This is a genomic window from Clostridium ganghwense (assembly GCF_026735165.1).
Lineage (GTDB): Bacteria > Bacillota > Clostridia > Clostridiales > Clostridiaceae > Clostridium_H > Clostridium_H ganghwense.
This window is the reverse complement of sequence record NZ_JAPQES010000001.1, coordinates 749,726-865,068: the sequence shown is the minus strand read 5'-3', so window position 1 is coordinate 865,068 and position 115,343 is coordinate 749,726. Positions and strand designations below refer to the sequence as shown.

Sequence of the window (115,343 nt, the reverse complement as noted above, 5' to 3'; positions counted from 1 at the left end):
TAGACTCTCTTTTTAGACCTAGCATAACAGCTAGAGGTATACCAAGAAAAATAGTCCCTATATTTCCTAGTTCCTGGAAAATGAGAGCAGGTCCAACTTTTATTATTTTAGGTAAACTTGGACCTATTAAAGTACCATAACGAGCCATAAGTAACATTAGCGTTATAGTTATTAAGCTTCCTGCATTAGACATATCTTTTTGGTTTACCACCTTTAAGAATTTAGGAGTTAAAAATATGCCTATTATTAAGGCGTATAGCATAGGTAATAAAACTATAGTTCCAGGACCACATTTAAATTTAAAAGTACCTATAAGTTCAGATATAATTACTAAAATAAGAACTATTCCATGAAGTTTCCAATTTTTCATTAAAAATCCCCCTTTTTAAAATATTTAGCTAAAATAGTTTTCCATCATAGTTATATACTCTTCTTTGGTTAATAAAGGTTTAAAATTTGCTTTGATTTCCTTAGCTTTTCCAGCATTATTACTTAATAAATCGATTACGGTCATAGCAAATATTTTTGCAGGTAATATGCAGGCTGAATAATAATCTACTGCATGGAAATCTTCTGTATGAAGAGCACCAGTAACACCACCTATAAAAGGATGTATTGTAGGTATTATATGAGATAAATCTCCCATATCTGTAGAAGCACCAAAATGTCCCGCATTGATAACTTGTTCTTTGGGAATTAGTTTTAAAGTGTTATCAACAAATAAGTTGTTTAAATCTTTGGCGCAGTTTAAAGGTAAATAACCTGGGATTGTTTTTATGATAGTTTCTGCACCTACAGCATAACCACCTGCTTTTAAAGAATTATCTACTTTGGTGTGAGTGTTTTCAATTGATTTCATGCTTTTAGCTCTAACATAAGTTTCAAGTCTAACATCACATGGAACGCTATTAACAGTATCGCCACCTTTAGTAATAATAGGATGAACTCTAACATGATCTTCATCTATAAAAGTTTCTCTAAGAGCATTTATTCCCATAAGACCTATCATCGCTGCGTTTAAAGCATTAATACCTTCGTGAGGAGCTTCAGCTGCATGAGCAGTTTTACCAAGATATTGAATAGTTTTAGCCATAAAGCCATTACTTGTGTCACCAACAGAGACTTTAGTTTCAGGTGTGTTTTTATCTGAGTGCATCATCATAGAAATATCTACATCATCAAATTCACCTAGATATATAAGTTCTTGTTTTCCTCCAAAGAAATGAATTTTACCCTCTTTATGAAGTTTTTCTCTATATTCAATTTCTATAAATTCTTCAGCAGGAACCCCCATAAATGTTACATTACCATGAAGTGTATCAGATATATTGGATAATTTTAATCCTAAGGCTGCACCTATCATTGCTGTAAGTTGTAGGTTATGACCACATGCATGAGCTGCTCCTGTTAGGGGGTCTGCCTTAGAACTAGTTGGGCAAAGAACTGCATCTAATTCACCAAGAATAGCTATATTAGGACCTTCACAGTTTTCTTTTAATTTGGCTTTTACACCTGTTATAGCTAAATTCTTTTTATAATGGAGATTTAACTCTTCAAAAAAATTTGCTACAAGTTCTGAGGTTTTATTTTCTTTAAATCCAAGCTCTGGACACTCATCAAGCTTTTTAGCAAAATCTATGAGTTTTTCTGCATTATTGTCAATAGTACTGCAAACTAACTTTTTTAATTCTTTATTAGTCATTTTCACCACTCCTTTTTCGTTAGCATAAACTATTGTATAAGGTATTTAAGTAATTAGTATATGTTTAATGATGGATAATGTATAAAAAATAGTGATATTTATGTTTATTGTATCATCATAAACCAAAACAGTAAATAAAATACAAGTCATAAATTCAAATATATGCTATATATAAGAGAATTATGTATGATTAAATAAACTAATTACATACACTTAATTTATTAAGTGTATAAAAGGAGGAATGTTATGATAATTGGAGTACCTAAGGAAATAAAGAACAACGAAAACAGAGTAGCTATAACACCTTCTGGAGTAGAAGCTTTCTTAAAAAATGGTCATAACGTTATTGTAGAAGATAAGGCTGGTTTAGGTAGTGGTATCAGTAATGAAGAATTTATTGAAGCTGGAGCTGAAATAGTGGAAAGTGCAAAAGGAGTTTATGACAGGGCTGGCATGATTTTAAAAGTTAAAGAACCTTTAAAAGAAGAGTATTCTTTATTAAAAGAAGGCCAAATTTTATTTACCTATTTACATTTAGCAGCGTCTTTAGAACTTACTAAAGCACTTTTATATAAAAAAATTATTGGAATTGCTTATGAGACAGTTCAGTTAAAAAATAAATCTCTTCCTCTATTACGTCCTATGAGTGAAGTTGCTGGAAGAATGGCTGTACAGATAGGAGCACAATTTCTTGAAAAGCATGAAGGGGGAAAAGGAGTGCTTCTTGGAGGAGTACCAGGGGTAGAACCAGCTGAAGTAGTGATTATAGGGGGAGGAACCGTTGGGAGTAATGCAGCAAAAATAGCAGTTGGAATGGGAGCACATGTAACTATAATTGATAGAGATGCAGCAAGACTTGCATATCTTGATGATATTTTTGGAGCACGAGTTTCAACTCTTATGTCAAATAACTATAATATATGTAGGATGGCTAAAAAGTCAGATTTGCTTATTGGAAGTGTTCTTATTCCAGGTGGAAAAGCACCTAAGTTAGTTACAGAAAAAATGGTTAAAACAATGCAGAGAGGATCAGTGATTGTAGATGTAGCAATTGATCAAGGTGGTTCTATAGAAACAATTGATAGAATCACGAGTCATGATAATCCTACTTTTGAAAAGTATGGAGTAATTCATTATTCAGTTCCTAATATACCTGGTGCTGTAGCAAGAACTTCAACCTTTGCTTTAACTAATGTAACATTTTCGTATGCTTTAGAAATTGCTAATAAAGGATTTAGGAAGGCAATAGAAGAAAATAAAGATTTGTTAAAGGGAGTAAATGTTATGCAGGGAAAAATTACTTACAAGGAGGTTGCAAAGGCTCACGGATTAAAATACACTGTAATTTAATATATATTTTAACTAAAAAAACGTCGAGTAATCGACGTTTTTTAGTTAAAGGTATTCTTCCCATTCTTCATATAATTTTTCTAAACGAACTTCAGTATCAGTAATTTCTTTGTTTACCTCTTCACTTTTTTCAGGATTAGAATAAACTTCTTCTAAACAAAGATTACTTTGAAGATCTTCTAGAACTTGCTCTAAGTTAGCTATTTCTTTTTCCAGATTTTTAATTTTTAGTTTTTTTTGTTTTTCTAATTTTTCTTCTTCTCTTTTCTTTTTCTTTTCAGATTTTATTTGAGTTTTGGTTTTACCCTCAAATTCTTCTATTTCTTGAAATCTTAAAGGGTTCTTTTTCTTTTCGACATAATAACTATAATTTCCTAGATAAGTTTTTATACCATCAATATTTAATTCGTGAATTTTGTCAACTACTTTGTTTAAAAAATATCTATCATGAGATATAACTAGAACAGTTCCATCATAGTTTAGTATAGAATCTTCTAAGGCTTCACGAGACATAATATCTAGATGGTTAGTAGGCTCATCTAGCAATAAAAAATTTGATTTTGAAAGCATAAGCTTTAGAAGATTTATTCTACATTTTTCTCCACCACTTAATGAAGAGATTTTTTTAAAAACATCATCTCCTATGAATAAAAATGCAGCAAGAGCAGTTCTAACTTCTGTAGTTGTAAGTTTAGGAAAATCATCCCATACTTCATCAATTATTGTTTTTTCAGGTTCTAAATTTGATTGTTCTTGATCATAGTATCCTATAAATACATTTTTCCCAAGTACACATGTACCTTCATCGCTTTTAACTTTATCCATTAAAATTTTAAATAAAGTAGTTTTACCTCTTCCATTATCCCCTATCAACGCTATATGTTCACTGCGTTTTATATCAAGGTTTAAATTTTCGAATAAGGTTTTACTTCCATAATGCTTAGATAAATTTTCAATATGAAGTACATCGTTACCGCTTTGAATTTGAGTTTGAAATTTTAATTTAGTTATTTTATTGTTTTTAGTAGGAGCTTCGATTCTCTCAATTTTATCTAAAGCTTTTTGTCTACTTTCAGCAGCACGTATACTTTTCTCTCTATTAAAAGAACGATATCTTTCTATTATCTCTTCTTGGCGTTTTATTTCTGATTGCTGGAGATTATACGCCTTTAACTTTTCTTCATATACTTTTTTCTTAAGTTCAATATATGCAGTATAATTTCCATTATAGGTTTCTACATAACCATTTGATAATTCAAAGGTTTTGATTGTAATAGAATCTAAAAAGAATCTGTCATGAGAGATAACAATGATTGTACCCTTATAAGCTTTTAAATATTCTTCAAGCCATTCAATAGCTTCCAAATCCAAATGGTTTGTAGGCTCATCTAATAAAAGAATATCAGGGTTTGAAAGAAGAAGCTTACACAGGGCAACTCGAGTTTTCTGACCACCACTTAGAATATTTATAGGTTTTGAATAATCATTTTCTAAAAAACCTAATCCTTTTAAAACTTTATTAATTTCAGCTTTGTAAGTATATCCTCCTCTGTTTGTGTAAAGTTCAGAGGCTGTAGTGTAGTCTTTGATTATTTTATTATGATACTTTTCATTAGCTGGATCATAAGGTTTATTCATTTCTTTTTCAAGCTCACTTAATTTATTTTCAAGCTTTAATAGATTCTCAAAAACTAATAATACTTCATCATATATAGAATTATTACTTTCTAAAGAGAGATGTTGAGAAAGATAACCTATTTTTTTATTTTTATCAATAAAAATATCTCCACTATCTGGTTCCAATTGTTTATTCAATATTTTAAATAGAGTAGATTTTCCAGCTCCATTTGGACCTACAAGGCCTACATGTTCTCCTTCATTTATATTAAAGGTTACATTTTTTAATATTACATCAATGCCATAACTTTTATGAATATCTTTACAACTTAAAACTATCATTTAGCTCACCTTCCCAGTATATTTTACTATGTTAAGTATAAGTTTTGTAGTATAAATTTTTTGTATAGTAAATTTAGTTTGAATTTTTATAACGTAATTGAAAATAATTAGGAAGATATGTATAATAATGAGTAAATAAATACGTTTATTAATAGCTAAAAATTTAACAAGTAAACAATGGTAAATCAAAGAATTAATGAATATTTTTTACAATAATTTAATTAAATTTATGATTTTCGATAAAGATAACTTTAATATTAAGAGAATTCTTTATATAATATAGATTAGGAATAATATTAAATACTCTTATATTATTATGTAATTTGTAGGTTTGTAAGTTTGTAGGTTTGGTGTTTTAACAAAGCAAGCATAGATATGTGCTATACGAATGCAATCAATGTTATATATGATCATAGTAAAAGTGCTGTGTAATATATTCAAGAATTAATGTGAATATTAAAAAATAAGTGATGTTCTAAATAGTAAAGTAAAAAGTGAGGAGTGGGCAAGTGGAGAAGAAGAGAAATATTTCAATGGCTGTTATTAGAAGATTGCCAAAGTATTATAGATATTTAAATGAACTGATGAAAAATGATGTTGATAGAATATCTTCAAAAGAATTGAGTGAAAAGATAGGATTTACAGCTTCACAAATAAGACAAGATTTGAACTGTTTTGGTGATTTCGGACAACAGGGATATGGATACAATGTTAAAGACTTATATAGAGAAATAAGTTCAATACTAGGCTTAGATGAGCAATACAATACTGTACTTATAGGTGCTGGTAACATAGGTCAGGCTATCGCAAATTATAATTTCGATAAATTTGGATTAACATTAAAAGCAATTTTTGACGTAAATCCTAAACTCATAGGTATTAAGATTAGAGATGTAGAAATACAAGATATAGATAATTTAGAACAATTTTTGAAGGATAATAAAGTAGATATAGGTGTAATATGTGTAACAAAATCAAGTGCACAAAAAATATGTGATACATTAGTTGCAAATGGAGTAAAAGGTATATGGAACTTTGCACCAGTTGATTTGCAAGCTGATGAAGAGGTGAAAATAGAAAACGTACATTTAAGTGAAAGCTTACTTACTTTAACATATTTATTAAACGGAAGAAGTTAATTTAAATTGGGCAAGTGATTTTTTATTAAAAATCCTTGCCTTTTATTTATGTGTTATTGGGATTATAATTCTCTAGAGAGATTTTATATTATCTTAGTAATAGTTTTGTAGTTAGAACAATATATTATGAAAATTAGATAGGTTTTATTTATATATATTAGGCTAAAGAAAAATAGTGGAAGAGCTGTTTACGTTTACAAAAATATTGTTAATTTTTATTGAAATATCAAAGCAGAAGTTATATAATAAGAAATGTAAGTTTGTTTGAAAAGTTTGTTTAAAAAGTTTGTTTAAAAAGTTTGTTTGAAAAGTTTGTATTTTAAGTGAAGTTCTCATACTTCAAAAAAATTTTTGAGTTAATTGTTAGGTTATTAACAATCTAACACGAAAATTTGTTGAATTTGTTATTTAGTTGATGGCAAAGGTAAAGTTATGGGGAGGATTATTATGGAATTTAAGAATGTTATGCTTGAAAAAGAAGGAAATTTAGCTATCGTAACTATTAACAGACCTAAAGCATTAAATGCATTAAACTCAGAAACTTTAAAAGAATTAAATATGGTTATTGACACAATTGAAAATGATGAGGAAGTTCTTGCTGTAATTTTGACAGGTTCTGGTGAAAAAGCATTTATAGCAGGTGCTGACATTTCAGAAATGAAAGATTTAGGCGTTATAGAAGGAAGAAAATTTGGGGCTTTAGGAAATAAGGTGTTCAGAAAGTTAGAAACTTTAGAAAAACCTGTTATAGCTGCTGTTAATGGTTTTGCCTTAGGTGGTGGATGTGAGTTATCAATGGCATGTGACATGAGACTTGCTTCTACAAAAGCAAAATTTGGACAACCAGAGGTAACTCTTGGAATTACTCCAGGATTTGGTGGAACTCAAAGACTTGCAAGAATTGTAGGTATGGGTATAGCTAAAGAACTTATTTATACAGCAAACATAATAAAGGCTGAAGAAGCATACAGAATAGGACTTGTAAATAAGGTTGTTGAACCAGAGCAATTACTTGATGAAGCTAAGAAGCTTGCTAATAAAATTGCTAGCAATGCGCCAATAGCTGTTAGCTTATGCAAACAAGCTATTAATAGGGGTATGCAAGTAGATATGGATACTGCTATTAATATTGAAGCAGAAGTTTTTGGTGAATGTTTCTCAACAGAAGACCAAAAGGATGCTATGGTTGCATTTGTTGAAAAAAGAAAGTTAGAAGGTTTTAAAAACAGATAGGAGGTAAGAAAATGAATTTTCAATTCACTAGAGAACAAGAATTAGTAAGACAAATGGTAAGAGAATTTGCTGAAAATGATGTTAAACCTATAGCGGCAGAAATAGATGAAGCACATAGATTTCCAATAGAAAATGTTAAGAAGATGGCTCAATACGGATTAATGGGACTACCTTTTTCAACAGAATTTGAAGGTGCAGGTGGAGACTATCTATCATACATCTTAGCTGTTGAAGAATTATCTAAGAAATGTGGAACTACTGGTGTTATTCTTTCAGCACACGTTTCACTTTGTGCATCAGTAATAGACCAATTTGGTAATGCAGATCAAAAGGCTAAATATCTTCCTGATCTTGCAAGCGGAAGAAAAATAGGTGCTTTCGGATTAACTGAACCAAATGCTGGAACAGATGCTTCAGCTCAACAAACAGTTGCAGTTAAAGACGGAGACAAATATATATTAAATGGTCAAAAAATATTCATAACAAATGGTGGATATGCTGATACTTTCATAGTATTCGCTATGACAGATAAGAGCAAAGGTGTTAAAGGAATATCTGCATTTATCTTAGAAAAAGGTTTCAAAGGATTCTCAATCGGAAAAGTTGAAGATAAATTAGGAATAAATGCATCATCAACTACTGAACTTATATTTGAAGATTGTGAAGTTCCAGCTGAAAACTTACTTGGAAGAGAAGGAAAAGGTTTCGGTATAGCAATGAAGACTCTTGATGGAGGAAGAATTGGTATAGCAGCTCAAGCTTTAGGAATAGCTGAAGGTGCTTTAGATGAAGCTGTAGAATACATGAAAGAAAGAAAGCAATTTGGAAAACAATTATTTAAATTCCAAGGATTATCTTGGATGGCTGCAGATTGCAAAACTAGAATTGAAGCTACTAGATACTTAGTATACAAAGCTGCATGCAACAAACAAGCAGGACTTCCATATTCAGTAGAAGCTGCAACAGCTAAATTATTTGCAGCAGAAACTGCTATGTTTGTAACAACTCAATGTGTTCAATTATTAGGTGGATACGGATATACTAAGGATTATCCATTAGAAAGAATGTTCAGAGATGCTAAGATAACTGAAATATACGAAGGAACTTCTCAAGTTCAAAAATTGGTTATTTCAGGAGCGTTATTCAGATAATCTATAAACAGGTAATGAGGAGGGTTTAAATAATGAAGATAGTTGTTTGTTTAAAACAAGTTCCAGATACAAACGAAGTTAAAATAGATCCAGTTAAAGGAACACTTATAAGAGAAGGAGTTCCATCAATCATCAATCCAGATGACAAAAATGCTTTAGAAGAAGCATTAAGATTAAAAGATGCTAACGGAGCTGAAGTTACTGTAATAAGTATGGGACCTCCACAAGCAGAAGCTGCTTTAAGAGAAGCACTTGCAATGGGTGCAGATGAAGCAGTATTAATTTCAGACAGAGCATTTGCAGGAGCAGATACATTAGCAACTTCACATGCTTTAGCTGGAGCATTAAAGAAATTAGAATATGACATAATATTTGCAGGAAGACAAGCTATCGATGGAGATACTGCACAAGTAGGACCAGAAATAGCAGAACATTTAGGACTTGCACAAGTAACTTATGTTGAAGAAGTAGCAGTAGAAGGCGATTCATTAAAAGTAAGAAAAGCTTTAGAAGATGGATATGAAATGCTAGAAGTTAAAATGCCATGTCTTTTAACAGCAATAGATTCATTAAACGAACCAAGATACATGAGCATGAAAAACATTTTCACAACATTTGCAAAAGAAGTAAAAGTATGGAGTGCAGATGATATAGATGTAGATAAAGCGTGTCTAGGATTAAAAGGTTCACCAACAAAGGTTAAGAAGTCAATGACTAAAGAACCAAAAGGAAAAGGTGAAGTTATTAGTGTATCAGCAAAAGAAGCAGCAGCATTTGCAGCTTCAAAATTAAAAGAAAAACACTATATTTAGTAGAACTAGGAGGGATATAGTATGAATATAGCAGATCATAAAGGCGTTTGGGTATTTGCAGAACAAAGAGATGGAGAACTACAAAAGGTAGCTCTAGAATTATTAGGAAAAGGAAGAGAAATTGCAGATAAATTAGGAGTAGAATTAACTGCAGTTTTATTAGGAGATAAAGTAGATAATTTAGCAAAAGATTTATTAGCTTATGGAGCTGATAAAGTATTATATGCTGAAGATGAAAGATTAGCACACATCACAACAGATGCTTATACAAGAGTAATATGTGATTTAGCTAATGAAATAAAACCAGAAGTAATCTTTATCGGAGCTTCTTTCATAGGAAGAGACTTAGGTCCAAGAGTTGCTGGAAGACTTTCAACAGGATTAACTGCTGACTGTACAGCATTAGATGTAGAAGAAGGAACAGGACACTTAATGATGACAAGACCAGCATTTGGTGGAAACTTAATGGCAACAATCATGTGTACAGAACACAGACCACAAATGTCAACAGTAAGACCTGGAGTATTTGATAGATTAGCAAAAGATGAATCAAGAATAGATGAATCTAAAATACAAAAAGTATCAGTTAACTTAGTTGACGAAGATATGAGAATAAAAGTATTAGACGTAGTAAAAATAGCTAAAGAAGTAGCAGACATCAGTGAAGCTGAAGTACTTGTAGCAGGTGGAAGAGGAATGGGAAATAAAGAAAGCTTCCAAATGCTTGAAGAACTTGCAGAAGCATTAGGTGGAACAGTAGCAGGATCAAGAGCAGCAGTTGATAATGGCTGGATAGATCACGCATTACAAGTAGGTCAAACAGGAAAAACTGTAAGACCTAAAGTATATGTTGCATGCGGAATCTCAGGAGCAATCCAACATTTAGCAGGAATGCAAGACAGTGATTACATAATCGCTATCAATAGAGATGCAGATGCTGCAATTATGAGTGCAGCAGATTTGGGATTAGTTGGGGACTTAAATAAAATAATTCCTGAATTAACAGCTCAAATCAAAGCTATGAAAAACTAATTTAAAGTTTGAGTTAAGTTTTACTCCGATGCATAGCATCGGAGTAAATATTGTAAGGACTAATAGGAACAGTTGACCTAAATATGGCAATTGATTTCGATTTAGTTATCAAACTTTATTTGGATATTTAAAAGCTGTACAATATGTATGGCTTTTTTTTTTATGTAAAAAAGTATAAAACTTTTAACTTTTTTTACAACAAATCAATAAGAAAGGTGAATTTACAATCTTACTCTAAGTTAAATTTGTAATTATCTAAATAAAAATGATATTATCAAGATAAGTTACTATCGATATCTTTAATAGTATAAAAATTGAAAAAGAGTGAGGTGCTAACATGGATAACAATAATACATATGAAGATAAAATCTATATAGATATTTTACACTCTATAATGAATATGACTAATGAATGGTCAGTTATCATCGATCAAAATGGAAGGATAACTATGATGAGTAAGTCATATAAAGAATTTCTTGAGATTGCTCAACCAGAAGGCAAGCATGTTACTGAAGTAATAGAAAATACAAGATTACATATAGTTCTAGAAACTGGAAATATGGAAGTCGGAGAAGTGCAAGAAATTAGAGGAAATAAAATGATTGCTATGCGTATGCCTATAAAAAAAGATGGTGAAGTTGTGGGGGCAGTAGGTAAAGCTATGTTTAAAGATGTAGGAGATTTTTTTTCATTAAGTAAGAAGCTTAATAATTTAGAAAAAGAAATAGAATATTATAAAAGAGAACTAGGAAAAGAAAAAAAGGCTAGATATTCTTTTAATGATATTATTGGTGATGCTTCTAAAACGAAAAGTGTAAAGAATATGGGGAAAAGAGTGGCTAATACAGATTCAAATGTTCTAATTTTAGGCGAAAGTGGGACTGGAAAAGAATTATATGCTAATGCAATTCATAATACAAGCAAAAGATATTTAGCACCTTTTATAAAAATTAATTGTGCAGCCATACCTCCTGAATTATTGGAATCTGAACTATTTGGTTATGAAGATGGGGCATTTACAGGAGCAAAAAAAGGAGGGAAAAAAGGTAAATTTGAAATTGCCAATGGAGGAACAATATTACTGGATGAAATAGGGGACATGCCATTAAGTATGCAAGTAAAACTTTTGCGTGTACTTCAGGAGCGAGAATTTACTAAAGTAGGAGGAAGTAATGTTAATAAGATAGATGTTAGAATAATTGCCTCTACAAATAAAAATTTAGAAGAGAAATGTGCAAAAGGAGAATTTAGAGAAGATTTATATTATAGACTTAATGTAATGAAATTAAATATACCTCCTTTAAGAGATAGAAAAGAAGATATACCTAGCTTGGCAAATGCCTTAAGAATAAAGGTTGCAAATAAATTAGGAATATATGTAGAAGGTATTTCAAAAGAGGCTCTACAATATCTATTAAATTATAATTGGCCTGGAAATGTTAGAGAACTTGAGAATATTATAGAAAGAGCCATAAATTTGCTGGATTCAGATTTAATTATAAAAACAGATCATTTACCTGAAAGAATAATAAAAAATAAGTTAAAGAATTATAAAGGATATCCAAAAAGAGAGAGATACTTAAAAGATATAATTCAAGATGTTGAAAAAGAAATTATTGAAGAATGTTTGAAACAGACTAAAGGCAATAAAAATGAAGCTTCAAAAATTTTAGGGATAAGTAGGGCAGGATTGTATAAAAAAATAGAACTATATAACTTAAATAATGTATAAAAAATATACATGTAAAAAAAATATACATTTTCTTTAAATACTGTAGTATTGTAAAACAAAAAAGAAAATAAGATAAAGTGTAAAAAAAAAAGACACTTTATCTTATTTTGTTTTTTTGTATTTAAATTCTTAGTACAGAGTAAAAGTCGTTATTATCAGGTTTTCATAGGAATAAAAATAGTTTTTAATAATGGCATAACAATTGCTGTTAATATGTCATGTAAAGGTTTTTACAACAACTGTATATAGAAAAATATTATTCAAAACTTAGTATAGTTTAAGAATAATTAGTTTATAAGATTTTAAGGAGGTATAATATGAAAATATGTGTTTTAGGAGCAGGTACAATGGGAGCAGGAATAGCTCAAGCTTTTGCTGTAAAAGGACATGAGGTAGTATTAAGGGATATAAAAGATGAGTTTGTTGAAAGAGGACTTGCTGGAATAAATAAAAATATTTCTAAATTAGTATCAAAAGGAAAAATACAAGAAAATGATAAAGAAGAAATATTATCAAGACTAACAGGAACAGTTGACCTAAATATGGCAGCTGATTGCGATTTAGTTGTTGAAGCAGCGATAGAAAATATGGAAATAAAGAAGCAGATTTTTGGTGATTTGGACAAGATGTGTAAATCAGAAACAATACTTGCTTCAAATACATCATCACTTTCAATTACAGAAATTGCAGCTTCAACAAATAGACCAGATAAGGTTATAGGAATGCATTTCTTTAACCCAGCACCTATTATGAAACTTGTAGAGATCATAAGAGGAATGGCAACTTCAGAAGAAACTTTTGCTGCTGTAAAAGAATTATCAGAGGCAATTGGAAAACAGCCAGTAGAAGTTAAAGAAGCACCTGGATTTGTTGTAAATAAGATTTTAATTCCTATGATAAATGAAGCAGTAGGTATATTAGCAGAAAATATAGCTTCTGCAGAAGATATAGATAAGGCTATGATGTTAGGAGCTAATCACCCAATGGGACCTCTAGCTTTAGGAGACCTTATAGGATTAGATGTATGTCTTGCCATAATGGATGTATTATTCCATGAAACTGAGGATCCAAAGTATAGAGCTCATCCATTGCTAAGAAAATATGTAAGAGCTAGGTGGCTTGGAAGAAAGACTAAAAAAGGTTTTTATACTTACTAAAAATAATTAAATTGATAGGAGTGTATTATTATGAAAAACCCAGTTATAGTAAGTGCAGTAAGGACAGCCATAGGTAAATATGATGGAAGTTTAAAAAGTGTTCCAGCAGCAGAACTAGGAGCTATAGTTATAAAAGAAGCTTTAAATAGAGCAGGAGTTAAACCAGAACAAGTTGAAGAAGTTATAATGGGACATGTTCTACAAGCATGTCAAGGACAAAATACAGCAAGACAAGCAATGGTAAAAGCAGGTATTCCAGTGGAAACACCAGCATTTACTTTAAATAAAGTTTGTGGATCAGGATTAAGAGCAGTATCTCTTGCAGCACAAATGATAAAAGCTGAAGATGCTGATATACTAGTAGTTGGTGGTATGGAAAACATGTCTGCAACTCCATATACAATGGAAGCTGCTAGATGGGGACAAAGAATGGGAGATACAAAATTAGTAGACACAATGATTAAAGACGGTCTTTGGGATGCATTCAATAATTACCATATGGGAATAACAGCAGAAAATATAGCAGAACAATGGAATCTAACAAGAAAAGAACAAGATATATTTGCACTAAGATCACAAAATTTAGCAGAAAAAGCAATTAAAGAGGGCAGATTTAAAGATGAAATTGTTCCTGTTGTAATTAAAACTAGAAAGGGAGAAGTAGTATTTGATACTGATGAATTCCCTAGATTTGGAGCAACTGCTGAAGGCTTAGCTAAATTAAGACCAGCTTTTAAGCAAGATGGAACAGTTACAGCAGGAAATGCTTCAGGGATTAATGATGGAGCAGCTGCATTAGTTATTATGAGTGAAGAAAAAGCACAAGAATTAGGAATTAAACCGATGGCTAAAATAGTTTCTTATGGTTCAAAAGGTGTAGACCCTTCAATAATGGGATATGGACCAGTAGGAGCTACAAGAGTTGCTCTTGAAAGATCAGGACTAAAAATAGAGGATATAGATTTAATAGAAGCTAATGAAGCATTTGCATCTCAAAGCTTAGCAGTAGGAAAAGATTTGAAATTTGATATGGATAAAGTAAATGTAAATGGTGGAGCTATAGCATTAGGACATCCAATAGGATGCTCAGGAGCTAGGATTCTTATAACTTTACTATATGAAATGAAAAAAAGAGAGGCTAAAAAAGGTTTAGCTACACTTTGTATAGGCGGAGGAATGGGAACAAGCATTATAGTAGAAAGAGAATAAAATAAGATATACAGCATTAACTACATGACCTACTTTTCTTAAAGAAAAGTAGGTCGTTTTGTAGTGGAAAAGTTATATGTTATTTCTATAGGATACTATATACTATTTAAGTCTAATCCTATATACTAAATATATGAATAATGAAAGAATAAGAAAAACTTATTTTTATAAAAAGTTATCTTTACGAAGAGCTGTTTATTAATTATAATATAAGTTATAAAATAAATTGTGTGTATAAATATACGAAAATATTTATATTACAAAAACTGTTGTTGAAGATGATATGGGGTGTAAATATGTTTAAAATTATTAAGAAAAAATTATTAGTGCCTAACATTTATCTTATGGATATAGAGGCACCAAGAGTTGCAAATACTGCTAAACCAGGGCAGTTTGTAATTGTAAAAATGCATGAAAAAGGAGAACGAGTTCCTCTTACAATTTGTGATTATAATAAAGAAAAGGGAACGATAACTATAGTATTTCAAGCAGTGGGACGTTCAACAGAAGAAATGGCAAAATATAAAGAAGGAGAATATTTTGAAGACTTTGTAGGTCCACTTGGAAAACCTTCTGAATTTTTAAATGAGAATATTGAAGAATTAAAGAATAAAAAAGTATTATTTATATCAGGGGGAGTAGGTGCAGCACCGGTATACCCACAAGTTAAATGGTGTCATGAACATGGAATAAAAGCTGATGTAATAATGGGAACAAGAAGCAAGGATTTATTGATATTAGAGGATGAAATGAAGTCTGTAGCAGATAATGTATATGTAACGACAGATGATGGTTCTTATGGTTTTAAAGGGTTAGTTACAGATAAATTTAAGGATTTAGTAGATAATGAAGATAAAAAATATGATTATGTTGTGGCAATTGGTCCAATCATAATGATGAAATTTGTTTCTCTTGCTACAAAGCCTTACGAAATAAAAACAATAGTAAGTATGAACCCTCTTATGGTTGATGGTACAGGAATGTGTGGAGCTTGTAGAGTAACTGTAGGAGATAAAACTAAATTTGCTTGTGTTGATGGACCGGAATTTGATGGACATTTAGTGGATTTTGATGAAGCTATGAGAAGACAAGCAATGTATAAAACAGAAGAAGGAAGAGAAAAAATAAAGATAGAAGAAGCAAATAAAGAAAAACATCATCACCATCATGGTGGCTGTGGTTGCTGTGGAGGTGAAGAATAGTGGATAGAATGAAGAGAGTTCCAGTAAGAGAACAAGAGCCTAAGGTAAGAGCTGTTAACTTTGATGAAGTATGCTTAGGATACACAGAAGAGCAAGCTGTTGAAGAAGCAAGTAGATGCCTAAATTGCAAAAATCCTTTATGCGTACAAGGATGTCCAGTTTCAATAGATATTCCTACTTTCGTACAATATGTTAAAAATAGAGAATTTGAAAAGGCTGCTAAAGTTATAGCTAAGTATAGTTCTCTTCCAGCTGTATGTGGAAGAGTATGCCCACAAGAAACTCAATGTGAAGGAAAATGTGTACTTGGCATAAAGGGAGAGCCTGTATCAATAGGAAAGCTTGAAAGATTTGTAGGGGATTGGTCAAGAGAGAATAATGTAAATCTTACAGATACAGAGCCTAAGAAAAACAAAAGAGTTGCAGTAATAGGAAGTGGACCTGCAGGACTTACATGTGCAGGGGATTTAGCTAAAAAAGGATATGATGTCACTATTTTTGAAGCACTTCATGAACCAGGTGGAGTTTTAGTATATGGAATTCCAGAGTTTAGGCTTCCAAAAGATACAGTAGTTAGAGCTGAGATTGAAAATATAAAGAAATTAGGAGTTAAGATAGAAACCAATGTAGTAGTAGGTAGAACTGCTAATATAGATAAGTTGATGGAAGAAGAGGGCTATGATGCATTATTTATAGGCTCAGGAGCAGGACTTCCTAAATTTATGGGAATACCAGGCGAAAACGCAAATGGAGTATTTTCAGCTAATGAATTTTTAACAAGAGTGAATTTAATGAAAGCTCACAAAGAGGATTATGCAACTCCAGTTAAAGTAGGTCAAAAGGTTGCTGTTGTAGGTGGAGGAAATGTAGCAATGGATGCTGCTAGAACGGCTTTAAGACTTGGAGCAGAATCACATATAGTATATAGAAGATCAGAAGAAGAACTTCCAGCAAGATTAGAAGAAGTACATCATGCAAAGGAGGAAGGAATAATTTTTGACTTATTAACTAATCCAGTAGAAATTTTAGCAGATGAAAACGGATGGGTTAAAGGAATGAAATGTGTGAAAATGGAGCTTGGTGAGCCTGATAAATCAGGGAGAAGAAGACCAACACCGATAGAAGGTTCAGAATTTATAATAGATGTAGACACAGTAATAATGTCTCTTGGTACTTCTCCAAATCCATTAATTTCATCTACAACTGAAGGACTAGAAATTAATAAGTGGAAATGCATAGTAACAGAAGAAGAAACAGGTAAAACTTCAAAAGATGCAGTATATGCAGGGGGAGATGCTGTTACAGGAGCAGCTACTGTTATACTTGCTATGGAAGCTGGTAAAAAAGCTGCAAATGCTATTAATGAATTTCTATCTAACCAATAATAAATAAATAAAATACCTAGAAGATATAATTAATTCTTCTAGGTATTTTATTTATAAATTTACTTTAAGATAATAATAGGACATTACAGTTTTACTATCACATATTTTCCCATTTTGTATATTTTTCTCGAATTCATTAAAAGGCATCCACATTACTTCTGTTACATCAGCATCGTTTACCTTATTACATTTAAGAGAAGATTTTTTTATAGTAGCTTTAAAAAGATGCATAGTACTATTACTGAATCCCATCATAGGTTTATATTTCACAATTTTTTTCAAGTTATCTTTGATTATATCTAGATTTGTTTCTTCTTTTATCTCTCTTATCAAACAATTTTCAATACTTTCACCGGGAACATCTATGCAACCAGCAGGAATTTCTAAAGTATAATCCATAACAGAAGGCCTAAATTGTTTTACAAGTAAAATTTCATTAAATTCATTTACAATTACTGAAGAAACAGCATCGTAATTTTTTATAATATCGTATTGTTTTCCATCTATTTTTCTATGGTATAATTTTAGCCATCCATCGTAAATTAATTTATCGTTCATTTTAAAAATACCTCCTTATTCATTAAAAGTTATATGTTTTAAATAAATGTTTATTTTTATGTGCCGTATATTTAGAGTTTATCTGATTATTCTATTAATAGTTTAAACTATTAATAAAATTTAATAAAGAATATTTTAAAGATACTTTCCTTTGGCAATATTTTAATAAAAATTTATTTTAAAATTATCGAAACTATAGTTTAAGATAACTCTGGATAAAAGAGTGTAATAAGAGTTAAAATATAATCTAGATTAAATGTAAAGAAGAGGAGTGTAATTATGGATTTTAACTATATAGAAGAATTTGAAAATGGTGTAATAATAAAGGATGTAAAAAACTTCGAACTTCCACATATATTTGACTGTGGTCAATGTTTCAGATGGAAACAGCAAGAAAATGGAAATTATATAGGTGTTGCTTTTGGAAAAGTAATAGAAGTAGAAAAAAAAGATAATGATGTGATTTTATATAACACAAATGAAGAGGACTTTAAAAATATTTGGTGTAATTATTTTGACTTGTATAGAGATTACTATACTATAAAAGAAATTTTGAGTAAGGATGAACTTCTAAAGAAATCTGTTGAATTTGGTACGGGAATAAGACTTTTGCAGCAAGAACCGTTTGAAATGATAATATCATTTATAATTTCTGCAAATAATAGAATACCTATGATTAAAAGAGCAATAAATAATATATCTGAGAAGTGGGGAAATACTATTATGTATAAAGATGAGACATATTATACTTTTCCTAGTATTCAAAATTTGAAAAACTGTACTATAAATGATTTAGAAAAATGTGGAACAGGTTTTAGAGCCAAATATATAAAAAATACCATCGATAGAATTTTAAATGGAGATATAGATATTGACTACATTAAGCAGTTAGACGATGATATGTGTCACAAAGAATTACAAAAACTTAGTGGAGTTGGTCCTAAAGTTGGAGATTGTATAATGTTATTTTCAATGAATAAATATTCTGCTTTCCCAGTAGATATATGGGTGAAAAGAGCAATGCAGCATTTTTATTTAGCACCAGATGTATCATTAAAAAAGATCAGAGAGTTTGGAAGAGATAAATTTGGAGAATTGTCAGGTTTTGCTCAACAATATCTATTTTACTATGCTAGAGAAAATAATATAAGAATTTAAAAATATATTTTTGTATTTCAAAGCTGTTATAGTCAAATTTTATCATCTGTTATAATAATTTGCTGTTACATTATTAATAATTATCTGTTATAATAAAAACGAATGTGATTTGATAAAACTCGTACTCCTTATTGTAAAATACAATAATGTATAAATGGGTTATATTAATAGGAGGTAAAATGATGAATGTATTTGAAACACAGTTAAAAAAATTGAAATATGAGGTTTTAAGAGAAGTTGCTTTATTAGCTAAAGAAGACAGACTTACGGAAGAAAATATAGACAAGATTCCATATAAAATAATTCCAGGGAATAAACCTACTTACAGATGTTGTGTTTATCATGAAAGAGCTATATTGAAGGAAAGAGCCAAAATTGCTTCTGGATATATTACTAATGGAGATTGTGCTGATTATATAATGGATAAGGATAAAGATGATCAAATAATGTATGTTATCGAAGCAGCCTGTGATACATGTCCTATTAACAAGTATACTATTACAGAAGTATGTAGAGGATGTATTCAACATAAATGTATGGAAGTATGTCCAGCTAATGCTATTACAAGAATTAATGGAAAGGCATATATCAATCAAAATTTATGTAGAGAGTGTGGTCTGTGCAAAAAAGCATGTCCATACAATGCCGTGTCAGAAGTAATGAGACCGTGTAAAAAAGTATGTCCGACTGATGCTTTGGATATAGATTATGAAGATAGAAGAGCTATAATTAAGGAAGAAGATTGTATAAATTGTGGGGCTTGTATGGCTGCATGTCCGTTTGGAGCTATATCAGACAAGAGTTATATTGTTTCCGTTATTAATAACTTAAAATCAGATAAGAAAGTGTATGCTGTAATAGCACCATCAATAACAGGGCAATTTGGTCCAAGCATAACTGTAGGACAAGTTAAAGATGCCTTAGAAAAATTAGGTTTTGAAAATATGGTTGAGGCAGCTTATGGAGCAGATGCAGTTACTTTACATGAAGCTATGGAATTTGTTGAAAGAATGGAAAAAGGCGAAAAATACATGACTAATTCATGTTGTCCTGGTTTTGTAGCATATATAGAAAATAAATTTAAAGATCAAGTTGAGAATATATCCAATACAGTTTCACCGATGATTGCAACTGCAAAATTAATAAAAAAGAATGATGAAGATGCTGTAATTGTATTTATAGGACCTTGTACTGCTAAAAAGATGGAGATGAAAAAAGAAGAGGTAAAAGGATTAGTTGACTATGTTTTAACTTTTGAAGAACTGGCAGCAATTATTTCGGCTTATAAAATTGATTTAGAAAGTTGTAATGATGTTGAAGTAGATGATGCATCAGCATACGGCAGAGGCTTTGCTCAAGGTGGAGGACTTACTGCAGCAATTAAAAACATCATAAAGGATAAAGAAATAGATATAGAGTTTAAACCAGTTACAATTAGTGGACGCGAAAATATTAAGAGATATATGTTGCTTGCCAAAAATGGGAAATTACCTGGCAATTTCATAGAGGGAATGATGTGCGATGGTGGATGTATAGGTGGAGCTGCTACAGTATGTTCACAAAACAAAGCAAAAATGCCTTTAAATAAATTTAGTAAGGGATCAAAAAATCAAAATATAATTGAAAATGAAAAATTAGAGGAATTTAAAGATATAAATTTGGATAAATAGAGAAGGAAAAAGGGTGCTTATATGTAGAATATATATAAGTATCCTTTTATTTTAAATTTAAGAAATATTTTTACAAAATTAATATATAAACGTATTATAATAAAAGAAGTTTAATGAGATAATACTAATGTGATATATACTAAAAAAAGGTGAGTATTAAAAAAAATTATAGGATTAGCCAAAGCAAGTAAGGAGCTACTATGTTAAGGAATATAAAAGATCAAATTATAAAATATAAAGGATATATTATATTAATAATAGTTTTATTATTTTTGATTATCTCTGGATATGAATATTATTATAAATACTCTTACATATTAAAAGATCCAGAAAAGCTTAAGACATTTATAATGTCTTATGGAAAATACAGTATACTTGTTTTCTTTATAATTCAAGTAATACAGGTTGTAGCATTCTTTATTCCAGGAGAGATTGTTCAAATTGCTGGTGGATATATTTTTGGAGCAGGAATAGGAGGAATAATTTCTCTTGGAGGAATAACAGGTGGAAGCATACTTGTCTACCTTATTGCAAATGAATTTGGAAAGCCTTTTGTAGAAAAAATAGTTTCTGAAAAAAAAATTAATTTTCTTGAAAAAATATTAAAGGCTGGTAGTAAAAGGTTTGTAATATTTTTATTATATTTAATTCCGGGATTACCAAAGGATATTTTTGGATATATTTGTGGTGTTTCTGATATTTCATTAAAAGATTTTGCTATATATTCAACATTAGGAAGAATTCCAGGAATTTTTGTATCAGCATATTTTGGGTCTAAAATGTTTACTCAGAATATGGAACAATTGATATTTATTGCTGTTATAATGAGTATACTATTTATTATAGGGGTATTAAAAGGAGATAATATTATAAGAAAAATAATAAATAGTCATAAAAAAGCAAAATAATTATTTAGTTTTTTGTAAATAATATAAATAATAGTACTATATACCAGTGTTAGACTAATTATAAAAATGGTACAGTGAAAAAAAAATTCTTGAGGCATAATAGTTATTATTGGATCAGTTTTTGAGTTTAAAAGCCAATAATCATTATTAAAAAGTAGTTTATGAAAAATATTAAAACTTTTGTCAAAGTTGATTAAAAAGGGTATTAAACATAAAAGTGGGGTAATAAATAAAGAAAAACTGCTCCACTTTAAAAATTTAAAGTCTTTATTTCTATTTATATAAATATAAATAATTATTATATCTATTAATATTAAAACATAGAATATATAATCTAATTTATTAAATATAGCTTTAACTTCTTCGAAGTGAATTTTACCTTCATTTGAAAAAGTCAATGTAGGTAAAACAAAGATTTGTTTTTTAGGATTTTGTACATAATTTATTACATAATCATAATTTAATTTTATTTCTTCATTACTTAAATGTGAAGTTTCCTGAACATTTAATGTAATAATATCTGCATAATATAAAGGTTTAAAATTTAGTGTGAGTTTTATACTTAATATTATAATTAGTAATGTTGTACAAAATGTAGCAAGTATTTTATAGATTACATTTTGTCTTTTTAGTATTTTTATCAATGCGCTCACCTCTTGATTTCTTTAGTAAGTTAGAGTTTCTATGTTCTCTATATTAGAATTAATCACAATTTATATTTTTAGTATGGACATCTTAAAAATATAATAATCAGTGTGCTATAAAAATATTTAATATATATCAAATTAAAGGTTTTAAAATTATTTTTGAAATAATAAGGAAATAGAAGAAATAAGACGAATTAGTTTAATATTTTATATTAATTAGTTATAATTGACTTAGATGAAGCATAAAGTTAAAAAGTGGAATTTGATATTAGTTATAGTATAAAATTATAATAAATGTATTAGCACTCGTTGTTAATGAGTGCTAACAATAATAAAAATAATTTTGTATAAACATATATAAATACATGAGGAGGGGTTTATATGAGAATTAGACCACTTGGAGACAGAGTTGTAATTAAAGGATTAGAAGCTGAAGAAACAACAAAAAGCGGAATTGTTTTACCAGGAAGTGCTAAAGAAAGACCACAAGAAGCTGAAGTTGTTGCTGTAGGACCAGGCGGAGTTGTGGATGGAAAAGAAGTTAAGATGGAAGTTAAAGTAGGGGATAAAGTATTATTCTCTAAGTATGCTGGTACAGAAGTTAAAATCGATGGAGAAGAATATACAATATTAAGACAAAATGATATATTAGCAGTAGTAGAATAGTATTACATAAAATAACTAATTTATTAGTTGCTAATAGTTATAAAGAGTATTTGGTTTAAACATCCTCTGTTATGAGGGGAAATTTATTTTTAAATAGGGAGGTTGCTAGAAATGGCTAAGAGCATTTTATTCGGTGAAGAAGCAAGACGTGCTATGCAAAAAGGAGTAGACAAATTAGCTGATACAGTTAAAGTTACTTTAGGACCTAAAGGAAGAAATGTTGTTTTAGATAAAAAATTTGGTGCACCACTTATAACAAATGATGGTGTTAGTATAGCAAGAGAAATAGAACTTGAAGATCCATATGAAAATATGGGAGCACAACTTGTTAAAGAAGTTGCTACAAAAACAAATGATGTAGCTGGAGATGGAACAACAACTGCTACATTACTTGCACAAGCAATTATAAGAGAAGGATTAAAAAATGTAACTGCTGGTGCAAACCCAATGTTAATAAGACAAGGAATAAAAAAAGCAGTTGAGTGTGCTGTAGAAGAAATCAAAAAAGGTTCAAAACCAGTTGAAGGAAAAGAAGATATAGCTAGAGTTGCTGCAATATCAGCTGCAGATGAAGAAATAGGTAAGTTAATTGCAGATGCTATGGAAAAAGTAGGTAACGAAGGTGTTATTACTGTAGAAGAATCAAAAACAATGGCAACTGAATTAGAAGTTGTTGAAGGAATGCAATTCGATAGAGGATATTTAAGCCCATATATGGTAACAGATACAGAAAAAATGGAAGCTATTTTAGAAGAACCATATATCTTAATAACTGATAAAAAAATAGCTAATATTCAAGATATTCTTCCAATACTTGAACAAATAGTTCAACAAGGAAAGAAATTGTTAATAATAGCTGAAGATATAGAAGGAGAAGCTTTAGCTACATTAGTAGTTAATAAGCTAAGAGGAACATTTACATGTGTTGCTGTTAAAGCACCAGGATTTGGTGATAGAAGAAAAGAAATGTTACAAGATATAGCTATTTTAACAGGTGGAGAAGTTATAGCAGAAGAATTAGGAAGAGATTTAAAAGATGTTACTTTAGATATGCTTGGAACTGCAGAAAGTGTAAAAGTTTCTAAAGAAAATACTACAGTAGTTAATGGTAGAGGAGACAAAAACGCTATAGTTGATAGAGTAAATCAAATTAAGAATCAAATCGCAGAAACTACTTCAGAATTTGATACAGAAAAACTTCAAGAAAGATTAGCTAAACTTGCAGGTGGTGTTGCAGTAGTTAAAGTTGGTGCAGCTACTGAGACTGAACTTAAAGAAAGAAAATTAAGAATAGAAGATGCTCTTGCAGCTACTAAAGCAGCAGTTGAAGAAGGAATTGTTGCTGGTGGTGGTACTGCTTATGTTAATGCTATAAGAGAAGTAGCTAAGATAACTATAGATAATGCAGATGCACAAGTTGGTGTAAATATTATACGAAGAGCTCTTGAAGAACCAGTAAGACAAATAGCTGCAAATGCTGGACTTGAAGGTTCTGTAATAATTGAAAAAATAAAAAATAGTGAATCACCTGTTGAAGGATTTGATGCATTAAATCAAGAATATGTAAATATGGTTCAAAAAGGTATTGTTGATCCAACTAAGGTTACAAGATCAGCACTTCAAAATGCAGCATCAGTTTCATCAACATTCTTAACAACTGAATGCGTTGTAGCTGAAATTCCTGAAAAGAATCCAGCACCAGCAGGAGCTCCAGGAATGGGCGGCATGGGAATGGACGGAATGTACTAGAATACATTTAAAAGTTGAAAATTTAAAATTGAGATTTAAAAAAGGGATTTTTGTCAACGGCAAAAGTCCCTTTGATTATATAATTATCAATTGTTAATTCTCAATTATTCTTCTGTTTCCATAAATTCTTCAAATCTACATTAGATAAAGATGTGATTATATTTCTTTGAGCATGTGGATATATTTTTTCTAATTTATGTAGCAAATTTTTCATATCTTCTCTTGTAGTCTTTTTATCTATTGGGCAGGAACTTTTTATTACAGGAAGATTATACTTATTGGTTAGTTTTTCAATAACATCTTCTTTCATATAAATTAGAGGTCTTATTATATTAATATTCTTATCTTTAAAATATATATTAGGATGAAAAGTTCCAAGTTTACCTACCTTTAAAACATTCATAAAAAGAGTTTCAATTACATCATCGCTATTATGGCCAAGAGCTATTTTATTAATATTATTTTTTTGGGCTATTCTAATTAAAGCTCCTTTTCTTAATTTAGAACAAAGAGAACAAGGTTTTTTTTCGTTTCTATCATTAAATACAACTTCTGCTATATTGGTTTCTTCAATTATGAGTGGAATGTTATTTTTACTGCAAAATTCTTTTAGTGGTGAAATATCCATGTTAAAACCTAAATCTATATTAATACCTATTATTTCAAAATCTTTTATAGATGTCATTTGTATAAGCTTAAGAGCAAAAAGTAAAAATATGCTGTCTTTACCGCCAGATAGTCCTACAGCAACTCTATCTCCAGGACTAATCATTGTATATTCTTCAATTGAACGTCTAAGATATCTTAAAAATAACCTATTATATTCTTTTTTAAAACTTATCATATATTATCCTCCTTGTAAGTTTATGAAAATATTATACTATAAAATTTTTGTAGATTCTGCAAGTTTATTATCAAAAAATATATTATTTTAATTGACAAAAGTCAAAATTTAAAATAAAATAAAACTTAATAAAAAAATTAAAGTAAATTAAAAAGTAAATACATAGTTTCACTTGTATATCCCTTGAATATGGCAAGGAGTATCTACCGGAGACCTTAAATTTCCGACTATGAGTGATTAATGCGAATGTGTTTTTGGTACATGCATTAATCTCACTCTTTAGATATACAGTAGTGAAATTAATGCATTTTTTATTTTAAGATTATTACTTTTAAAATAAGTAAAAAATACTTTTACGTTAATAATAAATTTGAAAGGAAGATGATAACAGTGGCAGTTATTTTAAAACAAGCGTATACTTTTGATGATGTATTATTAGTACCGAATAAATCAGAGATTTTACCAAGAGAGGTTACTCTTAAAACAAAGTTAACTAAAACTTTAACTTTAAATATACCACTAATTAGTGCTGGTATGGATACAGTTACTGAATCAAAAATGGCAATTGCTATGGCAAGAGAAGGCGGTATAGGTATTGTTCATAAGAATATGTCTATAGAACAACAAGCATTAGAAGTTGATAGAGTTAAAAGACAAGAAAATGGTGTTATAACAGATCCTTTCTCATTATCTCCAGAAAATATTATTCAAGATTCATTAGATTTAATGAGTAAGTATAGAATATCAGGTGTACCAATTACTGTTGATGGAAAACTTGTAGGTATAATAACTAATAGAGATATAGTATTTGAAAGTGATTACAGTAGAAAAATTAGTGAAGTAATGACTAAAGAAAATCTTATAACTGCACCAGAAGGTACAACTATAGAAGAAGCAAAGGAACTTCTTAAAAATCATAAAATAGAAAAACTTCCTTTAGTGGATAATGAAAATAATTTAACAGGTCTTATAACAATAAAAGATATAGAAAAAGTGAAAAAATTCCCAAATGCGGCTAAAGATTCTAAAGGTAGATTATTATGTGGTGCTGCAGTAGGTGTAACTGGAAATATGATGGAAAGAGTAGATGCTCTTGTAAAGGCTCAAGTAGATGTTATAACAGTTGATACTGCTCACGGACATTCTCAAGGAGTTTTGGTTGCTGTAAAAGAAATTAAAGAGAAATATCCAGAACTTCAGGTTATTGCAGGTAATGTTGCAACACCAGAGGCAACAAAAGATTTAATTGAAGCAGGAGCAGATTGTATAAAGGTTGGTATAGGACCTGGATCAATTTGTACAACAAGGGTTGTTGCTGGAGTAGGAGTTCCACAACTTACAGCAGTTATGGATTGTGTTGAAGAAGCTAATAAGTATGGAATACCAGTTATTGCAGATGGTGGATTAAAATATTCAGGTGATGTAGTTAAAGCTTTAGCAGCAGGAGCATCTACTGCTATGATGGGTTCAATGCTTGCAGGATGCGAAGAAGCACCTGGTGAAGTGGAAATATATCAAGGAAGAAGCTATAAAGTATATAGAGGAATGGGTTCTCTTGCTGCAATGGCTTGCGGAAGTAAAGATAGATATTTCCAAGAAGGAAATAAAAAGTTAGTACCAGAAGGTGTTGAAGGAAGAGTACCATTCAAAGGTTCTGTAGTAGATACAATATTCCAATTAATTGGTGGAATTCGTTCAGGAATGGGTTATTTAGGTTCAGCTACACTTACTGATTTATACAAAAGTGCTAGATTTGTAGTTCAAACTTCAGCAGGACTTAGAGAAAGTCATCCACATGATATTTCAATGACTAGAGAAGCACCAAATTACAGTGTACAATCTTAAGATAAAGCGGAGGGGTTCTATGAAAAGAGAATTAGTTTTAGTTATAGATTTTGGTGGACAATATAATCAACTTATTGCAAGAAGAGTTAGAGAACATAACGTTTATTGTGAAATAGTTCCATATAATACTTCTATTGAGAAGATAAAAGAAAAAAATCCTAAAGGAATAATTTTTACAGGAGGTCCTAACAGCGTTTATGGAGAAGGAACTCCAAAGGTTGATAAAGGAATTTTCGAGATGGAAGTGCCTGTACTTGGAATATGCTATGGACATCAACTAACAGCCTATACTTTAGGTGGAAATGTTGAAAGTCCTGATATTAGAGAGTATGGTAAAAAAGATGTTAAATTGGATACTTCATCTTTATTATTTGATGGAATTAAAGAAAGTGATCAATCATGGATGAGTCATACAGATTATGTATCAGAAGTTCCAGAAGGTTTTAAGATAATAGGTACAACAGATCAATGTCCAGTTGCAGCTATGGAAAATGCAGAGAAAAAGATATATGGAGTTCAATTCCATCCAGAAGTTGAACATACTTTATTTGGTAAGCAAATGCTTTCAAACTTCTTATTTAAAGTTTGTGATTTAAAAGCTGATTGGTCAATGGCTTCTTTTGCAGAAGAAAAGATAAAAGAGATAAAAGAATTAGTAGGAGATAGGAAAGTACTTTGTGCGTTATCAGGTGGAGTTGATTCATCAGTTGCAGCAGTACTTGTGCATAAAGCAATAGGAAAGCAGCTTACTTGTGTATTTGTTGATCATGGTTTACTAAGAAAAGATGAAGGGGACCAAGTCGAAAATATTTTTAAGAAACAATTTGATATGAATCTTATAAGAGTTAATGCTCAAGATAGATTTTTAGGAAAGCTTAAAGGTGTAAGTGATCCTGAGAGAAAGAGAAAGATAATAGGAGAAGAATTCATAAGAGTTTTTGAAGAAGAAGCAAATAAACTTGGACAAATAGATTTTCTTGTTCAAGGTACTATATATCCAGATGTAGTTGAAAGTGGAACAGATACTTCAGCTACTATAAAGAGTCATCACAATGTTGGTGGACTTCCAGAGGATATGCAATTTGCATTAATTGAGCCACTTAGAGAATTGTTTAAGGATGAAGTTAGAGCTGTGGGAGAAGAAATTGGAATCCCTCATAAGCTTGTATGGAGACAGCCATTCCCAGGACCAGGTCTTGCAATTAGAGTTTTAGGAGAAATTACTGAAGAAAAATTATTTATTACAAGAGAAGCAGATGCAATATTCAGAGATGAAATAGCTAAGGCAGGACTTGAAGAAAAGATATGGCAATACTTTGCATGTCTTCCAAACATTCAATCAGTTGGAGTTATGGGAGATGAAAGAACATATTGTCACACAATAGCATTAAGAGCAGTAACAAGTTCCGATGCTATGACTTCAGATTGGGCTAGAATACCATATGAAGTGTTAGATGAAGTTTCAAGAAGAATAGTTAACGAAGTTAAAGGTGTTAACAGAATAGTTTACGACGTAACTTCTAAGCCACCAGCAACTATCGAGTGGGAATAGAAGTTAGTGATTAGAAACACTTAAATATAGAGTTTTATATAGTATTTAAAAGTATTAATAGGTGGTTATGATTTTTGCTTGAATTTTAGGCAGTCATAACTACCTATTTTAATTTATAATTAGTTCTACAATCATTTTATCGGTTAAATTAATTCGTAAGTTGTTTGCATAAATTCTTATTAATATTTTTTTGGATTTAATAGAAAGACTTTCTCTATCAATTTTCCTAACAAAAACTTTTATCAAATTAACTTTTTTTCTAAATTCAAGTATACTCATATCTATCCTCCGATATTATCTAAGATTATCCTCCTTATACAATACGGTTCATAAATATAGATTTTGTGGGGCTTTATACTTGGTAAATCATGCTATATATGAGAATAGAAATTTCAATAAGAGAATATGTAATTATCAAAAGAGTTACTACATTATGATATAATTTATGATGTACAATACATATTGCTTAAGGAGACGTGATATATGAAACAAACAAAAAAATTATATTATTTTAAATGGCTATTGCTTATAATTTGGATGCTTGTTATTTTTAATTTTTCAAATGATCCAGCTGTAGTTTCGGATGAAAAAAGTGGTCTTATACTTACAATATTTAATTCACTAGGTGTAGATTTAAATAGTATATTTGGGACTTTGGCTAATTTTATAGTAAGGAAAACGGGACATTTTACAGAGTTTTTTATTCTTTATGTATTTTTATATAATATTTTAAAGGAAAGCTTTAGTAAGAAAAGAGCTTTAACTATGGCTTTAGTATTTACATTTTTATATGCTTGTTCAGATGAATTTCATCAGATTTTTATTCCTGGTAGAGAGGGAAGATTTCGAGATGTTTTAATAGATACTTCTGGAGGCATAGCTGCACTTATATATTTTTACTGTAAAAGAGATAATTAAATAATGGACTAGCTTAAAGAAAGAAAACAGTAATTATTTAAAAATTTAACTATTGAAAAGGAGAGATTAAATAATTATGTATGACGATATGTATAGTAAAAAATATATATTAGTGTCATCATTAGCTGCTTTCATAATTTTATATTTTGTAGAACAAGGCATGGGGGTTAACTATATTGTTAAAACTATTACCAAAATAGCCTTATTTACTTTAATACCATATGTATATATAAAATTTATTAAAAAATCTAATATAAAGAATTTAGTGAACTTTAATTGTTTAAATAAGAAGAGTTTAAAGTATGGTTTTTTAGTTGGAATAATATCTTTTTTAATAATTTTATTAGCTTACAATATTTTAGCCTCGTACATAGATTTAAATAGTATTTCTAGCGAACTTCAAAACAAATCAAAAATAACTCCTGAAAATTTTATTTTGATAGGAGCATATATAACTTTGGGTAATTCGTTTTTAGAAGAAGTTTTTTTTAGAGGGTTTATATTTTTAAATATGTACAAACTTGGTTATAAGAAATTAGCATATATATATTCATCTGTACTATTTGGAATATACCATATAGCTATTTTTAAAACTTGGTTTAGCTTAGGAATAACTTTTTTAGCTTTATTTGGACTTATAGCTGTAGGGTTTGTATTTAATTTTTTAGATACTAAATCTGAAAACTTTATAAATTCATGGGTTGTTCATATTTTAGCAGATAGTGCAATTATATTTATAGGATTTAAGATGTTTAAAATTATTTAAAAAATAAAGCTAGTAGATTAAATAAGTTTCTACTAGCTTTATTTTTTATTATTTTATTAATTAGATAAAATGTCTCTGGCTTGTTCAGGAGAAACTACGTTTATCATAACTCCTGTAGATAGTTCGAATCCAGCAATAGTAGTAGTACGTGGAATTATACTTATACTCCAGTGAAAATATTCATTAGGAGATTTTATATTATTTAAGTATAAATTATATGCAGGATCATTCAAATTTTTATAGAATTTTTTAATTATAAAACTTAAAGCATGAGACAAGTCTGATATTTTTTCTTCATCAATAGATATAAAATTACTGCTGTGTTTTTTTGGATAAATAGCTACTTCATATGGGAAAAGGGAGGCATAAGGTGTAATAACAATAAAATTACTGTTTTCGAACACAATTCTTTTTTTCTTACTTAGTTCATATTTAATTAAGTCACAAAATAAACAGCTATTATTTTCCTTATAATATTCTTTTGAATTTTTTAGTATTCTGCATATATTTTCAGGATAAAAATTCATAGAAATAGCTTGAGAATGAGTATGTTGTAAAGAAGCGCCACCTTCTTTTTTATAATTTTTAAATAACTGTACATATTTGATATTTTCATTATTATATAAATTTTTAACTACTGCTTTATAGCAAGAAATCAAATTTTTAATTTCATCAATACTCATTTTGTGTAAATAATTAAAATGTTTATCCGAATCTATTATAACGTAATGAGTGCCTATAACTGTTTCACCAGTATGAAAACTTTCTTGTTCTAAGAGAGTTTTTTTGTTATCAATGGCTGGAAATTTATTTGGTACAACTCTAACATTCCAGGGGTTACCTATTGAGAATATTTCATAAGGAGTTTTTTCTTCATTTCCAGGGCAAAAGGGACATGTACTTAAATCTTTCTTTTTATCTATATCATGAGGTCTATCCCCTCTTTTTTCACTAATCACTACAGCTTTTCCAGTAATTCTATCAAATCTTAAGTCACTCATAGCTTCCTCCAAAGTTAAGCATTAATTTTCTTAAAGTAGAAAGGTACTTATATACACAGCTTTAAGTTTGTTAAATAATATCAGTTTTCATTAAGAGATATAAAATAATTAAAATTCTAATACAGATAAATCCTTGTTAACAAAAGAACCTATTACTTTGTTAGCTCTATGTAATATTTCAGGTGAACCCACACCTATACAATACATACCAGCATTTATTGCCGCTTCAATACCAGCAGCGGCATCTTCAAATACAACACAGTTCTTAGGGTCAACATCTAATTCTTTAGCACCCTTTAGGAAAACTTCAGGGTCAGGTTTAGCATTAGTTATTTTAGTTCCATCAATAATTGCATCAAAGTAGCTTGTTAAATTTATAGAGTTTAAAATTCTCATAGAGTTTTTACTAACAGAACCAAGAGAAATTTTTATTCCACAATTTCTTAGAAGAGTTAGAAATTCTTTAACACCAGGTAGAATTTCATCTTCAGTCATTTTAGATATATATTCTACATACCAAGAATTCTTTTTCACAGCTAATTCTTTTTTAGTTTCATCATTAAAATTTTTATTTCCTATCTCTAATAAAATTTCTAATGAATCCATTCTGCTAACGCCTTTTAATCTTTCGTTATCATTTTCATCGAAATCAAAACCTAATTCATTAGCAAGTCTTTTCCATGCAAGGTAATGATATTTAGCAGTATCTACTATAACTCCATCTAAATCAAAAATACAAGCTTTAATATTGTTCATAATTATTCCTCCTAAAATACAAAATATACTATTACTAAAATATTATATCAAAAATATGTTTAGCAATAGTAGTATAGTAAATAACGAACTTTAACACTTAAAATTTGTCATAATTGACAATTGACAAGAGACAGTTAGTAGTATATATCCGAAAACTCAATATGAACTTTTTGTAGTAAATTCTCTTCTATAGAGTGATCTTCAATAAATGATTCACTATGTTTACAATTTGATAAATTAGGAATTTCAATTAAAAATTCACTACCTTTATTACACTCACTAGTTAAAGAGATTTTACCTTTATGTATTTCTACAAAGGATTTAACTAAAAAGAGACCGATTCCGGAACCTTCCTGTTTCCTGGAAAGTGATTTATCAACTTGAATAAATTTCTCAAATATATTTTTTTGTTTTTCTTTAGGAATGCCCATTCCAGTATCTTTTACTGATATTACTACAGAGTTTCTTTTATCATAAACTGTAACATAAATTGAACCACCAGGTTTAGTGAATTTTACTGCATTGGATAGAAGATTTAATAAAATTCTTTCAAGCTTTCTAGAGTCAAAAGTCATTATTTTTTCTTCTACTGTAGTATCAAAGATTAATTTTATATCATTTTTTTCTGTATATTCAATTACAGAAAGAGCTATATTTTCAATGAAATCTATTATATTTTTATTTTTTAAATAAAGAGAAATATACCCTGCATCTATTCTTGTTATATCCAGCAAATTATTAACTAGTCTAATTAATCTATAGCAATTTTGTTTCATTATTTCTATGTATTTAATACTGGAATGATTATTGTTTTCTAATAACTCTAAAAGCTGTACTGTACTCATCATTACATTAAGAGGAGTTCTGAATTCATGAGATAAATTAGCTAAAAATTGATTTCTCATTCTATCATATTCTACAGTTTGTTGAAGTTTAATATTTTCTTCTAAAGCTTTTTTTCGATTAGTTATATCAAATGCAATACCAAGCATTAAAGGTTTATTTGTAAAAAATACGTATCCTTGACTAAATTCTAGCCAGCGTTCATTTCCATCCTTAGTTATAATTTTTAACTCATGAGTAGATGGAGTAGAATTAAAGAGATTTTGAGTAGATAAATATTTCTTAGCAGTTTCTTTAAAAGAAGGATGAATTAAATCTTCAAAGTTCATTTGTAAAATTTCATCCTTAGTATAGCCAGTAAGTTTTTCTACATTAGAATTAACATATGTGAATTTTTTAAAATCATGCGTAAATATTATAGCTGAAGTTATTTCTGTAAGAGTATTAAATTTAATCTCATTATTAGAAATTTTAGTCCATTCATTACATGAAATTATTTCTAGCTTATCAAATATTTTTTCTAAATAATAAATACCTTTTAATTTATCTTCACACTGCAGATTAGATATATATATTAAATTTATATATGCTTTTCTATAACATTTCAATATAGATAAAAATGTGCCTAAATCCATTTTATTATTGTAATGCTTCATAGTGCTATTTATTCCAGATTTACAAATCGATAAAAGTATACGATCAATTTCGGGAGAGTCTATTTCTTCTGAGTTAAATGATTTTAAGATTGAAATTAAATAGTTGGAAATAGTATCAATAGGATTTGTCCAACTATTTATATCTCCTTTAAAAAAATTTACTAAGTTATTTAATTGGGCATAGTGCAGCATTTTATCATAAATTTTATCTTTGTTATTTTCTAATAAATCACAAATTACTATCAAATTAATTCACATCCTTAATTAATACATCAAATTTTATTATACTATAATTTGAATTTACTGGATATAATTGTTTTGAAAATAATGAATAAAGCTTAAAAAGATAAATGGTTATTTTTGGCATTGTTCAATGAAATGTGGTATTATAAAAGTATATTTAAAATAGGTCAAGCTACTAATATATGCGAATATATAAACAATTTTGGAGGTGCTGTATGTCATATATTTTAACAGATGATAATACTAAGATTTTTTATAAAGAAAAAGGAGAAGGTAGACCTATTGTATTTATTCATGGATGGGCATCTAGTCTGGTGAGTTTTGCTATACCAGCCTTTTATTTAAGTAAAAAATTTAAAGTTATAACATATGATTTAAGAGGGCATGGTAAGTCAGATGCTACAGAAGAAGGACTTACAATGAAAAGATTTGCTGCGGATTTAGAACAGTTATTGGAAGCATTAGATTTAAATGATGTTATATTAGTAGGATGGTCTATGGGGGCTCAGGTTTTATTTGAATACATAAAGAATTTTGGATGTAGACGACTTAAAGGAACAATAATAATAGATATGGCTCCAAAACTTATGAATGATAATTGGTGGAATTTAGGTTTATACCGTGGAAAATTTACACATGAAGATAATTTACAAGCATTAAAAGAGATGACGGCAAATTGGGAAACATATATAGAAAAATTTACAAGAATACTTGTACCTGATTTAGATGAAAAACAATTTAAGTATATAATGAAAGGAACTCTCATAAATAATCCTAATGTTGCAGCAACTATGTGGGATGTTATGGTAAATGCAGATTATTGTGATGTCTTACAGAAGATAACAGTACCTACGCTCATTATGTATGGAGAAAAAAGTACACTTTATTCAGAAGAAACGGCTAAATATCTTAATAATCAAATACCTAATTCTAGAGTAGAGAAATTCAAAGGATGTACTCATTTATTGGTTATGGAAGATACACAAAAATTCATTGAAGAAGTGGATAAATTTGAGAAAAAAATTAATAAATAGTATCTATGTAAAGATGTTTTTTATAGTAACAAAAGAAAAGAAATTTAGGGAGAAGGGTTATGAAAAAGAAAATAATAATTTTTACTTTATGTTTAGGAATATTCTTTTATTTTCAGAATAATTTTATTACGGTAAATAATTTAGAAATTAAATCTGAGAAGATTCCAGAGGATTTTATAGGGTATAAAATTGTTCATTTATCGGATTTGCATAACAAATCTTTTGGAAATAACCAAAAACATTTAGTTCAAAAAATAAAAAAAATTAAACCTGATTTGATAGTTTTCACGGGGGACATAATAGATAGAAGAAGATATAATGAAAAACCTAGTTTGTGTCTTATAGAAGAGATTACAAAATTAGCACCAGTATATTATGTTACTGGAAATCATGAAATATGGTCTGGTAAATTTCATACTCTAGAGAAAAAGTTGAAACAAAATGGAGCTAAGGTATTAAGAAATGAAGGAAGAGTTATAAACAAAGGTAATAGTGAAATGCTTATTTTGGGAATAGATGATCCAGCTATAAACAGTACTTATGAAACTGAAGAAGAAGTAGTTGATAAAGAAATAAAACAAGCTATGATAAAAAAATATAATGACAAATATAAAATTCTGTTATCGCATAGGCCGGAAAAATTCTTGATTTATAGTGAAAATAATATAGATTTAATTTTTAGTGGACATGCACATGGAGGACAAGTTAGATTGCCTTTTATTGGAGGAATTATAGCACCTAATCAAGGTTTTTTTCCTAAGTATACTAAAGGGAAATATCAAGATGAAAATTCTACAATGGTAGTAAGTAGAGGACTTGGAAATAGTTTAGCACCATTAAGAATTTTTAATAGACCAGAGATTGTGGTTGTTACATTATATAAGAAATAAAATTCAAGAAGAGAGATGTGGTAAGTATACTGATTATACAATTATGGGTATATTAAAAATGAATATTAGTATTTAAATGATAGTTAAATAATATAATGGCATATTAAGCAGTTATATATTTTGAAAAAGTTTTCACAAATCATAACAATTAGTATAACTTGAATTGTTTTCATAAATGAATTAAAATTTCTAAAGAAGTAAAATATATTTTATGGGAGGGTCAAAAAATGTCCAAGAGTTTAACTTTAGATTTATCAAAAACTATGCCATATTTAAATGAGCATGAAATTCAACAACTTCAACCAATGGTAACAGCGGCACATAATATGTTACATGAAAAAAGTGGTGCTGGCAGCGATTTTTTAGGATGGGTAGATTTACCAGTAAACTATGATAAAGAAGAGTTTGCAAGAATACAAAAATCAGCAGAAAAAATAAAAAGTAATTCAGAAGCACTTATTGTTATAGGAATAGGTGGATCATATTTAGGAGCAAGAGCAGCTATAGAAATGTTAACTCATACATTCTATAATGTCGTTTCAAAAGATAATAGAAAAGCACCACAAATATTTTATGTAGGAAACAACATAAGTTCTACATATATGGCAGATTTAATAGAAACTGTTAAAGATATGGATTTCTCAGTAAATATTATATCAAAATCAGGAACTACTACAGAACCTGCTATAGCCTTCAGAATATTCAAGGATTTATTAGAAAAGAAATACGGAAAAGAAGGAGCAAAAGAAAGAATTTTTGCAACAACTGACAAAGCTAAGGGAGCATTAAGAACTTTAGCTAATACAGAAGGATATGAAACATTTGTAATTCCAGATGATGTAGGAGGAAGATTCTCAGTATTAACTCCAGTTGGATTACTTCCAATAGCGGTATCAGGAATAGATATTGAAGAAATGATGAAAGGTGCTGCTGCTGCTCGTGAAGAATACAGCAATGCAGACCTAAAAGAAAATACAGCATATAGATATGCAGCAGCTAGAAATGCATTATATGCAAAAGGTAAAACTATAGAAATGATGGTTAATTTTGAACCATGCTTACACTATATGGGTGAATGGTGGAAACAATTATTTGGAGAAAGTGAAGGAAAAGATGGAAAAGGAATTTTCCCAGCAGCAGCTGATTTCTCAACTGACTTACACTCAATGGGACAATACATTCAAGAAGGTATAAGAAATCTTTTTGAAACTCAATTAAATGTAGAAAAACCAAGAAAATCAGTTATTATAGAAGAAAATGAAGATAATCTTGATGGACTAAATTTCCTTGGGGGAAAAGATATGGATTTTGTAAATCATCAAGCTTTCAGAGGAACAGTAATAGCTCATAATGATGGTGGAGTTCCTAACATGATAATAAACATTCCAGAATTAACTTCTTACTATTTTGGAAATTTAGTATATTTCTTTGAAAAAGCTTGTGGATTAAGTGGATATATGCTTGGAGTAAATCCATTTAACCAACCAGGAGTAGAAGCTTACAAGAAAAACATGTTTGCACTTCTTGGAAAACCAGGATATGAAGATATGAAGGCTGAAATCGAAGCAAAGCTTAAATAAGAAAAAGTTAGAGTTTAAATAGAGAAAACGCCGATTAGTTCGGCGTTTTCTCTATTTAATTTTAACTTTAAAATCATCATATATTATTGTTGGATAATCGTGTACTGTAAAGGTTAATGGATTTTTATACTGCTTTTTAGGAATTTTAATTATTATATTCTGGTTATTAAGGTCTCTTATGTTACCTCTCATAGCAATATTTGATAAGTGATAATAATTATTATCAGAATCTTTGAAGTCACTATTAAAAACTGAAAACATTTTATTCTTATCAAAAGAACTTGGTTTTTTTAGATTAAAATGAAGTTCAATATACTCCTTATTTTTAACTATCTTATTGAGTGCTAGTTTGTCATCAGGTGCTTTTATTAATTTATATTTTTCAAGATTTACAACAATATCAAGGTTACTTTTATCCAATGCTTGTATACTGCTGCATGTAATATAAAGTGATTCTGGTTTTTCAAAGAAATTGCTCTCAAAATATCTTGTTATATGATTTGTATCAATTGTTTTCCCACTCATACCAGAAGCTTCAGTCCATTCATTTCCTTTTTCATCAACAAGTTTTAAGTCGTTAAAAACCAGTATTTTAGAAGTATTATTTGGATCAAAAGAAATATCTACAGAAATTCTTGTAGGATAAATGGTAGATTTCTTAAAAGTTATATTTTGATTATTTATACAAATAGTTTTATCAATATTATATTCTTCTTTAAGATTTTTAAATTTATTTTTATCTATAGAAAAGCTAGTGTTCCATTTATAAGGTAATAATTTATAACGATTCTTTTCGGTACCACCTTCTGCAAGATGTTTTTCCGATGTTTTGTTAGTTTCCATCATTTTTAATTGCAGATTTAATTCTTCGGGTATATTGTTTTCATTCTCAAAAGTAATATCAATAATATTATGAAGTTTTTTATTTTCTGAAAGAGTCATATCTTTATCAATAAAATCATGTCTGCTAGAGCAATAGCCATCTAAATCATTGCCGCTCTTGTCTTGAAGCTTAACATTTGCTATATTAACAAATTTGTGGGTAGTTTTGTTTTCTATGCTGTAAAAAATAATCATTCTAGATTCATCAACTATTAGATTATCTACAGTAAAAATAAGTCCATCATGTTCATCTGATACATTTATAGGTTGAATAAAATTATTTCTTACTGCTGATTTTAAGCCTTTATCATAATTAATTAATTCTATTATATAACTAATGCCAGGTATATTTTTTACAAAAGATGCAAAAGCAGGAGAAACTCTTATACTGATTATAAAGATTGCGAGAAAAAAACATGCAGCAGATGAAATAAATTTCATTTTGAATGACTTTTTCTTGGATTTTTTTCCTCGCATTATTCCTTTTTGTATATAATCATCAATATCTTCAGGAACACTAATATCTTCGTAATTTGATTTTGCTTTTTTTAGAATAGTATTATCTAGATTAAACACAATCTTCACCTTCTTCTATTAAAATATTTTTCAGTTGTTTTAAGGCTTTGTAGAGCCATGTTTTAACTGTTCCTTCAGGTTTTTTCATAATTTGTGCAATATCTCTTAGTGTAAAATCATGAAAATATTTAAGAAGTATTATTTTCTTATAATCAGGTTTTAAACTGTCCAGCAGTTCTACAGCTTCTATATTTGAATTATCATATTGTTTGTTTTGTATATTTGATTGATGCTTAATAAGCTTAAGTTTTTTATTTTGATTGAGTTCATCACTGCAGTAATTGATTAGAATACGTATAAGCCAAGTTTTGAAGTACTGAGGAGTTCTTAACTTACTAATATTTTTATATGCTCTGTAGGTTGTTTCTTGAATAGCATCTAAAGAATCCTGTTCGTTATTTAAATAAGAATATGCAATTTTATATAATTCACACTTATAAGTACAAATAAGCTTATAAAAAGCATCATCATCCCCTTTCTGAGCCCTCATAACTAAGTCAAAATCTTCATTATTCATTATTTACCTCCTGTTAAATAGTTATAAAATACAATGTTTATTATAATACTTCTACTAATTAGACTAAAAAATGGAGTATTTAGTTTTAATTTTAAATTAAATTAGGGACTGTAGATAGATTTAAAATATATATCAATATCTATCTACAGTCCCTAATGAATTTTTATATTTAATATTTTTTATACTATCTATACATAGGTACTATACCATAACTTCTTTCTTTGTTTTCAAGAGCCCTAAACAGGCTAAGAGACAAGTCTTCCATAGTTACAGTGGATTTTGGTTTTACTTTATTATTTTCTAAGTCTATTAAATTTAATCCTTTTGCAAGAGCTACATACCCAAAGTTTTCTTTACTTACCTCATGAGAGTCTTTAGCGTTTAATACAAAGGTATCTTTACACTCTGCTATAGTCTCATAGTTTAAAAATTTAATTAGAGCTTTGCACATTGTTTCTCTTGAAACTTTTTTGTCAGCATCAAAATTTTCCACATCTTCTCCTATAAATCCATAATATTTAGCCATTTTTAAATAATCTTCTTTTGATAATAAGCTTTCATTGCTGTTAGAATTTGACTCGTCATTTGCCAGTTTGTCAGCAGTTGAATTTTTCATTTCAATTAAATAAGGAGTATAACCTAGTGCATCTACTAAGGTTTTTATTAAATCCATATTTTTAACTTCTTTTTTTAATTTAAAGTCTTTGGTATCAATTAAGCCTTTATATGCTAAAATTTTAATTTCTTTTTCTGCTTTACTTCCTTTTATTTCATTTAGGAATTCAGATATATCAAATTTAATTTCTTCACCATCATAGTCATTTAGTAATTTACTATTAAAAGCATTTACATATATATCTTTGTTATCCAGAGCATATACTAATTTTAATTCCCGTTTTAGATTCTTAGGATCTTTACTTGTATTTTGCCAGATAAATCTTAATTCAGGTTTATATTTATTAAAGTAGGTTTCCTTAGCTTTATTTACGCTAATTTTTTTATTAGGACTTTGGAAAGTTATATTATCATCCCATGAACAATTAATTTCAGAAAGTTCTCCAGTTTTAGTGTTGAATTCTATATAAATACTATCATTGTCATATGGTATATTATTAACTTTTCTTGTGAAATGATAGCGGTAAAATCTTTCAGGCTCTTTTTCTTCATTTTCTGTATAAATAATTTCTCTATGTGTTAATTTTAAATCTATATTTTTAACTCTACTAGGATAATATTTACCTAGTAAGTCAATTGCTTTATAATATCCTTCTTTCCAAGTGAATTTAGGAGTGAATTTTTCATTATAATCGAAATAAGAATAAAGATTTGCAGCAACTATTTCACCATTCAAAGCGTTAATTCTAATATAACCTTCTTTAGTTTCAGGTTCTTTATTTTTAGTTTTTTCATTCTTTGATTCTAGTTCTTTAGTAAAATGAGCTGTCCATGTTTTATTTTCATTACTTTTAGTGCTGTTGTCATATTCTCTGTAGTCTAAATTTTTTACGGTGTATCCTTTACCATAAAGTTCTGCTATTTTGATGTTAATCAATTTTAATGCTTCAGCTTTTTCCAATGGCTTTTTATAATTTTCTAAATTCTTATATTTATTGTATAGAGTTGTTTTTTCTTTTGGGTTGAGTTCTATGGTTTCTACATTATAATTATCTATAGAACTATCCTTTATAAATTCTCCAGTGGTAGCATCTATAAAATTACTTTTTTCTAAAGAGGGTTCATAAACTAATTTAATATTTTTAGTATTTTCTTTATTTTCGTACTGGTATTTATTTTTAAATAGATTATATTTTAAATTTACATTCATTTCATTTTTAAATTTATCTTCGCAGACTTTACTTAAATCTATCTTAGGCATTGGAGGAACTTTTATATTTTTATCCCAATTAAAATTATAAGATTTGATTTTCCCAGTTAATCCATTAACTGTTACAGTTATATAATTATCATAATATTTAGCTCCAAAAAGATTTCTTACATAATGGAAAGAATAATCAGATGAATTAACTCTATTAGAAAACCACTTATTATTTGATAATTCACAAAGTTTATATTCTGATGGATTTGTATTTTTTATAACATTATCACTAATTTTCTGAGCTTCTTCAATTGATAATTTAGGAATGGAAACATTTGAAGCTTTACTGTATTCATTTTTGTGCATTGAAATTAAAGTACCTGTATTAGCATCTAAAGATGCTTCAATTACAGTTTCCTTATTATAAGAGTCACAGTGCCAATATATATTCCAAACAGAATAACTAGAATTATTATGTTTATAGGAACTTAGAGTTAAATTACATTTAAAATCTTTATCATCAATTTTAATATCAAAATATTTTTGTAAAAGTTCTTTTGCTTTTTTTTGAGCAACTTCTTTGGAGAATTTTAAATTTTTATTGTCTTTTGAAACAGGATTATTAGTGGCTATTGTATTGGTTTTTTTTGCATCTACGGCAAAAGCTGGGAAGGTTGTCCCTAAAACTAAGCAACCAGTTAAAATAAGAGAAAAAATTTTTTCTTTGTTCATATATATACCCCCTATAATTTATACTGTATAGAAAAAATTACAAAATGTTTTCATTAATATATACGTTAAAAAATCTCATTAGTTATATAAATTTGAAAAAAATTTAAATTTTATGAGTTTTCACGTGTAATAAAAATTAATTATGATACACTAAATATAGTAAGGAGGAAATAATTATGAGAATAATAGTAGATGCAGATGCTTGTCCTGGAAGAGAGTATATTGAAAAAGCAGCAAAAGAAAATAATAATATAGAAGTTATAATGTATAGTGATATAAATCATGTAATTAATAGTAATTATAGTATAGTAAAAATAGTAGATAGTGGATTTCAAAGTGTGGATATGAAGGTTGCAAATGAAACAGCGAGGGGAGATATTGTAGTTACACAGGACTACGGGGTAGCAGCTATGGTATTGGGTAAAAAAGCTTATGCAATAAGTCCTAAAGGATATATATACAGCAATGATAATATCGACAGATTACTTTTTGAAAGGCATATATCATCAAAGGTCAGAAGAAGTGGTGGAAAAACTTCTAACCCTAAAAAAAGAACAGAGGAAGATAATGAAAGATTGTATAGAAATCTTTTAAAGCTAATAAAAAATGCTAGTAAAGGATAAACTAGCATTTTTTATAATTATTTCATAAAATATATGGTTATTTATTAAACTCAATGAACATAATTGTATATAGTTAAATATTTAAGAGGTGGGGAAGATATGAATACTATAAAAAAATTTATTGATGAGCATAAACATTTTTTATATTTACTTATATTGGTGCCATTACTGATTTGCTTTTCTTTGTGTCAAAGATTTTTAAAACCTCAATATATAATGCACTGTGGTTTGGATGATTATATACCTTTCTTAAAAATATTTATCTTAGCATATATATTTTGGTTTATTTATATGGCGATAGGATTTGTGTATTTTGGATTAAAATCAAGAAGTGATTTTTTAAATCTAGTAAAATTTATTTTTTTAGGCATGGGAATAAGTTATGTAATATATTTCATATTACCTAGTGGTCAAAATTTAAGACCTGTTTTAAAACAAAATGATATTTTAACTCAAATGGTAGGAGCTATTTATTATATTGATCCACCTACAAACGTTTGTCCTAGTATTCATGTAATTAACTCTATAGGAGTAAATGCTGTTGTGATTAATAGTTCCTTATTTAAGAATAATAAAAAAATAAAGGTTTTATCAACTATTGCTATGATACTAATATGCTTATCAACAATGTTTATTAAACAACATTCACTGCTTGATGTTATTGCGGGCATAGGACTTTCTACTATTATATATGTGTTTATATATACTATACCTAGAATTAGGAAAGAGAGAGAAGTGGTTGCTAAGACAAAAGAAGTTTAGAGAGTATACTAATGGTTACTCTCTAAACTTCTTTTTATTTACTCACGCAGTATTTCAAAATTAATTCTAGTGTTGCTAGCATTGAGTCCATGTGAGTTCTTTCATAAGCATGAGAAGCAAAAACCCCTGGACCAATTAAAGCTGTTCTAACATCCCATCCAGCTCTAAGAGCAGCGGAAGCATCAGAACCGTAATGAGGATAAGTATCTATTTTATAATCTATTTTATTTTCTTTACATAAATTTATGAATTTTTTTCTTAAATTATAATCATAAGGGCCAGAAGAATCTTTTGCACAAATACAAACACTGTATTCAGAAGAATTTTGTCCAGGACCAGGTGCTCCCATATCAACTGAAATAAATTCAGTAGTTTGTTCTGGAATAGTAGAAGATGCACCATGTCCAACTTCTTCATAATTACTAATAAAGAAATTTGTTGTATAAGGTAATTTAATGTTGTTGGCAGTTATATATTCTATTGTATATAATAGTATAGCTGCACTAGCTTTATCATCAAGGTGTCTAGATTTTATGAATCCTTTTTCTGTGAAAGTGGTTCTAGGATCGAAACATATAAAGTCTCCTACATTTATTCCTAATTTTTCAACATCTTCTTTTGTAAATACTTTTTCATCTAAGATAACTTCCATATTTTCTGCGGTTCTTTTTAAATCACGAGCTTCATCTCCACTAATGTGAACCGATGGTTTTATAGTTTGTATAGTTCCAGTATAAGTTTTATCATCTAATGTTGAAATAATGCAGTTCTCACCTTCTACAGCATTCCCCATAAATCCCCCAACAAAAGTTATTGATAAAGTTCCATTAGATTTTACTTCACGAACCATTGCACCTAAAGTATCAATATGGGCAGAAAAAGTTCTCTGATTGGTATTATTTCCCCCTTTAACTGTAACTATTATGACACCTTTATTAGTAGTTTTGTATGGTATATTTAGTGCATCAAGTTCTTTTTTTATGTAATCTGTTACTTTATCAGTATATCCAGAAGGACTTGGAATAGATAATATATTTTTTAAATAATATTTAAGTTTATTTTCTTTATTTTGCATAATATCACTCCTTTACAAAAATTCTAACATATTATTAAAGGACAACCAACTCTTAAAAGGGATTATAATATGTAATTATTTTATATTTTATAGTATAATATACAAGAAGGAAGGGAGAAATGGGATGAGTAGAGTAAAGAATAATAATAGTAAGAAGAAAAATACGAAAAAAATAAGAAATTTTATTTTAGTGGCGGTTATATTGGCAGTTTCTGTTATGGCAAGTTATGTATATTTTACTACTCAAAAATGGAATAATGTAATTTTTCCTAATGTTAAAGTTGAAAATGTTGATTTAACAGGAAAAACTAAGGAAGAAGCGATTAAGCTTTTAAGAGACAAGTATGGAAATCCAGCACTTAAAAGTAAGATAAACATCAAAGCTGAAAACAGGACTTATACTATAAATTTTTCGGGATTGAATGCTCAATATAATATTATTAAAACTGTTAATGAGGCTTATGCATATGGAAAAGACTTAAATATTATATCTAAATACAAACTTATATCTAAACCAGATAATAAACAATATAATCTTAAATTTTCGTACAATGAGAAACCAATAAATGATACTATAGAATCTATGAAAAAAGAAATAAATAAAGGACCTAAAGAACCTAGTATTAAATTGGATAATGGTAAGTTTGTAGTAATAGATGGCAATCCGGGTGCTGAATTAGATGGAGATAAACTGAAAAAAGATATTATGGCTCAATTAGATAATAAATCTAGTGGTGATATAAACATTGATGCTCCTATTAAAACTATAAACTCTAAAACTTCTACAGAAGCATTAAAGGCAGTAGATACTAATATAGCAACTATTTCAAGCAATTATTCTACATCTTCATGGGGGAGATCTACTAATATTGCTGTAGCAACTAAAAGTATTGATGGTACATTATTGATGCCAGGAGAAACTTTTAGTTTTAATGAAGTAGTTGGTGAAAGAACTAAAGCAAGAGGATATCAAGAAGCACCTGTAATAATTAATCAAAAGGTAGAACCAGGACTTGGTGGAGGAATATGTCAAGTTTCTACTGCACTATATAATGCAGTATTACAAGCAAATCTAAAAACTACAGAAAGAGTTCATCATACTTTCCCATCACACTATGCTGCAAAAGGATTAGATGCAACTGTAGATTGGGGAAATATAGATCTAAAATTTAAGAATACCTTTGATTATCCGGTATATATACAGGCATATACTAAAAATAAAACTGTTTATTTTAATATATACTCTAATAAAAAGTTAAAAGAAAGAACATATAAAATTACTACTGAACTTTATAGTACAGTAGAACCTACAATTAAGTATATAGATGATCCAACTTTACTAGAAGGTAAGCATGAAGTTGTAAAAAATCCCCATACGGGATATAGAGTAAAAGTATATAGAGATATATATGAAAATGGTAAATTTATAAAAAAAGAACTAGTTTCTAAGGACTATTATGTTGCAATAAATGGGATAACTAAAAGAGGAACTAAAAAACACTAGAATAAAATTGTGAAGTAATTTTATTCTAGTAACCAGTAACCAGTGAAGGAAGTAAACCTAAACTTAAATAAAAGAAAGAGCAAGAATATATATTCTTGCTCTTTCTTTTATTTTTATTTTTACTTAATTTAATTTCTTTAATTTTTTTAAAAAAGTTTTTTTCTAGCGACTGGTTACTGGTTATTGGCTACTGAAAAGTGCTTCGTACTTTTTTAGGTTGAGTAAAACATATTCATACATAGACTTTCTACTTCAATTTTATCAGAGGTTACTGTTTCTATAGGTTTAGTATTAGCATGATATTTATTAACAACTTTATACCAAGTTATATTTGGAACTTCTAGAGTGACGGAGTATCTATTAGCATTATATATAACTAAGATATTTTCCCATGAATCTCCGTTAGCATTGTCTTTAAGTAAAAATGCTACTGTATTTTTAGGTGTATTTTGAATGAAGTTTAAGTGAAGCTTAATATCTTCTGTTGAATACATTCTAAAGGCTGGATGTTTTTTTCTTATTTTAATTAATCCTTTACAATATTCATATACATCTAAAAATTCAAACTTCCTATCATAATCTAAGCTATTTATGATATCTGGTGATTTAAAACTATTTTCGATGCAATATTTTGTTCGGCAGAATTCAACTCCAGAATGTAAAAAAGGAATTCCTTGACTGGTTAAAACTATAGCGTTGGAAAGCTTAACCATATTTTTCTTGTCTTCTAGTGTATCAGTATTATTACTGAGTTCAAATTTATCCCATAAAGTGTGATTATCATGGCAAGATACATAATTAATAGATTGTTCAGGTGATACATATATGCTGTTGCAGGTTGCGTTAGAAATAGTACATCCAGTTATACAGCTTTTGATTTTATTTTCAAGATTTTGCTTACCACTTACAAAACCTTTATCTAATTTAGAAAAAACATTTCCTTTTATAGTGTCTCTTATAATATCATTAAAGAAACTTATATTAGGCATTTCTTTTGCGTTTTTTTGAGTTGCCCTTAAGCTATCATCTAGAGCAGTATTTAGATTCCAACCTTCGCCATAAAGCATGATATTTTTATTAAGGTTTTTAAAAGTATCATATATTGAATTCATAGTATTTACATCATGAATTCCCATAAGATCAAATCTAAACCCATCAATATGATATTCTTCAGCCCAATAAAGAACAGAATCTAGAATAAATTTTCTCATCATTTTATGTTCAGAGGCAGTATCATTACCACAACCGCTTCCATTAGAAAAATCTCCAAAATTATCAAGTCTGAAATAATATCCAGGAAATATTTTTTCAAAATTGTTTTGAGTTTTATGGAATATATGATTATATACTACATCCATATTTACACAAATATTTTCAGAATGTAGATGTTGTATCATTTTTTTTATTTCTAATATTCTACATTTAGGATCATAGGGGTTTAGGGAAAAGGAACCTTCAGGTACATTATAATTTTCAGGGTCGTAGCCCCAATTATAATCTTTAGCATTTTTTTCATCTATACTTATGCTGCTGAAATCAAAACAAGGCATAAGTTGAACATGGGTTACTCCAAGATCTTTTATATGTGATAAACAAGTTAGTACGTTTTTTTTTGATGAAGTGTTATCTTCTGTAAGAGCTAAAAATTTGCCTTTTTGAATTACTCCGCTGCTTTCATGCATAGATATATCTCGAATATTAAGCTCGTATATTATGGCGTCTGTATTATGTTTAGTCTTTGGAGTGTAATCATTTTTAAAATTATGAGGATTAGTTTCTTTTAAATCAATAATTGCTGCTCTTAAACCATTTATACCTACTGCTGTGGCATAAGGATCAATTGCTTCTTGGTTATAGTTATAGGTAGTTACTTTATAGGTATAAAAATAATTTTTTAAATTTTTGTTTATAGTTATGGTCCATAGACCGTTTTTTTCTGTCATTTTGAATTTAAGAGGTGGTTCAGTAATTGTAGGGTCACCATTTTTATAGAGTAGTAAATCAACAGAAGATGCTGCTGGAGACCAAAGTTTAAAGGTTGATGTTTTTTTAGTATAAATTAGTCCTAATTTTCCATCATAATAAAATTTGTCATTAAATTCAGAAGTTAGAAATAAATCTTTATATAAAGCTTTTATCTTTATACAATCATAAATAACAAAAGAATAATATTTTATATTAATTTCTTCTTTAATAAATACTAGAATGGAATTTTCAGTAGTTGTAGTATAATTATTTATATGTAAAGTATTAGCTCCATTTTTTATTATAAGTTTATTCATATTGAAATTTTTCAAATTATTTGTGCTAATTAGTATTTTATGAAAACCTATTACCTTTGCAGTGATAGTATACATAGGAACCCTCCTGAAATGCAAAAAAATGGTTATAAATATTTTTATTATAAACTTTAAAACAAAAAGAGTCAAAGTTAAAAGAGGTAGTTAAGAAATAATATTTAAAATATAGCAAAAATATACCTTTTACAATATATGGAATTATAGTATAATTAATATATCATTAAGGTATATTATGGGGCGGGAGAGGATAAATATGAATGAAATTATTATTGGTTATAATAAAGAATCTCCACAAGAAAAGAATTCTGAAATTAAAATAAATATTATAGATAAACCTAAAGAAAATTTATTATTTAAGTATATTGTAGGATTTAATGGAGCATGGGAAACTCTTAAAGAGTTTAGTGAAGATGAGAGCATAATATGGAAACCAGAAATAGAAGGAAGTTACATTTTGATGGTACAAGCTAAAGAAGAGAATAGTACTAAATCTTTTGATTATGTATCTAAAAATGAATATATAATAGGGAAGCTCAGTAAGGATGAGAATGAATTAATTAAAGATATTCATTTAAATAAGAAAAAATTTTGTGTAGGAGAAAAAATTCATTTAAAAGTAGAGACTAAACAAAGCTCTGTTCTTTATAGATATATGATAAAGGAAAATGAAAAATGGATTCTAGCAAAAGATTACTCTAAAGAAAATGCTTTTGTATGTAGTGTTAAAGATCCAGGAGAGCATGAGATATTAGTTCAGTGTAAGTTGTTAGACTCACGTGAAAATTTCCAAGAAGCAAGAAAAGTTGAATATAAAGTTGTGGAAATGAAAAAACTTGAAATAAATGTTTTCAAATGTTTAACTTCGGAACTATTAGTAGATGAAGAATTAGTTTTTGAGGTCGGTGCTCAATATGATGATAATAGAATGATATTATATAAATTTGTTAAGATTAATTCTAATGGACAAACTAAGTGTATACAAGATTATTCTACTAAAAAGGTTGTAAGTTATAAAGAAAACAATAGTGGTAAATATAGGATTTTATGTTTAGCAAAGGATATGTATTCACCTAAACAGTATGACGATAGAGCAATTATGCATTATGAAGTTAAACCATATAAGAAAGTAGAAATACTAAGCTTTGTAAGTGATTTAAGTTCCCCACAAATTATGGAAAAAAGCATTACATTTAAGGCTGTTGCTAGTGGAGGAAAAGAGCTTAGGTATAGATATTTAATAGAGGGACCTAAAAATGAAAATTCAGGATATATAAAATCTAGTGAATACATATGGGAGCCTAAGGAGTCCGGAGATTATAAAATAAATTTGTTTGTAAAAGATGTTTCTTTTACAGGTAAATACGAAGATGGTAAATCTATCCTGTTTACTATCGACGAAATACCTAGAGATCCTGTAAAAATAGATGAGATAATTTTAGATAAAAAAGAAAGTGTATTAGTAAAAGAAAGTGTTAACATTAAAGTTATAGCAGAAGGGGGAATAACACTTTTATATAGCTTTATTATAAGAAAAGACAGTGTAGAAAAAGAAAGAATCGATTATGGAGAGTGTAATTGGGTTAAGTTTACCCCAGAACTTGAAGGTAGATTTGAAATCGAAATTAGAGTAAAGGATAAGTATTCAGACAAGGTATTTGATGTTCATGAAATAAAACATATAGATGCATATAAATATATACCTGCCAACATTGATTATGTTTTAATGGAGCCTAAAGAATATTATTTAATAGGAGACCAGATGGTTTTAGATGTTATTACTCAAGATACAGAGGAAATATTAATAAAATATGTGCTTCAAATAAATGGTCATAAGGTAGAAGAAACAGATTATGTAAAAAGTAAAAGATATATACTAACTCCTAAATGTAGTGGTAGATATATAGTTAAAGTATATGCTAAAAATAAAAAAAGTGATAAAAAATTTGATAGTTCAAAGGAAGTTTCAATTGTAGTAAATGATGCACCTCCAGTAACTAATACTACAATTAAATGTGATAGATTTAGTTTTTCCCCAAATGAACCTATAGAAATCACAGCAGAAAGTAATGGGGGAAAAGATGTAGTTTATGAGTTTTATTTAATGGAAAAGAGTGAATGGAATTTAGTACAGAAATATAGTAAAAAAAATTATTATGATTTTATACCATTTACTAAAGGTATATATAAGATACTAGCGCTTGCTAAAAGTAATTATAATAAAAAGGCTTATGAGGATTATTGTATGATTGATATTAAAGTTACGGAAAAATTATCAATAAAAGACTTAGTAGATAATAAAGATATACAACAACTTAAACATATTGTAGATAATAATATTTTATCAGATTTAAAGCTGACAGAAGAAGAAAGAAAAAGTCTTATTTAGAAAAAAGTACTTTTAAATTTTATATTTAAGAGTACTTTTTTTAAATGTAAACTTGTAGTGCAATATAGAAAATGATTAAAAACTTTCAAAAATCAATTATATATTCTATAAATTATAAAATAGAGTGAATAAATAAGAAGAGAATTCCTTTTATTTAACTAATTGTAGGTTTATAATAAGGGGGGCAGTGATAAACCGCTGCTCTTACTTTTTACAATAACTAAGCAGGGAGTGAAAAGCAATGGAAAGATTAGATAAAGTTTTATCAAATCTAGGATATGGTACTAGAAAAGAAATTAAAGCTCTTATAAAAAGTGGAGAAGTAGAAGTTGATGGAAAAGTTGTTAAAGATAACGGATTAAAGGTTAAAGCAGAAGAATGTATTATAAAAGTTTTTGGAGAAGAGATTAATTATAGAAAATACATTTATATTATGATGAACAAGCCTGATGGAGTAGTTTCAGCCACTTTTGATAATTATGATGAAACGGTAATAGATTTATTAGAATATGAGGATAGTGTATTTAAGCCGTTTCCAGTAGGAAGGCTTGATAAAGATACAGAAGGACTACTTCTAATAACAAATGATGGAGAACTGAATCATAGATTAACTTCACCTAAGTGGCACGTAGACAAAGTATATTATGCAGAGATAAATAAGATAGTAGATGAAGAGGACATTAAAGCCTTTGAAAATGGTATAGTACTTGATGATGGATATAATTGTTTACCAGCTAAACTTGAAATTATAAATGCTGATAAAAATGGATCAGAGGTTTATGTTACAGTTCAAGAGGGAAAATTCCATCAAGTAAAAAGAATGTTTGAGGCGGTAGATAAAGAAGTTGTTTATCTAAAAAGAGTAAAGATGGGAAATTTAACTTTAGATGAAAATTTAGAGTTAGGACAATACAGAGAATTGTCAGATGAAGAATTATTATGTCTAAAAGACGTTCATGAAACCAAATAAAGCATGTAATGAGAAAAAATATGAACGAATTATGAAGGATATAGATTATTATAACAGTTTATTTACAATTAATTTTGCAAAATCTCTTGCAATTTATAGGTTTATTTACTATAATAGCTTTTGTAAGGGAAAATAAAAAGAATGAATAGCCCCCTTTTTATTAATTAAGGCACTCCAGCCCCAGGACGTGTCTTGCCCTATATAATACTAAAAAAACACTATCACCGGGATAGTGTTTTTTTAGTTACTAAGAAATTATAAAATTTTATGGTTTTTTATTCAAAAGCAAACTTATTTTCAAGTGCTTTGAAAGAAGTTGTAAATACAGTTGTCATCATAAGATAAAGTATTGTAGCTAGTAAAAATACTTCCAATGGCTTATAAGTAGCGGTATAGACTAATTGAGATTTTCTCATTAAATCACCCATAGAGATGGCTGAAACTAATGAAGTATCTTTTAGCAATGCTATAAATTCATTAGACATTGGTGGAAGCATCCTTTTTATACTTTGAGGAATTATAATTAAAAACATTGTTTGCCAGTAATTCATTCCTAAAGCTTTAGAAGCCTCCCATTGACCTTTATCTATAGATTGAATTGCAGCTCTAATTATTTCAGTAATGTATGCAGAAATATTTATAGTTAATCCTATTACAGCAGCTGTAAAAGAGGTGAATTTTATTCCAATTTGAGGAAGGCCATAGTAAATTACAAATAGTTGTATTAAAAGAGGAGTACCTCTAAATAGCCAAGTATACAAATCTCCAAATTTATTTAAAGATTTTATTTTACTTATCTTGCAAAAGCTTATAACAAATGCAAGTAATGTACCAAATGCAATAGACATTAATGTTAATTCTATTGTTGTGACACTTCCCTTTAATAATATTGGAAAAGCTTTTTTTAATGTAGTAACATCCATATTTCTGCACCCCTTTATTTTTGTTTCATTAATTCATTTTAGTTATATCCTCTCCAAACCATTTCTCTGAAATTTTAGTCATAGTACCGTCTTTTTGCATAGCTTTTAAAGTTTCATTAAATTTGTTTTGAAGAGCTGTATCTTCTTTTCTAAATCCAATTGCTATAGGTTCTTTTGAAATTTCTTTTTCAACAACTCTATATTTATCGTTATGTTCTTTTATATAATATCTTGCAACTAGTTCATCAACTGCTACGGCATCAAGTCTTCCTATTGCTAAATCTTGAAGAGCGTCTGTGTTTTTATCATATTCTTTAACTTCCTTCATAGTATTTCTTATAGGTGATATAGCTTCTGCACTTGTACTTCCAAGTTGAACACCTACGATTTTGTCTTTAAGATCATCAGCAGAGTTTATCGTTAAATTATCTTTTTTTACAACTATAACTTGTTTTTCTAAAATATAAGGATTTGAAAATGCTATTTCTTTTTTTCTTTCTTCTGTAACACTCATAGCAGAGATAATTACAGTAAATTTTTTAGTTTTTAAAGCTGGAATTACTCCACTCCATTCAGTAGGCATATACTCTATTTCTACACCCATTCTTTTAGCCATTTCATTAGCCATATCAATGTCAAAGCCGATTATTTTATCTTCATCTGAGCGAAAACCCATTGGAGGAAAAGAGTCATCTAAACCTACAACTATTTTATTTGGAATACCGTCTTTAGTAATAGTATCTTTAGAAGAACTTTTACTATTTCCACACCCCGCAAGAGATATTATTAGGATAGAACTTAATATTAAAGTAGCTAATTTGCTTATTTTTTTCATAATGAAATCCCCCTTAGTTAAATTTAAACCTTTGATATTAAATCTGAATTAAAATATAAATTTTAATTATTGAATTTTTATAAGTTTTGTTTTGGTATAAGAACATTATACTTTATTACACTAAAGTTGTAAAGCATTAAAATCAAAATAATTTAAATATAATTAAGTATAATTAAGTATATAATAAAACTGAGGATATTAATTCCTCAGTTTTATTTTGCTCTTAAAAACTGGTTGATATATTCAGCAGAAGAGAGTGGTCTAAATTCAAAACCTTGTTTAATTAATCCCTCTATTATTTCAGGTAATGCTTCTACTGTTGTTGTTTTGAGAGAATTATCATGCATGAGAACTATTGCAGCTGATTTATTTTTACTTCTATTTAAAACAGAAGTAATTATTTTATTTTTATTTTGTAGTTTAACAGATGCATCGGTGGAATCTACATTCCAATCAAAATAAGTGTAGTCGTTATCTATTAGATATTTACTTATATCTCTCATAATAGATTTCCCACCGTATTTACGACTAACAGTATTATTGCTACCCCCAGGAAGTCTTGCAATTTTAGGTTGTATTCCTATAGAATTATTTAAATGATTTTGTAATTTATTAAAATCTTTAATGAATCCTTCAATATTTTTGTAGATTTCACTGTAGTTATGACTATATGTATGATTGCCAAGACTATGACCTTTACTAACTATGGTTTTATAAGTGTTAATACTAAATTTAGATGAAGAGCCATTTACAAAAAAGGTTGCTTTAACATTATACCTATCAAGTATATCTAGTATTTTTAAAGTGTTATTTGAGGGACCATCGTCAAAAGTTAAGTACACAACTTTATTTTCGGGAATATTTGCTACATAGAATGAGGTGGTCTTGTTCAAAAATAGTATATTCTCTAATTTACTATTTTCTTTAATTAATTTTATTTTTTCAGATTCTGCTTTTTTTATTTTTTCAGCAAGTTCCTTTTTCTTAGAATTACTATTAGAAAGATTATTACTAAGCATGGTTAAGGCTGTTTTTTTTTCTTTCATTGATCTTTTCACTCTAATAACACTGATATATTCATTAGAAAGTTTAAAGATAAAAAAAGTTTGAATTATAATTAAAATAGCCAAACTTACAATGAAGCAGGATTTTTTCATAATAAATTCACCTTCTAAAATTTTATATATGTAATTGTTTTTTATACTCTTTATTTTTTTCTTTTAACTCTATATTCTTTTTTTCTAAAACATTAAGTTTTTTTTGTAGAGAATTAATTTCCTTTTGGAGTAGTGTAATTTGTTCAGATTTTTTAGAGTTTTCCTGTTGGATTTTTAAAGTATCTTGTTTAAAAATATATATACGCTTTTGATTATAAGTAGAGATATTGTGTGAAAGGAATAAAGTAAATATTAATATTATATCTAGTATTGCAAATTTATTTTTAATCTTCATCATAAATATCTCCTTTGAACTAAAGCATATCTTATAATTTTAGTTTGTCCTTTTAAAAGATATATATTATTGAAATAATAAATAAAAACTATGTAATTTATACCTTTTGTATAAGCTATGTTTTAAATAATTGTTGATTTCGTATAATTTCAAAAACAATTCTAAATTTAGTATAACTTAAGCAACTAAGCTTTCGTAAACTCGCTAAGGCTCAAATATACGAAAACTCTTAACGTTGCAAAAGTTATACTAAATAAGAATAGTAATTTTTCATTATAATGAACTCAACAATTTTAAACATAACCTTAGGATTACTAAAGGAAGTTTTAAAAGAATGTAAAAAACAACATTCTTTTAAAACAGAGCCTTTGTATAAATTATTAAGTAATAAAAAATAAGAATTTATAATTAGCAAAATCTTGTTGTTGAATTTTATACCCTTATAGTATTAAAATTAAAGGATGTGTAATTTATCATAAAAGAAAGAATCATGGAATGATAAAGTTTAAATGTGATAAAATAGAGTGAAGTATTTATTACATATAATATCGAGAATAAATTCATGATAGGGAGTGATTAAGTGGCAGATTATAAATCTAAATTAGAAAGTCCAGAAATGGATTATTTATGTAAATCAATTTTATGTTTGGAGACAAAAGAAGAATGTTATAAATTTTTTGAAGATATATTTACAATTAATGAATTAAAAGCAGTAGATCAAAGACTTCAAGTTGCTAAAATGCTAAAACAAAAAAAGACTTATACTGAAATTGCAGCAGCTACTGGTGCAAGTACAGCTACTATAAGTAGAGTGAATAGATGCTTAAATTATGGTAGTGATGGGTACAACCTAGTATTAGAAAGAATAAAGTGGGAATAATACGTATAAATGGATTAAGGCTTAAAAATTAAGGAGTGGTTTAATGGATTTAAAAACACTATTAAATAAAGAACAGCATGAGGCAGCTACTACTGTAAATGGACCTTTACTTGTGTTAGCTGGTGCAGGTTCTGGTAAGACAAGGGTTTTAACTTATAGAATTGCTCATATGATTGAAGATCTAGGTATACCACACTATAATATATTGGCTATAACCTTCACTAATAAAGCAGCAGGAGAAATGAAAGAAAGAATTAAAAGCTTAATTGATGTGGATATAGATAGTATGTGGGTATCTACTTTCCATTCATGCTGCGTTAGAATATTGAGAAGGGAAATAGATAAGTTAGGATATAATAAAAATTTTGCAATATATGATAGTTCAGATCAAAAAACTTTAGTTAAAGAGTGTATGAAAGAACTAAATATAAATGATAAAGATATAGATGAAAAGGAAATAATTTCGAAAATAGGTAAGCAAAAAGATGGATTAATGTCACCAGAACAGTATAAGAAAGAAAATGAAAGTGATTTTAGAAAGAATAAGATAGCAGATGTTTATCTTCTATATCAAAAAAGATTAAAAAATAGTAATGCCTTAGATTTTGATGATTTAATTTTTAAAACTGTAGAATTGTTCAAGAAGCATCCAGAAGTTTTAGAATTCTATCAGAACAAATTTAAATACATAATGGTAGATGAGTATCAAGATACAAATAAAGCCCAATATGAATTAGTTAAACTTTTAGCAGAAGCTAATAAAAATATATTTGTAGTTGGTGATGATGACCAATGTATTTATCAGTGGAGAGGTGCTGATATAAAAAATATTTTAGATTTTGAAAAGGATTATCCAAACGCAAAAGTAATAAAATTAGAGCAGAACTATAGGTCAAAAGCTAATATTTTAAATGCAGCAAATACTGTAATAAAGAATAATGCTCAAAGAAAAAGCAAGGTTTTAAGAACTGAAAATCCAGCTGGTGAAAAAATAAAAATTTATAGAGCTTATTCAGACACAGATGAAGGAAATTTTACTGCTAATGAAATAAAAAGACTTATTGAAAAAGAGAACAAAACCTTCAATGATTTTGCAGTATTGTATAGAACAAATGCACAATCTAGAATTTTTGAAGATATTTTTATGAAAAGAAGTATTCCTTATAGAATAATAGGTGGACAGAAGTTCTATGATAGAAAAGAAATTAAAGATATAATAGCATATTTAAAATTCATAAATAACTTGCAAGATGATATTAGTTTAAAGAGAATAATAAATGTTCCTAAAAGAGCAATTGGGGCTGCTACTGTAGGTAAAATACAAGATTTTGCAAACTATATGGATGAATGCATGTATAGTGTTTTGTTAGATATAGATAATATTCCAGGACTTACAACTAGAAATATTTCATCAATAAATAAATTTACTAGTCTTATAAATTCTTTTAATAGAACAAAAGATAAGGTTAGTGTATCAAAGCTTATAGAAGAAATACTTGAAAGTACTGGATACTTAAAAGTACTTCAAGCTTCTAACGATATAGAAGATATGAGCAGAATAGAAAATATAAAGGAATTAGTGTCAGCAGCTGTAGAGTTTGAAAATATATCTGAAGATAAATCACTTTCAGCTTTCCTAGAAAAGATTGCATTAGTATCTGATATAGATAATTACGACGGAGATACAGATACAGTAGTTTTAATGACTATTCATAGTGCTAAGGGATTAGAATTTCCTGTAGTATTTATGGCTGGCATGGAAAATGGTATTTTCCCAGGAACACGTTGTATGGATAACTTTGCTGAAATGGAAGAAGCAAGAAGGCTTTGTTATGTTGGTATAACAAGAGCAAAAGAAAAACTTTATATGACTTCTGCAAGTACAAGAAGAGTTTTTGGTAGAAGCGTTAGTTATTCAGAATCAGATTTTATAAATGAAATATCATTAAATCTTCGTGAAAATGTATCAGAAAAAAGAACTAATACTGCTAGAAGTACTTCAGCAGCTACTTTAGAAGCATACAAGAGAAATAATCTAAATTCACATTCAATATCTACTTTCGGAAATAGAAAAGCAGAAAAAGCTATAAATTCTATATTAAATAATGAAAATTTAAGTTCAAATAATGATTTTGGAAATGGAAGTAAGAAAAGCATTGATTCCAATGAAATAAGTGCTGGAAGAAAAGTAAGACATAAAACATTTGGAGTTGGAACAATAGTTAGTGCTTCAAAGACTTCAAATGATATTAAAGTAACTATAGCTTTTGACAATATGGGAATTAAACAACTTATGCTTAATATGGCCCCTATTGAACTGTTGTAAAAAGGACGGTGACATTAGTTAATGGAAGATAAAATACAAAAGATTGAAGAATTAGTTAAAGAATTAAATAAATATGCATATGAGTATTATACTTTAGACAATCCTACTGTTTCGGATAAAGAATATGATGCTAAGTATGATGAATTAGTAAAGCTTGAAGCGGAAACGGATATAGTACTTCCATATTCACCAACTCAAAGAGTTGGTGATATTGTACTTCCTCAATTTCAAAAGTATACACATAAAGGTAAACTTTGGAGCTTAGGTAAGGCTCAAAGTATTCAAGAAATTAAAGATTGGCATAATAGAAATTTAAAGGCTATTAAGGAATATAATGATAATCATGAAGAGCAATTGCCATCAATAAAATATGTTTTAACTAAAAAATTTGATGGACTTACAATAAATTGTACATATAATGAGGACGGTATATTAATAAAGGCAGCCAGTAGAGGAACGGGTGAGGTAGGAGAAGATATTACTGCTCAGGCTAAAACAATAAAAACATTGCCACTTATTATGGATAATAATGCCTTGATGGAAGTTCATGGAGAAGCTATTATGACAAAAGAAGCTTTTAATGAATATAATAAAGTAGCGGAAAATCCTCTTAAAAACTTAAGAAATGGTGCTGCTGGTGCTCTGAGAAATTTAAATGTAAAAGAAACAGCAAGAAGAAATTTATCTGCATTTTTCTATGATGTTGGGTATAATGAAGGCAAGCCTTTTGAGACGTATACTGAAATGTTAGATTTTATAAAAGAAAAAGGTCTTCCAATGGATGAATATGTAAAAGTTTGTTCTACCATTGAAGAAATTGAAGAAGAAATAAAATATTTAGAAAGTATACGAAATAGCTTAAACTATGAAATAGATGGAGTAGTAATAGCTATTGAACATATAAAAACCCGTGAAATAATAGGATATACAGTTAAATTTCCTAAATGGGCTCTTGCTTACAAATTTGAAGCAGAAGAAGCAACTACTAAATTATTAGATGTAGAATGGAATGTAGGTAGAAGTGGACGAGTTAGCCCTACAGCTATACTAGAGCCAGTAGAAATTGGGGGAGTTACTGTAAAGAGAGCTACCTTAAATAATATGGATGATATAAATAGAAAGGGAGTAAAAATAGGAAGTAAAGTTTTTCTTCGTCGTTCAAATGATGTAATTCCTGAAATAATGGGAATTATAGAAGAAAACGAAGAGGAAACAAAAGAAATACAAACTCCTGAAATTTGTCCATATTGTGGCAGTGAAATAGTACAGCAAGGAGTTCATTATTTTTGTGAAAATACACTTTCTTGCAAGCCTCAGCTTGTAAAATCTATTGTGCATTTTGGAAGTAGAGAGGCAATGAATATTGCTGGATTTAGTGAAAAAACAGCAGAACAATTATTTGAAGAGCTTGATATAAAGTCTCTTTCAGATTTGTATAGAATAAAAAAAGAAGAGTTATTGAAGTTAGAGAGATTTGGAGACAAAAAAGCACAAAATTTAATAGATGCTATTGAAAATAGTAAAAATTGTGATTTATCATCTTTTATATATTCACTAGGAATACCAAATGTAGGTAAAAAAACTAGTATAGATTTAGCGAAAAGATTTAAAAGTCTTTCTAATGTACAAAAAGCTAATTTTGAACAACTTATATCTGTAGAAGATATTGGTGATATTGTAGCTCAAAGTATAACAGAATTTTTTAAAGATGAAAAAATTACAAAAAGTATAGAAGAACTTTTAGAATTAGGTGTTAAGCCTCATTTTGAAGAAACAGTTGTAGAGGAAAATATATTTAATGCAAAGACTATAGTAGTAACTGGTTCACTACAAACTTTTTCTAGAAGTGAAATAAAAGAAAAACTTCAAGGTCTTGGAGCTAAGGTTTCAAGTAGTGTAAGTAAAAAAACGGATTATGTTTTAGTAGGAAAAGATCCAGGTTCAAAATATAACAAAGCTGTAGAATTAGGTATTAAAATTATAAGTGAAGATGAATTTAAAGAAATGGTTAAATAAAATATAAAAACAGATAAGAAAACTGGGGGATATAAGATGAAGAAGTTTATAAGTATATCTGCATGGCTTTTTGTATTGATTACTAGCTTATGTTTAATACTTACTATGCTTTCAACTTACAAAATTTTTAATTTAGGTTATTTTAATAACTATTATATATTTCAAAGTAGTATAGTAATAACAATGTTTCTATGGAGCATTAAGCAATTACATTTAAGTAATAAAGAATGGATAAACTCATTTTTATGTATGCTTATGGGATTTGGAACTATGTTTTTTATGTTTATGAAAGTATATTAAAATAAAAATAAACGTGGATTAAATTCGCGTTTCAGATTGTTTAAAAAACCCGTATTAAAATACGGGTTTTTTATATTTGCTTAGAATAGTTTTAAATTATTCTAAGTAAACAAGATATAGGATAAAATATAATTAAGTTATTAAATTACATAGTAAGTCATTATATAAATTCAAAATGGAATAAAATTAAACCATTGTATTGAAATTAAACCATTAATATTTTGATAGGATAGTTATTTATAAGATATGGTTTAAAATTAAACCACATATTCTTAGTATGTTCTTTAAAAATGCTGATAAAATCAAGGGTTTACTTTGGTATGAAATTTGCTTTAAGTATTAACAGGGATAGCGCATTAAAAAATTTAAAAGGAAGTTGATAAAAATGAAAACACCACAGGAAATAACGAAAAGCTTATATGATAAATCTATTAGCTTTTTAGAAAAAACAAATAAAGAGATTTTTATAGGAGGAATTTTAGCAGGTATTTTCGTTAGTCTTGCAGCTATTACTTCTGTAACAGTATGTAGTGATATGAATTCTTACTTTGGGCAGGGGTTTACTAAATTGATATTTGGTATAGTTTTTAGTTTAGGTTTAATTATTATTGTTTTATCGGGAAGTGAACTTTTTACTGGAAGTAATCTTTATATAGTACCAATTTATGAAGAAAAAAGATATATTAAAAAATTACTTACAAATTGGATTTTAGTATACATATCTAATTTTATTGGTTGTTTAATATTAATTTTCTTTATTATACATACTGGAGTATTTAATGAAAAATCAATTAGTGTATATATGATTAATATTACTAAAGCAAAGTTGAATTTGACAATGAGTCAGGCTTTTACAAGAGGAATCTTATGTAATTTTTTAGTTTGTTTAGCTGTAAGGGTAGGAGAAGCATCAGATGAAGTTTCAGGAAAAATTATGGGATTTATTTATGTAATAGGTGCTTTTGTTATAAATGGGTTTGAACATAGTATTGCAAATATGTTTTTTATACCTGTAGGTATATTGCTAGGTGCTAATGAAGGAATATATTTTTCGTGGAAAGATTTTTTCGTTGGAAATTTATTACCAGTTACATTGGGTAATATAATTGGAGGAGCATTTTGTGTAGGGACAATATATTATTTAATACATTATAGGTATTTAGAGAAGAAGAGAAAAGGTAATAAATCTAAAGATAATAGGAGCGATAAATATGGAAATTTCACGGCTTGAAATAAAAACAATTGATAGACCTAATATGACATATGATATCTCTGCCGTTTTTGTAAAATATAAAATTAATATAATTTGGATGGAAGTTTATACGTTTGTTATTTATATAAAATTTGCTAAATTGGAACCTAGTCTGCAGGAAAAAATTAAAAAAGAAATTTTAAACATAGATGGTGTTCAAGAAATTAAAGAAATTAATTTGATTTCTGTTGAGGAAAAAGAAATAGAAATTAAAACTATAATGGATACAGTATGCCAAGGTATTGTTGTACTAAATAAAGATGAGAATATTAAATATATAAATAAATATGCTTTGAAAAACATTTTTTCTATTAAGGATATAGAAGTTATAAATAAAAAAATATCTGTATTACTATCTAATTACCATAATAAAGTGAAAAAAGCTTTAGAAAATGTAAAAAAATATAATAAAATAGTAGATCTAGAAATTGAAATAAATAATAAGAATTATTTATTAAGTACTAATTCAATAATTAGCGAAGAAAATATATTATGTGGTTTTATAATTACTCTTCAAGATACAAAAAGAATGAATAAAATATTTAATCTTAAAAGATATGACAATCAAATAACATTTAATGACATTGTTGGTAAAAGTTTTAAGATAATTGAAGCAATAAATCATGCAAAGATTTTTTCGCAATCAGATTCATCAGTTTTGATTATGGGGGAGAGTGGAACAGGAAAAGAAATATTTGCTAGATCCATACATAATTTAAGCAGAAGATCATCTATGCCTTTTGTAGCAATTAATTGTGGGGCAATTCCAGATCAGCTGCTGGAAAGTGAACTTTTTGGATATGAAGGAGGAAGTTTTACTGGTGCTAAAAATAATGGAAAGATGGGTATTTTTGAAGTAGCCAATGGAGGAACAGTTTTTTTAGATGAAATTGGTGAAATGCCTCCTCATTTACAAGTTAAATTATTAAGGGTTTTACAGGAAAAAAAGATAAGGAAGTTGGGCAGTAACAAGGAAATAGATATTGATGTAAGAATTATTTCTGCAACTAATAAAGATTTAAATGTAATGGTAGAATCAAATCAGTTTAGACTTGATTTGTTTTACAGAATTAATATCTTTACTCTGATAATTCCACCGCTAAGAGAAAGAAAAGAAGATATAAAAGTTTTAGCAGAGTATTATGTAAAACAATTTTCTAAAGAATACAATAAAAAAATAAATGAAATAACACCTAATACATTAAAAAAATTATTAAATTATGAGTGGTATGGAAATGTAAGAGAACTACAAAATGTAATAGAAAGAGCTGTAGCATTGAGCTATACAGAAAGAATTACAGAACAAGACATAAAAATAAATAATGTTTTTAATAAAGATTATACAAATAATTCAACTTCACTTAAAGAAACTTTAGGAAAAATAGAAAAGGAAATAATAATAGATGCTTTAAAAAATCATGAAAGTATAAGGAAAGCTGCAAAGGTATTAGGGGTTACCCACACATTGTTAATTAACAGAATAAAAAAATATCATATTGATTATTCTGAATTGAAACATTAGAAGAAATATTTGATGAAGCGCTTAAAAAGATTTAAAAATAATTTTGTAATTGCAAAGTAAACGGCGAGTGAATCGGCGTTTACTTTGTTTTACAAGAAAATTTTTAAAAAAAATTAAAAGAGAGAAATAGTACGTTATATGGCGTTTTTTAGCTGGTGAAGAGTTTTATAAAATAAATTTCAGTTAACAATCATATAAATATAAGGAGAATATTAATTTAGAGGGGGGAAAATGATATATGTTAAATGGTATATTCGATTTTATATATTTTAAAATTAAAAGAAAAGAAATAAAAAAAGCTAAATATAGATTAAGAAGATTAAAAATAAATACTGTATTAGAGTTGATGATTAAAAACTGTAAAGAAAAAAATGTAAATTACAACATATTGGAGCATACGAAAAGTGAAATATTAATAGAACTTATAGGTAAAAAATATAATATATTATTAAAATATGATAGAAGAGATATGGTTTTTAATGAAGAATTTGATAGTTTTGTAGACAAGATGAAAAAAACTAAAATTAATAAGGGAATATATATAACGACAGGATTATTTGAAGGTGGTATACATAAGAGAGGAAATAGAATTTTTTTCCCTAAAAATATCATCTTAGAAGATTATAGCTATTTTATGAAAAGGCAATTGGGTTTAAGAGGAAAAACAATTGATGTTTTTAAAAATAAAAAACTGAATTTTTATAAATATTTGCCTAGATAAAACAAAATTTCAACTTTTAAATGTTAGTTTATGAAAGTTTGTTTATTTTTTTGCGCCTTGGCAATAATCCAGATATAACATAATTTAGAAATGGATGATTGTATATGAAAAAGTTTATAGTTGTATTTTTGATTTTATGTATGACACTTGGAAGTGGCTGTATACAAAAAAAAGTAGTAAACACAGAAGTAAGAGATTATATAGTATACAATATAGGAAAGCTTCCAGAAGACTTAATAATGTTAGATAGGCATAATATAAGACAGGAAGACTTACTTTTATGTTTATTTGAAGGATTAGTATCTATGGACAAGAAAGGAAAGATAGTGCCAGCATTAGCTTTTAAGTGGGAAATAAGTGAGGATAAGCTATCTTACATATTTACTATAAGAAATGATGCTAAATGGAGTGATGGAAGTGATATAGTAGCTGAAGATTTTGTGAATTTATTTTCAAATTTATTAAAAAATGAAAATAATATATATAAACAACAATTATATTGTATTTTTGGAGCTAGAGACTATGCTGAAAATAAAGTAGATTTTAGTAAAGTTGCTGTAATGGCAAAAGATAATAAAACATTAGAAATAAGATTAAATTATGCATGCAGCTATTTTTTAAATATTTTAAGCCAACCAATCTATGTATTAAGAAAAGATTTTAAATATTTAAAAGAATGGAAGAATAATTTTTCTTTAATATTATATTCAGGACCTTTTAAGTTGGATAGCATTTTAGAGAAAGAAGAACTTTCTTTAGTTAAAAATCAAATGTACTGGGATGAGAAAAGTGTTGCTAGCAATAAGATACACATGAAAAATGAAGAAGCTATTGCTTTTGCATTAGCTGATTATAAATGGGATGAAATTGATATAATAACTAATCCACCAATGAATCAAATAAATGAATTTATTAAAGCAAAAGAATTATTCAGATCTCCTTCAATAAACGGGATGAGTTTAAACTTTAATTTTAATAAGGAAGGAATAATTAAAGATATTAACTTTAGAAAGTGTATTAGCTATTGCATAAATAGAAAAAATATTATAAACAACATAGTGTTAGGGGAAGGGGCGAATAGTTTTATTCCAAGCAGTATTAAATCTAGTGGTGAAAACAAAATCTTATTTGCTAATTATAGTAATTTAGATAAAGCAAAGGAATTCTTAGATAAAAGTGAATATAAGGGAGAAAAAATAAAGCTAGTTTATCTTAATAGTAATGAAAATAATAAAGAGATAGTAGATGAAATTATAAAAAACTTAAAAAAAATTAAGATTAAAATTTCAGTAGAAGGTTACAATGAAGAAATGTTAAAAGAAATAATCCATAATGAAGAGTATGACATACTATTAACACATTACATAGGAGAATATAACTCACCTATAGCTTTTTTAGAAAAATGGGATAGCAATTCAAAGTTTAATATATATGGATATAACAATTTGGAGTATGATGTTCTAATTTTGAAAGCTAAATTAACTGGAGATAGTAGTGAAGCGATAAAGTATTTAAGTTTCGCAGAAGAATTGCTTTATAATGACATACCTTGTATACCACTATACTTTTCAAAAAATATAGTAGGTGCAAAAAGATATATAAATGGATTAGAAGTAAATAAAAGAGGAAATGTGATTTTAAAAAAAGTATATATACACAAACAGAATGAATAAAGCTCCCTAATAGTTTTAGGGGGCTTTATTTCTTAGAAGGTTTGGAAATATAATAAGCACAATTGAGGTTATTGATATTTACATTTGAAAGTGAGCTAATATTATTTAGTGTACATTTACCATTTTGAGAATAAATGCAATTTTCAGAGCAATTTATAGTTGTTGGATACATGTTATTGAATTTAAGCACCCTCCTTTTGATTTATTCTTTAGTTTGTTTTGATTCTATTATAGTTTAAACATGTTTGTCTATTACTATACTGATACATAGGAAGTTAATTTGAGGAATTAATGTCTTTAGAAGTAAAATCTTTAAAGGAATTGTTTAATAAATGGAGTGTTAAGAAGAATACTTCTAAGTTTTTTCTACTATCAAAGTTTGCTTTACTTTGCTTAAAGGTTTTTTTTGATTTATTATAGGTTACAGATTTAACAAAAACAGGTGCTAATTCATTAGCTTCAGGACTAGCTATAGTAGGCATTTTAAAATATTGTTCATCTAATAAATTTTCTGGTTTCTCTTGAAAGTCTTTATAATGTTCAATATCATCTAAGTTTGGTACATCTGGCCAGCTTAAAATTATTCCAGAATCCACTAATTGATTTGTAAATACGTTTATAATCATTCTATCGTTGTCTTCTTCAGTTATATAGTTTTGGTAGAGATTGGAAATGACATATACAAGGATTTCTTTTGCGGAAAAGTCAATTTCTTTATCTTCCGTAGATTTTACGAAAATTGATGAATCCTCATCATAATATTTTTTAATAAGTTTATAAAGCTTTTTACCTATGTTTTTAAATCTATCCATACTGGTATGTTTATAAAGAAGCATTGAATTTAGATGTAATAAACATAAATCTGTTAAATTGTAATTATTAGATATGTTGTTATTGTAATTTTCATAGATTAGGTCAAATATATCGAGAAGTAGTAGCTTAACATTATCCATTTTAGAGTAAGTATAAAAAACATTCAGATTTAAGCATACTTTACATTGCTCTTGAAAAGAAATATCATACATTTCTTCTTTAAATTCGATAAACATATTTAAGATGTCATAAGAAAAATTTCTATAGGAATCTTTATGTTTATCATCCAAGTAAGTAGAACATTTATAATAAGCGTTCATGAGTAAAGCTTGATCTGAAAATTTAAAGGGCTTATTTTTATTTTTTAGTTTGATTTTTCCGGTTATAGAATCTGTACAGTCTTTTTTATCCACAAAAACTCCTTCTTCATTTCTTAAGTATGAAGCATAAAAATCTAATTGCTTTTGGGCAAATTTAGTATATAAATTGCTAAAAACATACTTATCAGGAGCAATATCTTTAAATTGATTGTAATAGTCAATAAGCTCTAAAAGACACAAAGTCATATAAGCATTACTAGATATATATATATCTTTTTTTATTTTATCTTGTGACCAGTGTAAAGTATTATCTTTGACTTTTAGTTCTGCACTAGCTTTTTTGTATATACATAAAAGTGGAGAATTTAGGTCTAATGTGTTAATATCAGTACTAGATATGTTTTTAAAACTTAAATCTTTTGGATCTATTATGATCCCGCATTTAGAATGTAATACAATATTTTTTATTGATTCTTTCGATAAGTGAAACAATTGACATTTAATTTGTTCTATATTTAGTTTATTCATTCGTAAAAAAGGTCCTATATATTTTAACATATTACACCACCATAAATTAATCCTTATATAAATAATATGAAAAGGAACAATAAATTGTGATAGTTTTTAATACTAAAGGAGAGAGTTTTATGAAAATAGGGAAGCTTGAATGGGCGGATTTACACAAAATTATAACTGGAAATAAAAGTGTCAGGAGAGAAGATGTAAGAATAAGAAGCGCTATTGGAGAAGATTGTAGTGTAATGAACTTTGGAGATTACGAATGTGTAATGTCTACAGATCCTATAACAGGAGCGGAGAATAATATTGGAAAGTTAGCTGTACATATCAACTGTAATGATGTAGCTTCGTGTGGGGTTGAACCAGCTGGATTGCTTGTAACCATTTTAGTTCCACCACATGCAGAGCTTAAAGATATAGAAAATATAATGAAGGAAATAGATGATGAAACTAAGAAATTAAATGTAGAAATATTAGGAGGACATACAGAGATAACAGATGCGGTTAATAGAATAGTTATCTCTTGCACTGTCATAGGAAAAACAAAAAAAGATATGGCTGTAGCAACTAGTGGTGCAACAATTGGAGATGATATAATAGTTACAAAAAAACTATGTTTAGAAGGAACATCTATAGTAGTTAATGATTATTATGAAAAAGTAAAACAAATTTTAAGTGAACAAGAGATAGAAGAGGCTAGAAGGTATATAGAAAAATTAAGTGTTATAAAAGAAGGTAAAATAAGCGGTGAATTTGGAGTAAATTCAATGCATGATATAACAGAAGGTGGAGTATTAGGAGCGCTATGGGAAGTTGCAGAAGGTAGTAGTGTTGGATTTAAGATTTATAAAGAAAAATTGCCGGTAAGTTATATAACAAAAAAAATATGTGAACTATTTTCTATAGATCCACTAAGATTTATATCGTCTGGAAGTATGCTAATCACTTGTAGTAATGGAAAAAAATTAGTAGAAAAATTAAAAGAAAATGGTATTGAGGCGTCAATAGTAGGTAATATTACTAATAAAGACAGAGTTATAGTAGAAGAAAATGAGGAAAGCATTGTATCGCCACCAGAGAGAGATGAGCTTTTTAAGATTGGTTAATTATAAATGGAAAGAGGTTTGAATAAGAAAATGAAAAGACTTATAGTTGCTAGTAACAATGAACATAAAATAAGTGAAATAAAGGAAATATTAAAAGATTTTCCTCTTGAAATTATTTCATTAAAAGAGGCTGGAATAGATATTGATGTTGTGGAGAATGGAAGTACTTTTATGGAAAATGCCCATATTAAAGCTAGAGAAATACATAAACTAGTTGGAGATTGCATGATAATGGCAGATGATTCAGGGCTTATGGTAGATATACTTAATGGTGAACCAGGGGTATATTCTGCAAGATATAGTGGAGAACATGGAAATAGTAAAAAGAATAATGAGAAGTTATTGCAAAAATTAAAAGAAATAAAATTAGAAGATAGAAAGGCTAAATTTGTTTGTGCCATAGAATTAATCGTAAATAAAGATATAGTTATAAATGTACAAGGAGAAGTTAAAGGATATATAGTAGAAGAAGAACGAGGAAAAGATGGTTTTGGATATGATCCCCTATTCTATATTCCTGAGTTTGGAAAAACTTTTGCAGAAATGAGTTCTGATGAAAAAAATGCTATAAGTCATAGAGGAAGAGCATTAAAAGAGCTGCAAGAGAAGATGCAAGAATTACTATAAGGGGGATGGCGAGGTGCTTATAGGTATTGTTAGTGATACTCATAGAGAAAGTACTGTTTTTGAAAGAGTTGCAAAAACTTTAGAAGAGACAGATTTAATTATACATCTAGGTGATAATGTTCAAGATGTTGAAGGAATTAAGGAATATTATAAGAAAAGAATTATAAATGTTAGAGGTAATTGTGATTTTGGAGTAAAAGAACCTGCAGAGCTAGTAGAAGATGTAGATGGTATTAAAATATTAATTACGCATGGTCATAAATATGATGTTAAGTATAATATTTTAAAACTAAAATATAGGGCACAAGAAGTAGGTGCAGATATAGCTTTGTTTGGACATACACACATATCAGAAATAGAATATGAAGAGGGCATATGGTTTGTAAATCCTGGTAGTCCATTTTTGCCTAGAGATGGTCATTGTAGTGTAGCGACAATAGAAATAAATGATGGTAAAATAAAGCCAAGCATAAGATTATTATAAAAAAAAGTAAAAAAAAATCAAAAAAAGTATTGACGAGCAATAAAAAATGGTGTAGAATAATCCATGTCGCTGAGGGACACAAGAGAAAAACAACAAATTCTCAAGTTCATCAGGATATGGATAACGGGGTGTGGCGCAGATGGTAGCGCGCATGGTTTGGGACCATGAGGCCGCGGGTTCGAGACCTGCCACCCCGACCAAAAATGCGGGTATGGTTCAATGGTAGAACGTCAGCCTTCCAAGCTGAACACAGGGGTTCGATTCCCCTTACCCGCTCCAAAATATGCGTCTTTAGCTCAGCTGGATAGAGCAACGCCCTTCTAAGGCGTGGGCCAGGAGTTCGAATCTCTTAAGACGCACCATAAAATGTGTGTGATTAGCTCAGTTGGTAGAGCATCTGACTCTTAATCAGAGGGCCCAGGGTTCGAGCCCCTGATCGCATACCATATGGTGAATGTAGTTCAGTTGGTAGAGCGCCAGATTGTGGTTCTGGTTGTCGAGGGTTCGAGTCCCTTCATTCACCCCACTAAAAATTGGGATATCGCCAAGCGGTAAGGCATAGCACTTTGACTGCTACATGCGTAGGTTCGAATCCTGCTATCCCAGCCATTTGATTCACTAGCTCAGTCGGTAGAGCACTTGACTTTTAATCAAGTTGTCCGGGGTTCGATTCCCCGGTGGATCACCATTTAAAATGTTAAATTATGCAGATGTGGCGGAATTGGCAGACGCACTAGACTTAGGATCTAGCGCCTTTGGCGTGGGGGTTCGACTCCCTTCATCTGCACCAATTTATGCGGGAGTGGCTCAGTGGTAGAGCGTCACCTTGCCAAGGTGAACGTCGCGAGTTCGAATCTCGTCTTCCGCTCCAAAAATGCGGGTATGGTTCAATGGTAGAACGTCAGCCTTCCAAGCTGAACACAGGGGTTCGATTCCCCTTACCCGCTCCAAATATGCGTCTTTAGCTCAGCTGGATAGAGCAACGCCCTTCTAAGGCGTGGGCCAGGAGTTCGAATCTCTTAAGACGCACCATAAAATGTGTGTGATTAGCTCAGTTGGTAGAGCATCTGACTCTTAATCAGAGGGTCCAGGGTTCGAGCCCCTGATCGCATACCATATTAAACGGGGTGTGGCGCAGATGGTAGCGCGCATGGTTTGGGACCATGAGGCCGCGGGTTCGAGACCTGCCACCCCGACCATTATAACAAATAAATTAAAATGCGGGAGTGGCTCAGTGGTAGAGCGTCACCTTGCCAAGGTGAACGTCGCGAGTTCGAATCTCGTCTTCCGCTCCAAAAATGCGGGTATGGTTCAATGGTAGAACGTCAGCCTTCCAAGCTGAACACAGGGGTTCGATTCCCCTTACCCGCTCCAAAATATGCGTCTTTAGCTCAGCTGGATAGAGCAACGCCCTTCTAAGGCGTGGGCCAGGAGTTCGAATCTCTTAAGACGCACCATATGGTGAATGTAGTTCAGTTGGTAGAGCGCCAGATTGTGGTTCTGGTTGTCGAGGGTTCGAGTCCCTTCATTCACCCCACTAAAAATTGGGATATCGCCAAGCGGTAAGGCATAGCACTTTGACTGCTACATGCGTAGGTTCGAATCCTGCTATCCCAGCCATTTGATTCACTAGCTCAGTCGGTAGAGCACTTGACTTTTAATCAAGTTGTCCGGGGTTCGATTCCCCGGTGGATCACCATTTTAAAATATATAGTAACAAGCGGGTATGGTTCAATGGTAGAACGTCAGCCTTCCAAGCTGAACACAGGGGTTCGATTCCCCTTACCCGCTCCATTTTTTATTTTTTGTATATAATTTTAGCGCTCATAGCTCAGTTGGATAGAGTAGCAGACTTCGAATCTGAAGGTCGTGGGTTCGACTCCCGCTGGGCGCACCATTTACAAGACTTTCGACGTTATGGAAGGTCTTTTTTTTATGCAAAGAAACAAAAGATTATCACAAAATAATTGAAGAATATGCAGCAGAAGGTTGGAGATTAATTCAAAATTTTGCACCACCAATCAGCGGATATGGGTCAGCACCATATTATTAACTTATATTTGAGAAACGAAAATAATATAAATCAGCTTATTATTTTGCTTTAAATTCAACATTAGTTATCTTATGTGGAGTTAGCTTAAAATAATAAAAATGAAAAAATAGAAAGAGAAGCAAGAAAAACAGTACAGTAAAATTACTGAACGATAATAAAAAGTAAAATGATATTAGAGCCACTTTGTAGAAAAATTAGCTGGAGAAGAAAGAGAAAAAAGAGAAATACATGTGGATTATATATTGTGTTATTATAGAAACATAGCAGAAAATATCATGTAGTTTTCCTGTTTACCAAATAAAATAGAAATAGACTAAATCAAGAAAAGAGGTAAACTATATGGAAAAAGCAAGAGTGAATATTTTCGAATTGTGTGGAACGAACTATGAGATAGGCTATCATCTCGGAAAGATGGCAATGAACTCCCCACAATTTATCGAAATGCAAAAGTGTTCGCCCGGCACTTTTACAGAAAAGCGGGCAAAAAAAATGACTGAGATGTTTGACCAGTATTGTCCTGGACTGAACGAAGAGCTGCAAGGCTTTGCAGAAGCTATCGGGACAACACGGTTACAGATGGTCTATTATGCTATGACTTATTTAACTCCCGGCTGTTCTTTACTTGCGGTACTCCCAAAGCTGACGGTAAATGGTCATGTGATGGTAGCTCGTAATTATGAGTTTTCTCATAAAATGGAGGACTTTTCTTTTTGCAAAACGAAGGTTAAAGGGAAATATGCCCACATAGGCGGAAGTGTCATGCAGTTTGGACGAGGCGAGGGAATAAACGAATGCGGGTTAATGGTTGGTCAAACTTCCTGTGGTATGCCTGTGGGCAATATGGAAATGATGCGCAAACCAGCTATCATAGGTTTGCAGTTTTGGGCGGTGATACGTTCTCTGTTGGAAAATTGCAAAGATGTCAACGAAGCGTTAGAATCTTTGATGGATATGCCGATTGCATATAATATTAATCTGATTCTTGCTGATAAGTCTGGCAGAGCTGCCTTATTTGAAACATTTGATGGTAAAAAAGCAGTGCAGGAAATCGATGGAACTACTACAAAGCAATATCTGCACTCTACAAACCATGCCCATCTGCCGGAGATAGTGGAAATTGAGCCATTGGCTATGGAACATTCAGTCTGCCGCTATGAGTTTATAAAGAACTACATGGATCAGGCAAACCAATTAACAGATAAAGACCTGAAAGAGCTTCTTCTTTCGACGTACCCTACGGGGCTGTGTTGCCATTGGTATGAAGAGTTTTTTGGAACAATCAAAAGCATGGTTTTTGATGTTACACTTGGAAAAGTTGACATTTGTTGGGGTGGTATTGCCGCAAACGGTTGGAAAACGTATTCTTTTGATATGGATATGAAAGTGGGAAATTTCGTGGTTGATATTGAGGTTGAACACCCTACTTTCGACTTTACCAGGTTAGTCTAAACAAAAAGGAGGATAGTATGGGATATCTAAATACATTTGAACGGGCGATTATTTATATTGAAAATCATCTTGGTGAAGATATTAACGTGAGTGATGTAGCAAAGGAAGCTGGATATTCCTACTATCATCTTACTCGTATTTTCCAATCTCTGCTGGGGGAGAGTATCGGAAATTATATTCAAAAACGGCGTCTTTCTAATGGGGCAAAGCAACTGCTATACAGTGATAAGAAAATTATCGACATCGCATTAGAGAACGGGTTTGACTCGCCGGAAGCGTTCAGTAGAGCATTTAAAGCTGTATATCAGGTAAACCCAAAAAAATATCGCAATAACCGCTTGGAGGTTTTTATCGGCAACAAGAAAGAAATCAGCATGGACTTGCTGAAACACATTACCACAAATATTACTGTTCGGCCTGAAATCAAATATATTGATAATATTTATGTAGCAGGTATTCATGGAGTATCTTCAATAAATGATATTTATTCTCTATGGCAGAGATTTGGAGATGTAGCAAATACAATACCTAACAAGCACTATTCGGAACGAACATTTGGGATATGTGAGCAGTTGCAGGAAACACATACATTAAATTACGACATGGATTTTTCAGAAGTGATTGGTAAGGAAGTTAACTGCTATGACAATCTCCCTGATGGTATTGTAGCTAAAACAATCCCTGCTGGAAAATATGCGGTATTTACGCATAGAGGGCCCCTTAGTGAAATTCTTAAAACATATGAATATATATGGGGAACTTGGGCTTTGATTACAAAAGAAGTCCTTGATGAAAGAGTGAATTTTGAACTATATGATAAACGATTTTTGGGACGGGATAATGAACAATCCGAGATGGATATTTATATTCCGATTAAATAGCGGACAAAACATTTAATAAAAAGTCTGTAAAATGGTAATAAAAAACTGGATTTGAGTCACTAATTTGTACAATGTATTAGTTTTGATTCATAAGGTGAGCTACTAATTATCCATATGATGTAAAATATCCATAGTAAAGTAGTTAAATACTGAGTAAAATTTATTAAAGTTTAGAATATGGTATGGTGAACGGTGCATAAATAACGGCGATTTCTTATTAAGTTATAAAAAGAAATTATTTGTATTGATAATTCAATATTACCTTTCTTTTAGAATGATGGAAGAAGTTAAGAAAGAATTTATTGATAGTGTCAAGCTACTGATAAAAATGTAATTATTCAAGATGTTCCATAGGCATTAATTTTAAAATTTGAAACAGGGTATTCTATTATTATATTTATGTGGGGATGATAGGAACACTAGTAAGTTAATTAAGTTACATTGTAAAACATAACGTTGTATTATACAATGAAAATGCAATAAAGTACAGTATAAAAACATATTTATTAGGGGTGAAGAAATGCCTACAACAAAAAGGACACAGAAATGAGCCTGCTATGCTTATTAGAAATAGAGAGAACTATATTATGTAAAAGAGTATAGGAGGCATTTTATATGAACAATAATGTTTTTGAAACGTGGATGCACAGTTATATTGTAAAGGATTATATTACAAATAAAAATATTGAAGTTGGTGATTTTACTTATTATTCTGGTTATTATCATGCCAAACATTTTGAGGATTATTGTGTAAGATATTTATCACCAGATAGAGACGATGTTGATAAACTTAAAATAGGAAAATTTTGCTCCATAGGTTCAGGAGCTATATTCATGATGGCAGGCAATCAAGGGCACAGATATGATTGGATAACAAGTTATCCTTTTTATTATTCAACTATTAATGAGAGTGCAGAAAATGGATATATACCAGCTGGAGATACTGTGGTAGGAAATGATGTATGGATAGGAACTGAAGCAGTTATAATGCCTGGAGTAAAAATAGGAGATGGTGCTGTGATAGGAACAAGAGCACTAGTTACTAAAGATGTAGAGCCATATACTATTGTTGGAGGAAATCCGGCTAAGCCTATAAAAAGAAGATTTATACAAGATGAAATTGAAATGTTATTAGAAATGCAATGGTGGAATTGGCCTATTGAAAAAATTAAAAATAATATGCTGCTTTTATGTAGTGATAATATAAAATTGTTGTACAAAGAACTTTTGAAGAAATAGATGCATTTAAAACCATTTAAAGAGAACAGATTTTCTTGCTTACAAAAAGAGCAGAAAAGGTTTAAAATTAAAGTACTACGTTCAAAAAAAATATGGTATAGATTGATACATAAGGGCTAGTGCCAATTTTAGGCACAGCTCTTTTTTATTATATTTGAATATAAAGGTTGTGAATTTTCCCATTAATCTTTCAATGTTTTTAGTATAATAATATTAAGACAGAAGATAAATAGTTTAATAAATATTAGGTGATAAATTTATGATTTTAAATAGATTACCTTCAAAGCTCCAGAAGTGGTTTTAATAAATAACCATCTCTCAAAATGGATATTTATAATATAAAAATGTTAAATAAGCACTACTAAAAGCTCACTCAATGAAAGATGATATGTAGTAGCTGAAACGCTTAATGAAACTAATAAAGTCACTATTACAAATAGTAATAGTGGTGATAGTAAAATATTAAGATATTTATGTGGCTTAAAATGGCGTTTTAGCCAGATTAGGATAAAAGGGTAGAAATAAAATATTAAGAATCTATGCAGCCATTACGCAATTTATGTATTCGCTATTTTTAATGTTAATTATAAAGTTGTTTATAAGGTTTAAATGTTCATTTTACTACGATTGCACAAGTTTGTCGATATTGAGGAAGTAGGAACAAAAATAAAAGTAGGTGAATTCACTTATGGTAATTGAAAAATATAAAAAACATAATTGGCAGAAGCTTTAGCAGGAGCTTAAAAGAGTTTGTTGCAGTTAAAGGCTTAAATTATAAATCTAGTCAATTCTTTGTGCATACTAAAGGTTGGTTAAAAATAAAAGAAATCATGAATATGAATCCTTCTCTAATAGATAAATATAAATCATGTTTTAATAGGATATTAGAAGAGATACCACATTACTTTTTTACTAGTTCTGATATATGGGATAATGTAGCATTAACTTATATCATGGATACCAGGAATGATCATTGTACTATTAAGCAAATAACATAGTGATATGGATTAGATTATGAATTAGTTAAAGCAAAATCCATAGAAGAGCACTGAAAAAATATAGAATGATGGAGAAGAAAAATGGGTATGGAACTTGTGAGCTTATAGATAATCATAGATATTGGAGCTAATTGCAGAAAGCTGAGTATTTACTTTAATAAAATATATATTTTGGAGTTGTTTAAAACAAGAATTTAGCTATTTAAATGAAAGTTTAGTATAATAAGGATTAATAAAATGATTCGTAATTTAAAGAGATTGTGTCAGAAAAGAAGTTATAGGAGGGATATTGATGGGAGTATTAATAGTATCTGGTTCTCCAAGGAAAAATGGTAATACTGAGTTACTGTTATCAGTATTTGATAAAGAATTACAAAGGGATAATATAAGTACAAAATTTATTAGCTTATCTGGCAAAAATATAAATCATTGTATAAACTGTGATAAATGTATAGGAATTAATAGATGTATTCAAAATGATGATTTTAATAGCATTTATGATGAAGTTTTAGAAAATAAGGGGTTTGTTATTGGAAGTCCTGTGTATGTAGGAGCACCTACTTCGTTACTAATGGCTTTTCTTCAGAGGTTAACTTATGTTTCTTTTAATAATAAGCGTCCATTATCTAGAAAAATAGGAGGTCCAATTGCTATCGCAGGAGAAACTGGCCAGTTAACAACTATAAATTGTTTAGTCGATTTCTATCTTGTAAATGAAATGATTATCCCTAGTTCTACATATTGGAATATTGGTATTGGAGTACATAAAGGAGATATTGAAAAGGATGAAAAGGCAAAATCGTATATTATAAGATTTGCACAAAATTTAGCTTGGATAATTAAAAGTTTGGAGGAGTAATTGAAATGAAAAAAGGTGATAAATTATTTGTAAGAATTGATTATAAAGTAGAAGAAATTAAATCTAGTTCAAATGATTTTAATGATCATATTGAATATTTAAGCGGAGTAGCATCTGAGAGATATTTTATTGGTGGTGGATTCTCTAATAAAGCTGGTGGAATGATAATTTTTGAAGCTAAAGATTTAACGGAAGCAAAAGAAGTTGCAGATAACGATCCTTTAATAAAAAGAAACTTGTATAGATACGAGTTGTTTGAATGGGATTTAGTAATTTTTTCAGAAGAAATTCAAAAGAATAAAAATATACAAAGATAGACAAAGCTGGTGAATAACTTTAGTTCATTACAATGATGACATAACTTTAATAAAGGGTGATATATAAAACTAATAATTAAGAAAACAGTTAAGTAATAATAGTAAAATATTATGAAGAAAAACTACTCATATAAAAGGAGAAAAAATGAAAAATAAGAATTTATTTTATTTAATATTATCGTTGGGAATTAGCTCAGGAACAATGTTGATAAATCGTTTTGTAGTACCAATACCTGATTGGTTAGCAATTCTACTTATGCTGTTGTCAATCGTATCTCTTATCGTTTTTGTTATTAAAAGTCGTCATAAAAGAAAATGAGCATAATCTGTAGTTATAATAATACACCATCTTCTTAAATTACGTAGCAAGAAGATATAATGGGTTAAGACGAAATTGTTATAAAATGCGTTATGTATGGTATGGAGGTTAAAGTATGATTATAAGAAGAGTTGAAGTGAAAGATTCAGAAAGATTCTTAAATATGTTGAAACAATTAGATAATGAAACAAATAATATGATGTTTCAACCAGGAGAGAGAAAAACAACTATAGGAGAAATGGAATCCAACATAAGAAATATGAATAATTCAAAGTCACTAACGTTGGTAGGTGAAGATAATGGAAATATAGTTGGCTTTTTATCAGCTGAGAGAGGCTTTGCTAATAGGATAAAACATAGCGCTTATATAGTTATAGGTATATTAACGGATTATAGAGGAAGAAAAATTGGAGTGAAATTTTTTGAAGAAATGGAGAAATGGGCATTAGAAAGTAATATTACAAGACTAGAATTAACAGTGATAACTCATAACGAAAGTGCTATACACTTGTATAAAAAAATGGGATTTAAAATTGAAGGAACAAAGGAAAAGTCACTTATTGTAAATGGACAATATGTAGATGAATATTATATGGGTAAAATTCTTTGACCATGTACAGTTTATTCTTTTAAAGGCAAAATAAAGTTAAAGTTTAAAACCGAAGAGGCAGTTACAAAAGGTAAGGTTAAATCGAAGTTATGTTAGTAAATGCTAGTACATAAAGAAATTTATTGGTGAATTATCAGCTCGAGTACTTCTCGAAAAACAAACGAATAAGTTAAAGTAGCCTATAAGTGGCTTTGTAACTAGGTTTCAAATGGAATATAATTGCAACGTTGCAACCTTTTCTGTAATATAGTTGCAGTATTGAAGAATATAAAATTTCTGTTTGTGGATAAGCTGGTTTGGATATGTGAATATTGTTATTTTATTTTTAATAAATTATTGTTTTTGTTAATGCTTGATAAAGCAAGTAATTTTAATGGTTTAAGTAGAAAAAGAAAAGTAACACAACCGGAGTAAAAAACGTATTTTTAAAAGGGACAAGCGAAGATTAAATGTAATATGAATGTAGAAAAATAAAGGATTTTAAGAAAATATAAAATGATAAATATACTATGCTCACATATCTGAAGGTCGTGGGTTCGACTCCCGCTGGGCGCACCATTTACAAATAATATATACGGTTGAGATATAAGGCTTTACAGAGTTTATAGAGAACTTTGTAAAGCCTTATTTTTATTAAAAAAATAGTATAATTATGCTTTTGGTTATTACTTTGAAGAATAAACTTTAATATAAAAAATATTACAATTAAAAAAGTAATTAAAAAAATTGACAAAACATACATAATGTATTATATTTGTTATTGGAGAAAAAAATAGCATAATAGGGGGAAATATGATGAAGAAAATGAAAAAGAGTTTAGTGTTATTAATGAGTTTTTTATTTATTCCAATAATGTTGATTGGATGTAGCTCTAAACCAAAAGTAAGTCCTGATGAGACAGCAAAAATTTTATTTAATTTTTACATTAAAGGAGACCAAAGTGGTTTAGAAAAAATTAAAATGCCAAAAGATGTAATAGATGAAACAGCAAAGCTTCAAAAAGAAACATATACTACAGCGATAAAAAATAATTTTAAAGTTGCAGGTTTAACAATTAAAGATGAGCAAGTTGAACAAATATATGAAGCGCGTATGGAAGGTCTAAAAAAATTAACAGTAACTACAGAAACTGTTTCTGAAAGTGATACAGAAGCACAAGTTAAGATAAAATCAACATATTTTGATACAGTTGCACTTGATAAAAAAGCAGCACAAGATGCAGTTGAACAGGTTAAAAAATTAAAACTTACAAACCAACAAGAAGCTAAAACTAAAGTAACAGATGCTTATATCAAAAATTTAGTAGAAGCATTTAAAAATGTGAAACCATCAGCTGATACAAAGGAAAAAACTTTTAAGTTTACTATTCAAGAAAAAGTTTGGTTGCCACAAAATATGATTCAATTTGGTTCAGGTATTGGTGGACAAGTTTCAGGAATGTAATAAAAGTTAATCAATTTTAAATACATTATATAGAAATCGAAAAACGTACTAGAAAATCTAGTGCGTTTTATTTTTTATCTTTTTTTATTTCTTCATTTTTTAGTACCAAGAAGGTATATTCTAGTAGTATATGTTTTGCTATTTTTTATATAAGAGTCAGATATAATATTTTTAAAGTGGATTTTATGTGGGCAGTATTAATATAAAACAATAAAAATGTAAAGGTTTAAAAAAACATTGACAAACTTATACGTACAAGTTAAAATAAAATTAACAAACATGTACGTACAAGTAGTGACCACTAAGTGATAAATGGCTAGATATAAAAGTTTATGATAAAAATATTTATTTAACGAAAAAACGTTAAAAAATTAAAAGGAGGGTTACTATGTCAAAGTTTACCAATGAAGCAAAGCAATTACTAGAATATATTGGCGGAAAAGAAAATATTTCAGCAGTATCTCACTGTGTAACTCGTATGAGATTTGTACTAAATGATGAATCAAAAGCGGACGTAAAGAAAATCGAAGCACTAAAAAGTGTAAAAGGAACATTCACACAAGCAGGACAGTTCCAAGTTATAATAGGAAATGAAGTTTCAAGCTTTTATAATGACTTTGCAGAAGTTTCAGGAGTAGATGGAGTAAGTAAAGATGCAGCAAAACAAGCAGCAAGACAAAATATGAATGTAGTTCAAAGAATGTTAGCTCACTTAGCAGAAATTTTCACACCATTGATTCCAGCAATAATAGTAGGAGGATTAATTTTAGGCTTCCGTAACATAATTGGAGATATTAAATTATTAGAAGATGGAACAAAAACCATAACACAAGTTTATCAATTTTGGAGCGGAGTGCATTCATTCTTATGGCTAATAGGTGAGGCTATATTCTTCTTCTTACCGGTTGGTATAACATGGTCTATCTCAAAGAAGATGGGTGCTACTCAGATATTAGGTATAGTTTTAGGTCTTACTTTAGTATCACCACAATTGTTAAATGCTTATGCAGTTGCAGGCGCAAAAGAAATTCCAGTATGGAATTTTGGATTTGCACAAGTTAAAATGATAGGTTATCAAGCGCAAGTTATCCCAGCTATACTAGCAGGTTTTGTATTAGCTAACTTAGAATTAAAGCTTCGCAAGATAGTTCCAGAATATATTTCCATGATAGTTGTTCCGTTTTTAGCATTAATACCAACAGTATTAATTGCTCATGTAATATTAGGACCATTAGGTTGGAAGATAGGTTCTGCTATCTCAACGGTTGTATATGCTGGCTTAACATCAAGTTTTAGTTGGTTATTCGCATCAATATTTGGATTTGTATATGCACCATTAGTAATAACAGGTTTACATCATATGACAAACGCTATAGATTTACAATTAATCGGTCAATTTGGTGGAACAAGTTTATGGCCAATGATTGCATTATCAAATATTGCGCAAGGTTCAGCAGTATTAGCTATGATTTACTTAAATAGAGATAATGAAGAGGAAAAGCAAGTATCTATACCAGCAGCAATTTCATGTTACTTAGGTGTAACAGAGCCAGCTATGTTTGGTATTAACTTAAAATATGTATTCCCATTCTTAGCAGCAATGATAGGCTCAGCTGCAGCAGCTGTAGTATCAGTAGGTTCAAAAGTTATGGCAAATTCTATAGGGGTAGGTGGATTACCAGGAATCCTATCAATCAAGCCACAAAATATGTTATCATTTGCATTGGCAATGCTTATAGCAATTGTAGTTCCATTTGTTTTAACAATAATTTTTGCTAAGAAGCGTGGATTAAAAAAAGACAAATAAATAATGAATAAAAAAGGGGAGTTTTATAGCTTCCCTTTACTTGTTGTTTTAAATATAAAATGCCGACAGTTAAAACTTTTTAAAATAAGATCAAGATGCTATAAATAAAGACTATAAGGAGTAATTGTTATGATAGATTTTAAGAAAAGTGTGGTATATCAAATATATCCTAAATCTTTTAATGATACTAATGAGGATGGTATTGGTGATTTAAAAGGGGTTACAGAAAAATTAGATTATATAAATAATCTAGGCGTTGATTATATATGGTTAACACCAATATATATATCACCACAAAAGGACAATGGATATGATGTTGCGGACTATTGTAATATAGATTCTAGATTTGGAACAATGGAAGATTTAGAACAACTAATAAGTGAAGCTGATAAACGTGGCATAAATATAATGCTGGACATGGTATTTAATCATACATCAACAGAGCATGAGTGGTTTAAAAAAGCTATGAATGGTGAGGAAAAGTATAAAGATTTTTATATTTTTAAAGAACCCAAAGATGGTAAAAATCCGACAAATTGGGAATCAAAGTTCGGTGGGTCAGCTTGGGAGTATGTAGAAGAATTTGATGAATACTATCTACATTTATTTGATGTAACTCAGGCAGATTTAAATTGGGAAAATAAAGAAGTTAAAAATGAAATATTTAAAATAGTAAACTACTGGATAAACAAGGGAGTGAAGGGCTTTAGACTAGATGTTATTAATCTAATTTCTAAGCCGCATCAGTATGAAAGTGATCATGAAGGCGATGGTCGTCGTTTTTATACTGATGGTCCTAAAATTCATGAATATTTAAAGGAATTAAATATAGAAACTTTTGGTAAACATGAAGAAATTATTACTGTTGGAGAAATGTCATCTACTACCCTAGAAAATTGTATAAAATATTCAAATCCAGAGGAAAAAGAATTATCGATGGTCTTTAATTTTCACCATTTAAAAGTTGATTATGAAAATGGTGATAAGTGGACAAATATGGAGTTTGATTTTATACAGCTAAAAGAAATATTTGAAAAGTGGCAGGTAGGAATTGGTAAAGGTAATGGGTGGAATGCAGTATTTTGGTGTAATCACGATCAACCACGTATAGTATCTAGATTTGGTAATGATATGAAATATCATAATGAATCGGCTAAGATGCTTGCGACTACAATCCATATGATGCAGGGAACACCATATGTATATCAAGGTGAAGAAATAGGAATGACGAATCCTAAGTTTGATGATATTGACAAATATAAAGATGTTGAAACACTTAATATATTTAATATAAAGAAAAGTTATGGTATGGATGAAAACACTATAATGAATATTATAAAAAGAAAATCTAGGGATAACTCAAGAACTCCAATGCAATGGAATAATAGCAAAAATTCAGGGTTTACAGGGGGAACACCTTGGATTGGAGTATCACCAAACTATAAAGATATTAATGTTGAAAATGCATTAGAGAATGAAGAGTCTATTTTTTATCATTATAAAAAGTTAATAACTCTAAGAAAGAAATTAGATATTATTGCTTATGGTGATTTCAAGTTAATCTTAAAGGAACATAAGGATATATTTGCATATATTAGGACCTATAATAATGAAAAATTGTTGGTAATAAATAATTTCTATGGAAAAGAAACTTCATTTGAAATACCAGCAGAGATTAACGTTGAAGGATATAAAAGTAAAGTTTTAATATCAAATTACAAAGATTCAAGTAAAAAATTGAAAAAAGTTAGTTTGAGACCATATGAATCAATTGTATATCACCTTGAGAAATGATTTTATCAATGATAGAATATCCTTAATAACAATAGGATTAGGTGATAAAAATGAAAGCTAAATATTTAACTATATATGACGAGATAACTGAAAAAATTAAGAATAAGGAATATAAACCTACTACTAAGCTACCTTCTGAAAATGATTTGATGCAGCAGTATAATGTATCTAGAGATACTGTAAGAAAGGCATTAACCCTATTAGAGCAAAATGGGTATATACAAAAAATTAAAGGGAAAGGTTCTTTGGTTTTAGAAGTGAACAAATTTGATTTTCCTGTTTCGGGACTTATTAGTTTTAAAGAACTAGCCAAAAAAATGGGCAGTAAGTCTGAAACGATTGTGGCCGATTTACAGTTAATAAAGGTAGACAAGGTTTTAATAAAACATTTGCATGCAACTCCAAAGGATGAAGTATGGAAGAGTATAAGGATAAGAAAAATAGATGGTGAAAAAATTATATTAGATAAAGATTTCATAAATAAAAGGTATGTACCTTCATTAACAAAAGAAATTTGTGAAAACTCAATATATGAATATATTGAGAATGAACTAGGGTTGCAGATAGGTTTTGCAAAAAAAGAAATTACAGTAGAAGCAGCAACGGAAGAGGACAAAAAATATTTAGATTTACAAAATTACGATATGATTGTAGTAGTTAAAAACTATGTTTATTTAAATGACGCTAGTTTGTTCCAATATACTGAATCTAGACATAGAACAGATAAATTTAGATTTGTAGATTTTGCTAGAAGAAGTATAAAATAAATGATAAAATTTTTACAGATATTAATTCCCTTAAAGTAGGTTATATAACTACTTTGAGGGAATTAATAATTAATAATTAATAAATAGATTTAATTTCTTTTGGACATAATTATATCTATAGCAATATAAAGAGCATCTTTATTTAAATCTTTTTCATAATAATCAGGAAGAACCCCGCGATGTGTATCTAATCCGTTAGGTCTTGCAAAGTGTTTATGAGAAACTCCCACTAATAAATTTGTATTAGGTAAATTAAAGTTATAAATATCTCCGTAATGTGTGGCTAATCCACCTGTTTCTTCACCTATTAAATAGCCAATATGATAGTCTTTTACCATAGATGATAATATGACTGCACTTGAAAAGGTGTTTTTACCTATTAAGAAGTATGTGTTTCCATGAAATACTGGTTTTTCGGTATAACTTCTAGTAGCTTTAGAGGTAAAAGTATAAGTTTGTCCTAATCTATTTTTAAATTTTAGCATTTCTTCTTTACTTATATATTGATTACTATTATAGTAATCAAGTATCTCCTTACTAATTTTTATATCTACCTTTGAAGCTGGTTTATAATTTCCAGCATAAATATACTCTACTAAAAGTTGGGCTAATTTTGAGCTACCTCCACCATTTTTTCTTAAGTCAATTATTAAATCATTTATACCTTTTTCTTTCATATCTTGAAAACTTGTATCTAAGAATTTTTTAAAACCTTCAAAATCACTACAAGAATTAAAATTTATTAGAGCTATATTGTTATCTAATACTTTATATTCATATAATTTATATTCTTTTTTATTAGAAGTGTTTGTCATTAAGTTTTTTATATAATTAAAACTCTTACCTTGAAGTGTTATCTTGAATTCATTACCCGTAGAATCTTTAAGATTAATTTCATAGAATGCCTTAAAATCATTATCTAAATGATATAATATACCGAAATTTCTTTGTACAGATGTTTCTTTAAAAGAACTTTGTTTACCGAAAGTATATTTTATCATTTCAGAATATAATTTACTACTATTTTTATTATTAATAGCTGTAATTTCGTAACCCTGATATTGATTTTTTAGAGCTTTAATTAATATTTCATTCAAATATAGCTTCTTATTTTTTACCACTACTGTAATAGGGATTAAATTTTTAGTTGAAGTTACTTTTTTTATAAAGCTATTTGGTAACTTTAAAAACGTATGTCCATCTTCAATTTTTGATATTATAGGAGCAAATCTTTTAAAAAACTCTGTTTCAGTTATAGGTTCTTGTATTTCATTTAAAGTTTCGTGTATTTGTTTATTAAAAGCTTCCTTATCAATAGAAAAATATAAATTTGGATGGATCCTTTCTAGTTTATCTACTAATACTTTTACGTCTTCGGCTATTTCATTTTTAGAATATAATTTGCTAGTTGAATTTTCAGCATAAGCATATGCTGGAGCTGAAATCATTATGCAACTTAATACTAAAGAAAGACATGCTAAGAATATTTTTTTCATTGTGTTTCCTCCTCTTGAAATATTATCAATAATAGTTTATTATACTTAATTTTTACAATCAATTAAATTTTTCTTAAATATTCCTTAACTTAATAACATTCAGATGTTATATAATAAACGGGGGTTGTTTTATTCATAATCAACATTATTTTAGAATATAAATTCATAAAAAGTATTGACATATAGTTAAAAATGATGTAACATATTCTATGTTGCTGGTGTACAAGGCGTAATGAAGTTTATGAGAATATAGATAACGGGGTGTGGCGCAGATGGTAGCGCGCATGGTTTGGGACCATGAGGCCGCGGGTTCGAGACCTGCCACCCCGACCATTATAATAAATAAATTAAAATGCGGGAGTGGCTCAGTGGTAGAGCGTCACCTTGCCAAGGTGAACGTCGCGAGTTCGAATCTCGTCTTCCGCTCCAAATATGCGGGTATGGTTCAATGGTAGAACGTCAGCCTTCCAAGCTGAACACAGGGGTTCGATTCCCCTTACCCGCTCCATTTATAAAAGAGATATAGCAAAAAAAAATAAAGCTTTACAAAGTTATTAAGACTTTGTAAAGCTTTATTTTTTTATATATTTTTATGTTGCAATTTACGAAATTATAAGTTCTGTTGATCTTATAATTTTTGATCAGAATCAATATATGCAATTTTAGGAATTGATAATTTTAATTTATTATCAAATAAATAATTGAGAAATGAATAATTCATCAAGAAAAAATGAATGAATTATCGTTGAATAATAAATTCAATTTTCTTGCAAAACAGAGTTAAAAATGCTATAATAATACAGGTGGATGAATAATTGATAAGTTAAAAAATCATGAAGGGGGCGTAAAAGAATGAAAAGTGAAAAGAAAATGTCACTTACTATAAAAATACTATTAGGACTAGCTTTGGGTATAATTTTTGGAATAATAGCTAATATAACATTTGAAAAATCATTAAATGAATCTATAATAAAATGGGTTTTAGGCCCAGCAGGAACAGTATTTTTAAGGGGTATAAAAATGCTAGTAGTTCCTCTTGTTTTATGTTCGTTAATATCTGGTACTGCTAGTGTAGGAGATATTAAAAAACTTGGTAGAGTAGGAATAAAAACGCTTGTTTATTATACACTAACAACTGCAATAGCTATAACACTAGCTATAGTATTAGCTAGTGTTATAAAGCCAGGAGTAGGAGGTACGGAACTTCTATCAAGTGTTGGAGATTTTAAAGCTGCTGAAGCTCCATTTATTATGGATGTTTTTGTTAATATGGTTCCAACTAACCCTATTAAATCATTAGTAGAAGGGGAAATGCTTCAAATAATTACTTTTTCTATATTATTTGGAATAGCAGCAACTATGATTGGGAAAGCGGCAGAACCTGTAATTAATATCGTAAAACAAACAAATGAAGTGCTTTTGAAGATAATAGGAATAGTTATGGCATTTGCGCCAGTTGGGGTTTTTGCTCTTATATCTAAGGTTATAATGATTCAAGGAGCAGATGTGTTACTTAAACTTTTAAAATACGGAGTAACAATTATATTAGTATTAGCAATACAAGCTATAATAGTTTATGGACTAGCTTTGAAAGTTTTGGGACGAGTAAATCCTATTAAGTTCTTTAAGAAATTCTGGCCTGTAATGGTAGTTGCTTTTAGTACATCAAGTAGTAATGCTACTATACCTGTAAATCTTGAAACTTGTGAAGAAAAATTGGGGGTTCCAAACTCTATTGCAAGTTTTACAATTCCATTAGGTGCAACTATAAATATGGATGGTACTGCAATAATGCAGGGTGTTGCTACTGTATTTATTGCACAAGTATATGGTCTACCACTTACAATTAATCAATTAATGATGGTAGTTCTAACTGCTACTCTAGCATCAGTAGGTACAGCAGGTGTACCAGGAGTTGGATTAATAACACTTTCTATGGTATTACAACAAGTAGGGCTTCCAGTAGAAGGAATAACTTTAGTATTAGGTATAGATAGAATACTTGATATGATAAGAACGGCTGTTAATGTAACTGGAGATGCAGCTGCAACAGTAATAATGGCTAATTCGGAGAGTGAACTAGATTTAGATATATATAATAGTAATAATACTGCAACGGATATTGAGATTGAGGAATGTGTTTTAGAATTAGAAGAAGCTTAGTATTGCTTTAAAATACATACTAAAAAAGACTTTGAAAGTTTTAATAACTTTGAAAGTCTTTTTTAGTGCTTAAAAATGAATAAAAATGAAACTAAAACATTCATATATAATAAGAAAAATGAAATTAATAAAAAGCTAAAAATTCATTTTGTTGCAAAAAATATTATAAATTGGTATAATACTACGGGTATATGAATAAAGAAACAATGGAATAAATCTTTATAAAGGAGAAAATGAATGAAAAACAATAAGAAAATGTCATTAGCAACAAAAATACTTTTGGCTTTAATGTTTGGAGTAGTATTTGGAATAGTTGCAAATATGTTTTTTGCTAAAACATTAAATGATGATTTAAGCAAATGGATATTAACTCCAGTAGGAAATATATTTTTAAGATCAATAAAAATGCTAGTTGTTCCACTTGTATTATGTTCCTTAATATGCGGTACGGCTAGTATGGGAGATATAAAAAAACTTGGTAGGGTTGGTATAAAAACTATTGTTTATTACACTGTAACAACTGCTTTTGCAATAACGTTAGCTATGTTTTTTGCTAATATTTTAAATCCAGGTCTTAATACAGGGATTAATTTATTATCTGTTAATGAAAATATAAAAGCTACTCAACCACCATTTATTATGGACATTTTTGTGAATATGGTTCCTGTTAATCCATTTAAATCTTTGGTTGAAGGCAATATGCTTCAAATAATTACTTTTTCTATATTATTTGGAGTAGCAGCGACTATGATTGGAAAATCAGCAGAACCTGTAATTAATATCGTAAAACAAATAAATGAAGTGCTTTTAAGAATAATAGGAATAGTTATGGAATTTGCGCCTGTTGGTGTTTTTGCTCTTATATCAAAAGTTGTAATGAGTCAAGGTGCGGCAGTTTTAATTCCTCTTCTAAAATATTTAGGAACTGTAGTTTTGGTTTTGATTATACAAGCTATATTCGTATATGGAACTGCCTTAAAAGTATTAGCTAAAGTCAACCCTTTTGTGTTCTTTAAGAAGTTTTGGACTGTAATGGTTGTTGCATTTAGTACATCTAGTAGTAATGCTACAATTCCAGTTAGCTTAGAAGTTTGTGAAGAAAAGTTAGGAGTTTCTAAATCTATATCAAGTTTTACAATTCCCCTAGGTGCAACAATAAATATGGACGGTACAGCTGTAATGCAAGGGGTTGCGGCTATATTTATTGCTCAACTTGCTGGAGGAGATCTTACAGTACATCAAATGCTATTGGTAGTTCTTACATCTACTCTTGCATCTATAGGAACAGCAGGAGTTCCAGGAGCAGGTGTGATAATGCTTTCTATGGTTTTACAGCAAATAGGACTTCCTTTAGAAGGGGTAGCACTAGTGTTAAGTATTGATAGATTAGTGGATATGGTAAGAACAGTAGTGAATGTAACAGGTGACGCAGCAGCTACTGTAATAATGGCAAGCTCAGAAAATGAACTTGATTTAGCTGTATATAATGATATAAAAGTAGCAGAAGTTGAAGTGATTTAGAATTTTAATAAAATGAATAATATAAGATAAGAATGTAAATAATACTTATATACATTATCAACTCCATTTAAACTTATATAACTAGTTAACTAGTTATAATTCCAGTAAGCCATATGTTCAATTTATATTTGAACATATGGCTTTTAAAATTAGGTATTGCTTTTTGAGATGATTTGATTTAATATATACATATACAGATTAAATACGAATAATAAATACATAAACACGAAAAATGTTCGTGTGCTCGTATATGTTTAGTGATATGGACTAAACGTTTCTACCAAATAGCCTTAAACTATTTGACTACGGGTGTTTATATTAGAAGTTTTATACTTATAATTATTAATGAAATGTGTATGCTTTGCAATATTTTCGCATATTGGTTATAATATGTATATTTGGACATATATGTATTGTAAAGCAGATATAATTAATAGTTTTTAGTTATAGGTATCAGAAATGAATATAAACTCCCTAGTTAATTCTAGGGAGTTTTCTTTTTACAGATTTAATTTCAAATATTTATAAAGGCGGGATATTGAATATGGAACTACTAAAAAATAAAATCTTACAGGATGGACAAGTTATAGGGGGAAATGTTTTAAAAGTAGATAGTTTTTTAAATCATCAGATAGATGTGCAGTTATTCAATGAAATTGGTAAGGAATTTAAAGAGAGATTTAAACATAAAGAGGTAACTAAGATATTGACTATAGAAGCATCAGGAATAGGAATAGCTTGTATTGCTGCTCAATATTTTAATGTTCCTGTGGTTTTTGCAAAAAAGCAACAGGGAAGCAATATGGATAAAGATAATTTTCAGGTAGAGGTTTTTTCTTTTACTAAAAATAAATCGTACAATGTGAGCGTATCAAAAAAATATATTTCTTCAGAAGATAAAATTTTAATAATTGACGATTTTTTAGCAAATGCAAATGCTGCTTCAGGTCTTATTGATATTGTAAACCAAGGAGAGGCAGAAGTTGTTGGAGTAGGTATTGTCATTGAAAAAGGATTTCAAAATGGAAGAAAATTTATTGAAGAAAAAAATGTGCAGTTAGAATCTTTAGCCATTATAGAATCTATGGAAAAAAATAATATTATCTTTAAAAATTAAATAAAAATACATATTATCAAAGGATGAAATTATAAGGAGGCCAATTATGAAAAAGATTTTTGCTTTAATGTTAACATTAGTTATGAGTTTAGGTATCGTATTAACAGGTTGCGGATCAAATGCAAATAAAGGAAATAGTGCTAGTAAAAAAGAAACTGCTGGGGATAAAAAAATAAGTAAAGATGATGTGAAAATGGGATTTATTTATGTAGGACCTGTTGGTGATGAAGGTTGGACATACTCTCATGATCAAGCAAAACAATATGTAGAAAAAGAATTAGGACTTCAACCATCAGTAATTAAGGAGTCTGTAAAGGAAGATACTGCAGAAGTTCAAAAAGTAATAGAAGATATGATAGATCAAGGATGTAATATTATAGTAGGTACAAGTTTTGGATTTATGGATGGTATGGCAAAATCAGCAAATGAACATCCAGATGTGAAATTTTTACACTGTGCAGGTTATATGACTGAAGATAACATGTCAAATTATTTTGGAAGAATATATCAAGCAAGATATTTATCAGGTATAGTTGCAGGAATGAAGAGTAAGACTAATGTAATTGGATATGTAGCTGCACATGAAATACCAGAAGTTGTAAGAGGGATAAATGCTTTCACTTTAGGAGTACGTTCTGTAAATCCTAAGGCTGTCGTAAAAGTAAAATGGACTAATACTTGGTATGATCCAGCAAAAGAAAAAGAAGCTGCTAAAGCTTTACTAGATGAGGGAGCAGATGTTATTACTCAACATCAAGATACTGCAGGGCCACAACAAGCAGCAGAAGAAAAAGGCGCATTCTCAATAGGATATAACACTAACATGGAAGCGAAAGCACCAAAGGCATATATGACAGCTCCAGTATGGAATTGGGGTCCATATTATGTTGAACAAGTTAAAGCAATAATGGATGGAACATGGAAGTCAGAAAGCTATTGGGGTGGATTAAAAGAAGGTACTGTAGAACTTGCTCCACTTACAAAAAATGCACCAGAAGGGGCAGAAGAAAAAGTTAAAAAAGCAAAACAAGATATAATATCAGGTGCAAATAAAATATTTGTAGGACCTATTAAAGATAATAAAGGTCAGGAAAAAGCTGCTAAAGATAAAGTTATGACAGATGAAGAATTACTAAAAATGGATTGGTTTGTAGAGGGAGTTCAAAATGGTGGAAAATAAAGTTCCATATATACAAATGAAAAATATAATTAAAAAGTTTGGTGAAGTAATAGCCAATAATAATATTAATCTAGAGGTTTATGGGGGAGAGGTTCATGCACTTCTAGGTGAAAATGGTGCTGGTAAAAGTACATTGATGAATATGCTATCAGGAGTTTATACTCCTGATAGCGGTTCTATTTTAATGCATGGAAAAGAAAAAAAATTCACATCACCAAAGGATGCTATAAGTGCAGGAGTTGGAATGATATATCAGCACTTCAAGTTAGTTGAGACTATGACTGCTGTAGAGAATATAATATTGGGGCAAAAGGGTGAGTTATTTTTAAATAGAAAGAAAAGTATAAAGAAGATAAAAGAAATTATTGATAAATTTGGATTAGAAGTTAATTTAGAAAAGAATGTTTATGATATGTCTGTAGGTGAAAAGCAAAATCTTGAAATTTTAAAAGTTTTATATAGAGGGGCAAATATTCTTATATTAGATGAGCCTACAGCTGTATTTACTCCTCAAGAAAGTGAAAAGTTATTTAAGATAGTAGAGCGAATGAAGAAGGAAGGCTGTGCTATTATATTTATTACTCATAAAATGGATGAAGTAATGGATAATGCAGATAGAATAACAGTACTCAGAAAAGGTGAAAGTATAAAAACTTTAAGTAAAACTGATACAAATCCTAAAGAACTTACTGAACTTATGGTAGGTAAAACAGTAGAGTTATCTATAAAAAGGGTTAAAGGGAAAAAAGGAAATAAGCTTCTACAAGTTAATAATTTGAGGGTAGCAAATGAAGAAAAGATTGAAATTCTGAAAGACATTAGTTTTTGTGTGAATTTTGGTGAGATTTTTGGCATAGCAGGAATAGCAGGAAGTGGACAAAAAGAGTTATGTGAAGCTATAGCTGGAATTCAAAAGGTTAAAAGTGGAGAAATTATTTTTGAAGAAGAAAACCTAGTTGGAAAAACTAGTAGAGAAATTATACGAAAAGGAGTAAGTATGAGCTTTATACCAGAAGATAGGTTAGGCATGGGCCTTGTAGCATCTATGGATATGGTTGATAATTTACTTCTAAAAAATTATCAGGATAAAAAAGGATTATTTATACATAGAAAGCCTATTGAAGATAAAGCAAAACAGATGGTGAAAAAACTAGAAATAAAAACTCCAAGTATACACTATCCAATAAGATATTTATCAGGTGGAAATATTCAAAAAATACTTCTAGGAAGAGAACTAAGTTTATATCCTAAACTTTTAATAATGGCTTATCCAGTAAGAGGATTAGATATAAATACATGTTATACAATATATGAATTAATAAATGAAGAAAAACAAAAAGGCAATTCTGTTATTTACATAGGAGAAGATTTAGATGTATTAATAGAATTATGTGATAAAATAATGGTTATTTGTAATGGAGAAGTAACTGGAATTATGGATGCAAAAGAAGCTACTAAAGAAAAAATAGGAATGTTAATGTTAGGGAAAAAAGAAGAGGAGGTTATAGTGAATGATTAGAGTGGTAAAAAAGAGTGAAATAACAAAAACACAAAGTATAAAAATAAGAACTGTAGCTATAATTCTTGCTCTTTTGGTAGTTGCAGTTTTTATTTTGAGTTTAGGATTAAATCCTTTTAAGGTTTATGCTTCTATGATTAAAGGTGCTTTTGGATCTAATTATAAAATTAGACAAACTATAATAACAGCTATACCTCTTTTAATAACTTCTTTAGGAATATCTGTTGCTTTTAAGATGCAATTTTGGAATATAGGTGGAGAAGGACAGATAATGATGGGAGCCTTTTTCGCATCTTATTTTGCTCTTAATTTTGGAAATTTACCTAAACCAATTTTACTCTTAATAATGGCTGTTGCGGGAGTTGTAGGAGGCGGGATTTGGGCTTTTATACCCGCATTTTTTAAGTCTAAGTGGGGTACAAATGAAACTATTATAACCTTGATGATGAATTATATTGCATTAAAATGGATAGCTTATCTTCAATATGATTTATGGAAAGATCCAAAGGCGATGGGGTTTCCGAAAATACCTAATTTCTCTAAAAATGCTGTGCTTCCAAAAGTTTTAGGAATTCATATAGGATGGATTATAGGAGTTATTCTTGTTGTGTTAATATATATTTTCATGAATTATACAAAAAAAGGATATGAAATTAAAGTTTTGGGAGAGAGTCAGAAAACTGCACAATATGCTGGTATTAATATTAAAAATACAATATTGAGTGCTGTATTTTTAAGTGGTGGTTTATGTGGATTAGTTGGAATGATTCAAGCGTCTGCTGTCAGCAATACCTTATCTGTACAGATTTCAGGAGGAGTTGGATATACGGCTATAATTGTAACATGGTTAGCTTCTTTAAGTGCACCTCTTATATTGATAGTATCTATACTCTTTGCTGCACTTCTTCAAGGAGGAGCGTATATACAGACAGCTTTTGGTATACCAGATGCCGCTGCTTTGGTTCTTCAAGGTGTGATTTTATTTTTTGTACTTGGAAGTGAATTTTTTATTAAATATAAAGTTTTAGTTAAAGAAAAAAGTAATGAAATACAAAAGGAGGCACAATAGATGGATTCAATTATAGCATTTTTAAGTGCGGCTGTAGTTGCAGGTACGCCTCTACTTTTTGCGACTTTAGGAGAAATAATAACAGAGAAAAGCGGAAATTTAAATTTAGGTGTTGAAGGTATGATGCTTCTTGGTGCGGTTTTTGGGTTTATGATAGGTTTAAAAACATCTAATCCAATTCTTGCTATTGTAGCAGCAGGGATTGCAGGAGCTTTTGGAGCGTTAATATATGGTTTTTTAACTATAAGTTTAAAAGCAAATCAAGTTGTAGCTGGATTAACTCTTACTATTTTTGGTACAGGTGTATCCAGTTTAATGGGAAAAGCATTAATAGGTAAAATTACCCCTGATACTATAAAAACTTTCTTTAAACCATTTTCTATACCAATATTAGGCAAGATACCTTTTATAGGACCTGTGTTTTTTAGGCAGGATTGTTTTGTGTATATTGGTTATATAATTGCTATATTACTAGGAATATATCTATATAATACAAGAAGGGGATTAAATTTAAGTGCAGTTGGAGAAAATCCAGCCTGTGCAGATGCAGCAAGTATAAATGTAAATCTATATAAATATATGAATGTATTATTAGGAGGAGCTTTATGTGGGTTAGGAGGAGCATATCTTTCTCTTGTATATATCCCAGCTTGGCAGGAAAATGTGACAGCAGGGAGAGGATGGATAGCAGTTGCTCTTGTAATTTTTGCATCTTGGAATCCTTATAAAGCCATTATAGGTTCATATTTATTTGGAGGATTAGATATAGTTGGATTTAGATTTGAAGCTCTTACATCATATGTTTCGCAATATTTAATAGATATGCTTCCTTATATTGTAACAATAACTGTGCTGGTTATTGTTTCTATGAAAAAGAGCAAAAAGAATGCCCCACCAGCATCATTAGGAAATCCATATTTTAGAGAAGAACGATAAAAATATTTTATGGTATAATATGGAGTGGATTTTAATTGGCATAAATTATGCTTATAAAAATAAAATAGATTATACTTTAAGATTATAATCTAAAAATAAAGAAATTAAAGGTGGGTGTATTAAAATGATGGGAAAGACAATTGATCAAATTAAAGTAGGAGATAAGGCATCATTTACTAAAACTATGTCAGAAACAGACGTATATTTATATGCAGGAATTTCAGGTGATTTAAATCCTGCACATATAAATCAAGTTGAATCTGAAAAGACAATGTTTAAAGGAAGAATATGCCATGGAATGCTAGTTTCAAGCTTGATTTCTACAGTACTAGGAATGTATCTTCCAGGACCAGGAACTATATACTTAGGTCAACAATTAAGATTTACAGCTCCAGTAAGAATGGGAGATACAGTAACAGCTACAGCAGAAGTTATGGAAAAAAATGAAAAGAGAAATAGAATAGTTCTTAAAACTACAGTAACTAACCAAGAAGGAAAGACTGTTATAGAAGGACAAGCAGAAGTGATGCCTCCTAGAGCATAGAGATGCAATAAAATAAAATTTAATAAATACAAAAAACTCCTGTGGAATAATGTATTCTGCAGGAGTTTTTTTCATAATATGAAATTATTCCTAAAAACAATAGAGTATTTGGTGACTTATATAGTAGTAACTGATAAAATATAAAGTAGAGAATAATATGTTTAAGTAGAAGGGGTAGAAATGAATGGGAATAGATAATTTTACTGATTATACTTCAAAGAAATTAGACACAATTCTTCAAAATATTTATGTTGGTGTAATTGAGACAGATAAAGAAAGTAAGATTATTAACTATAACAAAAAGGCAGAAAGTGTTTTAGGAATAAAATCACAAAAAGTGTTAGGAAAATATGCTTTTGAACTATTTCCTGAGCTGAATATTAGGGAATGTTTAAAAAGGGGAAAAAAGATTGAGAAAGAACAAATTCAAGTTAATGGGAAAATCATAAGTATCACTAAAATTCCCATAAAGCAGTATGAAGAAATAGTAGGATGTATAACTTTAATCAGGGATGATACAAAATATAATACTTTGATTGGAGAACTTAAAAATGAAAAAGATATCTCAGAAGTTTTAGAAACAGTATTAGAAATGACTTATGATGGAATTGTATTTGTTGATAAATATGGACATATAAAAATGATAAGTGAAGTATATGCTGAATTTTTAGGCATTGATAAGGATGAAGCTGTAGGTAAACATGTTAAAGAGGTTATAGAGAATACTAGAATGCATATAGTAGCAAAAACGGGAATAAGAGAAACGGTGGATTTTCAGAAGGTTAAAGGAAGATACATAATAGCTAATAGAATCCCTATAATAAAACATGGAGAAATACAAGGTGCTGTTGGACAACTATTATTTAGGAATTTAAAATCTTTTGATTCATTTTCTAAAAGAGTTACTAGAATCGAAAAAAAGATTAAACGATATGGTGAAAATTTACATGAAAATAATAGTGCTGCATATAGCTTTGGAAATATAATAGGTAATAGTGAAATTATGGATAAGACAAAAGAATTTGCAAAAAAGGCTGCCCGTACAACGTCTAATGTTTTGCTTATAGGTGAAAGTGGAACAGGTAAAGAGCTTTTTGCTCATGCTATACATAAGGATAGTGATAGGGCTTATGGTAATTTTGTAAAGGTTAATTGTGCAGCTATTCCAGCAGAATTATTAGAATCTGAACTTTTTGGATATGAAAAAGGAGCTTTTACAGGGGCTAATAGGGAGGGCAAAATTGGAAAATTTGAATTAGCTGATGGAGGAACTATTTTTTTAGATGAAATTGGGGATATGCCTTTAGCTATGCAAGTTAAGCTTTTAAGAGTTATCCAAGAAAAAGAAGTAGAAAGAATAGGAGCTGATTATACAAAAAATATCGATATAAGAATAATTGCAGCTACAAATAGATGTTTAGAAAAAATGATTAAAGAGGGTAAATTCAGAAAAGATTTATATTATAGATTAAATGTATTAACTATTAAAATCCCATCACTTAGAGAAAGAAAAGATGATATTGAAATTTTAATAGATTTTCTTATAGGTAAAATAGGTGAGAAATTAAACAAATATATTAAAGGGATATCTCCAGAAGCAGTAGAATGTATGAAAAATTATTCTTGGGAGGGGAATATACGACAATTAGAAAATGTTATAGAAAGAGCTATGAATATTGTAAATTATGGAGAAAAAATTCTTATGGAACATTTACCAAGAGAAATTATTGGTACGAACAATGTTATTAAAAAAATTTATAAACTAGATGATGTAATTAATAAAGCAGAAAAAGAGGCTATACTAAATGCTTTAGCAGCTTGCAAAGGGAATAAATCTAAAGTAGCAAAGTTATTACAAATAAGTCGTACTACTCTTTATGAAAAGATGAATAAGCATAATATATTAGGGTAAGAAGAAAAGAAAAAAATGGAAAAGTGTAGCGATATACTTACACACTTTGGGAAAAAGTTCAGAAGTGTAAGTATATCACTACACTTATTTTTTGGAAAAAATAAATGTGTAAGAAAACATTTACAACATTTACAAAATAAATCCAACAATACCTAAAAATAAGATTCTAAAAAGAAAGAAAAAAATATATAGTGGCAATTTATAATAACTTGAACTAAAGTATGGGGGTGTTGGCATATAAATTGCTTATTATATTTGTGTAAATTTTCACAAGAAAAAAAGTAATAAATAAACATTAAATATTTATTTATTAAAAAACTTGTATAACAAGGGAGGCCATTGGTATGAAATCGAAGATAGCAAGTTTCGATGAAGCTATTTCAATGATTAAAGATGGAGATACAATTGCAGTATCAGGCTTTGTTGGAGCTGGTCATCCAGAAGAAATAACTTCAGGTATTGAAAGAAAATTCTTAGAAGAACAAAAACCTAGTAATTTAACTTTGGTTTATGCAGCAGGTCAAGGAGATGGTAAAGAGAGAGGATTAAACCATTTAGGTAATGAAGGACTTGTTAAAAGAGTTATAGGAGGTCACTGGGGACTTGCTCCTAAACTTCAAAAATTAGCACTTGAAAACAAAATAGAAGCTTATAATCTTCCACAAGGAACAATTTCACAATTATTTAGAGATATTGCAGCAGGAAAAATGGGGACAATCACTCATGTTGGTTTAAAAACATTTATAGACCCAAGAGTTGAAGGTGGAAAATTAAATGAGATTACAAAGGAAGATATAGTTAAAGTTGTTAATGTTGATGGAGAAGAAAGATTGTTATATAAAGCACTTCCTATAAATGTTGCATTACTTCGTGGTACTTATGCCGATGAAAAAGGTAATGTAACTATGGAAAAGGAAGTGGCAAGCTTAGAATCACTTTCAATAGCACAAGCTGCTAAAAATTCAGGTGGTATTGTTATCGTTGAAGTAGAAAAAGTAGTTCAAAATGGAGCTTTAGATCCAAAGTTAGTTAAAATTCCAGGAATATATGTAGATGCTGTAGTTGTGGCAACTCCTGAAAAGACTATGCAAACTTTTGGAGAAAAATTTAATCCAGCATATTGTGGAGATATTGTAGTTCCACTAAATGATATGCCTGAGACAAAACTTGATTCAAGAAAAATAATAGCAAGAAGAGCAGCTATGGAACTTCCAAAAAATTCAGTTGTAAATCTAGGTATAGGTGTTCCAGAAGTAGTTGCTATGGTAGCTAATGAAGAAGGAATAGGAGATTCCATGACATTAACAGTAGAGGCTGGCCCAATAGGTGGAGTACCTGCTGGTGGATTAAGTTTTGGAGCAGCTACAAATGCAGAAGCTATAATAGATGAATCATATCAATTTGATTTCTATGATGGCGGCGGAATAGATGTTGCATTCTTAGGATTAGCACAATGTGACACTAAAGGAAACATAAATGTTAGTAAATTCGGTCCTAAAATAGCAGGTTGCGGTGGATTTATAAATATAACTCAAAATGCTAAGAAAACTGTTTACTGCGGAACATTTACTGCAGGTGGATTAAAAGTAGCAGCTGAGGATGGAAAATTAGCTATAAATCAAGAAGGAAAAGTTAAAAAATTTGTTCCAGAAGTTGAACAAATAACATTCAGTGGTGATTATGCTAAAGAAGTTGGACAACCAGTTTTATATATAACTGAAAGAGCAGTATTTGAATTAAGAGAAGAAGGTTTAGTTCTTACTGAAATTGCTCCAGGCGTTAATTTAGAAAAAGATGTATTAGCACAAATGGACTTTAAACCAATTATTGCTGAAGACCTTAAATTAATGGATGAAAGAATTTTCAAAAACGAGCTTATGGGACTTAAATAAAAATTAACTAATAGAAAGCTTATTAAACAAGATAACAAATTTACAAATTTACAAACTTACAAACTTACAAATAAAAACAAATTTATAAAAACAAAAACAACAAACTTACAAAAATAAAAACTAAGAAGCTTTGTAAAACAAAATAACAAATTTACAAAATCAAACTTATAAAATCAAACTTATAAAAACAAAACTTATAGATTTAAACTTACAAATCAAACTATAAATTTCTAGGAAGTATACTGCTTCCTAGAATTTTAATAATACTAAAGAATAGAAAGGAGAAAATTTATGTTAGGAGTTATTGGAGTTATTATATCACTTGCATTATTAATGTACCTTGCATATAGAGGTATAAGTGTACTTATTCTTGCACCTATTTTAGCATTATTCGCAGCACTTATGAGTGGAGGAGCAGATGCTCATTTAATGGCAACATATACAGAAGTATTTATGAAAGCTTTTGCGGGATATGCAAAATCATATTTCCCAATATTCTTATTAGGAGCTGTTTTTGGTAAACTTATGGATGATTCAGGAGCAGCAAAAGCTATAGCTCATACAATTGCAAAAAAATTAGGAAAAGACAAAGCAATTGCAGCAGTTGTGTTATCATGTGCAGTATTAACTTACGGTGGAGTATCATTATTCGTTGTTGCATTTGCAGTATTCCCAATAGCAACTTCACTATATAGAGAAGCAGATATACCAAAGAGATTAATTCCAGGTTCAATAGGATTAGGAGCATTTAGTTTTACAATGACAGCACTTCCAGGAACACCTCAAATCCAAAATGCTATTCCAATGCCATACTTTGGAACAGATGCATATGCAGCACCAACTTTAGGTGTTATTGCGGCAATATTAATGTGTGGTGGAGGTTTATTCTGGCTATCTCACAGAGCTAAAAAAGCTAAAGCAGCTGGAGAAGGATATGGAGATCACCCTGATGAAGTAACAAATACAATAGATACTAGCAAGTTACCATCTTTTATTCTTGCATTAACACCTATAATTATAGTTTTAGTTCTTAACTATATTTTAGGAAGAGTATACTTCCCAGGAACAGATGGAGCATATTTAGAACAATACGCAACTAAATTATCAAAAGTTACAGGTATCTGGAGCTTGATTATTTCATTAGTTATTGCAATTATATTTACTATACTTACAAATCTAAAGAGATTAAAGGATGCTAAAAAGTCAGTTAACCAAGGTGCAATAGGTTCACTACTTGCAATTACAAATACATGTTCAGAGGTTGGATACGGAAACGTTATCAAATCACTTGCAGCTTTTGCTATAATTAAAGGAGCAATTCTTGGAATTTCAAGCAACCCATTAATATCAGAAGCAATATCAGTAAATGTACTTGCAGGTGTAACAGGTTCAGCATCAGGTGGTATGAGTATAGCACTTGAAGCATTAGGAAAAACATATATGGACATGGCTCAAGCTAATGGTATTGATCCACAAGTACTTCATAGAATAGCAACTTTATCTTGTGGTGGATTTGATACATTACCACATAATGGAGCAGTTATAACATTACTTGGAATATGTGGATTAACACATAAAGAATCATATGCTGATATAGGTATGTGTTCACTTATAATTCCAATATGTACACTTGTAATTATATTAATTCTTGCAAACTTTGGAATAGTCTAAATACTATTTAAATTAGTATATTATAACTTAATAGAGAATATAATGTAAATAAAAAAGACGTTCATGTATAGAGCGTCTTTTTTATTTATATTTACAAATTGAAAAGATTTTATATTTATTTTAGAATTTATTCTCATATTTATGAATATATATTAATACAATGTGAAAAAACACACAAAATTATATCTTTGGATTTTCAAGCAAATTTTATAGAGGAGGTGTTGTTAAAAAATTTACGAAGTATATAAAAATAGAAATATGTTGGAGGTGTGACCCATGGGGATTCAATGGAGAGTATGCTGAAAAAAAATGGACAACCAGTTTTGTATAACAGAAAGAGGAGTATTTAAATTGATCCAGGTATTGAATTGGAAAAAGATATATTAGGCCAAATGAATTTTAAACCAATTATTGCTGAAGACCTTACATTAATGGATGAAAGAATTTTTAAAGAGAAGATTATGGGCCTTAAACAATAATTGTATTTATACGCAATTATTAAATTCTATAATAAAAAAAATAATGAAATAAATAATGAAATAAATAAATAACAAAAAAAGGAGGAATATTTAGTGGGCGTTATAGGTGTTATTGTTTCATTGGCATTATTAATGTATCTTGCGTATAGAGGTATAAGTGTACTTGTTCTTGCACCAGCTTTAGCACTATTTGCAGCACTTATGAGTGGAGGAGCTGATGCTCATTTAATGGCCACATATACAGAAATATTTATGAAATCTTTTGCAGGATATGCAAAATCATATTTCCCAATATTCTTATTAGGAGCTGTTTTTGGTAAAATAATGGATGACTCAGGAGCAGCAAAAGCTATAGCTCATACAATTGCAAAAAAATTGGGAAAAGATAAAGCTATTGCAGCAGTTGTGTTATCATGCGCAATATTAACTTATGGTGGAGTATCATTATTTGTTGTTGCTTTTGCAGTATATCCAATAGCAACTTCTTTATATAAAGAAGCAGATATACCAAAGAGATTGATTCCAGGTTCAATTGCTTTAGGTTCTTTCAGTTTTACAATGACAGCACTTCCAGGAACACCTCAAATCCAAAATGCTATCCCAATGCCATACTTTGGAACAGACGCATATGCAGCACCAGTTTTAGGTATTATTGCAGCTGTACTAATGTGTGGAGGCGGTTTATTCTGGCTATCTTATAGAACTAAAAAAGCTAAAGGAGCTGGAGAAGGATATGGAGATCATCCAGATGAAGTTATAAATAAAATAGATATTAGTGAACTACCGAGTTTTTGGCTTTCTTTAGCACCTATTATTATAGTTTTAGTGCTTAATTTTATTTTAGGAAAAATGTACTTTCCAGGAATAGATGGATCATATTTAAAAGACTATGGAACTGAATTGGCAAAAGTTAAAGGTATTTGGAGTTTAATTATTGCATTAGTTATTTCAATTATATTTACTATACTTACAAACTTAAAGAGATTAAAAAATACTAAAAAGTCAGTTAACCAAGGTGCAATAGGTTCTCTTCTTGCAATTACAAATACATGTTCAGAGGTTGGATATGGAAACGTCATTAAATCACTTGCAGCTTTTGCTATAATCAAAGGAGCAATTCTTGGAATTTCAAGCAACCCATTAATATCAGAAGCAATATCTGTAAATGTACTTGCAGGTGTAACAGGTTCAGCATCAGGTGGTATGAGTATAGCACTTGCAGCATTAGGAGATCAATACTTACAAATGGCTAAGGCAGCAGGAATAAGTCCAGAAGTACTTCATAGAATAGCAACTTTAGCTTGTGGTGGATTTGATACATTACCACATAATGGAGCAGTTATAACATTACTTGGAATATGTGGATTAACACATAAAGAATCATATGCTGATATTGGTATGTGTTCACTTATAATTCCAGTATGTACTCTTGTAATTATATTAATTCTTGCAAGTTTCGGAATAGCATAAATTAAGGAGAATCTAAATACGTATAAATATGTATTTAGGTTCTCTTTTTATAGATTAGAAATTAAATCATCAATATAAGTTAGTTGAAATTATAAAAAAATTATTGCTTTTTATATGTATATATGATAAAATTGTTTAAAAGTTAATAAGGATGCCTTTAATTCTGTACGAGATATGGAGAAGGAAGAGCGCTAGAAATTAATTTTATATTTGTATGTAAAATAATTTTAGTATAAATTAATCATAGGATAACTATGCCTTCTCTGTTAAGAGAAGGCATTTTTTAATAACCTTTAAGTTTAGTCCAGTGAGACTGAGAAGGAGGAAATAATATGTTAAAAGGAAGAAATTTAATTGATCCAATGGATTTTTCAACAGAGGAATTAGAAGAAGTTTTTAATTTAGCAGAAAAAATTATTGAGAATCCAGATAAATATTCTAAGATAGGTGAAGGGAAACTTCTTGCCACTCTTTTCTTTGAACCTAGCACAAGAACAAGATTTAGCTTTGAAGCAGCTATGTTAAGACTTGGTGGAAAGGTATTAGGTTTCTCGGATGCTAATTCTAGCTCGGCTTCAAAGGGAGAAAGTGTAGCTGATACTATAAGAGTAGTTGGAGGCTATGCAGATGTTGTAGCTATGAGACATCCTAAAGAAGGAGCAGCTAAAGTTGCTTCAATGTACTCAGAAGTTCCGGTTATAAATGCAGGAGATGGTGGACACCAACATCCAACTCAAACATTAACAGATTTACTTACTATAAGAAGGAAAAAAGGAGAGTTTTCAAATCATACAATTGGTCTTTGCGGAGATTTAAAATTCGGAAGAACAGTTCATTCGTTAGTTAAAGCCTTATCTAGATATAAAAATAATAAATTTGTATTAATCTCACCAGAAGAATTAAAAATTCCAGATTATATAAAGAAAGAAGTTCTTATAAAAAATAATATTGAATTTGTAGAAGTAGATAGATTAGAAGACGTAGTTGATAAATTAGATATTCTTTACATGACTAGAGTACAAAAAGAAAGATTCTTTAATGAAGAAGATTATTTAAGACTTAAAGATAGTTATGTATTAAATGAAGAAAAAATGAAATTAGCAAAGAAAGATATGATTATTTTACATCCTCTACCAAGAGTTAATGAAATTGCGGCTGAAGTAGATAATGATCCAAGAGCATGTTATTTTCAGCAAACAAAATACGGTATGTACGCAAGAATGGCGTTAATTGCAAAACTTTTGGGGGTGTGTGAATAATGTTGAATATAGATAGCATAAAAAACGGAATAGTAATAGATCATATTAAAGCAGGAAAAGGAATAAGTATTTTCAATTATTTAGGATTAGATAAAGCAGAATTTCCTGTAGCACTTATTATGAATGCTAACAGTAAAAAACATGGTAAAAAAGACATAATAAAAATTGAAAATGATATAGATATAGATTTTACTATACTAGGTTTAATTGATCCAAATATAACAATCACTATTATAGAAAATGAAGTATCAAAAGAAAAGGTTAGCTTAAACTTACCAAAAGAAGTAGAAAATGTTTTAGAATGTAAAAACCCAAGATGCATAACCTCTATAGAGAAAGATATTCCACAGCAGTTTTATCTTGTAGATGAAGATAACAGAGAGTATAGATGTAAGTATTGTGATGAAGCATACACAAAAGAGCTTCTATAAAATAACCACAATACATTTAGAGTATAGAGGAAAGAAGGGTGAGATATGGAAGTTTTAATTAAGAATGTTAGAGTTGTAGATTTTGCTCAAAGTTTTTATGGAGATGTATATATATATGCTGGAAAGATTTTTGAAATAGGTAAATCTATATGCAAAGATTGTGAAGTTATAGATGGAAAAGGCAAAGTGCTTCTTCCTTCCTTCATAGATATGCATGCACATTTTAGAGAACCAGGCTTTACTCATAAAGAGGATATTTTAAGTGGAAGCAAGGCATCGGTAAGAGGCGGATATACTGGTGTGAATCTTATGGCAAATACAAATCCTGTTTGCTCAAGTATGGATACATTTAATTATGTAACGGAAAGAGCTCAGCAAGTTGGACTTGTAGATGCTCATCAGGTTGTGTCTATAACTAGAAATTTAGAAGGAAGTGACATAAGTCATTTAGATAGCTTAACTTCTGCTGTTAAATTTATTTCGGATGATGGTAAAGGGGTAGCAGATAATAAAGTTATGCTAGATGCTATGATAAAGGCAAGAGAAAAAAATATAACAGTTATATCTCATGCAGAAAACCCTGAAATGAGTAATATAGACATGAGAATGGCAGAGAATATGATGACTTGGAGAGATATATCTCTTGCAAAATTTACAAATTGTAAGCTTCATATGGCACATGTAAGCACAAAAGAAGCCATGATGGATGTAATACAAGCTAAAAAAGAAGGCTATGATATAACTTGTGAAGTGACACCACATCATTTAGCTTTAACGGACGAAACAGAATATAGAGTTAATCCTCCAATGAGAGGTAAAGAAGATGTAAACTTCTTAATTAAAGCGATTAAAGATGGTTTTGTAGATGCAATTGCAACTGACCATGCTCCTCATACTGAAGAAGATAAGAAAAATGGATCACCAGGAATTTCTGGAATAGAAACATCTTTTTCAGTATGTTATACAAAACTTGTTAAAGAGGAAGGAATAACTTTAAATAAATTATCAGAAATAATGTCTAAAAGACCGGCAGAAATTATGGGACTTAATAAAGGGCAAATAACTGTAGGATATGATGCGGATTTTGCATTAGTAGACTTAGATAAAGAATATACTATAAACTCAGAAGAATTTGAATCAAAGGGAAAAAACACTCCTTTCAATGAGAAAAAGGTTTCAGGAGAAATTCTTATGACCATAAAAGGTGGAAAAATAGTGTATACAAATGATAAGGAGAGTAGATAAAAGTGATAATAGACAAGTTATATGAGGTAGTAAATAAAAAAGGAAATGTGTGTGTAGGGCTAGATACTTCTTACGACTATATTCCTAAGTGGTTCGCAGAAAAGTTTACAAATATAGAGGATGCTATATTTGAATTTAATAAAAAGATAATTGATGCTACAGCAGAGCATACAGCTTGTTATAAAGTTCAAATAGCATATTACGAAGCCTATGGAATAAAAGGGCTTATGGCATATAAAAGAACTTTAGAATATATAAGAAGCTTAGGATGTATAGCTATTTCTGATGTTAAAAGAGGAGACATTTCAAAAACAGCAGAAATGTATGCGAAAGCTCACTTTGAAGGAGATTTTGAAACGGACTTTATAACATTGAACCCATATATGGGAATGGATAGTATAGAGCCATATTTGGACTATGTTAAAAATAAGGAAAAAGGACTTTTCGTACTGCTTAGAACATCTAATAAAGGATCAAAAGATTTTGAGTATGTAAATAGTAGTGAAGGTAAAAAAGTTTATGATATTGTAGGAGAAAAACTTCAAAAATTAGGAGAAGAAGCTTTAGGGAAATGCGGATATAGTTCTATAGGAGCAGTAGTAGGATGCACAACTGCTGAAGATGGAATGAAAATAAGAGAGAAATATAATAACTCATTCTTCCTAATACCTGGTTTTGGGGCACAAGGTGGAGGTGCAGAAGAAGCAGGAGTTTATTTAAAAAATGGTAATGGAGGAGTTGTTAATTCTTCAAGAGGTATTCTCTTAGGTTATAAAAAATATGAGAATGGAGAAAAAGAATTTGCAGAATGTGCAAGAAAAGAAGTGCTAAAAATGAAACAAGCATTGGAAATGAGGAGATAACAATATGATATGTACACAAGAGTTAGTTATTGAAAATAAAGAGATTTCTTCAGAAATATTTAAGCTTAAGGTTAAAGGGAATTTTGAAGCAAAGCCAGGACAATTTTATATGGTGAAGTGTTGGGAAGATGGACCTTTTTTACCAAGACCTATTAGTGTACATGATGTAGAGGAAGACGGAATAACTTTTCTTTATGCTGTCGTTGGTAAAGGAACTAAACTTTTTAGCAAGTTAAAAGTTAACGATAAGATTCAAATAATAGGACCACTAGGTAACGGGTTTGATAAAGAGAAAATAAAAGGTAAGGTTGCTGTAGTATCAGGTGGAATTGGTATTGCTCCACTTAACTACTTAATAAAAGAGCTTAAAGAATGTGAAATAGATTTATACTGTGGTTTTAGAGATGAAGTTTATGGTGTAGGAAGTCTTAATAAGTATACTAATAATGTTAAAATATCCACAGAAAATGGAAGTGTTGGGCATAAAGGATATGTAACAGAGTTATTGAAGCCAGAAGAGTATGATATGGTAATATGCTGTGGACCAGAAGTTATGATGCAAAAAGTTGCAAAGATGTGTTTAGATAAAGATGTAGAAGTTTATGTTTCAATGGAAAATAGAATGGCTTGTGGTATAGGAGCTTGTTTAGTATGTACTTGTAAAACTAAGGATGGAAACAAGAGAACGTGTAAAGATGGTCCAGTTTTCAACGGAAGGGATTTGGTTTTAGATGCTTAATGTAAATATATGTGGAATTGATTTAAAAAACCCAGTAATTGCTGCTTCTGGTACCTTTGGATTTGGTGATGAATATTCACAAATATATGATGTATCAAAGCTTGGAGGAATTTCTACAAAAGGACTTACTATAAATAAAAAAGAAGGAAATGACGGAATAAGGATACACGAAACTAGCAGTGGTATGATGAATAGTGTTGGACTTCAAAATCCTGGAGTAAATAATTTTATAGAACGTGAACTTCCTAAGATGAGAAAATTAGATACAGTTATACTTGCTAATTTAGGGGGAGGCTCTATAGAAGATTATTTAAAGGGCGTAGAGAAACTAAATAATACAGATGTAGATATAATAGAGCTTAATATTTCTTGTCCAAATGTAAAACATGGAGGCATGGCTTTTGGAATAAAGTCAGATGTAGCGTATAAAGTAGTTTCAGAAGTAAAAAACATATGTAAAAAACCTTTAATGGTTAAATTATCACCTAATGCAGAAGATATAGTAGATATGGCATATAAATGTTGTGAAGCAGGAGCAGATTCTATATCTATGGTAAATACTTTTAAAGCTATGGCCATAGATATAAAAAAGAGAAAGCCAATTTTCAATAATGTAACTGCGGGATTATCAGGTCCAGCCATTAAACCTATAGCTTTAAGAATGGTGTATGAGGTATGTAAGAATATAGATGTTCCTGTAGTAGGAATGGGTGGAATAAGCAATGCGGAAGATGCTATAGAGTTCATAATGGCAGGAGCTCATGCAGTTCAAGTAGGAAGTGCCAATTTTATAAAACCAGATATTTGTTTAGATATAATAAATGGAATTGAGAAATTCATGACTGATGAAGGAATTAAAGATTTAAGTGAGATAAGAGGAATAATAAAATAAAAGTATAGATTACTTTTGCTTTAAGGTATTTGAAAACTAAAAAAATTGGAGGAATAAAAATGAATAATAATATAAATGTAATTGAAATATTAAAGGAAGTTGAAGCACTATTAGAAGGTCACTTTTTATTATCATCAGGAAGACACAGTAATAGATATGTTCAATGTGCTAAACTTTTACAATATCCAAATAAAGCTGAAAAAGTTTTAAGTGTTGTTTATAATAAGGTGAAGGATTTAGAGTTTGATATAGTATTAGGACCTGCAATGGGCGGTGTAGTTGTGGCATATGAGCTTGGACGTCAATTAGGAAAGCCAGCTATATTTACTGAAAGAGTAGATGGAAAAATGACTCTAAGAAGAGGATTTGAAATAAAACCAGGTCAAAAGGTATTGATAACAGAGGATGTAGTAACTACAGGAAAGTCTTCTTTAGAAACAGCAGAAGTTATAAAAGCTCTTGGAGGAGAAGTAGTGGGAATTGCAAGCATAGTTGATAGAAAAAGCAGCAATATTGAATACCCTATATACAGCGCTATCGAATTAGAAATTGAAAGTTTTGCTGTTGATGAGTGTCCACTTTGCAAACAAGGAATAGAATATGTTAAGCCAGGAAGTAGAAAGATAGTATAATAATATTTCGTAACATCTTTTTAAAAGTTTTGTGGATGGATTCTCCAATATATATCTATTGAAAATAAAAAGTATATATGCTAAAATGTAATAAAAATAAGCTATTAATAGATAGGTTCATTGAGAATTTAACTAATTATAATACAGTAATGTTATGTTAAATGTAAAAGTTAATATTTTACTTGACAGTCTTTAAAGATAGTATGAGATGCTAAGCTTTGAAAAAGTCAGTGTTAAAAAAACTATTAAGTTTTTTACACTGGCTTTTTTTGTTTATATTACTACGAATAAAAATATAATAAGATTAAAAAGTATTAAACATAAATAAAAGTATATAATTAATGGAGGGGAATTCATGAATAATACAGGTATTTTATTAGAAAGTGGAACTGGAGAAGTAGAGGTATTGGAATTTACAGTAGGTTCAAAGCATTATGCTATTAATGTGTTAAAAACAAAGGAAATACTAATGTTAGATAATATCACTAAAATTCCTAATGTAGATCCATCTGTAGCGGGTGCTACACTGGTTCGAGATGATATTATAACTGTAATAGATTTAAAATATACTTTGGAAAAACAATATAATGATACTGAAAAAAGAATGATAATACTGTGTGAATTTAATAGAACGAAGGTAGCATTTTTAGTAGATAAGGTTTTAGGAATACATCGTATAGGGTGGGATAATATTAGAAAACCAGATTCAATTGCTGAAAATTCTTTAGTTATAGGTAATATATTGATGGGGAATAATAAAATATTAATGTTACTAGATTTTGAAAAAATAGTTATGGATATAATGGAATCTTATGGTGGTTATGATAAAAGAATTGAAAAAATACAATATAGTAAAGACAGATCTGATAGTAAGGTGATTATAGCAGAGGATTCTAGAATTATAAGAAAAATGTTAAGTGATGTATTAATGGAAGCAGGCTATAGTAACCTAACATTTTTTGATGATGGAGAGCAGACATTGGATTATTTAAGAGAACTTTTAAAAGAAAAGGGAGAAAGATTTTTAGAAAATGTTGATGCATTAATAACAGATATTGAAATGCCTCAAATGGATGGTCATACTCTAACTAGAAGAATAAAGGAAGATAATATACTAAGAAAACTACCAGTTATAATATTCTCTTCATTAATAACTGATGATTTATATCATAAAGGTCAGGCAGTAGGAGCAGATGCTCAAATAAATAAGCCTGATATAGATAAGTTAGTTAAACTTGTAGATGATTATACATTAAATCACAATTAAAAGTTTTACACCAATTAGAAATTTTGCTAAGGCAAAACTATAAACTAAAATAAGCTTAAAGGTAGAAAAATCTATCTTTAAGCTTATTTTTTACTCGTTTTATTAGTATATACCACATGGTTTCTAGTGCTATATAAAAGTACTATATAATTTTATGCTATGATGGGAGAATTAAATTTTTGCGAAGTAACCATTTTCATCATTTGTTAATACTATATATAAGGGGGAAGTGGACATCCCTTGTTGCCTACTAACTAATGTTAATAAATTGGAAAACTAAAGTTTAAAAATAATTCAAGGGGGGAGGAAATTAAATGCCATTAGCACAATTTATAAGAAGAAATTATGCGGGTTCAAGAATAGTTATTGGTCTTAGAAGCAGAAAATGTGTTGCTGGTGAGGTTGTGGATGGTTTTGATAATGTAATAGGTCTTAGAACTCGTCAAGGAAGAATTATTTATGTTAATGCTGCTGCGATAGATTTCTTTTTCTAATGAAATAGAATTTCAAGTTTGATATGGAATCATTTCATATCAAGCCTTTCAAAATAAAAATACGTAAAAATATAAGATATACAAAACAATTACAATAAGAAAAAGGAAGTGAATTTATGAGAGGGATGAATAGCTCAACTAATATTAATCCAAATGATTCGGGTATATTAGGAGAAGATACAACTAATATATCGGAAATGCAGAATAATATTGCTCAAGGTAATGGATCTGAATTAGATAATATTTCGCTGTTGGATAATGATTTGGAGTTAAGAGATATGGTGATATCAGAAAATGATCCAGAACTAAAAGATATGGTGTTATCAGAGAACGATCCAGAATTAAGAGATATAATACAATCTATGGGTAATTTGGATGATTTTGAAGATATGATTGATGTGGTAGATTTATAAATTTTCAATAAAAAACACAGAAACTTATTTAATAGGTGGGAGGTGAAATTATGTGTGAAATGAATAATAATTTTGAAAATTTATGTAATCCATGTGGGAATTCTCCTATGACTTTAACAGAGTTTATAAGAAAAAATTATAGAGGATCAAGAATAGTTGTTAGACTTAGAAGTGGTATTTTTATTGCTGGTGAGGTCGTAGATGGTTTTGATAATGTAATAAGCCTTAGAGCAACTGGAGGAAGAATTTTCTATGTTAGTGGTATAGCAATAGATTTCTTCTTCTAAAATATAATTAAAATTTGATATGAAATAAGACAATAAGTTTGATATAAATATATATTTATATCAAACTTATTCTTATAAAATTATATAACAAAGGAACGTTTAAAATGTTAGATTTAATTTTAGTCTTACTCTTAATTTATAATTTAACAAAAGGTAATAATTATACGAATTTATGTAGTAATTTACTTGTTTTTATTATTCTTTTTGAATTACTTAAAAAAATACTTTCTATTATTATAGATAATTATGCTAAGAATGAGAAAATAGATCAACAAGGAATTTGCGATGTGCAACCTGTTATACAGAGTTCTGAAAAGTGTTTGCCAGAAATTATAGAGGATGATATAAATAACAAAGAACTTCAAGTAGTAGAAAATGTCTTAGAGGATGATTTAACATATTCTTGTGATGAATTATTAGAAGATTTTACATTAAAAGATATTATTCAATGTAAATTCAAAGGGGTAGGTGTTAATGTATTTTTAAGAAATCAAGGTTGCTTTTGTGGGGAAGTAATATTTGATTTTGATGAAGTTAGTGTACTTAAATTTGAAGGCTCTACTATTTTTGTAAATCCAGATGGTTTAGATTGTATAGAATAAATAAGAGGATCATTGACAGATAGTGTTTACTGTCAATGGTCCTCTGTGATTTTTTGATTTTCAACTTAATAATGTTGTAATAAAGGTTTGTTCTAGAGCTTTACATTTATTTTTATCCATAGGTTCTAAATTTTTTAGTTTAAAATCATAATTTAAAGTTTTATATTTATCAATACCTAGTGTATGATAAGGCAAAAATTCAATTTTTTCTACATTTTTAATTTTTTTAATTATTTCTTTTAGTTTTTCTAGATGTTTATTAGAATCTGTAATACCAGGAATTATAACATGTCTTATCCATACCTTAGTATGAGAAGAGTTAATAACTTCTATAAACTTTATAAGATTTTTCATTGAAACACCTGTTAGAGTTTTAAATTCATCATTAGTTGAATGTTTTATGTCTAGTAATATTAAGTTTGTATATTTTAAGATTTCTTCATAATTTCCACTTCCACAGCCAGAAGTATCTATAGTAGTATGGATGTTGTGTTTTTTACACAACTTTAGCATTTCTAATAAAAATTTAGGTTGCATTAAAGGTTCTCCACCAGAGAAGGTCACTCCACCGTTATTTTTAAAGTAAGGTTTGAATTTTATAATTTTATTTATTAATTCTTCACTGGATATTTCTATACCTTCGTCAAAATTCCAGGTATCTGGATTATGACAGAAAAGGCATCTAAGAGGGCAACCTTGAAAAAAAACTACATTTCTAATTCCAGGTCCATCAACTAAGCCCATGCTTTCAAAAGAATGAATTCTACCTTTTATCATTAGTATACACCTTCTTTTACTACATTGTTTTATGAAAAGTTCTCTTTATTACTTCAAGCTGCTGTTGTCTAGTTAGTCTATTAAAATGAACAGCATAACCAGAAACTCTTATAGTAAGAGTTGGGTATTTATCTGGATTTTCCATAGCGTCTATTAAAGTTTGTGGACTTAATACATTTACATTTAAGTGGAAGGCACCTTGTGCAAAATATCCATCTAAAATATTTACAAGATTATCTATTTGTATAGCTTCATCTTTTCCTAGAGCATTTGGTACTATTGAGAAAGTATTTGAAACACCATCTTGGCACCATTCTCTATAAGGAATCTTAGCTACGGAATTAAGTGATGCCAGTGCACCGTTAATATCTCTTCCATGCATAGGGTTAGCGCCAGGAGCTAGAGGTTCACCTTTAAGTCTCCCATCTGGAGTAGAACCAGTTTTTTTACCGTAAACTACATTTGAAGTTATAGTTAAAGCCGATAAAGTATGTTCAGCATTTCTATAAGTTGAATGCTTTTTTAATTCTCCTGTGAATTTTTTAACTAATTCTATAGCTATATCATCAACTCTATCATCGTCATTCCCAAATTTAGGATAATCACCTTCGATTTCGAAATCTACAGCAATTCCGTTTTCATCTCTTATAGGTTTAACTTTAGCATATTTTATTGCACTTAATGAGTCTGCGGCACAAGAAAGTCCAGCTATACCGAAGGCCATAAATTTATGGACTTTAGTATCGTGAAGACACATTTGACTTGCTTCATAAGCATATTTATCATGCATATAGTGAATAGTATTCATGGTATTTACATAAAGTTCAGCTATATATTCTAGTGCTTTCCAAAGATTTTCTTTAACTTCATTATAGTTTAAAATTTCATCTTCTAGTGTTGGAATTGCAGGTATAACTTTAATTAAGCTTCCATCCTTTTCCCTTTTAACTTCATCAATACCGCTGTTTATAGCGTACAGTATTGATTTTGCAAGATTTGCACGAGCACCAAAAAATTGCATTTGCTTACCTATTTGCATTGCTGATACACAACAAGCAATCCCGTAATCATCTCCATATACAGGTCTCATAATATCATCATTTTCATATTGAATTGAGTCGGTTTTTATAGACATTTTAGCACAATACTTTTTAAAGTTACAAGGTAGTTTTTCAGACCATAATACTGTCATGTTAGGTTCAGGAGCAGGACCTAAATTAGTTAGAGTATGCAAAAATCTAAAAGATGTTTTAGTAACTAGCGGCTTTCCGTTAATTCCTATACCAGCAATTGATTCTGTTATCCAGTTAGGGTCACCTGCAAATAATTCATTATATTCAGGAGTTCTTAAATGTCTTATTGATCTTAATTTAATAACAAATTGATCAATTATTTCTTGAGCTTTTTTTTCTGTTATTAAACCGTTCTTAATGTCTCTTTCAATATATATATCTATAAAGGAAGAAGTTCTTCCAAGAGACATTGCAGCACCATTGTTTTCTTTAACACCGGCTAAGTAGCCTAAATATAAAAATTGAACAGCTTCTTGTGCATTTTTAGCAGGTTCAGAAATATCTATACCATAATTTTTAGCTAGATTTTTTATTTGCTGCATAGCTCTTATTTGTTCTGAAATTTCTTCTCGAAGTCTTATAACTTCTTCTGATGCAGCACCTTTTAAGTTCTTGAAGTCTTTTTGTTTTTGTTTTATCAAATAATCCATTCCATATAGAGCAATTCTTCTATAGTCGCCTATAATTCTTCCTCTCCCATAAGCATCAGGAAGACCTGTTAATAATCCAACATGTCTAGCTGTTTTAGTTTCTTCTGTATAAGCATCAAAAACACCTTGGTTATGTGTCTTTCTAAATTCATTAAAAGATTCTTTTAAACCGTCTTTTAATGTAAAGCCATACTCGGCTAAAGACTGTTCAACCATTCTCATACCACCATAAGGATTAACTATTCTTTTAAATGGCACATCAGTTTGAAATCCTAAAATCAGCTCGTTTTCTTTATCTAAATATCCAGGTTCAAAGTTGTCTATTCCTGAAAATTTTTCAACTTCAACATCAAGAATACCTTTTTTTATTTCTTCAACTATGAGTGAGTATGTTTTATTCCAAAGTTTTTTAGTTCTTTCTGTTGAGTTTTCTAGAAAGTTACTATCTCCTTCATATAAAGTATAATTTTTTTGGATAAAATCCCTTACATTTATATTTTCTATCCAATTACCTGAGGTAAAGCCTTCCCATTGTTTAATCATTTAAAAACCTCCTTGCACAATTTTGAAAAAACATTGTTAAAAAAATATCAGTATTATATTTAAATATTAGTTAAAATATTTTTGAATTTATATAGATATATAGATTATACGACAAATAACATAAAAAGTTAATATTATTTTGAAAAAAATATATAATTAACGATAATGTTCGAATTATATCGTAAAAATATAAAATAATGTTCGGAAAAAATAAAAATAACATATTCTGCTTAAAAATAACACATTGTTAAAAAAATAACGAATGTTGAGTTGACATATCTTTAGATATGTGTTATGATTTTAGAAATTAAAATAAATGCAAAACCCTTTAATATAGTCCGAGAGGCTAAAAAGGTGCTGGTGCAATATTACAGTATCCTTCTGTCTTTTAGCAGAAGTTTTTTTTATGCAA

The 115,343-nt window shown here is 29.2% G+C and carries 98 protein-coding genes, 24 tRNA genes and 2 riboswitches (1 of these 124 cut by a window edge); of the genes, 99 read left to right on the top strand and 23 right to left on the bottom strand.

Annotated elements, in window-relative coordinates; genetic code table 11:
* Together OXH55_RS03905 and OXH55_RS03900 are read right to left on the bottom strand one after the other, a co-directional pair.
* Positions 1 to 370: the 5' end (the start) of a DUF3100 domain-containing protein gene (locus OXH55_RS03905; protein ID WP_268048139.1), read on the bottom strand. The gene continues 434 nt to the left of window position 1, outside the view; the window shows 370 of its 804 coding nt (coding positions 1–370); it begins with the start codon at positions 368 to 370; its stop codon lies beyond the left edge, outside the window.
* Positions 371 to 394: 24 nt separating this feature from the next.
* Positions 395 to 1,702 carry an amidohydrolase gene (locus tag OXH55_RS03900; RefSeq protein ID WP_268048138.1) on the bottom strand — a complete coding sequence of 436 codons (1,308 nt, stop codon included), beginning with the start codon at positions 1,700 to 1,702 and terminating at the stop codon, positions 395 to 397.
* Positions 1,703 to 1,948: 246 nt separating this feature from the next.
* Here OXH55_RS03900 and ald point away from each other — a divergent pair, with 246 nt between their 5' ends.
* Positions 1,949 to 3,052: an alanine dehydrogenase gene (gene ald / locus OXH55_RS03895; protein WP_268048137.1), complete on the top strand. Its 1,104-nt coding sequence runs from the start codon at positions 1,949 to 1,951 to the stop codon at positions 3,050 to 3,052.
* A gap of 45 nt (positions 3,053 to 3,097) precedes the next feature.
* Here the strand turns inward: ald and abc-f are convergent, their stop codons facing one another.
* Positions 3,098 to 5,011: a ribosomal protection-like ABC-F family protein gene (abc-f, locus tag OXH55_RS03890; protein ID WP_268048136.1), complete on the bottom strand. Its 1,914-nt coding sequence runs from the start codon at positions 5,009 to 5,011 to the stop codon at positions 3,098 to 3,100.
* Between the two features lie 509 nt (positions 5,012 to 5,520).
* Between abc-f and OXH55_RS03885 the strand changes: the two genes are divergently transcribed.
* The 10 genes from OXH55_RS03885 to gltA all read left to right on the top strand — a co-directional run bounded on the left by OXH55_RS03885 (position 5,521) and on the right by gltA (position 17,063).
* Positions 5,521 to 6,150, top strand: coding sequence for a redox-sensing transcriptional repressor Rex (locus tag OXH55_RS03885; RefSeq protein ID WP_268048135.1), 630 nt, complete (start codon positions 5,521 to 5,523; stop codon positions 6,148 to 6,150).
* Positions 6,151 to 6,597: 447 nt separating this feature from the next.
* Positions 6,598 to 7,383 carry a short-chain-enoyl-CoA hydratase gene (locus OXH55_RS03880; RefSeq protein WP_268048134.1) on the top strand — a complete coding sequence of 262 codons (786 nt, stop codon included), beginning with the start codon at positions 6,598 to 6,600 and terminating at the stop codon, positions 7,381 to 7,383.
* Positions 7,384 to 7,394: 11 nt separating this feature from the next.
* A complete protein-coding gene (locus tag OXH55_RS03875; protein WP_268048133.1) occupies positions 7,395 to 8,534 on the top strand; it encodes an acyl-CoA dehydrogenase in 1,140 nt (379 codons plus the stop codon).
* A gap of 32 nt (positions 8,535 to 8,566) precedes the next feature.
* Positions 8,567 to 9,346 carry an electron transfer flavoprotein subunit beta/FixA family protein gene (locus tag OXH55_RS03870; protein WP_268048132.1) on the top strand — a complete coding sequence of 260 codons (780 nt, stop codon included), beginning with the start codon at positions 8,567 to 8,569 and terminating at the stop codon, positions 9,344 to 9,346.
* A 21-nt stretch (positions 9,347 to 9,367) separates the two neighbouring features.
* Entirely contained in the window at positions 9,368 to 10,378 is a 1,011-nt protein-coding gene (locus tag OXH55_RS03865; RefSeq protein WP_268048131.1) for an electron transfer flavoprotein subunit alpha/FixB family protein, read from the top strand.
* A gap of 337 nt (positions 10,379 to 10,715) precedes the next feature.
* Positions 10,716 to 12,110 carry a sigma-54 interaction domain-containing protein gene (locus OXH55_RS03860; protein WP_268048130.1) on the top strand — a complete coding sequence of 465 codons (1,395 nt, stop codon included), beginning with the start codon at positions 10,716 to 10,718 and terminating at the stop codon, positions 12,108 to 12,110.
* A 317-nt stretch (positions 12,111 to 12,427) separates the two neighbouring features.
* Positions 12,428 to 13,267: a 3-hydroxybutyryl-CoA dehydrogenase gene (locus tag OXH55_RS03855; protein WP_268048129.1), complete on the top strand. Its 840-nt coding sequence runs from the start codon at positions 12,428 to 12,430 to the stop codon at positions 13,265 to 13,267.
* Between the two features lie 30 nt (positions 13,268 to 13,297).
* Complete coding sequence (locus OXH55_RS03850) at positions 13,298 to 14,476, top strand: acetyl-CoA C-acetyltransferase (RefSeq protein WP_268048128.1); 1,179 nt, start codon at positions 13,298 to 13,300, stop codon at positions 14,474 to 14,476.
* Positions 14,477 to 14,772: 296 nt separating this feature from the next.
* Positions 14,773 to 15,678, top strand: coding sequence for a sulfide/dihydroorotate dehydrogenase-like FAD/NAD-binding protein (locus tag OXH55_RS03845; RefSeq protein WP_268048127.1), 906 nt, complete (start codon positions 14,773 to 14,775; stop codon positions 15,676 to 15,678).
* Positions 15,678 to 17,063 carry an NADPH-dependent glutamate synthase gene (gltA, locus tag OXH55_RS03840; protein WP_268048126.1) on the top strand — a complete coding sequence of 462 codons (1,386 nt, stop codon included), beginning with the start codon at positions 15,678 to 15,680 and terminating at the stop codon, positions 17,061 to 17,063. The genes OXH55_RS03845 and gltA overlap by 1 nt, the downstream gene beginning before the upstream one ends.
* A gap of 51 nt (positions 17,064 to 17,114) precedes the next feature.
* On the opposite strand, the gene OXH55_RS03835 is transcribed toward gltA, so the two are convergent.
* Positions 17,115 to 17,621 carry an NUDIX hydrolase gene (locus OXH55_RS03835; RefSeq protein ID WP_268048125.1) on the bottom strand — a complete coding sequence of 169 codons (507 nt, stop codon included), beginning with the start codon at positions 17,619 to 17,621 and terminating at the stop codon, positions 17,115 to 17,117.
* A 279-nt stretch (positions 17,622 to 17,900) separates the two neighbouring features.
* On the opposite strand from OXH55_RS03835, the gene OXH55_RS03830 reads away from it, so the two are divergent.
* From OXH55_RS03830 to OXH55_RS03820, 3 genes are all read left to right on the top strand, one after another.
* A complete protein-coding gene (locus OXH55_RS03830; RefSeq protein ID WP_268048124.1) occupies positions 17,901 to 18,779 on the top strand; it encodes a DNA-3-methyladenine glycosylase family protein in 879 nt (292 codons plus the stop codon).
* Between the two features lie 182 nt (positions 18,780 to 18,961).
* A complete protein-coding gene (locus OXH55_RS03825; protein ID WP_268048123.1) occupies positions 18,962 to 20,449 on the top strand; it encodes a 4Fe-4S dicluster domain-containing protein in 1,488 nt (495 codons plus the stop codon).
* Between the two features lie 200 nt (positions 20,450 to 20,649).
* Complete coding sequence (locus tag OXH55_RS03820) at positions 20,650 to 21,357, top strand: TVP38/TMEM64 family protein (protein ID WP_268048122.1); 708 nt, start codon at positions 20,650 to 20,652, stop codon at positions 21,355 to 21,357.
* On the opposite strand, the gene OXH55_RS20190 is transcribed toward OXH55_RS03820, so the two are convergent.
* On the bottom strand, positions 21,339 to 22,010 hold the full coding sequence (locus OXH55_RS20190; protein WP_418921820.1) for a TIGR01906 family membrane protein: 672 nt from the start codon (positions 22,008 to 22,010) through the stop codon (positions 21,339 to 21,341). The two genes, OXH55_RS03820 and OXH55_RS20190, sit on opposite strands and share 19 nt — an antisense overlap.
* Positions 22,011 to 22,385: 375 nt before the next feature.
* On the opposite strand from OXH55_RS20190, the gene groES reads away from it, so the two are divergent.
* Both groES and groL read left to right on the top strand, forming a co-directional pair.
* Positions 22,386 to 22,670, top strand: a complete 285-nt coding sequence (gene groES / locus OXH55_RS03815) for a co-chaperone GroES (RefSeq protein WP_268048121.1) — start codon at positions 22,386 to 22,388, stop codon at positions 22,668 to 22,670.
* Positions 22,671 to 22,781: 111 nt separating this feature from the next.
* Positions 22,782 to 24,419 (top strand): chaperonin GroEL, encoded by a 1,638-nt coding sequence (gene groL / locus OXH55_RS03810; protein WP_268048120.1) that lies wholly within the window; start codon positions 22,782 to 22,784, stop codon positions 24,417 to 24,419.
* A 100-nt stretch (positions 24,420 to 24,519) separates the two neighbouring features.
* Here the strand turns inward: groL and OXH55_RS03805 are convergent, their stop codons facing one another.
* A complete protein-coding gene (locus OXH55_RS03805; RefSeq protein WP_268048119.1) occupies positions 24,520 to 25,263 on the bottom strand; it encodes a tRNA lysidine(34) synthetase in 744 nt (247 codons plus the stop codon).
* Between the two features lie 152 nt (positions 25,264 to 25,415).
* Positions 25,416 to 25,513: riboswitch (purine riboswitch) on the top strand.
* A gap of 140 nt (positions 25,514 to 25,653) precedes the next feature.
* Between OXH55_RS03805 and guaB the strand changes: the two genes are divergently transcribed.
* Positions 25,654 to 27,108, top strand: coding sequence for an IMP dehydrogenase (gene guaB, locus OXH55_RS03800; protein ID WP_336296756.1), 1,455 nt, complete (start codon positions 25,654 to 25,656; stop codon positions 27,106 to 27,108).
* A 19-nt stretch (positions 27,109 to 27,127) separates the two neighbouring features.
* Complete coding sequence (guaA, locus tag OXH55_RS03795; RefSeq protein WP_268048117.1) at positions 27,128 to 28,660, top strand: glutamine-hydrolyzing GMP synthase; 1,533 nt, start codon at positions 27,128 to 27,130, stop codon at positions 28,658 to 28,660.
* 108 nt (positions 28,661 to 28,768) lie between these two features.
* Here the strand turns inward: guaA and OXH55_RS03790 are convergent, their stop codons facing one another.
* Complete coding sequence (locus tag OXH55_RS03790; RefSeq protein ID WP_268048116.1) at positions 28,769 to 28,939, bottom strand: hypothetical protein; 171 nt, start codon at positions 28,937 to 28,939, stop codon at positions 28,769 to 28,771.
* A 204-nt stretch (positions 28,940 to 29,143) separates the two neighbouring features.
* On the opposite strand from OXH55_RS03790, the gene OXH55_RS03785 reads away from it, so the two are divergent.
* Together OXH55_RS03785 and OXH55_RS03780 are read left to right on the top strand one after the other, a co-directional pair.
* On the top strand, positions 29,144 to 29,578 hold the full coding sequence (locus OXH55_RS03785) for a VanZ family protein (RefSeq protein ID WP_268048115.1): 435 nt from the start codon (positions 29,144 to 29,146) through the stop codon (positions 29,576 to 29,578).
* A gap of 76 nt (positions 29,579 to 29,654) precedes the next feature.
* Positions 29,655 to 30,344: a CPBP family intramembrane glutamic endopeptidase gene (locus tag OXH55_RS03780; RefSeq protein ID WP_268048114.1), complete on the top strand. Its 690-nt coding sequence runs from the start codon at positions 29,655 to 29,657 to the stop codon at positions 30,342 to 30,344.
* 56 nt (positions 30,345 to 30,400) lie between these two features.
* Here OXH55_RS03780 and galT read toward each other — a convergent pair whose 3' ends face one another.
* The 3 genes from galT to OXH55_RS03765 all read right to left on the bottom strand — a co-directional run bounded on the left by galT (position 30,401) and on the right by OXH55_RS03765 (position 33,846).
* Positions 30,401 to 31,345 carry a galactose-1-phosphate uridylyltransferase gene (gene galT / locus OXH55_RS03775; protein ID WP_268048113.1) on the bottom strand — a complete coding sequence of 315 codons (945 nt, stop codon included), beginning with the start codon at positions 31,343 to 31,345 and terminating at the stop codon, positions 30,401 to 30,403.
* A gap of 108 nt (positions 31,346 to 31,453) precedes the next feature.
* Positions 31,454 to 32,101 carry a beta-phosphoglucomutase gene (gene pgmB / locus OXH55_RS03770; protein WP_268048112.1) on the bottom strand — a complete coding sequence of 216 codons (648 nt, stop codon included), beginning with the start codon at positions 32,099 to 32,101 and terminating at the stop codon, positions 31,454 to 31,456.
* 134 nt (positions 32,102 to 32,235) lie between these two features.
* Positions 32,236 to 33,846, bottom strand: coding sequence for a sensor histidine kinase (locus tag OXH55_RS03765; RefSeq protein WP_268048111.1), 1,611 nt, complete (start codon positions 33,844 to 33,846; stop codon positions 32,236 to 32,238).
* A 212-nt stretch (positions 33,847 to 34,058) separates the two neighbouring features.
* Here OXH55_RS03765 and OXH55_RS03760 point away from each other — a divergent pair, with 212 nt between their 5' ends.
* From OXH55_RS03760 to OXH55_RS03750, 3 genes are all read left to right on the top strand, one after another.
* Complete coding sequence (locus OXH55_RS03760) at positions 34,059 to 34,877, top strand: alpha/beta fold hydrolase (protein WP_268048110.1); 819 nt, start codon at positions 34,059 to 34,061, stop codon at positions 34,875 to 34,877.
* Positions 34,878 to 34,936: 59 nt separating this feature from the next.
* Entirely contained in the window at positions 34,937 to 35,767 is an 831-nt protein-coding gene (locus OXH55_RS03755) for a metallophosphoesterase (RefSeq protein WP_268048109.1), read from the top strand.
* Between the two features lie 227 nt (positions 35,768 to 35,994).
* On the top strand, positions 35,995 to 37,347 hold the full coding sequence (locus OXH55_RS03750) for a glucose-6-phosphate isomerase (protein WP_268048108.1): 1,353 nt from the start codon (positions 35,995 to 35,997) through the stop codon (positions 37,345 to 37,347).
* Between the two features lie 51 nt (positions 37,348 to 37,398).
* Here OXH55_RS03750 and OXH55_RS03745 read toward each other — a convergent pair whose 3' ends face one another.
* The 3 genes from OXH55_RS03745 to OXH55_RS03735 form a co-directional block, all read right to left on the bottom strand.
* A complete protein-coding gene (locus OXH55_RS03745) occupies positions 37,399 to 38,805 on the bottom strand; it encodes a DUF4179 domain-containing protein (protein WP_268048107.1) in 1,407 nt (468 codons plus the stop codon).
* A complete protein-coding gene (locus OXH55_RS03740) occupies positions 38,798 to 39,322 on the bottom strand; it encodes a sigma-70 family RNA polymerase sigma factor (RefSeq protein WP_268048106.1) in 525 nt (174 codons plus the stop codon). Before OXH55_RS03740 ends, OXH55_RS03745 begins: the two co-directional genes overlap by 8 nt.
* Positions 39,323 to 39,506: 184 nt before the next feature.
* Positions 39,507 to 41,870, bottom strand: coding sequence for a YcdB/YcdC domain-containing protein (locus tag OXH55_RS03735; RefSeq protein WP_268048105.1), 2,364 nt, complete (start codon positions 41,868 to 41,870; stop codon positions 39,507 to 39,509).
* 176 nt (positions 41,871 to 42,046) lie between these two features.
* Between OXH55_RS03735 and OXH55_RS03730 the strand changes: the two genes are divergently transcribed.
* Together OXH55_RS03730 and OXH55_RS03725 are read left to right on the top strand one after the other, a co-directional pair.
* Entirely contained in the window at positions 42,047 to 42,493 is a 447-nt protein-coding gene (locus OXH55_RS03730) for a YaiI/YqxD family protein (RefSeq protein ID WP_268048104.1), read from the top strand.
* Positions 42,494 to 42,592: 99 nt separating this feature from the next.
* Positions 42,593 to 43,255, top strand: a complete 663-nt coding sequence (locus OXH55_RS03725) for a phosphatase PAP2 family protein (RefSeq protein WP_268048103.1) — start codon at positions 42,593 to 42,595, stop codon at positions 43,253 to 43,255.
* 34 nt (positions 43,256 to 43,289) lie between these two features.
* Here the strand turns inward: OXH55_RS03725 and OXH55_RS03720 are convergent, their stop codons facing one another.
* A complete protein-coding gene (locus OXH55_RS03720) occupies positions 43,290 to 44,330 on the bottom strand; it encodes a M42 family metallopeptidase (protein WP_268048102.1) in 1,041 nt (346 codons plus the stop codon).
* A 124-nt stretch (positions 44,331 to 44,454) separates the two neighbouring features.
* On the opposite strand from OXH55_RS03720, the gene OXH55_RS03715 reads away from it, so the two are divergent.
* Complete coding sequence (locus OXH55_RS03715; protein ID WP_268048101.1) at positions 44,455 to 45,834, top strand: VanW family protein; 1,380 nt, start codon at positions 44,455 to 44,457, stop codon at positions 45,832 to 45,834.
* A gap of 212 nt (positions 45,835 to 46,046) precedes the next feature.
* Here OXH55_RS03715 and pulA read toward each other — a convergent pair whose 3' ends face one another.
* Entirely contained in the window at positions 46,047 to 48,191 is a 2,145-nt protein-coding gene (pulA, locus tag OXH55_RS03710) for a type I pullulanase (RefSeq protein WP_268048100.1), read from the bottom strand.
* 196 nt (positions 48,192 to 48,387) lie between these two features.
* Between pulA and OXH55_RS03705 the strand changes: the two genes are divergently transcribed.
* Both OXH55_RS03705 and OXH55_RS03700 read left to right on the top strand, forming a co-directional pair.
* On the top strand, positions 48,388 to 50,520 hold the full coding sequence (locus tag OXH55_RS03705) for a triple tyrosine motif-containing protein (RefSeq protein ID WP_268048099.1): 2,133 nt from the start codon (positions 48,388 to 48,390) through the stop codon (positions 50,518 to 50,520).
* A gap of 241 nt (positions 50,521 to 50,761) precedes the next feature.
* Positions 50,762 to 51,490 (top strand): pseudouridine synthase, encoded by a 729-nt coding sequence (locus tag OXH55_RS03700; protein ID WP_268048098.1) that lies wholly within the window; start codon positions 50,762 to 50,764, stop codon positions 51,488 to 51,490.
* A gap of 275 nt (positions 51,491 to 51,765) precedes the next feature.
* Here the strand turns inward: OXH55_RS03700 and OXH55_RS03695 are convergent, their stop codons facing one another.
* The 4 genes from OXH55_RS03695 to OXH55_RS03680 all read right to left on the bottom strand — a co-directional run bounded on the left by OXH55_RS03695 (position 51,766) and on the right by OXH55_RS03680 (position 54,700).
* Positions 51,766 to 52,413, bottom strand: a complete 648-nt coding sequence (locus OXH55_RS03695; RefSeq protein WP_268048097.1) for an amino acid ABC transporter permease — start codon at positions 52,411 to 52,413, stop codon at positions 51,766 to 51,768.
* A gap of 28 nt (positions 52,414 to 52,441) precedes the next feature.
* Positions 52,442 to 53,248 carry an amino acid ABC transporter substrate-binding protein gene (locus OXH55_RS03690; RefSeq protein ID WP_268048096.1) on the bottom strand — a complete coding sequence of 269 codons (807 nt, stop codon included), beginning with the start codon at positions 53,246 to 53,248 and terminating at the stop codon, positions 52,442 to 52,444.
* Between the two features lie 212 nt (positions 53,249 to 53,460).
* Complete coding sequence (locus tag OXH55_RS03685) at positions 53,461 to 54,405, bottom strand: polysaccharide deacetylase family protein (RefSeq protein ID WP_268048095.1); 945 nt, start codon at positions 54,403 to 54,405, stop codon at positions 53,461 to 53,463.
* Positions 54,406 to 54,427: 22 nt separating this feature from the next.
* Positions 54,428 to 54,700 carry a hypothetical protein gene (locus OXH55_RS03680; RefSeq protein ID WP_268048094.1) on the bottom strand — a complete coding sequence of 91 codons (273 nt, stop codon included), beginning with the start codon at positions 54,698 to 54,700 and terminating at the stop codon, positions 54,428 to 54,430.
* Between the two features lie 580 nt (positions 54,701 to 55,280).
* On the opposite strand from OXH55_RS03680, the gene OXH55_RS03675 reads away from it, so the two are divergent.
* From OXH55_RS03675 to OXH55_RS03640, 8 genes are all read left to right on the top strand, one after another.
* Entirely contained in the window at positions 55,281 to 55,580 is a 300-nt protein-coding gene (locus OXH55_RS03675) for a YerC/YecD family TrpR-related protein (protein ID WP_268048093.1), read from the top strand.
* Positions 55,581 to 55,623: 43 nt separating this feature from the next.
* Positions 55,624 to 57,906 carry a DNA helicase PcrA gene (gene pcrA / locus OXH55_RS03670; RefSeq protein ID WP_268048092.1) on the top strand — a complete coding sequence of 761 codons (2,283 nt, stop codon included), beginning with the start codon at positions 55,624 to 55,626 and terminating at the stop codon, positions 57,904 to 57,906.
* Positions 57,907 to 57,927: 21 nt separating this feature from the next.
* Positions 57,928 to 59,922 carry an NAD-dependent DNA ligase LigA gene (gene ligA, locus OXH55_RS03665; RefSeq protein WP_268048091.1) on the top strand — a complete coding sequence of 665 codons (1,995 nt, stop codon included), beginning with the start codon at positions 57,928 to 57,930 and terminating at the stop codon, positions 59,920 to 59,922.
* A gap of 36 nt (positions 59,923 to 59,958) precedes the next feature.
* Complete coding sequence (locus OXH55_RS03660; protein WP_268048090.1) at positions 59,959 to 60,222, top strand: hypothetical protein; 264 nt, start codon at positions 59,959 to 59,961, stop codon at positions 60,220 to 60,222.
* 385 nt (positions 60,223 to 60,607) lie between these two features.
* Positions 60,608 to 61,453, top strand: a complete 846-nt coding sequence (locus tag OXH55_RS03655) for a formate/nitrite transporter family protein (RefSeq protein ID WP_268048089.1) — start codon at positions 60,608 to 60,610, stop codon at positions 61,451 to 61,453.
* Positions 61,434 to 62,996 (top strand): sigma 54-interacting transcriptional regulator, encoded by a 1,563-nt coding sequence (locus tag OXH55_RS03650; protein WP_268048088.1) that lies wholly within the window; start codon positions 61,434 to 61,436, stop codon positions 62,994 to 62,996. The genes OXH55_RS03655 and OXH55_RS03650 overlap by 20 nt, the downstream gene beginning before the upstream one ends.
* A gap of 238 nt (positions 62,997 to 63,234) precedes the next feature.
* Entirely contained in the window at positions 63,235 to 63,717 is a 483-nt protein-coding gene (locus OXH55_RS03645) for a hypothetical protein (protein ID WP_268048087.1), read from the top strand.
* A 104-nt stretch (positions 63,718 to 63,821) separates the two neighbouring features.
* Positions 63,822 to 65,390 carry an ABC transporter substrate-binding protein gene (locus OXH55_RS03640; protein WP_268048086.1) on the top strand — a complete coding sequence of 523 codons (1,569 nt, stop codon included), beginning with the start codon at positions 63,822 to 63,824 and terminating at the stop codon, positions 65,388 to 65,390.
* 275 nt (positions 65,391 to 65,665) lie between these two features.
* Here the strand turns inward: OXH55_RS03640 and OXH55_RS03635 are convergent, their stop codons facing one another.
* On the bottom strand, positions 65,666 to 67,081 hold the full coding sequence (locus OXH55_RS03635) for a hypothetical protein (RefSeq protein WP_268048085.1): 1,416 nt from the start codon (positions 67,079 to 67,081) through the stop codon (positions 65,666 to 65,668).
* Positions 67,082 to 67,170: 89 nt separating this feature from the next.
* On the opposite strand from OXH55_RS03635, the gene OXH55_RS03630 reads away from it, so the two are divergent.
* The 36 genes from OXH55_RS03630 (at position 67,171) to treR (ending at position 83,795) form a co-directional block, all read left to right on the top strand.
* A complete protein-coding gene (locus OXH55_RS03630) occupies positions 67,171 to 68,148 on the top strand; it encodes an AIR synthase family protein (protein ID WP_268048084.1) in 978 nt (325 codons plus the stop codon).
* A gap of 30 nt (positions 68,149 to 68,178) precedes the next feature.
* Positions 68,179 to 68,775 (top strand): XTP/dITP diphosphatase, encoded by a 597-nt coding sequence (locus OXH55_RS03625; protein ID WP_268049016.1) that lies wholly within the window; start codon positions 68,179 to 68,181, stop codon positions 68,773 to 68,775.
* 13 nt (positions 68,776 to 68,788) lie between these two features.
* Positions 68,789 to 69,259, top strand: coding sequence for a metallophosphoesterase (locus OXH55_RS03620; protein ID WP_268048083.1), 471 nt, complete (start codon positions 68,789 to 68,791; stop codon positions 69,257 to 69,259).
* A gap of 124 nt (positions 69,260 to 69,383) precedes the next feature.
* Positions 69,384 to 69,459: transfer RNA gene (locus OXH55_RS03615), tRNA-Pro, on the top strand.
* Between the two features lie 5 nt (positions 69,460 to 69,464).
* Positions 69,465 to 69,538 (top strand) — tRNA-Gly (locus tag OXH55_RS03610).
* A gap of 6 nt (positions 69,539 to 69,544) precedes the next feature.
* Positions 69,545 to 69,621 (top strand) — tRNA-Arg (locus OXH55_RS03605).
* Between the two features lie 8 nt (positions 69,622 to 69,629).
* Positions 69,630 to 69,705 (top strand) — tRNA-Lys (locus OXH55_RS03600).
* 4 nt (positions 69,706 to 69,709) lie between these two features.
* Positions 69,710 to 69,785 (top strand) — tRNA-His (locus OXH55_RS03595).
* Between the two features lie 8 nt (positions 69,786 to 69,793).
* Positions 69,794 to 69,868, top strand: a tRNA-Gln gene (locus OXH55_RS03590).
* A 3-nt stretch (positions 69,869 to 69,871) separates the two neighbouring features.
* Positions 69,872 to 69,947, top strand: a tRNA-Lys gene (locus OXH55_RS03585).
* Positions 69,948 to 69,965: 18 nt separating this feature from the next.
* Positions 69,966 to 70,049: transfer RNA gene (locus OXH55_RS03580), tRNA-Leu, on the top strand.
* 6 nt (positions 70,050 to 70,055) lie between these two features.
* Positions 70,056 to 70,130, top strand: a tRNA-Gly gene (locus OXH55_RS03575).
* A 5-nt stretch (positions 70,131 to 70,135) separates the two neighbouring features.
* Positions 70,136 to 70,209 (top strand) — tRNA-Gly (locus tag OXH55_RS03570).
* A gap of 5 nt (positions 70,210 to 70,214) precedes the next feature.
* A tRNA-Arg gene (locus OXH55_RS03565) sits at positions 70,215 to 70,291 on the top strand.
* An 8-nt stretch (positions 70,292 to 70,299) separates the two neighbouring features.
* A tRNA-Lys gene (locus OXH55_RS03560) sits at positions 70,300 to 70,375 on the top strand.
* Positions 70,376 to 70,382: 7 nt separating this feature from the next.
* Positions 70,383 to 70,458 (top strand) — tRNA-Pro (locus OXH55_RS03555).
* Between the two features lie 21 nt (positions 70,459 to 70,479).
* Positions 70,480 to 70,554 (top strand) — tRNA-Gly (locus OXH55_RS03550).
* 5 nt (positions 70,555 to 70,559) lie between these two features.
* Positions 70,560 to 70,633 (top strand) — tRNA-Gly (locus OXH55_RS03545).
* Between the two features lie 6 nt (positions 70,634 to 70,639).
* Positions 70,640 to 70,716, top strand: a tRNA-Arg gene (locus OXH55_RS03540).
* Between the two features lie 4 nt (positions 70,717 to 70,720).
* A tRNA-His gene (locus OXH55_RS03535) sits at positions 70,721 to 70,796 on the top strand.
* A gap of 8 nt (positions 70,797 to 70,804) precedes the next feature.
* Positions 70,805 to 70,879: transfer RNA gene (locus OXH55_RS03530), tRNA-Gln, on the top strand.
* A gap of 3 nt (positions 70,880 to 70,882) precedes the next feature.
* A tRNA-Lys gene (locus OXH55_RS03525) sits at positions 70,883 to 70,958 on the top strand.
* A 21-nt stretch (positions 70,959 to 70,979) separates the two neighbouring features.
* Positions 70,980 to 71,053, top strand: a tRNA-Gly gene (locus OXH55_RS03520).
* 26 nt (positions 71,054 to 71,079) lie between these two features.
* Positions 71,080 to 71,156 (top strand) — tRNA-Arg (locus tag OXH55_RS03515).
* Positions 71,145 to 71,312: a DUF4177 domain-containing protein gene (locus OXH55_RS03510; RefSeq protein ID WP_268049015.1), complete on the top strand. Its 168-nt coding sequence runs from the start codon at positions 71,145 to 71,147 to the stop codon at positions 71,310 to 71,312. The genes OXH55_RS03515 and OXH55_RS03510 overlap by 12 nt, the downstream gene beginning before the upstream one ends.
* 339 nt (positions 71,313 to 71,651) lie before the next feature.
* Entirely contained in the window at positions 71,652 to 72,761 is a 1,110-nt protein-coding gene (locus OXH55_RS03505) for a C45 family autoproteolytic acyltransferase/hydrolase (protein WP_268048082.1), read from the top strand.
* A gap of 17 nt (positions 72,762 to 72,778) precedes the next feature.
* A complete protein-coding gene (locus tag OXH55_RS03500; protein WP_268048081.1) occupies positions 72,779 to 73,642 on the top strand; it encodes an AraC family transcriptional regulator in 864 nt (287 codons plus the stop codon).
* 615 nt (positions 73,643 to 74,257) lie between these two features.
* Positions 74,258 to 74,881, top strand: a complete 624-nt coding sequence (locus OXH55_RS03495; protein ID WP_418921819.1) for a CatB-related O-acetyltransferase — start codon at positions 74,258 to 74,260, stop codon at positions 74,879 to 74,881.
* Between the two features lie 695 nt (positions 74,882 to 75,576).
* Positions 75,577 to 75,879 (top strand): hypothetical protein, encoded by a 303-nt coding sequence (locus OXH55_RS03490; RefSeq protein WP_268048080.1) that lies wholly within the window; start codon positions 75,577 to 75,579, stop codon positions 75,877 to 75,879.
* A 292-nt stretch (positions 75,880 to 76,171) separates the two neighbouring features.
* Positions 76,172 to 76,738, top strand: coding sequence for a flavodoxin family protein (locus OXH55_RS03485; protein WP_268048079.1), 567 nt, complete (start codon positions 76,172 to 76,174; stop codon positions 76,736 to 76,738).
* A 5-nt stretch (positions 76,739 to 76,743) separates the two neighbouring features.
* Positions 76,744 to 77,055, top strand: a complete 312-nt coding sequence (locus OXH55_RS03480; RefSeq protein WP_268048078.1) for a YciI family protein — start codon at positions 76,744 to 76,746, stop codon at positions 77,053 to 77,055.
* 434 nt (positions 77,056 to 77,489) lie between these two features.
* Positions 77,490 to 77,984 carry a GNAT family N-acetyltransferase gene (locus OXH55_RS03475; protein ID WP_268048077.1) on the top strand — a complete coding sequence of 165 codons (495 nt, stop codon included), beginning with the start codon at positions 77,490 to 77,492 and terminating at the stop codon, positions 77,982 to 77,984.
* 795 nt (positions 77,985 to 78,779) lie between these two features.
* On the top strand, positions 78,780 to 79,427 hold the full coding sequence (locus tag OXH55_RS03470) for a DUF5105 domain-containing protein (protein ID WP_268048076.1): 648 nt from the start codon (positions 78,780 to 78,782) through the stop codon (positions 79,425 to 79,427).
* A gap of 388 nt (positions 79,428 to 79,815) precedes the next feature.
* Positions 79,816 to 81,234 (top strand): PTS system trehalose-specific EIIBC component, encoded by a 1,419-nt coding sequence (gene treP / locus OXH55_RS03465; protein WP_268048075.1) that lies wholly within the window; start codon positions 79,816 to 79,818, stop codon positions 81,232 to 81,234.
* Positions 81,235 to 81,363: 129 nt separating this feature from the next.
* Positions 81,364 to 83,028: an alpha,alpha-phosphotrehalase gene (gene treC, locus OXH55_RS03460; protein WP_268048074.1), complete on the top strand. Its 1,665-nt coding sequence runs from the start codon at positions 81,364 to 81,366 to the stop codon at positions 83,026 to 83,028.
* 50 nt (positions 83,029 to 83,078) lie between these two features.
* Positions 83,079 to 83,795, top strand: coding sequence for a trehalose operon repressor (treR, locus tag OXH55_RS03455; RefSeq protein WP_268048073.1), 717 nt, complete (start codon positions 83,079 to 83,081; stop codon positions 83,793 to 83,795).
* An 89-nt stretch (positions 83,796 to 83,884) separates the two neighbouring features.
* On the opposite strand, the gene OXH55_RS03450 is transcribed toward treR, so the two are convergent.
* The gene (locus tag OXH55_RS03450; RefSeq protein WP_268048072.1) at positions 83,885 to 85,291 is read right to left on the bottom strand and encodes a S41 family peptidase; all 1,407 of its coding nucleotides are present in this window, start codon (positions 85,289 to 85,291) and stop codon (positions 83,885 to 83,887) included.
* 257 nt (positions 85,292 to 85,548) lie between these two features.
* On the opposite strand from OXH55_RS03450, the gene OXH55_RS03445 reads away from it, so the two are divergent.
* The 27 genes from OXH55_RS03445 to OXH55_RS03315 all read left to right on the top strand — a co-directional run bounded on the left by OXH55_RS03445 (position 85,549) and on the right by OXH55_RS03315 (position 111,888).
* Positions 85,549 to 85,624: transfer RNA gene (locus OXH55_RS03445), tRNA-Pro, on the top strand.
* Positions 85,625 to 85,645: 21 nt separating this feature from the next.
* Positions 85,646 to 85,720, top strand: a tRNA-Gly gene (locus OXH55_RS03440).
* Between the two features lie 5 nt (positions 85,721 to 85,725).
* Positions 85,726 to 85,799: transfer RNA gene (locus OXH55_RS03435), tRNA-Gly, on the top strand.
* 344 nt (positions 85,800 to 86,143) lie between these two features.
* Complete coding sequence (locus OXH55_RS03430) at positions 86,144 to 87,454, top strand: dicarboxylate/amino acid:cation symporter (RefSeq protein WP_268048071.1); 1,311 nt, start codon at positions 86,144 to 86,146, stop codon at positions 87,452 to 87,454.
* A gap of 237 nt (positions 87,455 to 87,691) precedes the next feature.
* On the top strand, positions 87,692 to 88,975 hold the full coding sequence (locus OXH55_RS03425; protein WP_268048070.1) for a dicarboxylate/amino acid:cation symporter: 1,284 nt from the start codon (positions 87,692 to 87,694) through the stop codon (positions 88,973 to 88,975).
* Positions 88,976 to 89,199: 224 nt separating this feature from the next.
* Positions 89,200 to 89,301, top strand: a riboswitch (purine riboswitch).
* A 218-nt stretch (positions 89,302 to 89,519) separates the two neighbouring features.
* Positions 89,520 to 90,092, top strand: a complete 573-nt coding sequence (locus OXH55_RS03420; protein ID WP_268048069.1) for a xanthine phosphoribosyltransferase — start codon at positions 89,520 to 89,522, stop codon at positions 90,090 to 90,092.
* Positions 90,093 to 90,138: 46 nt separating this feature from the next.
* Positions 90,139 to 91,272: a BMP family ABC transporter substrate-binding protein gene (locus OXH55_RS03415; protein WP_268048068.1), complete on the top strand. Its 1,134-nt coding sequence runs from the start codon at positions 90,139 to 90,141 to the stop codon at positions 91,270 to 91,272.
* Positions 91,259 to 92,791, top strand: a complete 1,533-nt coding sequence (locus tag OXH55_RS03410) for an ABC transporter ATP-binding protein (RefSeq protein WP_268048067.1) — start codon at positions 91,259 to 91,261, stop codon at positions 92,789 to 92,791. The genes OXH55_RS03415 and OXH55_RS03410 overlap by 14 nt, the downstream gene beginning before the upstream one ends.
* On the top strand, positions 92,784 to 93,860 hold the full coding sequence (locus OXH55_RS03405; protein ID WP_268048066.1) for an ABC transporter permease: 1,077 nt from the start codon (positions 92,784 to 92,786) through the stop codon (positions 93,858 to 93,860). The genes OXH55_RS03410 and OXH55_RS03405 overlap by 8 nt, the downstream gene beginning before the upstream one ends.
* Positions 93,861 to 94,796 carry an ABC transporter permease gene (locus OXH55_RS03400; protein WP_268048065.1) on the top strand — a complete coding sequence of 312 codons (936 nt, stop codon included), beginning with the start codon at positions 93,861 to 93,863 and terminating at the stop codon, positions 94,794 to 94,796.
* Positions 94,797 to 94,920: 124 nt separating this feature from the next.
* The gene (locus OXH55_RS03395) at positions 94,921 to 95,340 is read left to right on the top strand and encodes a MaoC family dehydratase (RefSeq protein ID WP_268048064.1); all 420 of its coding nucleotides are present in this window, start codon (positions 94,921 to 94,923) and stop codon (positions 95,338 to 95,340) included.
* Positions 95,341 to 95,524: 184 nt separating this feature from the next.
* On the top strand, positions 95,525 to 97,252 hold the full coding sequence (locus OXH55_RS03390; RefSeq protein ID WP_268048063.1) for a sigma 54-interacting transcriptional regulator: 1,728 nt from the start codon (positions 95,525 to 95,527) through the stop codon (positions 97,250 to 97,252).
* Between the two features lie 344 nt (positions 97,253 to 97,596).
* Positions 97,597 to 99,144, top strand: coding sequence for an acyl CoA:acetate/3-ketoacid CoA transferase (locus tag OXH55_RS03385; protein WP_268048062.1), 1,548 nt, complete (start codon positions 97,597 to 97,599; stop codon positions 99,142 to 99,144).
* A gap of 291 nt (positions 99,145 to 99,435) precedes the next feature.
* Positions 99,436 to 100,815 (top strand): GntP family permease, encoded by a 1,380-nt coding sequence (locus OXH55_RS03380; RefSeq protein ID WP_268048061.1) that lies wholly within the window; start codon positions 99,436 to 99,438, stop codon positions 100,813 to 100,815.
* A gap of 611 nt (positions 100,816 to 101,426) precedes the next feature.
* Positions 101,427 to 102,764, top strand: coding sequence for a GntP family permease (locus tag OXH55_RS03375; RefSeq protein ID WP_418921826.1), 1,338 nt, complete (start codon positions 101,427 to 101,429; stop codon positions 102,762 to 102,764).
* Positions 102,765 to 103,096: 332 nt separating this feature from the next.
* Entirely contained in the window at positions 103,097 to 104,023 is a 927-nt protein-coding gene (gene pyrB / locus OXH55_RS03370) for an aspartate carbamoyltransferase (RefSeq protein WP_268048059.1), read from the top strand.
* On the top strand, positions 104,023 to 104,454 hold the full coding sequence (locus OXH55_RS03365; RefSeq protein WP_268048058.1) for an aspartate carbamoyltransferase regulatory subunit: 432 nt from the start codon (positions 104,023 to 104,025) through the stop codon (positions 104,452 to 104,454). Before pyrB ends, OXH55_RS03365 begins: the two co-directional genes overlap by 1 nt.
* Positions 104,455 to 104,499: 45 nt before the next feature.
* Entirely contained in the window at positions 104,500 to 105,699 is a 1,200-nt protein-coding gene (locus OXH55_RS03360; protein WP_268048057.1) for a dihydroorotase, read from the top strand.
* 2 nt (positions 105,700 to 105,701) lie between these two features.
* Positions 105,702 to 106,562 carry an orotidine-5'-phosphate decarboxylase gene (gene pyrF, locus OXH55_RS03355; RefSeq protein WP_268048056.1) on the top strand — a complete coding sequence of 287 codons (861 nt, stop codon included), beginning with the start codon at positions 105,702 to 105,704 and terminating at the stop codon, positions 106,560 to 106,562.
* Between the two features lie 4 nt (positions 106,563 to 106,566).
* Positions 106,567 to 107,301: a dihydroorotate dehydrogenase electron transfer subunit gene (locus OXH55_RS03350; protein ID WP_268048055.1), complete on the top strand. Its 735-nt coding sequence runs from the start codon at positions 106,567 to 106,569 to the stop codon at positions 107,299 to 107,301.
* A complete protein-coding gene (locus OXH55_RS03345; protein ID WP_268048054.1) occupies positions 107,294 to 108,193 on the top strand; it encodes a dihydroorotate dehydrogenase in 900 nt (299 codons plus the stop codon). The genes OXH55_RS03350 and OXH55_RS03345 overlap by 8 nt, the downstream gene beginning before the upstream one ends.
* 59 nt (positions 108,194 to 108,252) lie before the next feature.
* Entirely contained in the window at positions 108,253 to 108,825 is a 573-nt protein-coding gene (gene pyrE, locus OXH55_RS03340) for an orotate phosphoribosyltransferase (protein ID WP_268048053.1), read from the top strand.
* A 355-nt stretch (positions 108,826 to 109,180) separates the two neighbouring features.
* The gene (locus OXH55_RS03335) at positions 109,181 to 110,092 is read left to right on the top strand and encodes a chemotaxis protein (protein ID WP_268048052.1); all 912 of its coding nucleotides are present in this window, start codon (positions 109,181 to 109,183) and stop codon (positions 110,090 to 110,092) included.
* Positions 110,093 to 110,406: 314 nt separating this feature from the next.
* A complete protein-coding gene (locus tag OXH55_RS03330; RefSeq protein ID WP_268048051.1) occupies positions 110,407 to 110,586 on the top strand; it encodes a DUF6897 domain-containing protein in 180 nt (59 codons plus the stop codon).
* Between the two features lie 116 nt (positions 110,587 to 110,702).
* On the top strand, positions 110,703 to 110,999 hold the full coding sequence (locus tag OXH55_RS03325; protein WP_268048050.1) for a hypothetical protein: 297 nt from the start codon (positions 110,703 to 110,705) through the stop codon (positions 110,997 to 110,999).
* A gap of 50 nt (positions 111,000 to 111,049) precedes the next feature.
* The gene (locus tag OXH55_RS03320) at positions 111,050 to 111,286 is read left to right on the top strand and encodes a hypothetical protein (RefSeq protein ID WP_268048049.1); all 237 of its coding nucleotides are present in this window, start codon (positions 111,050 to 111,052) and stop codon (positions 111,284 to 111,286) included.
* A 104-nt stretch (positions 111,287 to 111,390) separates the two neighbouring features.
* Entirely contained in the window at positions 111,391 to 111,888 is a 498-nt protein-coding gene (locus OXH55_RS03315) for a hypothetical protein (RefSeq protein ID WP_268048048.1), read from the top strand.
* Positions 111,889 to 111,948: 60 nt separating this feature from the next.
* Here the strand turns inward: OXH55_RS03315 and pflA are convergent, their stop codons facing one another.
* Positions 111,949 to 112,665: a pyruvate formate-lyase-activating protein gene (gene pflA / locus OXH55_RS03310; RefSeq protein ID WP_268048047.1), complete on the bottom strand. Its 717-nt coding sequence runs from the start codon at positions 112,663 to 112,665 to the stop codon at positions 111,949 to 111,951.
* A 19-nt stretch (positions 112,666 to 112,684) separates the two neighbouring features.
* Positions 112,685 to 114,931: a formate C-acetyltransferase gene (gene pflB / locus OXH55_RS03305; RefSeq protein WP_268048046.1), complete on the bottom strand. Its 2,247-nt coding sequence runs from the start codon at positions 114,929 to 114,931 to the stop codon at positions 112,685 to 112,687.
* Positions 114,932 to 115,343 lie beyond the last annotated feature (412 nt).

Coding starts and splice junctions, on each gene's coding strand:
- OXH55_RS03900 (WP_268048138.1), bottom strand. CDS start 1,702: ATGACTAATAAAGAATTAAAAAAGTTAGTTTGCAGTACTATTGACAAT.
- ald (WP_268048137.1), top strand. CDS start 1,949: ATGATAATTGGAGTACCTAAGGAAATAAAGAACAACGAAAACAGAGTA.
- abc-f (WP_268048136.1), bottom strand. CDS start 5,011: ATGATAGTTTTAAGTTGTAAAGATATTCATAAAAGTTATGGCATTGAT.
- OXH55_RS03880 (WP_268048134.1), top strand. CDS start 6,598: ATGGAATTTAAGAATGTTATGCTTGAAAAAGAAGGAAATTTAGCTATC.
- OXH55_RS03875 (WP_268048133.1), top strand. CDS start 7,395: ATGAATTTTCAATTCACTAGAGAACAAGAATTAGTAAGACAAATGGTA.
- OXH55_RS03870 (WP_268048132.1), top strand. CDS start 8,567: ATGAAGATAGTTGTTTGTTTAAAACAAGTTCCAGATACAAACGAAGTT.
- OXH55_RS03865 (WP_268048131.1), top strand. CDS start 9,368: ATGAATATAGCAGATCATAAAGGCGTTTGGGTATTTGCAGAACAAAGA.
- OXH55_RS03860 (WP_268048130.1), top strand. CDS start 10,716: ATGGATAACAATAATACATATGAAGATAAAATCTATATAGATATTTTA.
- OXH55_RS03855 (WP_268048129.1), top strand. CDS start 12,428: ATGAAAATATGTGTTTTAGGAGCAGGTACAATGGGAGCAGGAATAGCT.
- OXH55_RS03850 (WP_268048128.1), top strand. CDS start 13,298: ATGAAAAACCCAGTTATAGTAAGTGCAGTAAGGACAGCCATAGGTAAA.
- OXH55_RS03845 (WP_268048127.1), top strand. CDS start 14,773: ATGTTTAAAATTATTAAGAAAAAATTATTAGTGCCTAACATTTATCTT.
- OXH55_RS03835 (WP_268048125.1), bottom strand. CDS start 17,621: ATGAACGATAAATTAATTTACGATGGATGGCTAAAATTATACCATAGA.
- OXH55_RS03830 (WP_268048124.1), top strand. CDS start 17,901: ATGGATTTTAACTATATAGAAGAATTTGAAAATGGTGTAATAATAAAG.
- OXH55_RS03825 (WP_268048123.1), top strand. CDS start 18,962: ATGAATGTATTTGAAACACAGTTAAAAAAATTGAAATATGAGGTTTTA.
- OXH55_RS03820 (WP_268048122.1), top strand. CDS start 20,650: ATGTTAAGGAATATAAAAGATCAAATTATAAAATATAAAGGATATATT.
- groES (WP_268048121.1), top strand. CDS start 22,386: ATGAGAATTAGACCACTTGGAGACAGAGTTGTAATTAAAGGATTAGAA.
- groL (WP_268048120.1), top strand. CDS start 22,782: ATGGCTAAGAGCATTTTATTCGGTGAAGAAGCAAGACGTGCTATGCAA.
- OXH55_RS03805 (WP_268048119.1), bottom strand. CDS start 25,263: ATGATAAGTTTTAAAAAAGAATATAATAGGTTATTTTTAAGATATCTT.
- guaA (WP_268048117.1), top strand. CDS start 27,128: ATGAAAAGAGAATTAGTTTTAGTTATAGATTTTGGTGGACAATATAAT.
- OXH55_RS03790 (WP_268048116.1), bottom strand. CDS start 28,939: ATGAGTATACTTGAATTTAGAAAAAAAGTTAATTTGATAAAAGTTTTT.
- OXH55_RS03785 (WP_268048115.1), top strand. CDS start 29,144: ATGAAACAAACAAAAAAATTATATTATTTTAAATGGCTATTGCTTATA.
- OXH55_RS03780 (WP_268048114.1), top strand. CDS start 29,655: ATGTATGACGATATGTATAGTAAAAAATATATATTAGTGTCATCATTA.
- galT (WP_268048113.1), bottom strand. CDS start 31,345: ATGAGTGACTTAAGATTTGATAGAATTACTGGAAAAGCTGTAGTGATT.
- pgmB (WP_268048112.1), bottom strand. CDS start 32,101: ATGAACAATATTAAAGCTTGTATTTTTGATTTAGATGGAGTTATAGTA.
- OXH55_RS03760 (WP_268048110.1), top strand. CDS start 34,059: ATGTCATATATTTTAACAGATGATAATACTAAGATTTTTTATAAAGAA.
- OXH55_RS03755 (WP_268048109.1), top strand. CDS start 34,937: ATGAAAAAGAAAATAATAATTTTTACTTTATGTTTAGGAATATTCTTT.
- OXH55_RS03750 (WP_268048108.1), top strand. CDS start 35,995: ATGTCCAAGAGTTTAACTTTAGATTTATCAAAAACTATGCCATATTTA.
- OXH55_RS03740 (WP_268048106.1), bottom strand. CDS start 39,322: ATGAATAATGAAGATTTTGACTTAGTTATGAGGGCTCAGAAAGGGGAT.
- OXH55_RS03735 (WP_268048105.1), bottom strand. CDS start 41,870: ATGAACAAAGAAAAAATTTTTTCTCTTATTTTAACTGGTTGCTTAGTT.
- OXH55_RS03730 (WP_268048104.1), top strand. CDS start 42,047: ATGAGAATAATAGTAGATGCAGATGCTTGTCCTGGAAGAGAGTATATT.
- OXH55_RS03725 (WP_268048103.1), top strand. CDS start 42,593: ATGAATACTATAAAAAAATTTATTGATGAGCATAAACATTTTTTATAT.
- OXH55_RS03720 (WP_268048102.1), bottom strand. CDS start 44,330: ATGCAAAATAAAGAAAATAAACTTAAATATTATTTAAAAAATATATTA.
- OXH55_RS03715 (WP_268048101.1), top strand. CDS start 44,455: ATGAGTAGAGTAAAGAATAATAATAGTAAGAAGAAAAATACGAAAAAA.
- pulA (WP_268048100.1), bottom strand. CDS start 48,191: ATGTATACTATCACTGCAAAGGTAATAGGTTTTCATAAAATACTAATT.
- OXH55_RS03705 (WP_268048099.1), top strand. CDS start 48,388: ATGAATGAAATTATTATTGGTTATAATAAAGAATCTCCACAAGAAAAG.
- OXH55_RS03700 (WP_268048098.1), top strand. CDS start 50,762: ATGGAAAGATTAGATAAAGTTTTATCAAATCTAGGATATGGTACTAGA.
- OXH55_RS03695 (WP_268048097.1), bottom strand. CDS start 52,413: ATGGATGTTACTACATTAAAAAAAGCTTTTCCAATATTATTAAAGGGA.
- OXH55_RS03690 (WP_268048096.1), bottom strand. CDS start 53,248: ATGAAAAAAATAAGCAAATTAGCTACTTTAATATTAAGTTCTATCCTA.
- OXH55_RS03685 (WP_268048095.1), bottom strand. CDS start 54,405: ATGAAAAAATCCTGCTTCATTGTAAGTTTGGCTATTTTAATTATAATT.
- OXH55_RS03680 (WP_268048094.1), bottom strand. CDS start 54,700: ATGAAGATTAAAAATAAATTTGCAATACTAGATATAATATTAATATTT.
- pcrA (WP_268048092.1), top strand. CDS start 55,624: ATGGATTTAAAAACACTATTAAATAAAGAACAGCATGAGGCAGCTACT.
- ligA (WP_268048091.1), top strand. CDS start 57,928: ATGGAAGATAAAATACAAAAGATTGAAGAATTAGTTAAAGAATTAAAT.
- OXH55_RS03660 (WP_268048090.1), top strand. CDS start 59,959: ATGAAGAAGTTTATAAGTATATCTGCATGGCTTTTTGTATTGATTACT.
- OXH55_RS03655 (WP_268048089.1), top strand. CDS start 60,608: ATGAAAACACCACAGGAAATAACGAAAAGCTTATATGATAAATCTATT.
- OXH55_RS03650 (WP_268048088.1), top strand. CDS start 61,434: ATGGAAATTTCACGGCTTGAAATAAAAACAATTGATAGACCTAATATG.
- OXH55_RS03645 (WP_268048087.1), top strand. CDS start 63,235: ATGTTAAATGGTATATTCGATTTTATATATTTTAAAATTAAAAGAAAA.
- OXH55_RS03640 (WP_268048086.1), top strand. CDS start 63,822: ATGAAAAAGTTTATAGTTGTATTTTTGATTTTATGTATGACACTTGGA.
- OXH55_RS03635 (WP_268048085.1), bottom strand. CDS start 67,081: ATGTTAAAATATATAGGACCTTTTTTACGAATGAATAAACTAAATATA.
- OXH55_RS03630 (WP_268048084.1), top strand. CDS start 67,171: ATGAAAATAGGGAAGCTTGAATGGGCGGATTTACACAAAATTATAACT.
- OXH55_RS03625 (WP_268049016.1), top strand. CDS start 68,179: ATGAAAAGACTTATAGTTGCTAGTAACAATGAACATAAAATAAGTGAA.
- OXH55_RS03505 (WP_268048082.1), top strand. CDS start 71,652: ATGGAAAAAGCAAGAGTGAATATTTTCGAATTGTGTGGAACGAACTAT.
- OXH55_RS03500 (WP_268048081.1), top strand. CDS start 72,779: ATGGGATATCTAAATACATTTGAACGGGCGATTATTTATATTGAAAAT.
- OXH55_RS03495 (WP_418921819.1), top strand. CDS start 74,258: ATGAACAATAATGTTTTTGAAACGTGGATGCACAGTTATATTGTAAAG.
- OXH55_RS03485 (WP_268048079.1), top strand. CDS start 76,172: ATGGGAGTATTAATAGTATCTGGTTCTCCAAGGAAAAATGGTAATACT.
- OXH55_RS03480 (WP_268048078.1), top strand. CDS start 76,744: ATGAAAAAAGGTGATAAATTATTTGTAAGAATTGATTATAAAGTAGAA.
- OXH55_RS03475 (WP_268048077.1), top strand. CDS start 77,490: ATGATTATAAGAAGAGTTGAAGTGAAAGATTCAGAAAGATTCTTAAAT.
- OXH55_RS03470 (WP_268048076.1), top strand. CDS start 78,780: ATGAAGAAAATGAAAAAGAGTTTAGTGTTATTAATGAGTTTTTTATTT.
- treP (WP_268048075.1), top strand. CDS start 79,816: ATGTCAAAGTTTACCAATGAAGCAAAGCAATTACTAGAATATATTGGC.
- treC (WP_268048074.1), top strand. CDS start 81,364: ATGATAGATTTTAAGAAAAGTGTGGTATATCAAATATATCCTAAATCT.
- treR (WP_268048073.1), top strand. CDS start 83,079: ATGAAAGCTAAATATTTAACTATATATGACGAGATAACTGAAAAAATT.
- OXH55_RS03450 (WP_268048072.1), bottom strand. CDS start 85,291: ATGAAAAAAATATTCTTAGCATGTCTTTCTTTAGTATTAAGTTGCATA.
- OXH55_RS03430 (WP_268048071.1), top strand. CDS start 86,144: ATGAAAAGTGAAAAGAAAATGTCACTTACTATAAAAATACTATTAGGA.
- OXH55_RS03425 (WP_268048070.1), top strand. CDS start 87,692: ATGAAAAACAATAAGAAAATGTCATTAGCAACAAAAATACTTTTGGCT.
- OXH55_RS03420 (WP_268048069.1), top strand. CDS start 89,520: ATGGAACTACTAAAAAATAAAATCTTACAGGATGGACAAGTTATAGGG.
- OXH55_RS03415 (WP_268048068.1), top strand. CDS start 90,139: ATGAAAAAGATTTTTGCTTTAATGTTAACATTAGTTATGAGTTTAGGT.
- OXH55_RS03410 (WP_268048067.1), top strand. CDS start 91,259: ATGGTGGAAAATAAAGTTCCATATATACAAATGAAAAATATAATTAAA.
- OXH55_RS03405 (WP_268048066.1), top strand. CDS start 92,784: ATGATTAGAGTGGTAAAAAAGAGTGAAATAACAAAAACACAAAGTATA.
- OXH55_RS03400 (WP_268048065.1), top strand. CDS start 93,861: ATGGATTCAATTATAGCATTTTTAAGTGCGGCTGTAGTTGCAGGTACG.
- OXH55_RS03395 (WP_268048064.1), top strand. CDS start 94,921: ATGATGGGAAAGACAATTGATCAAATTAAAGTAGGAGATAAGGCATCA.
- OXH55_RS03390 (WP_268048063.1), top strand. CDS start 95,525: ATGGGAATAGATAATTTTACTGATTATACTTCAAAGAAATTAGACACA.
- OXH55_RS03385 (WP_268048062.1), top strand. CDS start 97,597: ATGAAATCGAAGATAGCAAGTTTCGATGAAGCTATTTCAATGATTAAA.
- OXH55_RS03380 (WP_268048061.1), top strand. CDS start 99,436: ATGTTAGGAGTTATTGGAGTTATTATATCACTTGCATTATTAATGTAC.
- OXH55_RS03375 (WP_418921826.1), top strand. CDS start 101,427: ATGTATCTTGCGTATAGAGGTATAAGTGTACTTGTTCTTGCACCAGCT.
- pyrB (WP_268048059.1), top strand. CDS start 103,097: ATGTTAAAAGGAAGAAATTTAATTGATCCAATGGATTTTTCAACAGAG.
- OXH55_RS03365 (WP_268048058.1), top strand. CDS start 104,023: ATGTTGAATATAGATAGCATAAAAAACGGAATAGTAATAGATCATATT.
- OXH55_RS03360 (WP_268048057.1), top strand. CDS start 104,500: ATGGAAGTTTTAATTAAGAATGTTAGAGTTGTAGATTTTGCTCAAAGT.
- OXH55_RS03350 (WP_268048055.1), top strand. CDS start 106,567: ATGATATGTACACAAGAGTTAGTTATTGAAAATAAAGAGATTTCTTCA.
- OXH55_RS03345 (WP_268048054.1), top strand. CDS start 107,294: ATGCTTAATGTAAATATATGTGGAATTGATTTAAAAAACCCAGTAATT.
- pyrE (WP_268048053.1), top strand. CDS start 108,253: ATGAATAATAATATAAATGTAATTGAAATATTAAAGGAAGTTGAAGCA.
- OXH55_RS03335 (WP_268048052.1), top strand. CDS start 109,181: ATGAATAATACAGGTATTTTATTAGAAAGTGGAACTGGAGAAGTAGAG.
- OXH55_RS03330 (WP_268048051.1), top strand. CDS start 110,407: ATGCCATTAGCACAATTTATAAGAAGAAATTATGCGGGTTCAAGAATA.
- OXH55_RS03325 (WP_268048050.1), top strand. CDS start 110,703: ATGAGAGGGATGAATAGCTCAACTAATATTAATCCAAATGATTCGGGT.
- OXH55_RS03320 (WP_268048049.1), top strand. CDS start 111,050: ATGTGTGAAATGAATAATAATTTTGAAAATTTATGTAATCCATGTGGG.
- OXH55_RS03315 (WP_268048048.1), top strand. CDS start 111,391: ATGTTAGATTTAATTTTAGTCTTACTCTTAATTTATAATTTAACAAAA.
- pflA (WP_268048047.1), bottom strand. CDS start 112,665: ATGATAAAAGGTAGAATTCATTCTTTTGAAAGCATGGGCTTAGTTGAT.
- pflB (WP_268048046.1), bottom strand. CDS start 114,931: ATGATTAAACAATGGGAAGGCTTTACCTCAGGTAATTGGATAGAAAAT.